Source organism: Allofrancisella heilbronnii (assembly GCF_000710735.2).
In the GTDB taxonomy this organism is placed as follows: Bacteria; Pseudomonadota; Gammaproteobacteria; order Francisellales; family Francisellaceae; genus Francisella; species Francisella frigidaquae.
The window spans coordinates 807,399-922,741 of the sequence record NZ_CP144673.1 but is presented as its reverse complement, the minus strand read 5'-3'; the positions used below and the strand labels follow the sequence as shown (position 1 = coordinate 922,741).

Genomic DNA, 115,343 nt, shown 5'->3' with positions numbered 1-115,343 from the left:
ATTGCAATCAAAGAGACCCTGTTATTCATCACTAAAATTTTCTTTTGCTATTTCTTCCCAATTTTCTATTTTTGCTTCAGCTTTTTCATCGTTATGAAAAGATGCTACCTTAAAAACTAAATCCCCTTCTTTTATTAAAGGGTAGTTATTGATACCTAAAATTATTCCATCGATAGGTGATTTAAGTGATACGCTTTCATCATTACCAAAAGGATCTATCAGTTTACCAATTTTTTGATTTTCCTTTACTCTAGTGCCAAGCCCTATTTCTGTTCTTAGAATCCCAGGTTTATCAGATATGGTCCATTCAGTATCATTAGATACTACAGGTTTTATTTGTTGTACAAAATCTTGGTCTTTTAAAATATCCTGTTTTCTCATGACATTTTTAATGCCTGAAACACCTACATTTATAGCTTCTTCATTAAATTTATTAGCTTCACCAGCTTCATAACATATAAAAGGTATACCTAGATCCTGATGGATTTGGCGGATACTAGATTGATTCATATTTACAGCAGTTATAACAGGAGCTTGAAATGCTTTAGCCATTTTTATAGAATTTTGATCTTTAGCATTAAAATAAACTTGAGGCAATATTTCATGATCTATAGCACCAGTTTTTAGCTGTATTGAATAATCAGCTATGTTAATTATTTCTTGGGTTACTCTATAAGCATAACGTTGCATAAAAGAGCCATTTTCATCACCTGGAAAAGCTTGTTCTAATGGTAAGCTATGTCTGGTTGAATGCACTAGTCCAAAAATATTTAGCACAGGTATAGCTATTATTGTGCCATTTAACTGCTTAGGATTAATATCTTCCAAAAGAGAGTTTATTATTTCAATACAGTTAAATTCATCACCATTGATCATTCCAAATATTAAAAAACAAGGTCCTTGATATAAGCCATTTAGTATTTTTATAGGTAAATACATAGGGGCACATGAGTATTGACTTGGTAATGGCATGGCAAGTGTAGCCGTTTCTCCTGCTTGAAAAATTTTATTAAAAATTTTAAATTTCATAGATTTTTTTATAAGCTTAAAAGTGTTTAAGCTCTTTTATATAATTAATCAGAGGTTTTATTAGTATAACAAAGCTAAGTTTACAATTCAAAAAATCGGCTTTTTGATAAGGCAGTACTAGTACTAATGATTCGCTTAAATCATGTCCGTTAAAACAAATATTTCTTACTTGGTAACATACTATCTATATGTTTATCATAAGATTCATTTTCATTAGTTATTTGATATAAATCATTGTCAATTAATATATCCTCCTCTATAGCCTGTTGTGTTACAGTCATTAAGCTTTTAAAAGGACTTATTTTTGAATTATTATAAGGCAATAAAGCTTTTTCTTTTAGATTTTCTTCTATTTCTCTTTCCCAGACAGATTTAACTGGGTCAAAAGCTTCTACTGCTTTTCCACGAGTATTGTTTGAAACATATACCCGCATTGATTTACCAGTATTATTATACCATACAGATGTAGATAGTAATTTACCTTTACTTTTTACTTCAATGGGCTTATAGCCTATTATCTCAAATTCTGTTTTTTGTTTATTAAATAAATACTTAAAACACTGTCTTTGAGCTAAAGCTCCCTTATACCCAAAGATAATAAATTTAATATCAGATCGATGGTGGAGCTTTAATATTCTATTAAGTTCAAAAAATAAATTCTCAGCTATCTTGTCACTATAGCAAACCCACAGTACAATTTTATATGTAAAGGTATGATTTTTTTTGCCAAATCGTATAAACACATCCTTTAAAAGAATTGCGGTTTCGGTTATAGAAATCTTTTCATTGTCTTTAGTGTGTATATAGTTGGGCTCATTTTTGTTGCCATGCGCATGGATCACAAGTGTATCACGATTTGGATCTAAACCATTTGAATCGTTTGAAAATTTATAATCAGACACACCTAAACTACTCATTTTTTCTTTTATTCCTACCTTGGCGTAGCTACCTTTAAAGCCTGTAGAACTAACTTTAAAGTATGAGAAGTATTTCATATTTGGTTTAATTTTTAACTTATTAAGGTTTTTGTATAATGATAGTAAAAACTCATTCTGCTCACCTACAGCATTACTACCACATTTTATATGGTGAGGTCGACTATAACGTCCATGATCGTACTGTTTAGCCTTATCTTCACCTGGCTTTATTAGAAATCCATTATGCCAACTGTTGAAATTTTGCTTTACCTGTTGCTCTGAGGCTAGACTAAAACACAAATCGCCTATAAGATTTTGATCTCTAAATCCAAAAACATAATACATTTTATTTCTTATACCGGTAATTTTAAAAATATTATATTTTAAATATAAATATTAAAAACTTCAATAAAACATTAAATAATTAAAATATAAATAACTTTTATGCTGAAATGCATACCTTTATAATTTTTTTAATTTGTTTTATGTACTTACCTATGTGGTAAAAATTTTAATTGCCTATGTTTTACAAAAATATTATATTGGTAAGAGTAACTTGTAGCATGTTTGGTATTACCAACAAAATTTAACATGTAGGAATTTGCTTATGAAAAAACTTTCAACCTTAGCTATTGTTTTTATTTCAACGGGTGGAATGATAGGTAGTGGCTGGTTATTTTCTCCATATTATGGTTATCAAACTGCTGGTGTGGGGGTGATACTCTCCTGGTTTTTAACAGCTCTTTTAACTTTGCTAGTAGCTTTATGCTTTGCTGAAGTAGCTTCGATGCTTCCGATTGTTTCTGGTGCTATGCGTTTTTTAAGAATTACACATTCACGCGCTTTAGGATTTTTATTTGTAGTGTTAGGTTGGATTAGTTATATTGTATACTTACCATTAGAAGCACAATCTGTTGTTCAGTATTTGGGTTTTTGGTTTCCTAACTTAGTTGATAGTAATTCTAGTGGAATATTTTTATCGCACTATGGTGTTGCTATAGCTTTCTTTATTATGCTAGGAGTTACGTATCTTAATACTTATCAGCTTAAAAATGTTGCTAAAGTTAACTCTATAGTAAGTATGTGGAAGATATTTTTGCCAATAGCAATAGCTCTAGGCATGCTGGCTGTATATGGGTCTTTTGATAACTATCATGCTAATAGTGCTAAAATAAGTGTAAGCTTTGAGCATATACTTTTAGCAGTAACAGGATCTGGTCTTGCTTTTGCTTTTTCTGGATTCCAAAACGGTCTGATTATCGCAAATTCTGCTAGAAACCCTAAGCTAGCAATTCCATTATCTTTATTTGCTCCTATAGTTGTTGGACTGATAATGTATTTGTCTTTATCTTTATTGTTCATATTTTGCGTACCAGCGCAAGTAGATAATTTCAATGCTAGTGTTGCTCCCTTATTAGGACTTCTAAGTTTGTTTGGTTTGCATTTTGTATATACTATTTTATTTATAGATGCTATGGTAGCTCCTTTAGGAACGGCTAATGTATTTACAGCTGTAACAGGAAGAATACTTCAAGCTTTTGGTTTAGAGTTTTTCAAAGAGTCTATCTTAACTAAATTAAATAAAAGTTCAGTTCCTGTTTTTTGTATCTGGATTAATTTCTTTGTAGGGTTGATATTTTTATTCCAATTTCCAACGTGGACTCAATTAGTTACATTTTTATCATCATTAGTTTTATTTAGCTGTTTATCAGGTCCAGTGGTTTTAATTATTTTTAGGGATAATTTTCCAAGTTTAGAAAGAAAGTTTAAACTGCCATTTTACAGACTATTTGGTTATTTAGGTTTCATATCATGCTCTTATTTTATCTATTGGTCAGGTACGGCTAATCTTATGTATTTGGCAATACTTATAGTTTTAGTATGCGTATTTTACTGGTTAGTTTTTATACCAAATGACTTCTTACGGTTATTAAAACAAACTTGGTTTGTTTGCTTGTATATAGTTATATTATGGCTAATTTCATATTTTCGCGAATTAAATATTATAGATTTTCCTTACGATAATTTATTGATAGCTATAGGTGGCGTTATCTTTTTAAAAATATTTGTAATGACTCAAGCATCATCTGACTCTATTAAAAAAAACGTTAAAAGTATTATGTTTGAAATTGAAAATTTACAAAGTAATTAATCACTCATTTTTATCGGCAAAAGCTAATTACAATTTTGGTTCTTTTAAGCTAGAATATGCATTAACATTTCTTTTTCATATAATATAATGACGGATATACATAAACATAAAATCCTTATTTTAGATTTTGGTTCACAATATACACAACTTATAGCTCGTAGAGTTAGAGAAGTAGGAGTTTTTTGTGAAATTTTCCCTTATGATATAGATGCTGAGTTTATTAAATCGTATGGTGCTAAGGGTATAATTTTATCTGGAGGGCCAGAATCAGTATATAATTCTGATGCTAGAGCTTCAGATATGGTTTTTGAACTAGGAATTCCCGTACTTGGTATATGCTATGGCATGCAGACTATGGTTATGCAACATGGGGGCGAAGTTAAGGGAGCAGATCAAAGTGAGTTTGGGAAAGCCATTATAAATATTTTAAACTCCGACAATAACATTTTTTCTAACTTAAGTAATGAACAACTAGTTTGGATGAGCCATAGTGATAAAGTTACTAATACAGGTGAGTATTTTGAGATTATTGCTTCATCTAGTAATGCGCCTGTAGCAGCTGTTGCTCATAAATCAAAGCCTTTTTATGGGGTGCAATTTCATCCTGAAACTACCCACACAGAAAGTGGCAAACAAATAATAGAAAATTTTGTAGTTAATATTTGTAAATGTGACACACTTTGGAATATTGAAAACATTATTGAAAATGATATTGAACAAATCAAAGAAAAAGTAGGTTCTGATAAGGTAATATTAGGTTTATCTGGTGGAGTTGATTCATCTGTAGTTGCAGCGATATTACATAAAGCTATTGGTGATCAACTTACATGTATATTTGTAGATACAGGATTACTTCGTCTTAATGAAGGCGACCAAGTAATGAAGGTGTTTGCTGATAACATGGATATTAACGTTATCCGTGTTAATGCAAAGGATAGATTTTTAGATGAGCTTAAAGGAGTTGCTGATCCTGAGCAAAAACGTAAAATTATAGGTAAGCTTTTTATTGATATCTTTGATGAAGAAGCAGCAAAGATTGAAAACGCTAAATGGCTAGCGCAAGGCACTATTTATAGTGATGTTATCGAATCAGCTGGAAATAATAAATCTAAAGCTCATGTTATTAAATCTCATCATAATGTTGGTGGATTGCCTAAAGAAATGAAGCTAAAACTTTTAGAGCCGCTAAGGGAGCTGTTTAAAGATGAGGTTCGTAAATTGGGGTTAGGTTTAGGATTGCCTTATGATATGTTATACAGACATCCTTTTCCTGGACCTGGTCTAGGAGTGCGTATATTAGGCGAAGTTAAAAAAGAATATGTAGATATTTTACAAAAAGCAGATGCTATATTTACAGCAGAACTATACAATCATGGTTTGTATCATGATATTTCTCAAGCTTTTGGAGTATTTTTACCTGTAAAATCGGTTGGGGTGGTTGGCGACCAACGTAGATATGAGTACGTTATAGCTCTAAGGGCTGTTGTAAGTATTGATTTTATGACTGCTACATGGGCAAACTTACCATATGATTTTTTATCGTTAGTTTCTAACAGAATAGTAAATGAAGTAAAGCAAGTATCTCGCGTAGTATATGACGTTACAGGGAAACCACCAGGAACGATAGAGTGGGAATAATAACGTTAACTCTAAAAGTTAATGGGATTTAAATACATATTTTCTAACTAAACAAAAGATTTTTAAAGTTATGTCAAAATACAATTTGTTAGATAAGATAAACACTCCTGATGATCTTAAACTTCTTTCAGAAAATCAGCTTAAAGATTTATCGTCAGAATTAAGAAGTTTTCTTATTAACACATTAGATGTAAGTGGGGGGCATTTCGCTAGTAGTTTAGGTGCTACTGAGCTAACTGTTGCCTTGCATTATGTTTATAACGCACCGCATGATAACATAGTTTGGGATGTTGGTCATCAGACTTATATTCATAAGATTCTAACAGGTAGAAAAAATCAGTTAGTAACTATCAAAAAAGATGGTGGTATATCTGGATTTCCAAAGCGTTCAGAGAGTGAATATGATGCTTTTGGGGTAGGGCACTCAAGTACATCGATTAGTGCAGCTCTTGGTATGGCTATAGCTGATAGGCTTAAAAACAAACCTTCAAAAACAGTAGCAATAATCGGTGATGGAGCTATAACTGGAGGTATGGCTTTTGAAGCTTTAAATCATGCTGGAGGAATTAAAGAAGATATTCTAGTAGTTTTAAATGATAATGAGATGTCGATATCTGATAACGTAGGAGGCTTATCTGCTCATTTTAGCAAGATAATTTCCGGAGGGTTTTATAACTCTATACGTGAGAAAGGTAAAGAAGTTTTAAAAAATATTCCACCAGTATTTGAGTTAGTTAAAAAGATAGAAACTCAAACTAAGGGAATGTTTGTACCAGCTAATTTTTTTGAAGATTTAGGATTTTATTATGTGGGTCCGATAGATGGGCATGATGTACATGAGCTGATTAAGACTTTAAAGATTTTAAACAATCATAAAGGACCCAAACTTCTACATGTTGTAACTAAAAAAGGCAAAGGATATACAAAAGCAGAGTTTGATCCTATTAAGTTTCACCACGTTGCTCCAAGTTTTCATACAGGTGATAGCATCACTAAAGTGCCAAAACCAACTTTTTCAAATATTTTTGGTTCCTGGATATGTCAAAAAGCGGCTAAAGATGATCGTTTAGTTGGTATTACTCCAGCTATGAAAGAAGGATCTGACTTAATAGCATTTTCACAGCAATATCCTGATAGATATTTTGATGTTGCTATAGCAGAGCAACATGCAGTTACTTTTGCCGGTGGTCTTGCTTGCCAAGGTTTAAAGCCAGTAGTTGCTATTTACTCAACATTTCTTCAAAGAGCATATGATCAAGTTATTCATGATGTAGCATTACAAAATTTAGATGTTTTATATGCTGTTGATAGGGCAGGTTTAGTAGGAGCTGATGGCGCTACACATGATGGTAGTTTTGATCTTAGTTTTATGCGCTGTATACCCAATCATATAATCATGGCTCCAAGTGATGAAAATGAGGCTTTTCATATGTTAGAACTTGGGTATCAGTATACTGGTCCTGCTATGGTTCGTTATCCACGAGGAGTTGGAGTAGGGGCTGAAATTACAGAAAAACTAGACTTAGAAATTGGTAAAGCAAAAATTATAAAATATGGATCAAAAGTAGCAATTTTGAATTTTGGTACTTTATTGTCTATAGCTATAGAAGTAGCAAATAAATATGATGCTACAGTTATAGATATGCGTTTTGTTAAACCTTTAGATGAAAAAGTGATTACTGATATTTGTAAGTCTCATCAAATAGTTATAACTTTGGAAGAAAACTCTATTGCTGGTGGAGCTGGTTCCGCTGTAAATGAATATATTTTTGCTAATGATTTGCACAAAAATGTAATAGTTAGAAACTTTGGTTTAAAAGATAAATTTTTAAGCCATGGAATCAAAGATCTACTTTTAGAAGATAGTGATATCTCTGATGTAAAAATTTCTGAGGAAATAGTAAGAATGCTAAATAATTGTTAGAAACCCCCGAGGGTTTTCAAATCTTTGTACTTGGCTATAGATTATTTGACTAAAAAATGGTCTATGCCCGTCAGATATTGGAATAAGGCTATGCCTTATTTCGCTATTGAGTTTGAGGATAGAATCCAGAAGACTCAAACTAATGAGTGACTGTCAGATTAAGTTTGAGCTACTACAACTTAGCTCTTTAATACAAATTCCAACACATATTATTACTTTCTAACTTTGTATTTCATACCTAATTTAATCCTTTAATATTTGCCAATAGCCACTGCTATTGTCTGCACATCAAAAACTTAAATTAGTCATAAACTCCTTTGTGATAAATGCATCAATTTATGTTGGAATTGGTGTAACTTCTCAAATTAATTCTTTGAAAACAGAAATACTACCACTATCAAGCCCATTAACATAATCTATTATCTCATCGTAGGTATTTAAGGTAGGGCAGCCTAATCGACTAACTTTATCCATTAAATTATGAAACCATAGCTCCGATTTTGATTTATATATCATATCTCCATTTCTTGACTCTATAACAATGTTATCACTTTTAATATAAGTATCTTGCCTAGCACCAATAGTTTTATATTCATTAATTTTTTTTAATTGTCCCAATTCTTTACTATAATACTTATTTTTATCAAAACGAGCAAAAGTGTCTATATCGTTTATTAAAAGTTCGATCATATTATTGATTATCGTTTCTAGCTCACTTTTTAATATACTACACTTAGGTAATGCTACCTCTTTAGAGTATTGATAAAACTTACTAACTGCCCTATATGCAGACGTATTTAATATAATATCTCTAGCTACAGCTTTAAAGTTCTCGAGTTCATATTGTATAGATGGTAATTTACAATTATGTTTTAAAAACTCCGGCAAGCTACATTTTAGCCAAAAATAATTGTAATCTTTTATACGGGAAGCATATAAAAGAGTTAACGGAAGTTGGTTTCCAGAAAAAATAGACTTATTATATTTATTTTTCTTAGAAAAAACAAACTTATATTTTTTACCAGAAAAACCTTTAAATTTTTTTTGACTGTTTTCCTCAGAAATATATTTACCTGGATTGCTAACCATTTTCTTATGCCATGACCTTAGTTTGCCTGAGCTGTATTCACTCTCTTCTACCCTAAAGTAATAAGCTAAAAAATTAAGAGCTCTAATATGATTTCTATATTTATATTCTGTAGCTGTACTCTCACTATGTATAACTTCTAAGATCATAATAGGTATTTGCCTAATATAGGTAATCATACCCAATAACACATACTCATCTAATCTTGGAAATATTTTTTGCAAACTTTCTAATACCTCTGGATAATACCTTTTAGTCTCAGTAAATAGCATTTCTTTGATATTAACTGGTATCGTATCACCACTTAAATTAAATTGAAAATTAACACCTTTATAAAATTTATTAATCGGTTTAACTACTGATTTAAGGGCTTGTTTATTTATAACTATATTGTTATATATAGGCTTTTTATTAAAGAATTTTGCCATATGATTTGTGAATTCATCTACATCGATATTATCTCTAGCATGCTTTTCATACCAAACATGATGTGGTTGGTTTCTTGAGTTATAACCAAATATTTCTTTATCTACCCAAATATAAACTAATACTGCTATATATAAGGCTCTTTCTAAGTAATTGTCTTTCTTAATGTATCTCGGCGAGGTTACATATTCTAAGGCGTGAGAATTATCAGTTTCCAATACCTCTTGGAAAAAGTCGTCTTCAGATCCAAAAACTGCTACTATTGTATGAGGTTCATAAAATTCAGCTGGAGAATTTTGAGCATATTTACTAATACAAGCTATTTCAAACTCAAGTCCCGTGAATATATGTTCACGAGATTGATGCCTATGATGTATTTTATTATAAAAAGTAGATAGATCTCCCGTTTTATCTATAGTTAATGATTTTCTTTGCGCACGAAAATAATCCTCTTGCAACATAATACACGAATTACCTTTTTCAAAACTTGGAAGGGTTGGGTTAGATAATGACTGTCTTCGAGAATGCTTTTTCATATCAATACTAGTATCTAACCTAGACTGACCTAATTTAACTTTATTAACTAACAAAGAGTTTCTATAAATTTGTGATCTTACATCTTCTTTACTTATTGTTCTTTCATAGTCTTCTTCTTGAGTACAAAATATCCCATATAAATCACAGATATTTGGACTTTCCTCTATTGAATCTGATACACTTCCAAAACCAAGTTTGGCTAATAAAGGTAATATCCTTCTTCCTAAAGATCCTTGTTGTAAATTCTGAATGTCTTGGATATCAGGCGATAAATCTCCTACTATTATAAAGTTCAGGTATGTATTAACAGCACTAATTTTTTCAGTTTTTGATGGCTTACCAAACACCCCTGCTACAAAGCCTCCTTTATACTTTGGTCCTTCCTTCCTAGTCTTTTCATAATCTTTTAATGTACTTATTATTTTTTCAAGTATTTCCTCTGACATAGTATGATAAATTTTTAACATTTTATTTATTTATTTTAATATAACTTTAACAATTATTCAAACTATAATTGTGTATTATTTTAAGTAAATTGTGGTTTTAAGATGAAAGGTGTTACACCATATATGATTTTTTAGCTAGATATTTCACTTTAGCAAAGCTTTTAGTTGTTATAAATTTCCTTCCAAGGTAGTAAAACATTAAGAGATATTACTTTCTTATGGGAGTTGTTGATATTGCTAGGTTTTTTTTGCTATTAAGTACAAAATTTATTAAGAAATCTTGGCTTGAATGGAATATGGCTTTACCTATTGTAAATTCAGTATCCACACGAAACGTATAAATACCAGACCCAGCAAGGCCACAATTAACACTAAGAATGGCATTATCAAAACCTTCTTTATAAAGAAAAGTTGTACCTGTTGTTGTATCACTAGGTAAAATTTCCCAATCTCCATTAACGTTTGTAAAAGAAATTATACATAAAGGATTGTTGATAGCATCTCCGGATAGACTAAATTTAATAGCTGTTGGAGTTAAAGTAGAAGAAGGCTGAGCATAGATTACTCCTTCAGGTATCCAAGTATAGGCTGGATAAGCTACGTAAGGTTGGGTTTCAGATGTATCGTTATACATAAGTAGAGAAACATTATTATTATTTTCTAAACAACTGGATAAAAAAGAAATAAATAATATGACAATTAAAGAAATACAGATTCGTTTAAGCATGATAAAGCTTGCTATTTTTTATTACACCTGATATTAAATAATGATTAAATCAAAGTCAACACTAATAATAGTACAACGTTATGAAAAAGGAAATATTAAAAAAGGGATCTCTCTTAAGTTTGGGACTATTGAGTTTTAACTTGTTAAAAGCTGCAGATTACCCATTAAAAATTATTAATAACACTAATGTGATCGATGATACTTATATAACGGTTGTAGATGGAGCAAACATTTATACAGTAAATAATGATGGATCTTTGACAAAAGGACCTTTACTGGGTAAGGCATATTTGCAAGACTATAGTAAAAGTATAGGAACAACTGGAGACTTTACAATAAAACTTCCAGATCCATTTGTATCCGGACGAATATATGTATCTATAGGACATCCTTTAGGAGGTGTTGCTTCATCCATACCTTTTTATAGCACTAGCTCTTCAGATAGTAATTATTATATGTCTCAAGTAGTTTATGATAAATTTGAACTAACATGGCAGAACGGTGTGCTATATATAGATCCCACAAGTGTTGATTTTTTTGGTATACCAATTACTATACAAAATCCTTCTCCTATTGTTGTTAGTGATCTAACTGAATCTGGATACCCTTTAGGAATGAGTTGGAGTCAGATTATGAATAAAGCAGTACCTGAAATGCCAACAGGAGTTTATTCAGAAAACCAAACCACTTGGAGCTCTCTGGTATTTAATGATTCTGGATCAAATCCAATACGAATTATCAGTCCTTCCGGAATAGCTACTTCTTCTGGTGCTACAAATTCTTTAGGATCTCAAAAAAATATTGCAAATGATCCTCCAGCTACTGGTACAAGTTATTTACTACAAACTATATCTTCGACTTCTTATTTGAATAATCTAATAAGTTACTATACAGATACATCTAATCAGCTTGCTTTTGATGTAAGTCAGCTAAACCAGCCAGCTTATCCTCAAACAATTATTTTTAAAGATGTTGTTTATTTTGCAAATGGAATATCAGCTAATAGTCAATGTAGCCAAAAAATAAATGGGTATGATTCACAAGGTAGGCCAATATATGGAGCTTATGCTAATAGTAGTGATTGTTGGGAGTTTATTCCAAAGGTATGTGCAGATACTACAGATCTAAGCACATGTACAACACCAACAGGTAACCAAAGTATTTTACAAAAAGAATATATACCTATGGATTACGTAAGTTCATTTGATTTTTTTAGTCCAGGTCAATGGCCTTTCGATAACAATAATATATTACCAAAAGTATACACAACAGTAGCTACTATTCAGACTAATCATCCAGCAAAAGGGCTTATAGCTGAATCATTGACAGCTCTTTTTTCAGCAGGATTGCTTCCTGTTTCAAATAGTCAAATATACAATATTGCTATAGATAAAGATTCTTTGAAAAATATCATAAATAGTAATGAAGATATTTTATACAAAAATAATTCTGCAAATGGAAGTTTAACAGATAAAGGTCCATGGTTTAGTCAATATTCTAAGGTTATTCATTCGCTATGTTATGATAAATCTTCTGGAGATCTATGTACTAATGCGACAGTAACTTCTGACAAGCAATACCCAACAGTATATACGTTTGCATTTGACGATTTTTTAGCTCAAGATGGTACCCTTACCAGTAATAATATAAGTAATCCAATCACAGTCACTATAAATGATATGTCAGGTTATCCTCAGACTACTCCTGGAACGCCTCCTAGACCAAATATTAGTGTCGATACTCCGACTGTAGTTTCAGGTACTCTTTTAAACTGTCAAGATGAGCGTCCAAGCCAGACTTGCTCTGTAGCAGCTGTTTTTACAACTAAAAACACTCCAGAAGAGATATTAGGCAACTACATTGTTCAAGCCTCACCTATAACCTCTACAGCAAATGGTTCTAATTGCCATCGAATCGGCCAGAGTAGTTGGGCCCAATGTGGAGGTATAGCACCGACTAATATTAACACAATCTCAGTAACAAAAGTCTCAGGACCAGACTCTAGTGCTAATTATACCTATAAAGTTACTTCAGAGGTTCCTAGAGACCAAATTGAGCAAGTTGTAACAGGAGCGGTATGGAAGAATTGTCCAAACTCTACAACACAAAATAAATTTAAGTATTATGTTTCAGTTTCAGATAGTACAACCACTATTGCAGCTGAATCTCCAAACACATCTATATATCATAATATTCCTGGGTGTGCAGTTCCAAATTAGGAAATGCTGAAAAACTATTAACTTTGGGTTGTGGGAGCCGTTTAATATTTAGTTTTATCTTAAATAAGTAACTAGAATGCAAAGTTCTGTTATATCCATTGTCATTTACTTTAATTACTATATCATTTAAGCCATATAACATTATTTACATTTTTTATGCAAAATTTTACATTTTTTATTAGTTGCGCTAAAGGTTTAGAAATTCTTTTAAAAGAGGAACTAGTAAGCTTAAAAATATCAGCTCAAGAAAAACTTGCCGGAGTAGAATTTGAGGGCTCTTTAGAGGATGCATATAAAGTTTGTATTCATTCACGTTTAGCTAGCCAAGTGATGCTTAAAATAGCTACCCAAAAGGTTGAAACTCAGCAAGAACTATATGATTTTATATCCTCTATAAATTGGAATGATTATTTTGAAGTTGATAAAGCTTTTAAAATTATAGTATCAGGAAATCATTATGATTTTAATAATACTATGTTTGTCTCACAAAAGACAAAAGATGCAATAGTTGACCAATTTAGAAATAATTTTAAAGATCGCCCGGATGTTGATACGGAAAATCCGGATAACGTTATTAAGTTACATTTGCATAAAAATTTTGTGAATGTCTATTTGTGTATTAATTTAGAAAGTTTACATAGGCGTTCATATCGACAAAACCAAGGCCAAGCACCATTAAAAGAGAATCTAGCTGCAGCTATACTTATAAAAGCAGGGTGGCTAGAAGAGTTAAAAAAAGATACACCAATTTTAGTAGACCCAATGTGCGGTTCTGGCACAATTTTAATAGAAGCTGCATTAATGGCTAAAAATATTGCTCCTGCTTTACTAAATGATAGTTTTAAGGTTTTTAACTCAAAATTACATAACCAAGAACTATGGCAAGATTTACTAACTAAAGTCAAAGAAAGTGTAAAAACTTCAAAAGCCATTATCCAGGGCTATGATATTGATAATAATATTTTAGATAAAGCTAGTAAAAATATTTCTTTAGCAGGGTTCAGTGATATTATCACTATTAAACAACAAGATATTAGAGATCTTGAAAATGTATTTCCAAATACTGGTTTAATAGTTACAAACCCGCCATATGGTGAGAGATTATTTGGCGATAGAATAGCTGATTTATTAGACGCATTTAATGGTTTTGGTGAAAGGCTTTATACTGATTTCCAAGATTGGAAAGTTGCAATATTAACTAACTTTCATGATTCTATAAATGAGTTACAATTTCGCACAACTAAGCGTAATAAATTTTATAACGGTGCTATAGAAACTATCCTATATCAGTTTGAAATAAACGAGCAATCAAGATTTAAACATGAATCTCAATTAGAAAAAAATATTCGTCTTGCTGAAGCTTCTGCAGCTAAATCTGATGAGCATATGGATTTTGCTAATAAGCTACAAAAAAACCTTAAAAATTTAAAGCCTTGGTTAAAGCAAACGGCAGTAGAGTGTTACCGTCTATACGATGCTGATATACCAACATTTGCAGTAGCTGTCGATATTTATGGTGAGAAGGTTTTTTTACAAGAATATAAAGCAGATGTAACTATAGATCCTAATATTGCTAAGCAAAGATTTTACCAAACCATATATCAAATACATAAAGTTTTGGGTATCCCGTATGAGAATATTTATACGAGAGTACGTCAACGTCAAAAAGGTAAAGATCAATACCAAAAATCAGATAGCAAAAACAAATTTCATATAATAAAAGAATTTGACGCAAAGTTTTATGTTAATTTTGATGATTATCTAGATACAGGTATTTTTTTAGACCATCGTAAAATAAGACAATTAGTTGCAAAAGCTGCTAAAAATAAAAACTTATTGAACCTTTTTAGCTACACTTGTACAGCTAGTGTTCATGCAGCATTGTTAGGTGCTAAAACCACAAGTGTTGATATGTCAAATACTTATCTAGAATGGGGTAGGCAAAATTTTAAGCTAAATAATCTTGATGTTTCAAAACATAATTTTGTTCAGTCAGATTGTATTAGTTGGCTAAAGTCAAATACACAAAAATTTGACATAATATTTCTAGATCCACCAACTTTTTCTAATTCTAAGCGTATGGATGACGTGCTTGATATTCAAAGAGATCATGAGTTACTAGTAAATTTGGCTATGGATTCTTTGAAAAAAGATGGGATTTTATATTTTTCTAATAACTACAGACGTTTTAAAATTTCTGAAACTATATTAAACAAATATAACTGTGAAAACATTGATAAACAGTGTTTATCTAGAGACTTTTTATCTAATAAAAATATTCACAATTGTTGGGCGATTGAATATAAAAAATAATTTTAGTTAAGCTAAGTTGATTATGTTTTTTCCGGAAAAACACCTGTTTAGCATAAGTAACATATGTTAAAATCTAATAAAATTTTTAAAAGTAGTTTTTAGGTATGAGTAGATTTAATCAAAATGTTATGTATATAGTCGTAATAATAGCAGTATTTGTTACGTGTATTTATTTTTTTACCTCTAATAATGACTATGAAACCAAAGGTATTTTTTTACCGGAGTATAGTGTTAAGTTACCTAAAGTTGATCCTAATAGTGTCAAAATCTATAACCTACGTTACCAAAGTGATGCGGAAGGGGCAGTTGGTCTAATCAGAGTATCTACTCATACGACTAATCGAGATAATTTTACAAAGTTATGTGATAGAAATTTAAAAAAAGCTGTAGAATTAGCTGCCGAAAATGGTGTGGATGAGATTAAATATATTTGTTTGTATCCAGAAGGTCAGCTAGATGAATTAAGCAACGTTTCTTTACAGGCGTATGCTTTTAGGAATTGACAAATGAAAAAGTTAGATATTGTCTTTGCAGGAACGCCAGAGATTTCAGCTTACGTTTTAAAAGATTTATATGCAAGTGGTTATAATATCAAGGCAGTACTAACGCAACCAGATAGAGCAAAAGGTAGAGGTAAGAAAGTCCAATATTCTGCTGTCAAAGAAGTTGCTTTAGCTAATAACACTTTGATACTTCAACCACAATCTTTTAAAAAAGATCCAGAAGTTTTAGAGCAATTAAAAGAACTAAAGCCAGATGTTATCGTCGTTATAGCTTACGGCATAATCGTACCAAAAGGATTCTTAGACATTCCTAAGTATGGCTGTTTGAATATTCATGTATCTTTACTACCTAAATGGCGAGGAGCTGCTCCAATTCAAAGAGCAATTCAAGCTGGTGATAAAAAAACTGGTATCTGTATAATGCAAATGGATGAAGGGCTTGATACTGGTGATATCCTTAATACTTTAGAAATAGATATAAAAAACACAGATACATCAGCAAGTTTACATGATAGTTTTGCTAAGCTAGCAATTAAACCATTATTAGAAACTTTAGAAAATATTGATAATGTACAAGCTAAGCCTCAAATCGGTACACCCACTTATGCTCACAAGATAACTAAGCAAGAAGGCTTAATAGATTTTAATAAAACAGCAGAACAAATAAGCTGTCATATAAGAGCGTTTACTCCTTGGCCATCAGCTTTTTTTATACTTGAAAATCAGACTATAAAAGTAGGACAGTTTGAAATTTTGGAACAAAATTCACAACAAGCATCTGGAACTATAGTAGATACTTCAAAAATTGGCATGGATATTGCTACTTTGGATAAAGTTATTAGATTTAAACAGTTACAATTCCCAAATAAAAAAATGCTTCAAATAGCAGATATTTTAAATGGTAATGATCTAACCAAATATATTGGATATAGAATAGGATAAATACAATGAAAATAGGTTTTATAATAGATAACTTAAACTCTTTTAATATCTCTAAAGATAGTACCTTTATGATGCTGTTAGCAGCTCAAGAAAAAGGTTGGAATATTTATACGTTTTACTTAAATGATTTGTATATAGACAATGGCAAACCCAAAGGAGATGCCCTTGAACTAAAAATCCATAAGGATAAAAGTCTTTGGTATGAAATTATTTCACAGCATAGGAACCTTTCATTATTGGACTTAGATTGCATCTTTATGCGTAAAGATCCTCCATTTAATATGGAATATATCTATGTAACTTATATGTTAGATTTGGCTAAAAAAGCAGATGTTTTAATAGTAAACAACCCTCAGGCTCTAAGAGATTTTAATGAAAAAGTAGCAATTTCAAATTACTCTAAATATTCTCCCAATACGCTTATTACTAGAAGTTATGAGCAAATAAATAAATTCTATGATGAGCATAAAGATATTATAGTTAAGCCTCTAGATGGTATGGGGGGAAGTTCTATATTTAGGATAAAAGATGGTGATAAAAATAAAAATGTAATTTTAGAAACACTCACACATCACCAAACTAAGTATATAATGGTGCAAGACTACCAACAAGCTATATCTAAAGGTGATAAAAGGATACTTATAGTTAATGGTGAGCCTATCAAATATTTGCTTGCGCGTATACCTAGTGATAAAGACAATCGTGGTAATCTAGCAGCTGGAGCAACAGCAGAGGTTAGGCCTTTAGAAGATAGTGATTATAGAATAGCAAAAAAAGTTGCTAAGAAACTTAAAAAGCATGGAGTAATGTTTGCAGGTATTGATGTAATAGGTGATAAATTAACAGAAATAAATATCACTAGTCCTACAGGTATACAAGAAATTTATAAAGCTACTAAAATCAATGCTGCTAGCTTACTGATGCAAGCAGTAGAACAGAAAATACATAAAATCAGACAGGAGCAATTAGATGGATAATAACACAGGCTCAGTTAATCTTTTTGAAGAGGCAAAGCAATATATACCTGGTGGAGTAAACTCACCAGTTAGGGCTTTTAAAAGTGTTAACCAGGATTTTCCAAGATTTATAAAGTCTGCCAAAGGGGCTTATATTTATGATGTTGATTGGAACAAATATATAGATTATGTAGGGTCTTGGGGACCAATGATTTTAGGTCATGGTGACGATGATGTTTTAGAAGCTATCAAGTCTCAATTAAATAACGGTTTAAGCTATGGAGCCCCTTGTAAGCTAGAGGTTGAGTTAGCTAAGAAAATCACCAAATTAATGCCAAATATTGAACAAGTTAGGTTTGTAAACTCTGGTACAGAAGCTACTATGAGTGCTGTTAGACTAGCTAGAGCGTATACAGGTAAAAATAAGATTATTAAATTTGAAGGTTGCTATCATGGACATGCTGATGAATTTTTAGTAGCAGCTGGTTCTGGTGCTTTATCATTAGGTCAACCAAACTCTCCTGGTGTTCCAGAGGATGTTGTTAAAGATACTTTAATAGCTGATTTTAATGATGTTGAATCAGTAAAATCTCTATTTGAAAAGTATAAAGGCGAAATAGCATGTATTATAGTAGAACCTGTAGCTGGTAATATGAATATGATTTTGCCACAAAATGATTTTTTACATGATCTAAGAATATTGTGTGATGAAAATCAAAGTTTACTAATTTTTGATGAAGTAATGACTGGGTTTAGAGTAGCACTAGGTGGGGCACAACAAGTGTTTAACGTTAAGCCAGATTTGACAACTTTAGGTAAAGTAATTGGTGGTGGTATGCCAGTAGGTGCTTTTGGTGGAGCTAAAGATATTATGCAGATGGTATCACCAGCTGGCCCAGTTTACCAAGCAGGTACGCTTTCTGGAAATCCTATAGCAATGACAGCAGGCTTAACGACTCTTGAGAAAGTTAGCAAAGAAGGATTTTACGAGGAGTTAAGTGCAAAAACTGCTAAACTTGTAGATGGTTTAAATACTGCAGCAGAGAATTATGATTTCGCTTTTCATGCAAAAAGTTTAGGAGGCATGTTTGGTTTATTTTTCTGTTATGAAAAAGTGAAAATTCAAACATTTAAAGATCTAGGTAAGACAGATCTAAATATGTTTAATAAATTTTTTGCATATATGTTGGAAAATGGTGTTTATTTAGCGCCATCTGCTTACGAAGCTGGTTTTGTATCTATAGCTCATAGTGATCAAGATATAGAAAAAACAATAGCTTTAGCGAAAACTTTTTTTCAAGAAAATTAGGCTATTTATATAAAATCTTGTCATAGTAATTTTTATCTAGTTTGAATAAACTTTATCGCCTTGTCTAAAGCAATTTTAGCATTATTTAATGGGCTAATGCCAACGGTACTTATAAAACCATGAAACATTTCTTCATCATAGTGAGTTTCAACTAGAACACCTTGAGTTTTAAGTTTTGCTTCATAAGCATATATACTATCTACAAGTATATCGTGAGTCGCAGCTATTATTAAAGTATCAGGCTGTTTAGTATTTTCATAGAATATAGGTGAAAGTTGTGGGTCTTTTAGTTTATGAAAATTTTTACTAATATCATCAATATAAGCTTTTAGAAACATCTCACACCACTGACTGGTCAGATGATATTTGTGAGCATCAAACTTTTTGATACTGTTATATTTAGTATACATATCTACAGCTGGATAAACTAAAATCTGAGCTTTAGGCATATTATCTTGACGCTCATGACAAATGATAGTAGAAAGATTACCGCCAGCACTATCACCCATTACAAAAATATTTTTAGGATCTATAGTAAATTGCATAGCATTTTCATATAACCAATCATATGCGTACAGGGAGTGTTCAACAGCTGTAGGATATTTTTCTTCTGGAGCTAGTCCATACTCTAACGAAAATACATGAAAATCACTATTATCGCACAAATATCTACAAACATTATCATATGTATCAATAGAGCCTAAACACCAGCCACCACCGTGTATAAACAATACAGCTTTGTCACTACTAATTTTTGGCTGATAGTGCCTTAAAGTAGTTTGGTTTTCTAACTTAATATCTTTTTCAACTATATTTGGTTTAGGGATTTGGTTGATAAGTTGAATTACATTTTTACTAAAAACTTCACGCTGAATGCGTAAGTCTTGTTTTTTTAACTCTCTAATCTCTGGAGTGTCTAGTATTTTCTCCAACATAGGATGATATGGCATTTAAGATTTTCCTTTTAAACTTTATGTACTCTGATAATTTCAATGTTTTGTTGTTCTAGTTTTTGGGATAATTCCTTTGTTGCTAGATCCAATTCATTAATGCTAGTATTTTTATTTAAACCTAAAACAGAAGGCTTACGTGAATGTCCAACCAAAGTTTTGAGGTTTAATTTATCTTTTATAATGTTTATATTCTCAAGCAGGTATCTAGCAGTCTCAGCACTTTTACTAAAGCCAAAACCAATATCAAAGTAAATGTTATCTTTATTTAAACCCTCACTTACTAAAATATTCTTTTTTCCTTGGATATATTTATAAATCTCTTCTATAGAGTCTTTTTTTTCTAGATACTGGTTTCTATATATAATACCTAGATTATGAGTTATAACATATTTTTTGTCATATTTAGCAAGTAGCTTAGATTTCTGTTGAATATCATTACACTCCACATCATTTATCATCCAGATAATATCATGGTGTTTTGCTAAAATTTCTTGCATAACTTCTAATTTACGAGTGTCTACGCTAATTAAAGGACGGTATTTTAAAGTATGCAATTGAGATTTTAGGTAGTCTAAAAAGCTATCTAATCTGTTTATTTCTTCACTCGCAGGTATAGGTTCAGCATCAGGTTTTGTTGATTCAGCTCCGATATCTATAATTTCTGCACCATCTTCTATAAGTTGCTCTAGGTTGGTTTTACGTTCATTATCAGTTAGAAATCCATCAGAAAAAGATTGTTCTGACAGGTTAACTATACCCATGCGCATAGTGTTAGATAACCTTTGATTTAATATATCAATATTTTTTAGCTCTTTTAATCGAATATTTAGGTCAATATCTATATGTCTAGGATGATGCCAATTTTTATTGAGTTCTAATAATGGAGCTAAAGCAAAGTTTCTATTTAAAAGTTCTTTATGAGGTATTGTGAGCTCTTCAGTGTCTAAGATTAGATCTTCTGCTGCAAGTATGTCTAAGTCGATAATTCTAGGTGACCATATTGGAGCGTTTAAATCTCGTCCAATATTTTTTTCAATATCTTTAAGAGTTTCTAATAACTCTAGTGGCTTTAGCGAACTTTCTATTTTTATAGCAGTATTTAAATATATGATATCCCAGTCTTTAGGGGAATTATCTTTTAGTAGAGCTTTGCTACTGTAAAGACTCGCTTTAGCTAATAACTTTATGTTCTCGTTAGAGGCTATAGTATGTATAGCTTTGTTAATATTTTCTAATGTAAAACCAATATTAGCACCTATACCAATAATATATTGCATTTTTAATTCCTAATTATAAAAGCAGCTGATTCTATTTGGGAAACAGGAGGTGATTTTATAAGTTTAAGATACTTAGTAGTGATAGTAGGGTGCTTAGCACAGATAAATTGATAAATCTGTTTTGCTAAATATTCAATAAGATTACAACTAGTATTATCACAAAATTTTTGGATATCATTTCTTAATGTATAGTAGCAAATAGTTTGCTGTAGGTCATCAGTATCACTGGCAGTAAAACTCTCATCAAAGGCTAATTCCAGGTCTATTTTAACCGTTTGTTTTTGAGCTTTTTCTTCTTCAGAACATCCTAGATTAACATAAATTTCTAGACCTTTTAAAAATAAGGATTGTTGCATGTTTATAAATATAAATAAATGTAAGTTTTAGTAACTTAATATATCATATCTAAAAGTTAGATAATATATTGAAATACTAAGTAAGACTTATGCTACGTTGTAATTTTCTTAGTATTTTATGGTTTGGGGACTGTAAGTAATTTTGTGCTAGATCTAATCTAGCAAGTTAATCAAGAATTTACTCAATTATTTGGAAAGTCCCGGAAAAGAGCTTTACTCTTCCTCAAAAGTTTGCAAAATAGACTTTCGCTCTTGACTTATACTTTCTTCATCAATCTCATAATTATTTATATAATTAGAATTCTCATTTTCTTCCTCCATATTATCATCAACCGCAGTATAGAATTCGCTTTCCATATCTAAATTAATTTCATCGTCGTATTTAATAAATGATTTGTTTTTCTTGAAATTATGTTTCCCGTGGTAGTATTTTTTCTCTGAGTCAGGATCCCCTCTTTTTAATCTACCTATGATTTGTTGCGTCGCTCTATAGTTAGTCTCTTCTTTAGTATTAATAATAAAATCTAAATTTGGTATGTCTGTACCAAGTTGCAACATTCTATCAGCTAAAATTATTAAATTACTATCATTTCTTATTATTTCTGAATAAGTGTTCCTAGCTACTTTTGAATGAACTTCAATAATTTTTCTATCATCCAAAAGATGCTTAGTAAAATAATCTTGCAATTTGTTAGCATAATCTTTTATGTTTTTAATACCACTTAAAAAAATTAAGCCCTTACCATGTTCTTCTCTTAAGATATTACATATATTTTTAAATATGGCATTATCACCATTAAAGTCCTTTTGGATCTTTGTGACATTTGGAATAAGTTTAAGCTCATCAGTAGCTTTTTTAGTACTTAAAGAATAATCATAAGGACCAAAAGAGTAGGGCGTAGCTGAAAATAATATATTTTTAGTACTTAACAAACCCTCATGTTCTTTATTAGGTTTAAAATATATATGCGACTCATCAAATATTCTTGGAGTATCTGGATATGTATTTTTGTTTCTTGCTAAAAAAATCTTAAATGAATCATAACAAAATATATATCCAAATCTATGGTTATATAGATGATTTCGGTCAAGCATTTTTTCACAAATAGCTTTCTCGCCTGACATTATTTTTAGAAATGGGATGTTTATATCTTTATATTCCGTCAAATCTTTTTTGAAGGAATCAAATATTTGATTAACTATATCAATAGTTGGCGCAATTATAAAAACACTCCTACTTTGTAGTAAAGACAATGCCGAATACAAGATAACCTTAGTTTTACCTGTCCCAGTAGGCATTCTTATGTTTATGATTTGTTTGTCTGATTTATTTATAATATCGGCAGCTTCTGCCTGGGGGACACGAAATTCTTTAAATATTTTTGATGTAACGTTATCATAAACGTTGGATTTATTTTTTTGAGAATCAAATTTTAGAGAATTCTTTTTATAAAAATCTAACACAAATATTTTTCTATAGTCTTCATAATATTGTCTTTTAGTTTCAATTGCTTTTGTTACAGTTGTTTTTAGAGTATCAATAACAAACTTTCTCAAATCTGTGCTGCCATTAGTATCAACTAAGAGCCAATCATTGGCAGTCGTTAAGTTAATTAAAGACTCTTTTTTAGAATTATTAGTAGTAAACATTGATCTTTCATAACCAATAGTTTCTTGATTTAAAATTCCTATACTATCCATAATTGACTTTGTATTATCAGATTTATATTTGCATTTATATAAAAACATTATGCTAAATAGCATGTAGTAATCTTCTAAAGGAAAATGAACTTCTTGATTATTTAAATTAGGTAATAAGTGTTTAACTTCTCCTTTAAAAGAGGAATCTAAAATCTCAAATATTTCTTTGCTATTTATAAAATGGATTTTTGAAGGGAATCTTAAATTTATACCATAGATATTATTCATCCCTGTAATAAAAGATCCTATTTCCTTACATTCTTTTCTCAAAAAGTCATATAGACCATCCCAATCACAATTTCTTTCAGTGCTTGATGATATAACTGTATTAAAATGAACAATAGACTTAATATTATCGTCCATCATTATAAAATCATTTAATTTAAAATGCTTAGCAAAATGTAATATAGCTGCTCTACGAGTTGTGATATTTTTCTCTTTATTATAATCTCCAGTTATCTGGTAGCTTAGTGTTGTGCCACTGATATTGTTTCTTTCAGATAAATGAATTACAGGAACAATTATAGTTTTAGTAGATTTATTAGGTACAAAGCTACTATTCTGAGATATTCTCCCAGCACAGACGAATATAATTTGCGTATTATCCTTTATTTCAAAATTATATTGAAAGGTAAATTCACAAACCGCAATATTTTGATATTTATTTTGTTGATTAAATAAGAATTGTGTTGTCTCATAATAATGAGCAGATAGTTTGCTGAGGTCATTTTCTCCAATCTTTTTCTCAAAAATTTCCCGAACTGGATCTAATCCTTTTAAATATTTATGACTTACTGGAGGTAATATAAGTTCTAGGTTTATATCTTCTTTATCAGATCCAAAGCCATGAACTTTTGTTTTATGATTACGAAGAGTAGTATGATTATTAAATTTTTGGTTACAATCTTCACATATAAAACCAGAACCATGATCTTTTATTTTATGATCCCTAAGAGTCGTGTTATTATTAAATACTTGGTTACACTCTTCACATATAAAACCAGTGCCATGATCTCTTATTTTATGCTCCCTAAGAGTATTGTAATTATTAAATGTTTGGTTACACCCCGGCTCTTCACATATAAAACCAGAACCATGATCTCTTATTTTATGATCCCTAAGAGTATTGTAATTATTAAATATTTGGTTACACCCCGGCTCTTTACATATAAAACCAGTATGCTCTTTCATTTTATGACTTTTAAGAGCAGAGGCACTATTAAATGTTTGGGTACACCCCTTCTCGTAACATTTAAAACCATTACCATGTACTAGTTTTTTATGACTAGTAAGAGCGGGGCCACTATTAAGTACTTCGGTACACCCCGGCTCTTTACACATAAAAATAGAACCATGAACTTCTATTCTGTGCTCCCTAAGAGCAGAGCTACCATTAAATTTTTGGTTACACCTTTCACATAAATACATTGCCATAGCATGTTCCTTAATTGATCTAGATAAAGACAACTCTAAACATCAACTGGTTGGATGTTTTGTCCATCTTTTATTTTATACAAAAAACTGTTGAATTAATACACTAACTAGGTTTTTAAAGAAAGTACAAAGCTGCATTTTTATATTGATATTAGTCATTTTTAACTAGGTTCTGTGCACAAAAAAATTTAAATTATATTGAAAATAGCTAAATTGCTGTTATTTAAAAGTTGAAAAGCAATAAATAACAATGGTTTAGCAAATCAATTATCATATAAAAGGGTTGTTTTGGTTAAATATTTTAACTCCATATTTAATAATCAGAAATAAATGTAAGTTTTAGTAACTTAATATATCATATCTAGAAGTTAGATAATATATTGAAATACTAAGTAGAAAATGCCTTTAGTTGAAAACTTTTTGCAAAGGGTAAGTAGTTACTCATCACAACGTAAAGTTTATTTTGAAGACCAAGAGTATAGCTATAATCAGATTGTTACAAAAAGCTATGATTTAGCTAGGCTACTTGAATCTTATAAATATAAAAAAGTTTTCTTCAATCTTAAAAATTCACCTCTAACAATTTGTTTATATCTGGCTAGCTGGATTGCAGAAATTGAGTTAGTTGTACCAGTTAACCCTAGGCTTATAGATAAGGAGCTAGAAGGAATTTTAGAGACCAATTCTTTATTTTTAACAGATAAAGACAGTATCGAGCTGACAGAGTTTTATAAAAAGAATAATATTGAAGTTCTTATAATAGACAATGAAATAAAATTTTTGGAGAATATTACTAAAACTACAGATTTTAGTGTATTCAGCAAAGCTATAACAGCTCATGTAAGCTCAGGTACTACAGGAGCTTATAAAAAACATATGCATAACATTAATCAAATTATAGAATATGCTAAAAATAGAGCTAATGATTTAGATTTAGTAATAGATGATCATTTATTGATAGCGTTATCTATGAATCATGCGTTTGCTTTTTCATATCAACTTTTACCAACTTTAGCAATAGGGTTAGATATTACGATTATTAGAGAATTTAACCCTCAAAAGATGGCACAGATAATATCTAGATGTAAAGTAACATCTTTAGCTTTGCTACCAACTATGTATTATTTTTTACTAAAAGAAAATATCACTAAACATACACTAAGGTATTTAAGTGTAGCAGGAGATTTAGCTTCCGAAAAGTTATACAAAGCTATAAAACAAAAGTTAGGGTTACCTTTATTAAACGGTATAGGTATGACAGAGATTTTTGGTTATGGGCAAAATGTTTGCGAAAACACTAGTATAAATGAGGTTGAAATTTTTAAAGATACAGAGATTAAAATAGAAAAGTTTGAAGGTTGTACTTATGGTAAAATCTTCATTAGAAGCTTTATGTTACCAATTAACAATAAAAAAGAGTGGCTTAAAACTGGAGATATAGGTAGCTTTGATGAACAAACTAAAAAACTTACTTTCTATGGCAGGTACAAAGATATTATTATAAAGGGCGGTTCAAATATTTCCCCAGTAGAGCTAGAAAATATTATTTTAAAGTTAGCTAGTATAAAATCTTGTGTAGTTGTTGGCAAAAAAGATAAAATTTGGGGAGAGCTTGTTTGTGCTATTATAGTTAGCGAAAGTAAAATTTCTTTAGAAGAGTTAAACAAACACTTGTTAAAATATTTAGCTGAATATAAAAAAGTGGACTTATTATTAAACTTTGATCAAATACCGTTGACAAATACTGGTAAAGTAGATAGAAAAAAAATAAGGCAGATTGTAGAAAATGAATAAAGTTTTACCAGAATATGCCTTGTTTGAGGATTCTTTAACAAAAGAGTTAAGTTATTATTTTACCGAACCAGTAACAAAAATTATTGCGACTAATGAGCCATCCTTATTAGAAGCTTTTAAAGAGATGTTAACGCTACAAAAACAAGGTTTGTATTTAGCTGGTTTTGTTAGCTATGAAGCAAGCTACTATTTAAATAAAACTTTAGCACATCTAAGGTCAGATAACGATGGAATACTCCTTTATTTTGTAGCATTTAAAAAGCTTGAAAATAATATCCCTGCAAAAGAAAGTAACAAAAGTATCGACTTACTCATAGATAACCTTAGCTTTGATGACTATCAAAAAGGTTTTGTAAAAGTTCAAGATGCTTTACAAAATGGTGAAAGTTACCAAATCAATTATACAAAAAATATTAATGGAACTACTTCATTAAGTGGTTTAGAGTTATATACTTTATTAAAGAAGCAACAACCAGTTAGATACGGTGCGTATTTACCATTTCGGGATATTGAAATAATATCAATATCTCCAGAGCTATTTTTTAAAAAACAAGCTACAAAGCTAGTTGTAAGACCTATGAAAGGTACAGCAAGACTTACTGGGGATATTAACGAGGATGAAAAAGCTTATAACCAACTACTTAGTTGCTCTAAAAATAGAGCTGAAAATCTTATAATTGTAGACTTATTAAGAAATGATTTGTCAGGTATTGCCAAAACTCATACAGTAAAAGTTGATGAAGCATTTACTATAGAAAAATATAATAAGCTTTTACAAATGACTTCTGAAATTTCAGCAGATGTAGATCAGGAGATATCTTTAAAAGAAATTCTAGATAGTCTTTTTCCATGTGGATCTATAACAGGAGCACCAAAAAAGCGCACCATGGAACTTATTAAAAATATTGAAAACGACAATAGGGGTGTTTATACAGGAGCTATTGGTTACATACTGCCAAATAATGACATGTGTTTTAACGTTGCTATTAGAACTATTCAAAAGAAGGGTCAAAACTTACAATTAGGAGTAGGTGGAGGAGTTACAATATATTCTGAATGTTTTTCAGAATGGCAAGAAATGGCTACCAAAATAAACTTTATAAAACAAATCTATAAGCCTGATTTCTCATTAGTAGAGAGCATATATTTTTATAATGGATTTAGGAACCTAGAGTTACACCTACAACGTTTACAAAATACTGCCGAGAGGTTATTTTTTGATTTTTGTATTGATAATGTAGCTAAAAGTTTAAATAAATACTCTAAAAAATTAGAGGCAGATAAGGAATATAAAGTTCGTTTAGAATATTTTCATGATCAAAGCTTCAGTATTGAGGATACTGAAATCAATAATTCTAATATCATACCGGTAAAACTTAAAGTTTGTCCTGAAAGAATAGACTCTAAAAATAAATTATTTAACTATAAAACTACCCACTCATCTACGAGAGGCTTTTATACAATTATGCATGAAAAGTATGTTGGCAACTGCTCAAATACAGAGATTGTATTTTTAAATGAGTTTAACAACCTTACAGAAACAAGGTTTCACAATATAATTATAGAAACTAATGGTAAAAAATATACTCCTAAACTTAGTGATGGTGTATTAGCAGGTGTAGCTAGAAAAACACTAGTAGATAAAAAAGAGACTGAAGTTAAAAGTATTAGCTTAGAAGAATTGAAAGCAGCTGATAAGATATATCTTATCAATAGTGTCAGATGTTTAATACCAGCTTATTTAGAGTTTTGATTATGGTGCTTTTCATTGATCATTATGATTCTTTTACTAATACTATAGTCGACTATATTACTTACCTTGGTCATAAGGTCTTAGTAGTTAAAACAGATGGTGATGTACCAAATTTAGGTAGCTTTAGTCATGTTGTGATAGGACCTGGTCCAGGGCACCCAAATGAGTTAAAAAAACAATACCAAGTTATTAAATACTGCGAGCAAAATAATACTCCTTTATTAGGTATATGTTTAGGTCATCAGCTAATAGCTCAATATTATGGTTCTAAAATTATCAATGCTAAGCAAGTTTATCATGGTAAAAATTCAGTAATCAATCAACAAAACCAATCTCCACTTTATTTTAACCATCCAGAAAATTTTGAAGTTACACGTTATCATTCCCTAATAGTGGATGAGATTAAAAAACCTCTTATTACTACTGCTATAACTGAAAATAATGAAATTATGGCTTTTCAGCATGAAAGTTTAAAAATCTTTGGGGTTCAATATCATCCAGAGGCTTATTTAACAGAATATGGATTAAGTACATTAGGTAATTTTTTTAAATTATAAGCCTACTTATTTTTCCAATAAGGTTCTTTTTCTTCTTCAAACCGAGAAACTGAGTGGGAGCGATTTCTTTGATATATGTTTCTTTCTTCACCAATAAAAGATTTCCGAAGTGAATCAGAGTTATTACTTTCGTAACTACTGCTACTACTTCCATTGTTATACTTTGTAAAAACTGAAATTACGTTACGTTTTAATACACTTCCAAGGTTAAAATAATCTTCATAGCTTTTTGCTTGTTCAACAACTGACAGAATTTCTTCATAAAGGTTGGAGACTAAACTTATTGGATAATTGTCTAAGAAATATGAAAACTTGTTGTTACGAATTAGCTCAAGTGATTCATTTATGGAGTAATAGAAAAATAAAGGTGAATTAGTTTGTTTTGGGTTTGTAATATAATCTTTTATAGTTTTCTTATCTTTTATGCACTCAAGTACGGATAACACACTCTTTAAAAATGGTAGGAGCACATAATTTTTTAGGTCCTTAAAAGCACTTCGATCTTCAGTAAATGTATAGCTATAGTAAGCTGCACTTACGAACTGATCATCATAGCAATCTGATATATCTAATATTTCATCTGGAATTCCACAAGCTAAGGGTATTCCGTTTAGAACATTACTAAGTGGTGTTATTTTACTAAGGTGTTTACGGTATCTGGTTAATGTAGGAAAATCAGGATTACTATTTACCGCTTTTATAGCTGAATGAGCTTTATCTCTGTTAATCTCTCTTCTAATAGGAGAAAGTTCAGCTTCAACTTCCATTAATAGAACATTTTTAAGTTCGAATAATAGTTTATAAAAATCTCCAGTTTTTTTCTTGTATTTTTGAGATCGTGGTAGAGTATGTTGTTGAAATTGTTTTGGTTGGTTGAATAATGCTTGAGTTCCTCTATCTGTTGTATATTCTTCAATTGCTCCAGATCCATCGTAAGCGTTTATAAAAGAATCTAAAACAAAAATTACCTCATCCCTAAGCTTACAACGATTTATCTCATTTAATAATTTATTCGCTTCATTTACATGGAGGCGGTTCTTAAAAAAGTGACGTGGGTTTATGTAATCATTTATTTCTTTGTTAGCAAGTTGCTTAAATTCTTTTAAGTTCATGTTTAAAATAAATTTTTAAATTTACATATTTTAAATAAATTTTTAATTTATTTCAAGGGGAATATTTTTGCCTTAGAATATGAAATACTTTCTATTTTAATAAAGAAGAATATTATAATTGGTAATAGGCGAGTGTTTTTTGGCATTTTGTGGATAGATTTTGACTTTTAAAAAATCAAAAAGGTACAGGATATTTCCTTCTAACTTTTTCAATATCTACTAATACTTCTGCTGTTAAATTTAAATTTATAGCGTCAATGTTATTTTTAAGTTGCTCCATAGAAGTAGCCCCTATAATACTACAACTCATATATGGCTTTCTTATAGTAAAAGCTATAGCCATCTGGCAAATATCCAAATTATGTTTTTTTGCTACATCTATATATGCAGCTACTGCTTCATCATTTGTTATTAGTCTAAATTTATAACGGTCTTCTTGACCATCTAAAATTTCTGGTGACATCCTAGCACCTTTAGGTCTAGCTCCATTAAGGTATTTGCCTGTTATAATTCCTTGTTCAAGAGGGGACCATGCAAGGTAAGAAATATCCTCAAGAGCACAGCTCTCCATAACATCAGTTTCATCTCTTCTTCGGTTAAGATTGTACTCATGCTGGATACTTTGAAGGCGTGGTAAATTATGTTTTTCAGCTAATTTAATAAACTGGTTAATACCCCAAGCAGAATCATTAGATAAACCAATATATCTTATTTTACCTGCTTTTATTAGCTCCTCACATGTTTGTAAAATTTCTAAAATATTATCAACAATCTGATTTTTATTTTTATTACCAACTGGAGGCTCAAAATCCCACCAATTACCAAAATGGTAATGAGCTCTATTAGTTGGCCAGTGAAATTGGTAAAGATCAATATAATCTGTTGATAAACGTTTTAAGCTGTTATCGACAGCTGTAATTATATTTTGTTTATCAGTTTTTGGATTTTTTTCATTTCTTGCCCACTGCATAGGTGAAAATTTAGTTGCTAGAGTTACTTCTTGACGTTTTTTTGTAGCTTTAAACCAATTTCCTATAATGGTTTCTGTATCTCCATACCTGTCAGCTGTAGGTGGAATAGGGTACATCTCTGCTGTATCCCAGAAATTAACTCCTTGAGAAAGTGCATAATCCATTTGCTCAAAACCTTCAGCTTGAGTGTTTTGCCTACCCCATGTCATTGTTCCAAGGCAAATTCTACTGATATCTATGTTTGTTGATCCTAATTTTGTATATTTCATTTCTAAATTATGCAAGTTTTTTGAAAATTATAGCAAGTCTGCAGTCTTATGACTATATGTATTAATTTTTAGATAAATATGCTCTTACTATACCCAAATATTCATGAACAATTCTTTGTGTAACATAAAAATTATAAGCATTAGGTAGTATCTTAAGTTGGGTGGTAGGGTTAGATGAGGCTAGACTAATAGTTTTAATATCAAATTCATTAAAATATATTTCGGCACGTTTTAAATGTGTTGAATCAGTAATTAGGCAGTAGTTATTTTGACTATTACCAATTATTTCTTTCACAAACTTAGCATTTTGATAAGTATTTTTTGCTTGTTTTTCCAATAATAGCTCTGGTTTTGGTACTCCTAGATTATATAAATCGTCTGCATAAACTTCAGCTTCTGAAAGTTTATTATCATTAGTAACTCCACCTGTTATTATTATCGTTTGAGGATATTTGGTATAAACTTCAGCAGTCTTTAAAATCCTATCATAAGCAGCAAGACCTGGTTCTAAGTTACCATTTAAGGGTTTGGATACACTAGCACCTAGTAAAATTATACCTTTAGTATTTGAGCATATATTTATATCTGTAGGTTTGGTTTCTAGTGAACTAGCTAAAAGTTTTCCCAGTAAACCACTACCTGCTAGATAATAAACTATAACTATAAATATAAAAAAAATTCTCACGTATTTTTTTGTAAAAATACAACTAATTATTAGAATAAAAAAGAAAATACAACCTAGATCAAGTAAATCACTCATTTTTAAAGTAACCGCCAATAATTTGTGTAAAAGTTTCAGAATTTTTATTGTTTTTTCCTCGAAATGAAACACAAGTATGTTGGGCTGTTATTTTTACAGATACATCTTCTGTTTTGAGTATAAATTTAAGTGTTTCAAATATTTGAGCAGCCATTCTTTCTTGAATTTGTGGCCGTCTTGCAAAAAAATCACAAATACTATTTATGCGACATAAGCCAATAATATTATTATCTTTTGGGATAAATGAAACTTCCGCTGTTCCTTCAAATGGTACAAAGTGATGTTCACAAAAAGACATTATATTAATGTTTTTTTGTGTAAGTATACCATCATACTTAAATTCATTTTCATATAAAGCGCAAGCAGGAAAATTGCCATAGTCAAGACCATAAAAAATTTCTTGGGCAAACATTCGAGCGACTCTATGTGGGGTTTTTTCAAATTCAATAGTAGTTAGACCTAAAGCTGTTAGAATTTCTTGGTAAGCGTTTGAAATAGTTTCTATCTGCTTGGGTTTGTCTATTTTCAAGCTTCTATAGGCTTCTAGTCCCTTTGATACTAGGTACTCTTGTACTTGTAAACCTAGCTCTTTATCATATGTTGTTTTCATTAAATTCGAGCAAAATAAAAGTTCCTAAAACAATTATATTATGTAATAGCTTGTAAATAAATCTAACTAATACTTTTATAAATGATAATATAATATGACTAAATATTAAAAGGATACAAATGTCTACTAATTTTATGCAATTAGGGCTTTCAACACAGATATGTAAAGCTCTAGAAACTAAAGGCTACACAAAGCCAACACCAATTCAAGAGAAATCTATTCCTCTTATATTAAAAGATAATGACTTAATGGCAAGTGCACAAACTGGTACAGGCAAAACTGCAGCATTTACATTACCAATTATTGAAAAATTAATAAATCAGCCTAAAGCTAGACCTAATACAACTAAAGTTCTTATTCTAACACCAACGAGGGAACTAGCTGCTCAAATAGAAGATCAAGTTAGTATATATGCTGCAAATACGCATATCCGTTCTACAGTAGTATTTGGTGGTGTAAGCATAAACCCTCAAATGATGAAATTAAGAAAAGGAGTAGAAATCCTAATAGCGACACCTGGTAGATTACTAGACTTATATAGTCAAAATGCTATTAGATTTACTGACTTAAACACCTTAGTTTTGGATGAAGCTGATAGAATGCTTGATATGGGTTTTATTCATGACTTAAAAAGAATCCATAAGCTTTTGCCTAAGAAGATACAAACACTAATGTTTTCAGCTACTTTTTCCCCAGAGATAAAAGATTTAGCACAAAGTTTTTTAAATAACCCTAAATCTGTTTCTGCTGATGTTGCTAATACAACTGTAGAAAAAATAACCCAAAGTATTATAACTGTAGATAAATCACAAAAAGTTAACGCTTTGATATCCCTAATCAAAAGGGATAATTGGAATCAAGTATTAGTATTTTCACGTACAAAACATGGAGCTAATAAGATAGCTGAGAAGCTTAATGATGCAGATATAAAAGCTAGCGCTATCCATGGCAATAAAAGTCAAACTGCCAGAACAAAAGCCTTAGCAGATTTTAAATCTAATCTGATAACTGTTTTAGTGGCTACAGATATAGCAGCTAGAGGCATAGATATTCAACAGTTGCCGTACGTTATAAATCTAGATTTACCGAGTGTTGCCGAAGACTACGTACATCGTATAGGTAGAACAGCAAGGGCAGGCCAAACTGGAATAGCTATATCATTAGTAAGTGCTGATGAAGTTGAGATGCTATCAAATATCGAGCATCTAATAGGACACTTGTTACCTCGTGAAGAGCTTGAAGGTTTTGAAGCTCAACATAATGTACCTACTACAAGTATGAGTAGAAAAACAAAAGCCAAGAAAATAGATGAAGTAAAAATTATTGCAGCAAAAAGAGCAAATAAAAGTAAAAAATCATCAACTCATAACAAGGATTTCTCTAAACTAATTAGACAAAAAATCCACGCTAATAAAAGTGTAAGGGCTAGGCAAAGTTAGGAATTAAAGAAGAGCCTAAGGCACTATTTGTGGAACTTTGGGACTTTTGGCTTTTTATTTGGAAAGTCCGAACTTCTTGACTTTTCAGTGTACCTAATAGATCTTCTCGCGTTCTTTTTTCTGATAAATTGGTCAATTCAGTATCTAAATCCAAAGTTTCTTGAAACTTTCGTAGGGATTCATTTGCAAGCTTATTATCAAAAGCACCGGCCATTTGTTTATAAAACATTTGTAAACCTTCTAATATTTTAGTCATACCTGAATTATCATTGACATTTATTTTTTTAGAAAATAAAGAGTTACCCGCGAATTTTCTATATTCACCATCTTGCTTAGCAAAATTTATTATTTCGACGATTATACTGTTTGCTAGCTTATTTAATGTATCTTTATCGTTCGCATCTACTATATCGTTTTCACTTATAGCTGCGATTCTATTGTGAAAACAATTTATTCTATTAAGGCCTGTCTTTCCATGATGATGTTTTATTCCATGAAACGATTTTTGTTCATAATTATTAATATACTCATCAACCGTGTTAGTAAGCAGAAGATCTCTTAAATAATTAATTTCTGCTTTGGATTTGAACAAGCTTTCATTCTTTACGTAACTTAGGTTATTTTTTATGTTTTCATTGAAATAATTTGATGTCATATAATTTTTTTTGAATATACGATATGGTAATTCATATATTTGGCCATTAGCTATTGATATTTGACCATTAACCCCATTAACTTTTGAGTATTGTTTGTAATTATGGAAGACAATTTTATTATCGGATTGCTTATTACCATGTTTAAAATGTAATTCATCCGCTGTTTTTTTGAAAGCATATTTTCTATCTACTGTTGATATATCGTTTAATTTAAACTTATTTTTTGAACTCTTAGTTAGTTCAATAGCCTTACATGCATTATTATATGCTACGACAGAAGTCTGATTGAAATTATTTTTGTGTAATTCTTCCATCAACGATTGAGCAAAAAATTTAGGTGAAACTTCTTGCTCAATTTTGCTTACCATAAGGAAAATTTGGAGGTTGTTTTTAGATATATTAGGGATATATTTGGATAGAGTATTTACTATATCGGAAGCTTGAATATAAACATTCTCTAAGTTGTCATGACCAGGAAGTTTTATAAGTTGTTGAATACTACGTTCACTTACGCTATATGCAGAGATATAGATCCTAGAATATGGTTGAATATTTTTTAATTCTTTTGCCATTAATTCTTCTGCAATATCATAATTGCTGTGGTTCGAACTGATAGCTAGTTTTCCATTAAGAAAATCCCCGTTATAAGGAAAATTTATCCTAACAAATGGAATTTCATGATTCAGTAGAGCTTTACGTTTGTGATCGCTGTGCATTTTAATTGTATACTTACGCTCTAGGTTTTTATCTTTTTGATAAAAATAGGATTTCCTAGTTTCACTACCTGTTCCATTCATATCTCCATGAAATGATATGTATATAGCATGTTTAAATTTCATAATATTGCCTAATGTTTAACTTTGTTAATTTTAAATATTCTATAATAAATAAATAATATTTTAAATATATTATAAAAATAATTTTTAATAAAATTATATATTTTGTAATTATTTTAATATTTTGCTTAGTTTATAATACTTGTTAAATTGTAAACTTCTAGGTAACATCATGAGTCTATTTTATACGATTGTTTAATATAATTTTTATTAATTTAATTGTTGAATAAATTTAAATTAAAATATAAAATAAGTTTTGGAGATTATTTTACTTAAGTTTAGAAGCCTCATTTAAAGTAAATCTAACTAATTTATAAAAATTTCGTTTAATCGTACTAATGTTAGGAGAACCTATGGAATATAAGAAAACAAAATTACTTGGTGTACTCTTTATGAGTCTATTTTTTTCAAAATTATATGCTGGAAGTAAAGGTTCCGAATTATGCATTATTAATCAATATTCACAACCTATAACTATCAAACGAGTAGATTTTAACTCCAGTGACTGGGAAAATAAAAATACTCAAATTAGAGATAATTTTCAAGGCAAGACTGTTTTAGAAGGAGAAAGAGTTTGTTCTCACTTAGAACTAAATAAGTCGTTTTGGTCTAATGATGTCTCCGGGCCATATACAATGTATGTCGAAACAGGAAATGATGATTTATTAAAATTTTCGACAAACCAAAACTTGGCTTTTAATTCAGGACCGTTTACAAAAAGCATTTCATTAAACCAAGCTAGCGCTCCAGGTGATTCTGTTTTCTTAGTAGGATCTGAAGAAAGGCTTTCTATATATATAAGGGCAGCTAAGCCTGATAATACTAATTGGATGGAGCAGTTAATTAATCAAAACCCTAATCTACTTTTAAACCAATTAATTATGCCTGCTACTCACGATTCTGGAGTATATCAAAGCTCTATTAGATTTAGTGATAATCCAAGTATTAGCGAGGTTGTTGTAAGTTCTGTAGCACGTAAACACCCTGAGTGGTACTTTACAAACGATTTAAATATAACAGAGCAGCTTCGTGCAGGGGTTCGCTTTTTTGATGTTAGAGTGGGTATGTTTAATGGTAAAGAGATGGCGCTTTTTCACCAAAATTATGACTGGGGTCATGGTTATGGTGTTTCCTTTAATAAATTTTTAGAAGAGATGGAAAGTTTTATAACAACTGAAGGTAAAAACGAAGTTATATTTTTATATTTAGCTCACGCTGAAACGAACGAAAGTAGTTCTTCTACAATAAAGGCTACCGATAAAAAAGAAATGATATCAACTTTAAAAAGTAAACTAGATCCATATTTCTATAAACAAGAAGATGGAGATTCTCTACGTAAAGTTACTTTATCTGAATTAAAAGGTAAAATCGTGCCTTTACTAAATAAAAGGGAGCTTGGTACGTATATAGATTCAAAAGATGGTTTATGGGGGTATGTTGGTTATCCAAACATTAGTCCAGAAAATTACACCATATATGATAAATACTCAGAAACTGCATCACCTAAAACTTTAGTTACAGACCAGAATAATAAGCTAGAAAATTTCGGAGGACTAGATAATTATTATTGGTTCTTATACAGCTTTACATTAACTGGAGAAGCAGGGATTCTTGATATAAGATCATTAGCTGCTAGAGTAAGTTATATATTACCTGAGCAAATTCATAAAATGAGCCAAGCAGAGATGAAAAAAGCTAATATTGTATCTTATGACTTTGTTAACGCTTGGCAAAATAAGCAAATAATAGATTTGAATTTTGACTAAGACTAATGTAACCTGAGTTAGATATTAAGAGTTTAAGAGTTTAAGAGTTTAAGAGTTTAAGAGTTTAAGAGTTTAAGAGTTTAAATAATACAAAATTTTTTAATAGTATCTTTAAAAGTGTTTCGCAACTAGCTTTGCTAGTTATTGCGACATACTGTTTTCATGGCAGAAAAAGTATGCAAAACTGCCTAGCACTATGATGCTATCGCGTAGCTGTAAGCCAAGGGCAGCTACAAAACTCACAAAGCTCAAACAGTTGTAGCTGCTTATTGCTTGTCTTTACAGCCGCTAACCGCAATTTGCCAATTGGCAAATATTAAAGGATTAAATTAGGTATGAAATACAAAGTTAGAAAGTAATAATATGTGTTGGAATTGGTATTAATATAAGGTAATAGGTAAAACTGATTCTAGTTTTAAATTACTATCAAAGATATTTTCCAGAGCTGACATGATGTTTATTTTTAAAGAGACTTTTGTGTAGTTCGTCTGATCAATAGAAGTAGCTCCATAAATACAAACATAATTTTCAATATTATCTATATAATTTATATCGTATGGTTTTATCGCAGCTATGTTTATAGTTTTTTTAGGTGCTAAAGATGTTAGATAACTATATTTTTGGTTATACTGCTTTAAATTCTCCGAAACTAAAATAACTATATCTGCTAAATTTATATCTTCTGGTAAATCATCATCATTTATATTTTTAATCATGATTTTAGCTTGTAGATTTTTTCGTTTTAATAGCTGACTTAAACATTCATAAAAATCTTTTAATCTCTCGCTATCAAAATCTATAATTAAAATTGTATCTTGATCTTTTAAATCATATGGGATTAAACCATTATTTTTTACTATAGTAGTGCTTTGTTTAGAAATTTCATAAGCTATGTTTTGGTGTTCGATCGAACCTACAATCTTTTCAGCAAGTTTAAGTTGTTGTTCAAAAGACATGGTTAGAGCAGAATTTTGACTTATTTTCACATCTTTAAATTTAATTATTTTGTCATATGCTATATCTACCGCTTTAGCAAAACTCTTATTTGAAATATATTCATTTTCTAACTCAACAAAGAGTTTTTTTAGTTTATAAATATCCTGCTCACACCAAACTCGTGTAGGCATTAGCACTATATCTACGCCAGCCAGTATAGCAAGTTTAGTAGCTTGTACTGGGTCAAAATGAGTTGTTATAGCTTTCATATCCATAGCATCAGTAATCACTAGCCCAGTAAATCCAATCTCTTCTTTTAGAAGTTTTGTGATCACCTTATTCGATAATGTAGCTGGTATGTAAATTTCTTGATTATTGGATATAGAAATATGCTTTGTATCATCAATACTTGGAACACTAATATGCGCTGACATCACCATATCATATTCTTTAACAAGTTCTCTAAAGGGATATAATTCTATTTTTTCTAATTCATCTAGGTTTTTATTTAATATTACATTACCAACATGGCTATCTACGGCAGTATCTCCATGGCCTGGGAAATGCTTAACACAATTGATGATATTGGCATCGGACAAACCTTTTATGCTTTCTCTGGCGTATTTAATAACTGTCTTAGGATTATCAGAGTACGATCTGACTCCTATAACGGGATTGCTTTTATTTGAATTAACATCGATTACAGGAGCAAAATTAATATTAATACCCAAACTGTGTAATTCATCTCCGAGTATTTTAGACATTTGGTAAGAGTTTTTAGGGTTGTTTGTCGCAGCTATAGCCATGTTGCCACAGCCACTAGTTCCTTGAATTAGTCTATGAACCCTACCACCTTCTTGATCTGTTGCAAAAAATAGTGGGATTCTATTACCCCCTTGCAAATCTCTAAGTAAAGAAATAGTTTGACGATTATTTTGTATATTTTCCTTAAAAAGAATAAAGCCACCTAGGTTATACTCTTTAAAAAGGTTACAAATAGTTTGGTTTGCTTTAGTAAAAGGAATTGGATTTTTATTTAGATCTTCACCCCAGTAGCGAAAATCCATCATAAAAAGTTGACCTAGCTTAGTTCTAATAGACATAAGAAAGTACCTTATTTTTTACACCTTTGGTTTCCATCTGCTATAAATGCAAATTTTTATTATTACCGATTAGATTATAATAGAAAAATTTAAGAATCAGCATAAATAGTTAGGATATTTTGAAATAGAGAGTATAAAAAAATCTGGTAAAAAGTATCCATATAATTTAACTATCAAAGACATAGAAAATAAATTTTACTGTAAGTAAGGTTTTAATTTTAGTAATATTGTAAATACACAAGGTATTGCTAATTTCATACAATGAATCAAAATAAAATATTTTCGATCCCAAAAGTGATCTTACATGATCATTTAGATGGCGGTTTAAGAGCCGATACAGTTATTGATATTGCTAATGAGCAAAATATAAACTTACCACAGAAAAATCCTCAAGATTTGTCCAGGTGGTTTTACGAAGAATTTTCCTCAAGGGATTTTGAAAGATGTTTTAAAGCATTTGATTTATCTTGTGCAGTGATGCAAACAGAAGATGCTATTGAAAGAGTAGCTTTTGAGTTTGCAGAAGACCATGCTTTACAAAATGTTATTTATGCTGAAGCTAGGTTTTGCCCTTATTTCCATAGAGAGAAAGGGTTGTCTTATAACCAAATTATAGAAAGTGTAATAAAGGGATTTGAAAAAGCTAAAAAGAAATACTCTATTGAAACAGGGATATTAGTTTGTGGTATGTATCATTTAGATGATAAAACTAATCTTGAATTGGCAAAACTTTGTACAAATTATAGCGAAGTAGTGGGCTTTGATTTTGCTGGCATGGATATAAATGGTAGTTTATCTGAGACTCAAATGCAGACTCTAGAATTTTTAAATAAAAACAATATCAAGCTTACAGCACATAGTGGTGAGTTTTCGACTATTGAAAATATAATAGATGCTGTAAAAAGTGGAGCTAGTAGGATAGGGCATGCGTGTAATTTATTTGCCACAAAAGACCAGCAATTACTTGAAGACACTGTTAAATTACTGATAGAAAAACAAATCCACATTGAATCAAATATTACTAGCAACATAGTTTTGGGTTTTATAGAAAGTTTTGAAGTTCATCCATTTAAAAAGATGTTTGATAAGGGTATAAGTATAGCTTTAAATACTGATGATCGTTTAATGATGCAAAATCTAACAATAACAGATGAATATACAATGGCATGTCAAAAAACTAATTTATCATTAGATGATATTATTACTATGAATATAAATGCAGCTAAAGCAGCTTTTACGAATAAGCAAACCAAAGAAAATCTTATTGAAAAAATAAACTCATATAGGTAGACGTTTTAAAGACTATTTTTAAAATAGTTGTTTTGCTCTAACACCTACAATAGTTATAAATATTGCAAAAAAAAATGTTTAAATTATTTACTCACCTTACGCAAAAGATTGTAAGTTTTAAAAAGATATTTAGAATACTGGACATAGGAAAAAATTCTGTTTTTTAAGAAATGAACAAGGATTTACTAGACATATACACAGATTATCTTATAAGCCAAACTAAGTATGCTACGGCTACAAAATTATCAGATATATTAGATCAAGAAGTATCCCATGACAAAATAACAAGGTTTTTAAACAAGTCAGATTTAACAAGCTTAGAATTTTGGAAATATATAAAGCCTTTAGTTAGAAAACATAATAACGAATACGATGTTCTTTGTTTGGATGATACAATTAGTGAAAAGCCAAGTACAGATGAGAATGATATAGTCTGTTGGCATCACTCTCATGCTAAAGGTGTTCATGTAAAGGGTATTAATATAGTCTCATGTATGCTTAGTACATCAAATTTATCTATTCCAATAGACTATGAAATAGTGAAAAAGGATGAGCGATATTATGATGAAAAAGATAAGCGGTATAAAAGAAGATCTAAAGTTACTAAAAACCAAATGTTTCAAAACATGATAAATCGAGCAGTTATTAATCATGTTAAGTTTAAATATATTTTGGCAGATAGCTGGTTTTGCTCTAAAGATAATATGAATTTCATACATCACACATTATCGAAGAAATTCATACTTGGTATGAAGTCAAATAGAGTTGTTGCCTTGAGTGATTATGCTAGAAAGAGTAAGGATTTTATTAAACTCTCTGAACTTGATATTGCTGATGGAGAATCTTTAAAGATATGGCTTAAAGATATGAATTTCCCTGTCCTTTTAACAAAAAAGATTTTCATAAACGAGAACGGTGCAAAAGGAATTTTATATCTTGTAACAAATGATTTAGAAATAGATTCTAATCAGTTATATCATGACTATCAAAAAAGATGGCAAATAGAGGTTTATCATAAATCAATTAAGCAAAATACTTCTTTATCAGCATCACCAACTAAAGTTGAGAAAACTCAAAGAAATCATATTTTTTGCTCATTAGTGGCTTTTTGTAAACTAGAAATGCTCAAGATAAAAACTTCTCTAAACCACTTCGCTCTGAAATATAAGCTCTTGGTTAGAGCTAATGCTATTGCTTTTAAGCAACTATATGAAATTAGAAATTCATAACTAAAATGCGTAAGGTGAGTTATTTAACTCCTAATGGAGTATATTTCGAAATCAATATAAACATTGAGAATACAATTTAGCTTTCTACCGTTGTAGATGAGGATTTCAATAATGATAATAAAAAACCGTCTATTGCCTTTCTAACCCAACAACATCTTCCATATTTACAATTTGTTTAACCATATTGGGGTCAGTTGGCTTTATTCCGCTATCTTGAGCTCTTGGTGGTATATTGTTAAAATTCATTGCCTTTAGATCATAAGTAACATAGCCACTATCTATACTCATAGCATACACTCCGGCTGTTCCTATCCCCTGGTATACTGCATTATCTTTGTATGCTATAGTTAGGTTATTTAAATCTTTGATAGTTGTCCAAAGAGTCATAGATTTTTCATATGGTGGTACAGATGTATTTGCAATTATAGATGTAGCATGAAAATAAGCTTCTCTATTTGATTTTGGTTCAGGCATTAAACTAGAAAGTATATATGCTCTAATAAAACGAGAAGCTGCACTAAAATCACCTGGCATACCTATTAATTGTGCTACTTCAGGTCTTGAACTATTAGCAACATCATTATAATTAACAGTCTTATCAGCAAATTTACTTTTACTTTGTGGTTTTAGTAAGGATTTATATTCTTTAATATTTTCTAAATGCCAATCATAAGTTGGAGCGTTTGTTAAAACATCACCTGCTTTGGGATAAATTTTTATCTTACCATTTATAAACTCTAAAACAGCACTATTACCATATTTATCACGTAATGATATATGTAAAGGAATCCCAGTTACAAATATTCCAGGTTCTAACTCAACAGCACTATTTACAATTTGATGATTCTCTATTAATGTTAAAGCTTCTGGTACATCTTTAGCAACTGCAAGTAAAAAGTTTGTAATATCATATATAGCAATGACGGGACGTTTATCTTTAGGATCATATTTGGGATAAATAGTACCATGTAAATACAAAATACTTAATGACAAGCCTTGTGTATTCATACCATCTGTTATACGCTTATCAAAGCCAAATCTACCAAAGTAGCCATATTTGTTTTTCCAGCTAGTTAATTGATCTTTCGGTATATTAACTGCATCTATAACAATATCAGTTGTATTTTCTACATTCACATAACTCCAACCATTTTCGAAAGCTATATTAATAGGAAAATCCATAGATCTAGCTTCTACTTTATATCCATTTTTATTTATAAAAACACTTGTACACATATTCTTATCTCTTTTTTCATATAAGTTAGTTATATCAGACGATATACTATAATTACTAAGTTAAATTTATGATACATAAAATATGCAGAAATGAAAAACAATATAAAACATAATTGAAGTATCACTATATTATTACTTAGTTACCGAACTATAAAGCACGAGGATGGCGGACCGCGTAGTATTCAATAGTTGAAGTAGATAATAGTAATTTAGGTAGTAATTTATATACCCTTAGAAATGTTTGCCACACCATCTTTTTGATATGAGTGATAAACTTCTAATCCAAGCTTCCTTTTAATGTGGCTAAAAGCAAAATATCCACGAATGTATTGCTCACTTTTAAAATCTTCATCATATACAACTATATGATGATAGCTAGTATTCATTAAAGTATTCAGTATATGTCCTATTTTTGCATCTTTTATCATTGAGTGAGGAATAGCATTTACGTTAGATATGCGAAGTTTTATATCATCTGCAGTTAATTCCGTTATTTTCACACCTGTTTCTTGAGCAGTTTTTTGTAATGCTGTACTCTCAAGATAGTGAAGACCGATAGTTCCAGTTACTTGATTATCAGAGTTTATAACTAATATAAAATCTTTATGGTTATCAAAAAGTTTCTGTTTTACTTCCTGTAAAGGCGCATCCCCAGTTATAGTTAAGGCTTTATGTTCTTTAAAGTCTCTAAATACATTTACAGCAGGGCTTTCTAGGTATAATAGTTTGCTAGCTTCATCATTAAAATAGCTGACAGCTTTCGTATCAAAGTGCGATAATTCAATAATTTTAAAATCTTTTAGGTCCACTAGTTTCTCCTAGTATAAAATAAGTTAAGTTATGTAATTGGAATTTTAGACAAAATGTTTAAACTTTTCAAAGTTTATCAGATATTATTTATATTATGATAGACTTTAATTTGTAACATATGTGTAATTATTTAGTTACAGGCGGATCAAAAGGCATTGGTAAGGCTGTAGTGGATTTATTGCTACAGAAAGAAGAAAACTATATTATTAATTTAGATGTTTTAGAACCAGAATCGAACCAACCAAATCTTAATTATATAAAAGCTGATTTAACTAATCACTCACAAATCAAAGCAGCTATGGAAAGTCTTCCTCCAGAAATTAGCTTTGATGGAATATTTTTAAACGCAGGAATGTTGATAAAAGGTTCTATATTTGATTTAGAAATAGAAGAAATCCACAAAGTTTTAGATCTAAATGTGTGGGCAAATATTTATATAATAAAAGCTTTAAATGGTAAACTAAAGAAAGAGGCTTCGATTGTTTTTAATGGTTCTGATCAGTGTTTTATAGCCAAACCTAATAGTTTTGCCTATACTTTAAGTAAAGGAGCTATAGCTCAGATGACAAAATCTTTAGCTTTAGATTTAGCTAAAGACCATATTCGTGTTAATACTATTTGCCCTGGAACAGTCGATACTCAGCTATATAGATCAACTATTAAAAGATACGCTGATAGTCAAGGTATTGAAATGAAGGTGGCATACACTGCTGAAGAGCAAGAATTTCCATTAGGACGTATTGCTCAACCTCAGGAAATAGCAGAGCTTGTATATTTTTTATTAAGTGATAAAAGTAAATTTATGACTGGTGGTTTAATACCTATAGATGGAGGCTATACAGCTAAATAGACGTATTAATCTAAATTAAAAGCCAAATAAAAGTGTTATAATAAATTTATATTTTTATAACATTTTTTAAAACATGATTGAAACAGATAGAATAATTTCCGCAAACTCTATCCAAAGTAATGATGAAAAGGCTATCGACAGGGCTATAAGACCAAAAACTTTAGCAGATTATGAAGGTCAGCCTAATGTCCGTGAGCAGATGGAAATTTTTATCCAAGCCGCTAAAAGTCGTAATGATGCACTTGATCATACCCTTATATTTGGACCTCCAGGGTTGGGTAAAACAACTCTTTCAAATATTATTGCAAATGAAATGGGTGTTGAACTTAAGCAAACCAGTGGACCTGTATTAGAGAAGGCTGGTGATCTAGCAGCTTTACTTACAAATTTAGAAGAAAACGACGTTTTGTTTATAGATGAGATACATCGCTTAAGCCCTGTAATAGAAGAAATTTTATATCCGGCAATGGAGGATTACCAGCTTGATATCATGATAGGTGAGGGTCCTGCTGCTAGATCTATCAAAATTGATTTGCCTGCCTTTACTTTAGTTGGAGCTACAACAAGAGCAGGGCTTTTGACTTCACCACTTAGAGATAGGTTTGGTATTATTCAACGTTTAGAGTTTTATTCTATAGAAGATCTATCTAAGATTGTTTATCGTTCCGCTAAGCTTTTAGATTTAGATATTACAGATGACGGTGCTAAAGAAATCGCAAAACGCTCACGTGGCACTCCTAGAATAGCAAATAGATTGTTACGACGAGTAAGAGATTACGCTCAAGTAAAAGCCTCCGGTAAAATCAGTCTAGATATAGCCGATAAGGCATTAAGTATGTTAAAGGTAGATCCAGTAGGTTTTGATCACATGGATCATAAATATTTACTTACACTCATGGAGAAGTTTGCTGGTGGTCCTGTCGGTTTAGATACTATGGCAGCTGCTTTGAGTGAAGAAAAGGGGACTATAGAGGATGTTATAGAACCATATCTAATTCAACAAGGTTACATAATGAGAACAGCAAGAGGTAGAATAGCGACACTCTTAGCTTATAATCACTTTAAATTAAAAATCCCAGATAATTTAAACTCACAACAGCAACCTCTAATTGTAGTTGATGGTATCTAGATTATTAAGGTTGAACATTTATATAATGTTATTAATAAACTAATTAATTTGCATAATATATTTAAATTTTTATTATATATTTATTTTAATTTTGTTTTTGATGAATATTGTTTATATTTCGGTCGGGATATATAGACTTTTACGAACTAAAATTATATCAGTTTCTAATTGGGTTAAAAATTTTATAGATAATAATATTTTCTTTTTACCAGTTAATTTTTTTCTTAGGGACCCATTTATCTAAAAGAGCTTTATACTTTGCTTCTAAAATTTCCTTAGGTGGTAATTCTGGTAATTTTGAGTATAAATCAGCTTTTTGAAAAGCTTTTAGCAAAGGTAGCAATAACCAGTCCTTTTCATTAGCTAACTCTTGGTAAGCTAAACCACCGGTTTGTGGTGTATGCCAAGGGTAAAAAGAATGGTATCGTAGAATATATAAACCTTCATAAGGTATGTTACTCCCTTCTTCAAAGACTTTATAAATATACTCATCATGTCCAAAGCTCATATGAACTTTATCAAAACCACAGCCTTTTTCATAGATGCCGTAATGGGAGTTTGTTTCTGTATTGTATTTATTATAGTCTTTAGAGCCCTTAATGAACTCTTTGTGAGAAAATACATTGGCCTTAGCGAAAGGACACGCCACAGGATAAGTATCTCCAACAGTAGACCATTGAGGAAGCCCACCATATTTAGGTAAAGTCATAATTTTGCCTAAATCATGTATGAATCCTATTAGCGGAAACCATGACCAATCTGTAATGTGACTATATAAATTTGTAAGAGTTTCTTTTTGGGTATAAAACTCTTGCCACTGCGATGGTAAACTATACCACTCATGGTCACGAAACAGCGATTTAATCAGAGTATTTTCTCTAATTTCAATATCATTTTTTAGCAGCTTATTTTGGCAAGCTTCAGCTGTTTGGTAAGCATGTTCTATTTGAGGTAGATCATTATCTGGATCACTCTCATCATGGACATCTTCAAGTAATTTAAAGACCTCATAAACATCCATATTACCTAACTCAAGTTTGAAATATTTGTTTTTCATTTGTTGAACATAATCTAGAGATTGGTTAGTATGCATCTCTTTATAAGTTTTTTCTACTCTATTTTGGAATTTACTGTCTGTATAGTTACGAAATTCACCAAACGAGTTTTTATCTGTTGCTTGAAGCATAACGAGGCCCCCTTAAATTATTCTGTAAGTATAAATTTGTTGCTTTGAATGGTGTAATCTAGTCAGACCTCCCTAAATATTTAGTCGGTACACCTTTGTTTAAATTACCTTCTATATTTTCAAGAGATACTCCTTTAGTTTCTGGAACAAAAAAGTATGTAACTATAAATGCTAAGGTAGCTATACAAGCATACATACCAAATGTAAATGAAACTCCTAAAGCTGTTAATATAGTTAAGAATGTTGCAGCGACAACAAAGTTGGCTAACCATTGTATTGAAGCTACAAAACTCATAGCAGAACCACGTACATTTAAAGGAAATATTTCCGATATAATTAACCAAAATAGTGAACCTACACTTATACAATAACCAACCACGTATATCAATAGACATATTAAAGCTAAAACTGCTGTTGTACCAGAAGAATCATCATTTAATAAATAAATCATACTAAACAAACTTACTGCTGCCATAGCTGAACCTATTAATAAAAATCTTCTTCTACCTAACCTATCTATAAATATAATTGTTACAATAGTAGCTATAAAGTTAACTAGGCCTAATGCTAAAGTCATCAACATTTTAGTTTCAGCGCCCTCAAAGCCTATGTTAGACATTATATATGGACCATAATACATAACTGTATTGATACCAAAGAACTGTTGGAAAATACCAAGAGCTAAACCTATATAAAGTACTGGACGCACTTTTTTATCAAAAATAGCGGAGAATTTAGTTTTTACCGATCTTTCTAAGTTGTTTTGGATTGCTTTTAACTCTTCTAGAACATCACCTTCAGTTCCACGAATCTTTATCAAGGTTTCACGAGCCTCATGTTTTCTACCTTGAGAAAATAGCCATTTTGGAGAATATGGCATAAAGCACATACCTATAAATAGTAAGATTGCAGGAATTAGACCTGTAGCTATCATTACACGCCAATCACCACTAGCTGTAAGTAAATAGTTAACTATAAAAGCAATTACTTGACCACCTGTTAAAAAAGCTCCATTCCAAAGTACAAGAGAGCCTCTTTTAGATGCTGGAGCAACTTCAGCGATAAATAATGGTACTGCATACGAAGCTACACCAATCGCAGACCCTAACATAAAACGTCCTAAAACTAGAACCCCGATATTAGGAGCTAAAGCTGCTATCAAAGTACCTATTATGAAAAGTAAACTAGTAGCAATCATTGCTTTTTTACGTCCAAACTTATCAGTAAAGTAACCACTAGTAAGAGCTCCAAAAAAAGCCCCTAAAACACAGAAGCTAACTACTATCTCTATTTGCCAGTGTTCAGCTGTGAACTCTTTTTGAATAAAAGGCGTAGCTCCTGCAATAATTGAAGTATCAAAACCAAATAATAGTCCCCCAATAGCAGCTACAGCTACTACAATAGCCACGTAAAATTTAGTAGAAGTAGATTTCTGATTGTTCACTATTTCATTCTCCATATTAGATGTTAAATGTCTAAGTTAAAGATTTTGATAGATTGCGTATATGTTAAATCATAAGCTACATCTAAAGCGTCAGCTTTTGATAATCTTCCTAACATAACCATTTCAGCTAGATAGTTAGCGTCTACACGTCTAGCTATATCGTGCCTAACAGGTATAGACAGTAGGGCACGAGTATCATCTATAAAACCACAACAATTATAAAAACCAGCTGTTTCTGTGACAGCATGTCTAAACTTTTTCATACCTTCCGCAGAATCATTAAACCACCATGGTGGACCTAAAAACACGCTTGGATAATGCCCAGCTAATGGAGCCAGCTCACGAGTATAAGTAGATTCATCCATAGTAAATAACACCGTTTTAAAATTACGGTTGTTACCTACTTTACTTAAAAGAGGATGTAAGCCATTTACATAATCACATTTAACTGGAATATCACATCCTTTATCATTACCAAATTTTCTATGAATACGTGGATTATGGTTTCTAAATACGCCAGCATGAATTTGCATTACTAATCCATCGTCTGTTGCCATTTTGGCCATTTCTGTAAGCATTTGACCACTAAAAATTCTTTTTTCTTTATCAGAAGCTATATTAGTTAGTATTTTTTTAAACAAACTTTTACATTCAGATTTATCTAGATCATATGTTTTAGGTATACTAATACCATGATCTGAAGCTGTCGCACCATTTGATTTAAAAAATTCTCTACGTTCTCTTAAAACCTTTAGAAAATCTTCATATGATGCTATTTCTGTATTTAGTTTTTTGGCTAATTTTTTAATATTTTTATGCACAGGATGTAGCTCAGGATTTGTAACAGTATCTGGTCGAAACGTAGGTATTATCTTACAATCAAAATCAGAGTTTGCTATATTTCTATGAGATTGAAGGTCATCATCAACATTATCAGTAGTAGCTATAACTTTTATGTTAAATCTTTTACATATTTCTCTAGGTAGGAAATCTTTTCGTTTTAAACAATTATTTATGTGCTCATATAGCTCATCAGCTGTTTCTGGGGTTAAAGTTTTGTTATAACCAAAAACATTTTTAAGTTGCGCGTCAAACCATAAACCAACCTGGGTGGCTCTAAATAAGTACCAATTTTCTGCAACTTTTTGCCATATTTTTTTAGGATCTGTTTCTACTGATTTATCATCTTTACGAGAGATACCAAAATCCTCTAATCTAAGGCCTTGAGAATAAAACATTCTAAAAATATAATGATCAGGCTTTATAAGTAATTCTACGGGATTTTCAAAAGGCTTATTTTCATCAAACCAAGTTGGATCAGTATGTCCATGCGGGCTAATAATTGGTAAATCCTTAATATTTTGATAAATTTCAAGAGCAATTTCTCTTGTTTGTTTATCAATAGGCATTAATACATTATTACTTAGCATTTTTTCTCCTTCTATATTAATGATGAGCTTCCTATAGCTATAACATTTTTTTGAGTGAGATATATATCTTTATTTGTTAAATTAATTCCACCAGTAACACAAAATTTAACTTGAGGGAAAACAGCTTGGTAATTTCTTAGGAGATTTATTCCACCAATCACTTCAGCAGGAAAGAGTTTTATAACATTAAATCTATATTCTAATATAGTCATTATTTCAAAAGCTGTAACCCCTCCGGGCACGTAAGGAAGGTTATGGTCTCTAGCAAATTTTAGCATTTCTATAGTTGTTCCAGGAGAAACTAAGAAATCTGCACCTAAGAGTGAGCATTTTCTTAATTGCTCTAAAGTTGTAATAGTTCCAACGCCTATAACAAAATCTTCATTACTCTGAATAACTTCTTTAATAACTTCTAATGCATTAGGCGTTCTAAGAGTAAACTCAACGATTTTTATATTTTTATTACGAAGTTTATATAAAATGTTATTTGCTTGATCTATTGTATCAGCAGCGACGACTGGTATTAGAGGGTTCTTTTTTAAGATATTTTCTAATGACATTTTAAAGCTCCTTTAGAATTTCTACATAGGTATCTGTATATTTTTTGTCTATTATAGCTCCATGATGTTGTATGATTTCAGCAGCAAAACTTTGTGCAAATTTAACACTATCTTGTATACCTATGTTGTGATCAAATCCAGCTAAAAAGGCCGCATTAAAGCTATCTCCAGCTGCAGTTGTATCTATAGGTTTAACTATATTTATATCTATTGATAATATCTTATCATTATCCGAAATAATAGTAGGTTTAGCACCACGCTTAATTACGATAGTTTCGATACCAGCTTTGTTATATCTAATTAAAGTCTGCTGATAGTCTGTATCATCAAATAATAACTGTTCATCCTCAAAAGTAGTTATAACTATAGTTATATATTTAAGGATTTTTTTTAGGTAAATTTTAGCTTGATCTTTTGATTGCCAACATTTGGGGCGATAATTTAAATCAAAAATAATTTGTTTATTAGAATCTGCATTTTTAAATTCTTTTAACCAGCTAATAAAAATTTCCAATTGGCTTTCGTCCCACCTTGATAACGAAATTCCAGAGAAATACAGATATTGGTAATTGTTAATGTAACTATTTAACTGATCTTTTGTAACATGTTGGAAAAGTTGTTTTATTGGTGCTTGCTCTCTCCAGTAATAAAAACTTCTTTCTCCAAAATCATCTGTCTGAATAGCATATAGACCAGGTACTGTATTCTTAAGCCTTAAAACCGTAGATGTATCGATATTTTCACTTTGCCATTGGCTTATTATTTGACTAGAAAAGTCATCGTCACCTAAAGCTGTAAAAAAAGAAACTTCTCCACCTAATCTAGAGTAATAAAGGGCAGTATTTAAAACATCTCCACCAAAGTTTAGCTTAGCGTGCGAACCTAGCTGAATTTTGCCACTAAGTTCTAGCATGCATTCACCAATAGCTAGTAATTTATTTCCCATTTTCTAACTCTTTTTTAACAGCATATGCAACACCACGTACTTCTGCAAGACCTTTCATCCGTCCAATGCAGGAGTACCCAGGGTTTGTTTTTTTATCCAAATCACTTAATATTTGTTGACCGTGGTCAGGACGCATATATATAGGATTAGAATTTTTTTCAATTTTAAGAATTTCTTTTATTAAAGCATACATATCAGTATCACCACATAAATGCTCAGCTTCGTAAAAACTACGACTATCTGGATCAAGAGATACATTTCTTAAGTGGGTAAAGTAAATTCTTCTACCAATTTTTTTAGCCATAAGTGGCAAATCATTATCCCATCTAGAGCCCAGCGAACCGGCACAAAAGGTTATACCATTGGCCATAGATGGTATAGTTTTAAACAACCAGTCATAATCTTCTATAGTACTAATAATTCTAGGTAAACCAAATAGTTCAAATGGCGGATCATCGGGATGGATCGCAAGTTTAGCTCCAACTTCTTCAGCGGCAGGTATGACTTTCTCTAGGAAATATACTAAATTTTCACGTAGCTTCGTTTTATCAATACCTCTATATTCATCAAGTGCTGCCTGGAATTGTTCTAAAGAGAAACTTTCCTCAGCACCTGGTAGACCAGCAATAATATTCTTTGTAAGTGTGTTGATTTCACTTTGACTCATGTTTTCAAAATATGCTTTAGCTTGAGTTACTATTTCTGGTTTATAATCTTTATTAGCATCTTTTCTTTTTAAAATATGGATATCAAAAGCAGCAAAAGCAACTTCATCAAAAGATAAGGTCTTTGCACCAGTAGCGGTTTTTTTATCCAAATCTGTACGCGTCCAATCTAGAACAGGCATAAAGTTATATATTATTAGTTTAATACCACATTGAGCTAAGTTACGAATACTCTGACAGTAGTTCTCTATATACTTATCACGAGTAACTTTACCTTTTTTAATGTCTTCATGAACGGGTATACTTTCAACAACTGACCAGGTTAAGTTAGTTTTACCTAATTTAGTCGAATTTTCTACCTCGGATTGTCTTTTTTTAATTTCATCGATAGCCCAAACTTGACCATTAGGGATGTGATGTAGGGCAGTTACTATATCTGTAACACCAGTTTGCATAATATCTTCAATACATACAGGATCGTTTGGACCAAACCATCGCCATGACTCTATCATTTTATACCTCTAAATTTAAACGTTTTAATTACTTGTAATACGCCTTTTGAGCTAATTTTTTTTGTATAATAAATTACTTTTTCCACTAGTATTTTATTAGTAGAAAGTTCTTTTGAGAATATTTCCTCAAGGTTAATAAATTCATTAACTATTTTTTCAATAGTGCTATTTTTTTGATAAATAAAGAAGTATTTTTCTTCCAGTGGATCAGATATTCCAACACTTTCACCTATTTCATTCTTACCAGAATTAAATAATATCCAGCCAGCTAAACCTACTGCTATAATGTCAAATTTATGATTATTCTGTATTAATTTTTTCAAAGAGCCTAACCACCTTTGAGAAATTTTTTTAGAGCCATCCATAGCTATTTGTTCAGTTTTATGTTTTAAATGTGGGTTAGCAAAACGATGTAATAATTTGTTAGCATACTCTAAAGTTGAAACGTTTTCGGGTAAACCATCTACTAAAGGTGCTGCTATTTCTAACATATATTTTTTAATAAAATTATAAAACTCAGGCTTAGCAATAACTTCATCAACAGTTTTTAACCCAGCATATGCACCTAAATAAGCAATTAAGCTATGACTGCCATTTAACATAGTAAGCTTGAGTTTTTCAAAAGGTTCTATATCTTTTACAAACTCAACGCCTACTTTCTCTAGAGTAGGGCGTCCGTTAGCAAATTTATCTTCAATTACCCACTGAGAAAATTTCTCCGTAGCCACAGCAGATAAGTCTTTTTGCCCAATCATGGTAGCGATATTTTCAATTGTTTGTTCAGTTACAGCAGGAACTATTCTGTCTACCATTGAATTGGGAAAACTACAGTTACTTTTTATCCAGCTAACCAAATTTTTATCTATTTTATTTGAAAAATCTAATATAGCTTGTTTAAGGATTTTACCATTATTAGGCATATTGTCACAACTAAGCAAAGTTGCGGGGTGACCATTTTCTTGCCAACGTTTATATAGACCAGCAACAGTAATACCTATAGCTGTTTTAGGTGTATTAAAATTTTTAAGGTCATAAATAATATCTGGACTTTCAAGATTTAATTTTTGTGTAGATAAGTCTACGTAATAACCTTTTTCAGTTACTGTGTAGGTTATTATTTTTATTTCTTTAGTACGGATTTTATCTATAAGTCCTTGCGATTGCCCATTACCAGCAAAATATACTTCTTTCAAGGCTCCAATAATTTTATTGCTAGTACCGTTTTCATCATTAGTTGAAAGAGTGTACATACAATCATTTAAGCGAAGGTTATCAATAAGCTTTTTATTACTTCTGATAGTGCCACTAATATAGCCCCAATTAAGAGCATCTTTATCATTACAATTAAGTAATTTATCTACGTAATATACTTGGTGAGCTCTATGAAAAGCACCAATTCCAATATGTAGTATTCCTGTCTTTAGTTGAGATCTATCATAGTTGGGTAAGCTACAGTTTTGTAATTTTTTCAGCTCAAGCATCGTGTTCTAAATCCTTGTTCATATTTACAATTTTTAGTTTTGAAACTTTAAATTTTTCATGACCGATATAATGCCAATCTACTTTCAGTTTACCATTATTATTTTCAAGTTGAATAGTTATGACACCATTTTTTCAATTAACTCATATTCATTGTTTTAGGCAAAGCAGCGTCTCCCATTAGTACCTCTTTGCCATGGACTATATGCATCTGCAAAGAATACTTTAATACCAGTTTTATTTGATAATTTTTTGTGTTTAGCAAACTCTTTACCATTATCAAAAGTAGCTGTGGTAATTTTATTACCATTTGATGCTTTGTATAAAATTTGGTTAATTGAACTAGCTGTTCTATCTTTAGCTTTGCCTAGAATTGTGAATCTACTAACTCTATCTACCATAGTCAAAATAGCTCCTTTATGATCTTTACCGACTATAGTATCACCTTCAAAATGATATAGCGCTTCTCTATCACTAGCTGCTTTAGGCCTTTGTGATATGTTGACTCTATCCTTTATCTTACCTTGATTTGAGGAGCCTTCTTTTTTGTATTTGTAACGCCTGCCTTTGTAAAATAATAGCTGTTTAAGGTTATGTCTTTGTATAAAGTTATAAACAGCTTTAAAACTTAGGTTAGCTATACCTTCATGCTTTAATCTACCACAAATTAACTCCGGTGATATTTTCTTTTTGAGTAAAGCTATTATCAGTTTTTTAACTTCATTAGTAAGTTTATGATTATTTGATTTTCTACGACTACAATACAACTTATGGGCTATCTCTGCAGAATAACTTTTACCTACTTTATTCCTTTTAAGTTCATTTATAACAGCTGTTTTACTAAATCCTATTTTATTAGCTATTGCTGCTTCTAAGTATCCTAATTTAAGTAAATTTTCTATATAATATCTATCTGAAAGAGTTAAATGTCTATGTGCCATTTTTAGTTCCTGTTCGTTTATTTGATCTTCACAAACCTAATAAACTACATCTGGAACTCTCTTTCAACTATTTTAAAACTTTCAGAATACAATCTAGCATTTATTTAACTCCTAATGAGGTTCTATTTTGGAATCAAGATAAACGTTTAGAGCACAATCTAGCAAAGGCTTAAAGCAACTAATGGTAAAAAGAATTATCAAAAACTCGACAATAAAATGTTATAATAAATAATCACTTAAAATTAGATATACAAAAGTTATGATAAATATTAAGAAACAAAATCCTTTTTTCCTTTTATGTTTTTTCGAATTTTTTGAAAGATTTGGGTATTACGGTTTTAGCTACACAGCTATATTATTTTTTATGAGTAAGTATGGGTTTAATTTTACCGAGAAAAACGCAGTTTTATTGTTTGGTGGTTTTGCATCATTAACCTATGTTTTTAATGCTGTAGGTGGTTTTGTTGCAGATAAAGTTTTCGGTATAAAAAAGACCATGTTTTTAGGGTCTATATTTCTTTTAATTGGATACTTTAGCTTAGCTCTTAGTCCCTTTATACAAAGTATAAGTAGTTATGTATACTTTAGTTTAGCATGTATTATAGTTGGTTCATCCTTGTTTAAACCAGCACCTACAAATTTAATATCTAAAATGTATACAGATAAAAGAAAGCTAGATTCTGTATACACTTATTTTTATATGTCTATAAATATGGGTTCTCTATCAGCGTCTTTATTAGTTCCTATTTTAGCTACAAACTATGGATACACTGTTGCGTATGGAGTTTGCTCAATTGGTTTTGCAATAGGAATTTTAAACAGCTTGGTTAGTTATTCAAGTATAAAAAATATTGATAATGAAATTGGTTTAACAGGTGTAGGTACGCTCAAAACAGTACTTATAGTATTTGTTTTTATACTTGCTATTGCTGGACTTAGTTTTATTTTACAAACAAATGACACGATAAATTATATACTATGGTTTGGTGCTGGACTTATTTTTGGGATCTTTGCGTTTCAAATATATGTAGAAAAAGATCCTCAATCTAAAAAGAAAATTCTAGCTGCTATTATACTTTTGGTTTATGCAGTACTTTTCTTTGTAATTTATCAGCAAAAAGCAACTTCTTTCTTTTTGTTTAACGTTCACCACGTTAACTTAAACCTTTTTGGTTACACTGTTAATCCACAAACAATACCTGGGGTTTTAAATACAGCGGGTATTATAATTTTATCTCCAATATTAGCTTTTGTTTACACTAGATTAGGAAGTAGAGATTTAACCTTACCATTTAAGTTTGCTTTGGGTATTTTACTTTGTGGATTTGCTTATGGAAGTATGTTTTTAGCTTGTTTAGTTAATGATCCAACTGCGAAAGTAAGTATGCTTTGGGAAGTTTTAGCAATAACAATATTTTTCTCATCTGGTGAACTGTTAATATCAGCTTTAGGTTTATCTTTAATGGCTAAACTATTACCTGAAAGGGTTACAGGATTTGCAATGGGAACTTGGTTTATAACTTCAGCTATAGGTATAAAGATAGGTACAACTATCGCTCAAGCTGTTACCACCGGTATAAAATACGATACTGACGTAGGATTTTCAACTCAGATGACTATAGAGAGTTTTCATAAATACCAAGAGTTATTTGGATATATATCCTTGATAGCTATAGTTTTTGCAGTAGTTGCTTTTTTGATTGGTAAAACACTCAATAGAATGATTCAAAATTAGATTTTTAAAAATTTTTCTCAAAAAATATAATTTTTTATAATTTGTTAATATTTATCTGTCCATGAGAAAACTAGCTAAAAGCTTAATTTTATAAGTTTTAGAATTTTAATAAAAATATTTTTTGTCTATAATATCGATAAGTTTTTAAATGGAAATAAGTATGCAACTAGTAGAGCAAATGAAAGAAAAAGCTCTTGATGAGCTTAACCTTGTCACAGATAGAAAATCTGTCGATGATATACGTGTTAAATACCTTGGTAAAAAAGGTGAGCTAACTGATATGATGAAAATGATAGGCTCATTACCAAATGAAGAAAAGCCTAAACTTGGTCAAGCTGTAAATGTTGCTAAACAAGCTTTGCAGGATGCTATAAATACAAAACTAGCTTTTTTTGAAGAACAAGAGATTAATCAAAAACTAGCACAAGAAAAAATAGATGTGACTTTAAAAGGAGTAGGGCAAAGCCAAGGCTCTCTTCATCCTGTTACAAAAACATTAAATAGAATAGAATCTTTTTTCAAACAAAACGGCTTTGGTATAGAATTTGGACCTGAAATAGAAAGTGATTATTATAATTTTGAAACACTAAATATTCCCTCACATCATCCAGCTCGTGCTATGCATGACACCTTTTATATTGATCAATCTCATGTTCTTAGAACACATACATCTGGTGTACAAATTCGTACTATGGAAAAGCAGGAGCCACCAATCAGAATTATAGCTCCAGGTAGGGTATATCGCTGTGATTCTGATGTTACTCACACACCGATGTTTCATCAAGTAGAAGGTCTACTAGTTGAAAAAGATGTATCTTTTGCAGACTTAAAAGGTTTATTACATGCTTTTTTAAGTTCATTTTTTGAAAAAGATCTAAAAGTAAGGTTTAGGCCTTCTTATTTTCCATTTACTGAACCCTCAGCAGAAGCTGATATAGAGTGTGTTATATGTGGAGGCTCTGGTTGTAGGGTTTGCAAAAATACAGGGTGGCTAGAAGTATTAGGTTGCGGCATGGTTCACCCTAAAGTTTTAAAATCAGGTTCTATAGACTCTACTCAATTCCAAGGTTTTGCCTTTGGTATGGGAGTTGAAAGGCTTTCTATGCTTAGATATGGAATAGATGATCTAAGAATGTTCTTTGAAAATGATCTAAGATTTTTAAAGCAGTTTTAAGAAGAGTAGTTAGCTTATAGATAGACTATTTAATTGGGTAGAAAATGCTGAAAAAAACCAGTAAAAGAATTATTACTAAAGTTGATTACTGTGTAATAGCTTTGACTTAATCTGACATTGTGTATAAAATAAGATGTCAAATTAAGGAAGAATAAAATGAATGCATCTCAAAAGATAATCAAACCCAAATTAGGTCTGTTAGAATTAGCAAAACAATTAGGTAATGTCAAGCAAGCTTGTAAAGTGATGGGTTACTCAAGAGACAGCTACTATCGCTTTAAAGAGTTATACGATAATGGTGGAGAATTAGCTTTACAAGAAATATCCCGTAAGAAGCCATTAGAGAAAAATAGAGTTGAGGCACATATTGAGCAAGCAGTAGTTAATATGGCTTATGAATATCCGGCGTATGGACAACATAGAGTATCAAATGAATTAGCAAAGCAAGGAATATTAGTCTCAGGAAGTGGAGTTAGATCTATTTGGCTTAGACATGACTTAGAGAATTTTAAGAAGCGATTAACAGCACTAGAGACCAAAGTAGCTCAAGATGGCTTTATACTTACAGAAGCTCAATTACAAGCTTTAGAAAAAGAAAAAGCTAAAAAGGTTGCTACTGGTGAGATTGAAACGCATCATCCAGGTTACTTAGGATCTCAAGATAGCTATTATGTAGGGTATATAAAAGGTATAGGTAAGATATATCAACAGACATTTGTAGATACGTATACTAGAGTAGGATTTGCTAAGTTATATACAGAAAAAAATGCAATAGTAGCTGCTGATATGCTTAATGATAAGGTATTACCATTCTTTGAGGAACATGGAATAGATCTATTAAGAGTATTAACAGATAGAGGCACGGAATATTGTGGAAAGCTGGAGAATCATTCCTACCAGATGTACTTAAGCATAGAAGACATTGACCATACTAAAACAAAAGCTAACTCCCCTCAAACTAATGGTATCTGTGAAAGATTTCATAAAACTATGAAAAATGAATGTTATGAGACAATGTTTAGAAAAAAGGTTTATTCAACGATTGAGGAGATTCAGCAAGATGTTGATATATGGCTGGATTATTACAATAACGATAGACCACATTCTGGTAAGCACTGTTATGGAAAAACGCCTATGAAAACTTTTATTGACTCAAAACCTTTGGCAAAAGAGAAAAATTTAGGTAATATGTTTGATAAATCTGACACTAGTTTAGAAATAAATTCAGTCTCAAATTAATTGGTGACTGTCAGATCAAGTTTGAGCTACTACAATTACTGGTATACTTCAGATTTTGTAATTTATGGGACTGTTGCAAACTGAAATTGAATATTTTTGCCTTGTTACCTCCCATCTAACTCCAGCTTGCAACAGCCCCTTTATTTATTGCCTTTGTTTTTGTTATCATCTTCATCTTCATCTTCATTTTGGTTTTGGTTGGTACCACCTTTGTTATTACCGACAGAAGATGTCTCAGAATCATGCTTCTTTCTAGTTTGAGCCGCTTTTTTAGCTATTTCACTTTCTTCCTCTGATGATTTATTGTGCCTTTCTTGAGCTCCTTTTTTACCCATTTCAGAGAAAGCATCAGGATCATGCTCTTTTCTAGTTTGAGCCGCTTTTTTAGCTATTTCACTTTCTTCCTCTGATGATTTATTGTGCCTTTCTTGAGCTCCTTTTTTACCCATTTCAGAGAAAGCATCGGGATTATGCTCTTTTCTAGTTTGAGCAGCTTCTTCACTTATCTCTGTCCTACTTTTTTTTGTATTGTTATTGTCGTTGTTGTAAGTCATAACTAATCCCCCTTAGTTTGTTAGTTGACTACTTGAAAATATTAACTCTTGTAGTGTAAAAAATTAATATTTTCAAACGAAAGCCTACCATAAAGTAGAACCTTATCTAGGATTTTTACAGCAACCTTATAATTCTAGGTGGATTTTAGTATATGACATTAAAAAATGGTTTTAGATCGCAATTATATAGATTATTTTTATAACGGTTCATCAACTTCAACTATAACATACAAGTCTTCTTCGTATACCCCACCATTCTCATCTTGAGATTCGTACTCTTCTAACGCATTTTTAGCCTCTTCATAAGAGTTAAATACTTCTATTGAATTTCCAGTTTCTCTATCTTGTACTTCGTATTTTCTCATTTATATTTCCTTCTTTATTTGAACCACTCAACTAAATAGAAATAACATAAAGTTAAATAATTTACAAAAGTAAACACCAAATTTAAGACCAATTCATGTGACATTTTAGAAAATTTGTTAATACAAAATTTACACACAGATATATGTTGTTATAATAGCATGAGTTATTATTTTAAATTTAAAAGTTTACGTTAGTAGATTTGAAATATTATTTTATATATAGAATAATACGCTGTAATTAAGTTATTTATTTTGCAGATGTTTTAAATCAACATCTTTAGGAGATTTTACAAATGAAATTTAGTCATAATTGGTTAAATGAGTATCTAGATGCTACTCAAAGTAGTCAAGACCTAGCAGACACACTGACATTGGCAGGCTTAGAAGTTGACGCTGTAGAAGCAGTAGTTACTGAAAAAGTCAGTAATGTTGTAATTGGTCAAATAAAAACTATTACAAAACACCCTGATGCAGAGAAATTAAATGTTTGCACAGTAGACGTTGCTGAACTAGAGCCTTTAACAATAGTTTGTGGTGCTAAAAATATCTATGAAGGTATGAAAGCGCCAGTGGCAAAAATAGGGGCAGTATTACCAGGTGACTTTAAAATTAAAAAATCCAAATTAAGAGGCCAAGAATCTTTTGGAATGATGTGTTCAGAACAAGAGCTTGGTTTGGCAGAAAATGCTGATGGTTTAATGGATTTACCACAAAATGCTCCTATCGGTGAAGATATTAATAAATACCTTAATTTAGACGATAATATTATAGAAGTCGATTTGACACCAAATAGGGCAGATTGCTTAAGTGTCTATGGCATAGCTCGTGAAGTTTCGGCTCTGACAAAATCACAATTAAAAACTATTGAAATAGTGGAACCAAAATCTCAAATACAAGATGCTAAAGATATCAAGATAACTGCTTTAGATGCTTGTAAAAGTTACTATGGTTGTATTATAAGAGATGTTGATACTTCAGTTACTACACCTTTATGGATGCAAGAAAAACTTAGAAGAAGCGGAATTGGTAGTATTTCTTTATTTGTAGATGTTACGAATTACATAATGTTACTTTTAGGTCAACCAATGCATGCTTTTGACCTAGATAAGTTAGAAGGTGGTATTAATATTCGGTATGCAAACGACCAAGAAGAGTTAACTCTTTTAGATAATACAAAGGTTGTATTAGATAGCGACACTCTTGTGATAGCTGATGAGAAAAAAGCTTTAGCAATAGCTGGAGTTATGGGTGGCTTAGATTCATCTATTACAGCTAATACTAAAAATATATTCTTAGAAAGTGCTTTTTTTGTACCAGAGAAAATAGCAGGTAAAGCTCGTAAATATAATTTACATACAGATTCATCACATAGGTTTGAAAGAGGTGTTGACCCTAAGCTTGCTAACTCTGCTATGAAGTTAGCTATACAGCTAATAACTGATATAGCTGGTGGAAAAGTTGGTGAAATTTCTTGTCAAGAAGATTTAGAGTTTTTAAATAAACAAATTACTATAAATTTATGTATCAAAAAGCTAAATAGAGTTTTAGGTACGGATTTTGAAATTGATTATGTGCTTAACGTACTTACAGCATTGCATATGCAAGCCAAAAAAACAGATGAATGTTGCTTGGAGGTGACTCCTCCATCATATCGTTTTGATATGGAAATTCCTGAAGATTTGATAGAGGAGGTTGCTCGAGTTTATGGATATTCAAATTTACCAGAAACTATGCCTTTATATCGAGCATCTAAAGTAAATATTTCAGAAAGTAGACAGGCGGTAGAAATTTTAGAATCTAGACTTATCGATAGAGGTTACCATGAAATTATTAACTATAGTTTTATCGATCCTAAATATGACGAATTTTTCTTTGATAGTAGAGGAGTAACTATACAAAACCCTATTTCGCAAGATTTATCTGTAATGAGACAATCTCTTATCCCAGGATTATTAAATACTTTTAAAGTAAATATCTCTCGTCAGCAAAATAGAGTAAGAATATTTGAAAAGGGTGCTTGCTTTAAGTTAAAAGACAATCAAAGAAGTCAGCTTAATAGAATTGCTGGATTAGCTTATGGTGACCTTTTGAATATTAATTGGTCTAACCCTAAAAAAGTAGATTTTTTTGATATGAAATCAGATGTCGAAGCATTATGTAATGATGTAGTTAACTTAAGTTTTGAGGTTTGCGATGATATTCACTGGTTACATCCAGGCCAGTCTGCCTACATCTTAGCTAGAGGTAAGAAAGTAGGAACTATTGGAATGATCCATCCATCAGTACTTAAAACCTTTCAAATCAAAGCAAAAGCTCCTATAGTTTTTGAACTAGATTTAGATATCCTAACTCAAAAAGAAATTCCTAGTTTTGAAAAAATTTCTAAATATCCATCAGTATCTAGAGATATTTCATTTCTAGTTGGTAAAGATGTTTTAGCTAGCGATATTATAAATGCTATTAACGAATTAAATATGACTATCTTAAAAGATATAAATATCTTTGATATCTATCAAGAGCAATCAAATGTTAAAAAAAGTATAGCTCTAAGTGTGCTTTTCCAAGATAATAATCAAACTTTAGATGAGAAAATAATTCTAGAAAATACAGAAAAAGTTCTAGAAACTCTAAAAGAAAAGTTTGCTATAGAACAGAGAGTTTAGTTTACATCAAAGGAGTAAGTATTTTCATAATACTTTCTACTATTAAACTACTTCGTTTATTAGTTATATGAGATGTATCTTGACTTGAATCTCCAATAATTTTTTCTGCCCACTTATATAACTTTAGTACTTGCTTAGGAGTATAAATAAATGTAGTTAGTTCATAATTTAAAAATAGACTACGATTATCAAGGTTTACAGAACCAAGCATGGCTATATTTTCATCTATCAAAACAGCTTTTGCATGAACCATATTTTTTGTAAAATGCACTTCAATATTGCAATTAAGTAATTCTCTGATATAGCTAGTTCTAGCTTTATCAACTATTTTATGATTTGACTGTTTAGGAGTTATAACTTTGACATCTATGCCTCTGCGTTTAGCAAGTACTATTGCCTGAAACAAATCAGCTGAGGGTATTAGGTATGGTGTAATAATCCATAGTCTGTTTTTTGCTGAGCTTATTGCTGTAATTAACCCAGCATATAGCTGGTCTCGCTGCATATCTGGACCAGATGGGATAACCTGGGTAAAGCATTTTTCTTTAACATTATTTTTTATTTTAAAGTCTAATTCTTCACTTGTTGCGAAATGCCAATCTGAACAAAAAACTTTTAGAAAGTATACTAAAGATTCTCCTTGAATTTTAAATAATAAATCATCCCACATTCCTTCATGCTCTATAGGGCTCATATACTCATCGCCAATATTCATACCGCCACTAAATACTGTATGGTTATCAAAAATGTAAATTTTACGGTGGTTACGATAATTAATGTAGTTACGTAAAGGATTTATTAGTATAGGCATAAAAAAAACAACTTTAGCACCTAACTTACGTAAATTACTGAATATTCTCCTATTATGACGGTAAACATAAAAGGATCCTAAAGCATCTATCATTATTTTAATTTCTACACCACAAGAGGCTTTTTTCTCTAACGCATTGAGTATTAATCTAGAGGTTGTGTCGTATTTAAAGACATATGTTTGTATATATATATTTGTTTTAGCAGAATTTATAGCTTCCATAAAAGCTTTGTATGAGCTTACACCATCAGTATATATTTCAAAAAAATTGTTAGCTGTTAAAGTAGGCAGCTCAAGATTTGAAAAAACATTTATAATATCTGTAGGAAGGTTTCTATAAGCAGTATCACCTTTAATACAAATATTTTCTAAAGAAGGCTGACGTATACTCATAGCTTCTTTTTGCCAAAAACTCCGTCTATCTTTACGCTGAAATATAAAAAAGAAGGGAATAGCTATATATGGAATAAATAAGATCGCTAAAAGCCAAGCTAATATATTTGAGGCTGATTTTTTATCAACGATAAGCTTCAGAACAACAATTATAGTGAATACTTGGCAAACAAACAGAATGATGTTTGCCTCTAAAATATATACCAAACTTAATAAAAAATTTTCCATTTATAGAACAACGCGTACCTAACGTTAAAAAAATAATTTCAGAATCTATAGGAATTTTAACATATGTGAGGTCTACTATATATGTTAGGTTGACTTAATTTTTGATAGGTTAACCTATATTTCTTAGTCTTTAGACCAAAAAAAACAATTTTAACTACCTTTTTAAAATAAAACTAATAAAGTATAATGTCATCAAATTATAGAAAATTAATTGCATGAAAAAGATAGAGAACGTTGAAAAAAAGAAAGTCCAACCTGGACAAAAGTTACTACCTAATATAAAAAATATTATCCTAATTGCTTCAGGCAAAGGAGGAGTTGGTAAATCAACTGTCACAACTAATCTGGCCGTAGCTTTTGCTAAGATGGGAGCCAAAGTCGGTATTTTAGACGCTGATATTTACGGCCCTAGCCAGCCAACTTTACTAAATCTTAAAGATAATCCAAAAACTACAGATAAGAAAAAAATTATTCCTTTAGAGCGATATGGTGTAAAGATGATATCAATCGGTAACCTAATTGATCCAGAATCCGCTGTAATTTGGCGGGGTCCTATAGTTTCGCGAGCATTAATGCAACTTCTTAATGATACCGATTGGCAGGATATAGATTATCTATTTTTAGATTTACCACCTGGAACAGGGGATATCCAATTGACCATATCGAAAAATATGCCTGTAACAGGTGCTGTGATTGTAACTACACCCCAAGATTTATCCTTAATAGATGCTAAACGTGCAATAGCAATGTTTGAAAAAGTGGATATTAAAACTTTAGGTATAGTAGAAAATATGAGCTATTACATTTGTCCAAAATGTGGTAATAGTGAGCATATTTTTGGTGAGGATGGTGCTCATTTACTTTGTGGTAAAAACAATATTGAATTTTTAGGAAGTTTACCTTTGCATAAAGATATCAGAGAAAATTCAGATCACGGTAAACCATATGTAAGTCTAGAGAAAAACGATAGTATAACTATAAGCTATCTAACAGTAGCTGAAAGTTTATTACATGAAATACAAAAGTTACCTAAAGCAAGTAGCTTGGATTCTATTGGCGTTAAATTAGAAAAATAAGTGAGTAAAAATGACAATTAAATCAGATAAATGGATTAAAAAAATGTCCCAAGAACAAAACATGATAGAACCTTTTGAGGCAGGGCAAGTTAAAATAGTAAATGGTGAAAAAATAGTTTCTTATGGAACGTCAAGCTATGGGTATGATGTACGTTGTGCAGATGAGTTTAAAATTTTTACAAATATAAATTCATCTATAGTTGATCCTAAAGATTTTAGTGATAAGAACTTTGTAGATTTTAAAGGGAATGTTTGTATTATTCCTCCCAACTCATTTGCTTTAGCACGTACCGTTGAGAAATTTAAAATACCTAGAGATGTGCTAGTAGTATGTCTTGGTAAGTCTACTTATGCAAGGTGTGGTATTATTGTAAATGTAACGCCACTTGAGCCAGAGTGGGAAGGATATGTAACCCTAGAATTTTCAAATACAACTCCATTACCGGCTAAAATATATGCTAATGAAGGTGTTGCTCAAATGCTATTTTTTCAATCTGATGAACCTTGCGAAACTTCATATGCTGATAAAGGTGGTAAATACCAAGGTCAATTTGGAGTAACACTTCCTAAGTGCTAATTTTTTTATAAAGCTAATTACTAATCTTTTGGTGTTATCCTACCTGTAATAGCCTGGAAAGCTCTTAATTCAAACATTGATAAACTAGCAAAAATATAATCAAAAATATCAGCTTGGATCTTTTCGTAGTTTACCCAATCGGTGTCATTTGTAAAAATATATATCTCTATAGGTAAACCAGATTCAGTAGGTTGTAATTCTCTTATTAAAAAAGTTAGATCCTGGTGTATTTTTGGATGTTTACGTAAATAATTTTCTATATAAACTCTAAGCAAGGTTATGTTAGTTATTTTTTCATTATTATTTTTTGCTACATAGTCTTTTAGCAACTCTTCTTGTTTTAATTTTCCTAAAAGGTCATCATTACAAAATTTTATAGTATCAATATCAATATTTATTGAACGCTTTATTCTACGGCCACCGGTTTCAACCATACCTCGCCAGTTTTGGACACTATTGCTGATAAGAGCATATGTTGGAATCGTTGAAATAGTTTTGTCAAAATTACGTATTTTTACAGTATTTACAGAAACCTCTATGACATTACCATCAACGCCAGCAGCTGGTACTGTAATCCAATCACCCACTCTCACCATATCTAAAGCTGCTACTTGAATATTTGTAACAAAACCTAAAATAGTGTCTTTGAAAACTAACATTAATACAGCAGATAAAGCACCTAATCCTGTTAAAAAAGCAATAGGGGATTTATTTAATAATTGTGATACTACTAATATAAAAGCTATGAAAAATAAAATTATCTTTATGATTTGAGCGTAACTACGTAATGAATGTCTTGCAAAATATGGTAAAGTTTGAAAATATTCAAAAATAGCATCTGTGAAAGCTATGAAAAACCATATAATAACTAATGTCAAATAAATTTGAGCAATTAATTCTATAGCATTTACTAAATTTAATGTCCAAGGACAATCTGGAAAACTGGCTAAGCTAATAGCTACATATATAAAAATGGCAGGCCCTATATGGGATAACTTTCTAAAAACATGGTATTTAATTAAAGATTTTCCAAAATTAGAATCCTTTTTACTAAAAAAAACTTTAACAATAGTTACTATATATTTTTTTAGTACCAAATTTAGCATCCAGGATATAAATAGTACTATTACAAAAATAGTCGCGAAACTCAAAACATTTGCGATACTGTTATTCCCTAGCAATTTAGTATAAAAAAATATTAAAGTTTCCATCATCGTGTTCCTCTTAGATATTATTTTCCTTGTGTATTAGAAGATTCTAGATTTTTGTCAGAACTAGAGCTATTTTGCTGAGATCCTTTATTACTAGCAGCTATTGATGTAGTAGTATCATTACTAACTTGTTCAGGTAAAAGTAAGGCTATTTGATTAACCATATTATTTACTAATTGATCCTGTAAATAATTATAAGTTCTACTTGCTTCATTATCTTGAGCTAGTACTGTACCGGAGTTAGACTGCCAGAATTGTTGTGTACTTAGGGTTTTATTCGGTACAACTGGAGTTTCATCATATGGTTTAACTATGTTATATGTTACTGTGTATATTAGCTGATATGTATTATTTGAAGCACCGCCAACAACACTTGTCATTTGTGACGTCTTAGCAGCATCTTGGATATTTATGATATAATCAGCATCTTTATCATTTGTGACAATATTTGCTTTATAACTTACTAAAGTTTTTCTTAGTTCATTTGCGTATTGATCAAAGTCATTAGATTCAATATAAAATTTCGTGCCTACAATACTATCAAATGTACTAGCACCACCATTTATTGAGACGCCACGTGGGTGAAAACCACACGAAGATAATAAAATAATAAATAATACGAGAATATACCTTTTCATTTAAAGCACCTATTTTATTACAATGTTTATTAGTTTTTGTGGTACGTAAATCACTTTTATAACTTCTTTACCTTCAATTACAGTTTTTACATAGTTATCGGATAAAACAGCCGCTTCAACTTGCTCTTTTGACAAGTTAGCATCTAGTTCTAACTTAGCTTTTAATTTACCATTTATTTGTACCACTAATAAGAAATCATCTTTTTTAAGAGCTTGTTCATCAACTAATGGGAAATTAGAATTTAAAATATCGTCCCCTAAGTTAAGCTTTTGCCATAAATAATGACATACATGCGGCGTAAAAGGAGCTAATAGTCGAAGTAAGATATTAAAGCCTTCAGATTTTATATCTTTTGCTAAATTTTCATTACTGTTTAAACTATTTAATATTTTCATACAAGCAGAAACTACGGTATTAAACTGGCTTTTATCAAAGTCAAAAATAGCCTGCTTAAGAGCTGAATGTATCTCAAAACGAGTTGTTTTATCACTTTTTGTAAGCTTTTCGTGGTCAACTTGGAAATTAGCGATTAACTCATTTTGATTGGTTTGAGCATAGTTAAATACTTTACGTAAAAACTTATGTGCTCCTTCAACACCTGTTTCCGACCACTCTAGAGATTGCTCTGGTGGAGCAGCAAACATACTAAAAAGTCTAACCGTATCAGCGCCATATTTATCTATTAATTCTTGAGGGTCTACAGTGTTACCTTTTGACTTAGACATTTTTGCACCATCTTTTAAAACCATACCTTGAGTAAGTAAGTTTTCAAAAGGCTCATCAGAAGAAACTAAGCCTTGATCACGCATTAATTTATGGAAAAATCTTGCATATAATAAATGCATGATAGCATGTTCAATACCACCTACATATTTATCTACTGGTAACCAATAATTTGCTTCAGTGTCAAGCATTTGATTGGCAGTAGGGCAAGTATATCTTGCATAATACCAAGATGATTCAAAAAACGTATCAAAAGTGTCAGTTTCACGTTTTGCTTTAGCGCCACAGTTAGGACAACTAACTTCCAAAAACTCTAGCATATCTTTTAAAGGGGAGCCTGCAGCTGTTAAGGTAACCTCTGTAGGCAATCTTACAGGTAAGTTTTCTTCTTTTTCTGGTATTATTCCACAACTATCACAATGAATCATAGGAATAGGGCAGCCCCAATACCTTTGACGAGAAATACCCCAGTCATGTATTCTAAAATTAGTTGTTTCATTACCTTTATCATTATCAAAAAGGTATTTTTTAATAGCTTGGTATGCTTGCTTAAAGTTTAAATCATTGAATTCGCCAGAATTTATCAAGATGCCTTTCTCTACAAAAGCTTCTTTTTCTAAATTAACATTTAGCTTTTCATCATTAGATTTAATAACTTGTTTTAGAGAAATATTATACTTTTTTGCAAATTCCCAATCTCTTTGATCATGTGCTGGAACACACATAACAGCACCAGTACCATAACCCATTAATACAAAATTTGCTACCCAAACATCAATTTCTTCATTAGAAATAGGGTGAATAACTTTTATAGAAGTTTTAAAACCTTTTTTCTCTTGTGTTGCAAGATCTGCTTCCATAGTCGAAGATTTTTTACATTCATCTATAAACTTATTTAAATCAGAATTTGACTTTGTTTGTTCTAAAACCAAAGGGTGCTCCGGAGCTACAGCTAAGTAACTTACACCCATTAAAGTATCAGGGCGAGTAGTAAATACTTCTATATCATCTTGGTGGCTATTTTTAATCTTAAATTTAACTGTTAAACCTTTAGATTTTCCAATCCAGTTAGTTTGCATTGTTTTAACAGCTTCAGGCCAACCATCTAATTTATTTATATCTCTTAAAAGCTCATCGGCATATTCAGTAATTTTAAGAAACCATTGTGGAATTTCTTTTTTTTCTACTAAAGCACCAGATCTCCAGCCACGACCATCTATGACTTGCTCATTTGCTAAAACTGTTTGATCAACAGGATCCCAATTTACTACAGAGTTTTTGCGATAAGCTAAACCTTTTTTATATAACTGAATAAAAAACCACTGTTCCCATTTATAATAATCCTCATCACATGTGGCTATTTCTCTTGACCAATCAAAACTAAAACCTAGAGAGTTAAATTGATATTTCATATGAGAGATATTACTTTTTGTCCACTCATATGGAGATCGTTTATGTTTAATAGCAGCATTTTCAGCAGGTAAGCCAAAAGCATCCCACCCCATAGGATGTAAAACATTTTTCCCTAGCATTTTTTGGTATCTAGCAATAACGTCACTTATTGTATAGTTTCTTACATGTCCCATATGTAAAGTACCACTAGGATACGGTAACATTGACAAACAATAAAATTTTTCTTTAGATGTATCTTTAATAGCTTTAAAACTATTATTTTCTTGCCAATATTTTTGAGCATCTTGTTCTATGCTAGTGAAATTGTATTCTTTCATTGAATAATAAAACCTAGTTAATTTATTGCGAAAACTAATTAGGTAATTCTATGTGAAAACAAACAAAATATCTAGTTCTCAGACATCCATGTTTCTAAAATCACGCAAGCTGCTAAAGCATCAACTTTCACGTGACTGACTTTTTTATTTTTAACACTTTCTAAACGCCACCGTGCTTCTCTAGTTGAGTAAGCTTCATTTATTAGATGCACGTTTTTTTGGTATCTATCTTCAACTTCTTTAGCAAAGTTACGAGCGTCCCTAGTTATATCGGTATCAAGATCTTTTGTGTCTAAGGGCAGTCCAATTATAATATCAGAAGGATTCCAACGTTTTATAATCTTATCAAGCTCAAACCAGTTGGGTTTACCATCATAAGCTTCAATTGTGCCAATTGGGGAGGCTGTTTTTGTGATCATTTGACCACTAGCTAGCCCAATCCGCGCTCTACCATAATCTATAGCTAGTAAAGCTTTAAACATAAATTAAGCATGCCCTATGTTTTTAAACAAGGTATTTAAATTTTGGAAACTATAACCGGCATGTTCTAGGTGATGTTGCCATTTTGATTTATTTTCATAATTAAATAAAATTTTTTTACTAAGCTTAGTTGTAACAATCCAATCATTAGATTTAATTTCGTTGGTTAGCTGCTCAGCAGTCCAGCAACTATAACCAACTATTGGTAGAAAATACTCTGGTAGGATATTATTAGCTAGATCTTCTAAAATGTCTACAGAAGCTGTAATAGCTAAACCTTCATCTAGTCTAATAGTTGAACTATAGTTTCTACCGTTAGTAGTATGTAAAATTAAGATTTTGTGTGAACTAATAGGCCCACCCATATAAAGAGGATGATTAAGGATTTCTTCGAAAGTGTGTAAACAAGGTATCTCTAGCTCTTCAAACACATCTTTCAAGGTTTCTGCTAAAGGTTTATTAATAATTAGCCCCATAGCTCCATACTTATCGTTCTGACATAGGTATATTACAGATTGCGTAAATATAACGTCATTCTTAATAAGTGGAGTTGCAAGTAAAATTTCACTTTTATGGTTTTGAAACATATTATATAGTTATGACCTTTATTTTTTTAATAAAACAAACATGAAAAAAATCAATGCAGCGATAGGGATAATTCTAGATGATAAAAGTTCTAAAGTCTATATAACACTAAGACAAAAACACCAAACTTATTTTAACTACTGGGAATTTCCTGGTGGTAAAGTTGAGAAGGATGAAACTTTTGTAGAGTGTATTAAACGAGAACTTTATGAAGAGGTTGGAATACTAGCGAAATCTATAAATAATTTCTTTAAGAAAAAATACGTTAATAGGGATGGTGTGGAAGTAAGTTTAGAATTTTTTATTATTGATAAGTTTGAAAATAAGCCTTATCCAAAAGAAAATCAGCAGCTAGAGCTTGTAGAAATTTCGGAACTTAAAAGGTATAAATTTTTACCAGCAAGTTTAGAAATTATCGACAGATTACAAGTTGTTTATTCGTAAGTTTTTACCCATCAATTTAGTAAAAGAGTAGTTATCAACATGTTTTAAACAGTCACTTATCAATAATATATAATTTAACATAATATATATTATGCGAATGTTTATATTTTGTTGATAGATATGTGATTCTTATACACATGTACACCTATACAATAAAATACTTAAAAAAACTCGTTAAAAATTTATTTTTCGCAAAAAAAATGTACTATTTATTTAAAGAGTAAAAATAAACTATTTAGGGTTATTTTATATAATGTTAAATGATATATTTCATCAGCCGATAAGAACGAAAATTATAACTTATTTATATTCTATAGAAAATGCTTGTTTTAAAGACATAAAGGCTTTACTTGAGTTAACAGATGGTCATATGAGCACTCATATGCGAGTTTTTATAAAAAATGGCTACATTATCAGCAAGAAATCATTTAAATCAGGCAAGCCTATGACAACTTATTCTATTACAGAAAAAGGTAAAAAAGACTTTTTAGAATATTTAAATGAATTGGAATGTATCGTTAAATATATCAAACGATCCTAGATAGAAACTTCCCTACCCTTATAGCTTTTCTTTGACCAATAGCACATTTAGCTACAGATGTAATAGCTTTGACTTAATCTGACATTGTGTATAAAATAAGATGTCAAATTAAGGAAGAATAAAATGAATGCATCTCAAAAGATAATCAAACCCAAATTAGGTCTGTTAGAATTAGCAAAACAATTAGGTAATGTCAAGCAAGCTTGTAAAGTGATGGGTTACTCAAGAGACAGCTACTATCGCTTTAAAGAGTTATACGATAATGGTGGAGAATTAGCTTTACAAGAAATATCCCGTAAGAAGCCATTAGAGAAAAATAGAGTTGAGGCACATATTGAGCAAGCAGTAGTTAATATGGCTTATGAATATCCGGCGTATGGACAACATAGAGTATCAAATGAATTAGCAAAGCAAGGAATATTAGTCTCAGGAAGTGGAGTTAGATCTATTTGGCTTAGACATGACTTAGAGAATTTTAAGAAGCGATTAACAGCACTAGAGACCAAAGTAGCTCAAGATGGCTTTATACTTACAGAAGCTCAATTACAAGCTTTAGAAAAAGAAAAAGCTAAAAAGGTTGCTACTGGTGAGATTGAAACGCATCATCCAGGTTACTTAGGATCTCAAGATAGCTATGTAGGGTATATAAAAGGTATAGGTAAGATATATCAACAGACATTTGTAGATACGTATACTAGAGTAGGATTTGCTAAGTTATATACAGAAAAAAATGCAATAGTAGCTGCTGATATGCTTAATGATAAGGTATTACCATTCTTTGAGGAACATGGAATAGATCTATTAAGAGTATTAACAGATAGAGGCACGGAATATTGTGGAAAGCTGGAGAATCATTCCTACCAGATGTACTTAAGCATAGAAGACATTGACCATACTAAAACAAAAGCTAACTCCCCTCAAACTAATGGTATCTGTGAAAGATTTCATAAAACTATGAAAAATGAATGTTATGAGACAATGTTTAGAAAAAAGGTTTATTCAACGATTGAGGAGATTCAGCAAGATGTTGATATATGGCTGGATTATTACAATAACGATAGACCACATTCTGGTAAGCACTGTTATGGAAAAACGCCTATGAAAACTTTTATTGACTCAAAACCTTTGGCAAAAGAGAAAAATTTAGGTAATATGTTTGATAAATCTGACACTAGTTTAGAAATAAATTCAGTCTCAAATTAATTGGTGACTGTCAGATCAAGTTTGAGCTACTACACTACAGATATATCGAGATTTTTCACATAGTAGATAGCATCTTGGGAGTGTTTTAAACCTAAGTTACAAGCGTCATCTATAGAGATCATTTCAAACATAAAACCATCTTCTTTATGCCCTGTTTTTTCATCGAACCCGTTAATTTGGTATACCCAATCATAACTTTGCCTAAGCTCAATTTCTAAAACTTTATTTCTTAATAAGTTTTTTTCAAGGCTAAGTTCTTGATTCATTGGGTTAAAAGCTGTAATAATAGCAAATTTTGTTGGATAATATTCAGGTATTACAGGTAGCTCAAATTTAGTATTAAAATACCAGTCCGGCATATTTTCAGTAGCATTTCTACTCATATACTTCTAGTTTCTTTTGAAGTTCAGAGGCTGTAAAAACACCGTTTAAAGTTTCAACTTGCTTGGCATTTTTAAATATGATTAATGTGGGAATGCTTCTAATACCAAATTTGGCAGCTAGATCTTGATTATCATCGACATTCACTTTCGCAACCAAAGCATTTTTATAGTCTTTAGACAATTGATCAAGTATTGGTCCAAGAGTTTTGCATGGACCACACCAATCAGCGTAAAAATCTACAAGTATTGGTTTTGAGGTGCTATTAATTATCTTATCGAAACCCGCTTCATCTGTTTTTATAACGTTACTTATAGCCATTTTTATTACCTCTCGATAAATGTTACATTTGCTTTTATATTTATATCTTTTGAAACTGCAGCTTGATTAGTATTATCATTATAATTATTTGCTACTGTTTTCATTAATACCAAATTACCACTAGAAGGTAATATATTATAATCAGGACCATACTTAATTGACTGTATGATGTAATTACTATCAGTCTGCTTATTAAAGTTACTTAGATATTTTTTTGCATCATTATATATTTTTATCATCAACTCTTGTTTTGCGTTTTCGATATCTTGAGTTGGTGGATTATAATCTAAAATATCAACAACTAGCTTTTGTCCATTAACTTTTTGATTATCTAAAGCAGTTTGTAGTTTATTTAATTGAATTTGAGTAATTCTAGCTTGTAATTCTAAAGTGATATTTAAAGCCCCACTTTGACTTGTACTTTGTTGAATATTTTTAACTTTCCAATCAGTATCAATAATATTTTTAATATCAGCAGTAATTTTACGTTGAACGTTATTTATATCTTGTAAAGTTGTTGTAGCATAAGCTGTGACTTGGACTAATATGCTATCACTTTTAACACTAGTTTCAGCTTGAGTGGCATAACTTATAGTATTATATTTCCTCTGGTCTTTGCTATCACATGCATATAATGATGTCATTGTAGCAAGACTAATCAAAGTCGTAGAAATAACTTTTTTCATTAACTTAACCTTTTTACCCTATAGTCTTCTTATATTCTAAGTTTAGCAGATAAATCGTAGTTAATTAATAGAGTAAATAAAATTATAGCCGAGTTTTATATAACTGAATCCAATACACTATCTAATGACTCTAAAATCTCTTTTATTATTTCATTATCAAAAGGAAAATCATCGGCTGTTAATTGGGATTTAACGAAACTTTCTAACAATAAATGTTGTGCATCATGCAAAGGAAGTCCTCTAGATTGTAGATAGAACAAAGCTTCTTTATCTAACTCCCCTATTGTTGCTCCATGAGTACAAACAACATCATCAGAATAAATTACCAACTCAGGTTTAGTATTTATTTCAGCCTTGTTACTTAATTGAATATTTTTATTATTTTGAAAAGCTTGAATTTGTTTAACGTCTTTAGCAACTACTGCTTTAGCATTAAACCAAGCTTTCGAATTTCCATTAACTACTCCACGAAAGTTTACATTACTGTAAGTATTAGAAGCATTATGATTAACAAGAAAAGTAGTATTAGCGATAGCTTGGTTGTTGAGCAAATAAAGCCCTCTGATATCAAACCTTGAACCTTCTTGATTAAGGTTAGCTACAAAATCATTTCTAAGTAAAGCATCTCTATTTAATAAATTAAAGGCATTAAATTCTGAGTTTTTTGCTAAATTTACTAAATAATTTGCTGTAGTTAAAAGCTCTATATTATTAGAGTTATCAGCATTGTTTGTAAAATTAACTCTTGCTGACTCAGCTAACTCTATGTCTAAAAATAAATTGGTAGCGGAATTTGAAGTCAAATTCACAAAATCAATATCCAAATTCAAACTAGCGAAAATATCAATTTTCAGTTTTAAAGCAATATTAGTCAGCTTACCTTTTGCATTTTCAGTATTTATAAATATCAGGCTTAGACAATCTTTAGTATTTTTTGCTATTTCTACTATAAAATGTTTTGAATTTTCTATTGCTAATTTAGACATTTCTCTTACGTCTTTGTTAAATTCTAAACTACTTATAGACTCTAGTTTATTGTGATAATCAATTGCCAAAACTCCGTCAATTATGATTATAACGTTTTCTTGCGTATCAAACTTAAAACCTTCAAGATAGTCTTTAGCTTGTGGAGATTCTTTAAGTATTTCGGATATATTGTTTTTATCGTAAATAGCAGCTAGATTTGTATATTTCCAGCTTTCTTGTTTAATAGTTGGTAGAGAATTTTTGTTTATTAACATCTTTTTTAACCTTTTTAACTATTTAACCAAGAATAACCTTTCTCTTCTAATTCTAAAGCAAGGTCTTTATTTCCAGTTTTAACTATTTTTCCATCCGCTAAAACATGAACAAAATCAGGCTGTATGTAATCTAAAAGTCGCTGATAGTGAGTAATTACTAAAAAGCTTCTATTATCACTACGCATAGAATTTGCACCGTGAGATACTATTTGTAAAGCATCGATATCTAAACCAGAATCAGTTTCATCCAGGATAGCTAATTTTGGCTCAAGCATCATAAGCTGAAGCATTTCATTACGTTTTTTTTCGCCACCAGAAAAACCTTCGTTTACTCCGCGAGACATATATTTTTGGTCAATCTTGAGAACTTGCATGTTTTCTTTTAACTTTTTCATAAAAGAAATAGCATCCATTTCATTTTCACCCTTTTGCTTTCGGATACTATTTACAGCAGTTTTTAAAAACTGCACATTACTAACTCCAGGGATTTCAATAGGGTATTGTAAACTTAAGAAAATTCCAGCAGCAGCTCTTTCAGATATACTTAGTTTTCTTATATCTTTTTCAGCAAACTTTATAGAGCCTTGAGTTATTTCATAACCACTTTTTCCTGCTAAAACATTACTTAAAGTGCTTTTACCAGCTCCATTTGGTCCCATTATTGCATGGACTTCACCATAGTTAACTTTTAGGTTTAGACCTTTTAAAATTTGTTTATCACCAACATTTACATGTAGATTTTCTATTTCTAACAACATTTTATTAACCTTATTTATTGATTTGTATTAAGTTAATTTGGATTTTTTAACCAACAGCACCTTCTAAGCTTACTTCCATAAGTTTTTGTGCTTCAACGGCAAATTCTAAGGGAAGTTTTTTGAAAACTTCTTTACAAAATCCATTTACTATCATAGCGATAGCATCCTCTTCAGAGATTCCTCTTTGCTTACAGTAAAAAAGTTGATCTTCAGATATTTTAGATGTGGTTGCTTCGTGTTCTACTTGTGAGCTATTACTTTTATTTTCAATGTATGGATAAGTATGAGCACCACAATTATGTCCTATAAGTAAAGAATCACATTGAGAAAAGTTTCGTGCATTATCTGCATTAGGAGATATTCTAACTAATCCTCTATATGCTTGAGATGCTCGCCCTGCTGATATTCCTTTAGAAATGATTGTACTTTTAGTGTTTTTACCAATATGGATCATTTTAGTACCAGTATCTGCTTTTTGAGCATGGCGTGTTAAAGCAACTGAATAAAATTCGCCTACAGAATTATCTCCTCGTAAAACCACGGAAGGATACTTCCAAGTAATAGCTGAACCTGTTTCTACTTGTGTCCAAGAAATTTTAGAATTATCACCTTTACACATACCTCTCTTGGTTACAAAATTATATATGCCACCTTTGCCATTTTTATCACCTGGATACCAATTTTGTACAGTAGAGTATTTAATTTCAGCACCTTTTAAAGCAACTAGCTCAACTACAGCAGCGTGAAGTTGGTTTTCATCTCTCATTGGAGCAGTACAGCCTTCTAGATAACTTACATAACTACCCTCATCAGCTATAATAAGTGTTCTTTCAAATTGTCCTGTATTTATAGCATTTATTCTAAAATATGTAGATAATTCCATTGGGCAAGTGACACCTTTTGGTATATATACAAAAGAACCATCGCTAAATACAGCTGAGTTTAATGCTGCAAAAAAATTATCACCTTGTGGGACTACAGAACCTAAATACTTTTGTATTAAATCGGGATACTTTTGTACAGCTTCGGATATTGGACAGAATATTACTCCTGCTTCAGCAAGCTTATCTTTAAATGTAGTCACTACAGATACAGAATCAAATACCGCATCTACAGCTATGTTTTTAACACCTGCTAGCATTTCTTGTTCATGTAAAGGAATGCCTAGTTTATTATAAGTTTCAATGATCTCCGGATCTACCTCATCTAAACTTTTAGGATGGTCTTTCATAGATTTAGGAGAAGAGTAATAACTAATAGCTTGGTAATCTATTTTAGGATAATTAAGGTCAGCCCAGCTAGGTTCTTGCATTTCTAGCCATTTTTTATATCCTTTAAGACGCCAATCTAGCATAAATTGAGGTTCGTTTTTTCTAGTTGAAATCAGCCTGATAACATCCTCATTTAGGCCAGCAGCTATAGTTTCAGTTTCTATATTTGTAACAAAACCATGTTCGTAATCTTGTTCAATGAATTTATCTAAATTTGCACTCATTTTATTTAGCTCTTAGTTATTCTTTATGATTAACGATATCATAAATTGAAGTATTAGAAAGCATACTTAACACCCTATTATTCATAATTTTCCAATAATTATGTACAGTACACCTTTTTAAAACACTACAGCTTTTTTGTATATCGCAACATTCAGTAATATTGACATCACTTTCCACAGCTTTAACTACCTCTAACACAGATATTTCTCTAGGATTTTTAACTAAAGTATAACCACCTTCAACACCACGTTTAGAAGATACTATACTCGCTAAGGAAAGAAGGTTTAGTAACTTTCTTATAGTAGGTATGTTTAAGCCAGTTACCTCCGCTATTTTTGCAGCACTATATGAAGAAGAATCATTTTTAGCGATCGTAACTACTATCAATAGTCCATAATCTAATAATTTACTTATCTTTAGCATAACATTTGCTCAAACTATACCATTTTAGTATCATTTTGTTGATATGATAATAATAAACGCTAGCAAAGTAAATTAAAATTTGATTATTTTAATACCTTAGATTAGTATGTTTGCAATCTATTATTTTTTAAACATTGTATCAATAATATATGAGAATTGCTATTTTAGGTGCAGGACAACTAGGTGTTTATTTAACACAAAGACTCAGTTTAGACCACCAAGTATCAGTTATTGATTTAGACGAGGAAAAATTAGGGTTTATATCTTCTGCTTTTGACGTGCAAACCATAATTGGTGATGTCACTAAACCTAATATAATGGTGGAAGCTAACTTTAAAGACACTGATATGTTAATAGCTGTAACTTCTGATGATACTACAAATATAGCTGTATGTGATATGGCTTATAAACTATATAAAATACCTTATAAAATAGCTAGAATCAGGGATTCCGAATATAGTAGGTTTCCAAAGTTATTAAACAATATTGATTTAGTGATTAAATCTTTTTTTGAAACTACAAAACAATTAGAACAGTTAATCTTTCTACCAGGTGCTTATTTTATATCCAATTTTTTTGACAAAAAAGTACAAATAGTTGGTGTTGAAGTTGCAGAGAACTCCCCTTTAATAAGTTTTTCAGTAAAAGATATATATTTAGGTTTAGGTGATGTAAAGGTTGATATAGTATCTGTATATAGAGGCGATGATAAGCTTGACATAAACGATCCTAATATTTTGATTAAAGCTGGAGACAGAGTAATGTACTTATCTGATAAAGCATATTCTCCTCAAATATTATCTATATTCCAAACTAAAAAGGCGAACATCAAAAAAATATTTATAGCCGGGATTAATCACGCAAGTATAACTTTAGCTAAATCTCTTGAAAATAAAGGATATATAATAAAAATAATAGATCCAAGTGCAAAAAAATGTGAAGTAGCAATAAATCAATTATCTAAATCAACAGTACTACAATACAATCCTATTAATAATAATCTTTTAGTAAATGAAGGAATAGATGAAGCTGACATGTTTTTTGCTCTTACTAATTCCGATGAAGTTAATATCATGTCATCAATACTTGCAAAAAAACTAGGCGCTAAAAAAACTGTTGCTACTGTTAATAGTGCTGAATATTACTCTATTACTAGAGATTTAAAATTAATAGATTTATCTATTTCACCACATAGTTTTTCATATACAACTATTAAGGCCTTTCTTACTCAGGTTGATATACTTAAGATGTATGAGGTTGAAGGTACAGAAGAGTTACTAGTCGAAATAAAAGTTCATGGTGAAGAAAATATGTCGACTATTATAGGTAAAAATATTTCTGAGGTTAAATTACCAAATGGATTAAAAATTCTAGCTGTTATGAGAAATAATACACCTATATTTTATATTGATAATATAATTGTAGAGAATGAAGATCGTCTTATCATTAAAGTAGGTAATAAAGATGCCCTAAATATCCTAGAGAAACTTTTCCAAGTAATGCCATTATACATTGCTTAAAAGGTTACTAATTTATGTTATTTTAATGTACTATAACTTTTATGTTTAATTTTTTAGTTTTTTGTTTTTATGGCAAATAAAGTATTTGGTAAAGAAAAGATTGGTATTTTATTATTAATATTATTAATGACAGGTGCAATTGATAATATTAGAAACTTACCATCAACAGCAACTTCTGGTACCTACATCTTTTTCTTTTTTCTTTTAGCTGTAATTTTATTTTTAGCTCCTGTGGGTTTAGTATCTGCTGAAATGACTTCTACATACACAAATAAAGGTGAAGAAGGGGTATATGGCTGGGTTAAGAAAGCTTTCGGACCAAATATGGCAATGTTAGCTATTTGGTTTCAGTGGATTAATACACTTATTTGGTTTCCAAGCATTTTGACGTTTCTAGCTGGAACTGTTGCATATCTATTTAATCCTGACTTTGCTCAAAATATAAAATTTACGGTCATATTTATAACGATAGTGTTTTGGTCTTTAACTATAATTAATTTAAATGGCTTAAAAATATCTGCTATCTTTGCTAGTATTTGTACGTTTTTTGGTATGGTTATTCCAATGATGCTTATGGTAATATTCGCTTTGATATGGTTAACTTCTAACTACCCTACTCAGTTACACTTTAGTTTAGATAATTTGACTCCTAGCTTAAACTCTACTGATTCATGGATGGGTTTAACAGCCATCATAGCTTCATTTTTAGGACTAGAGTTAGCAACGGTTCACATTACAAAAGTTGCCAACCCTAAAAAAAATTTTCCATTAGCTTTGTTAATATCTACAGTGTTTATAATTTTTACTATGATATTAGGCGCGTTAGCAGTTAGTATTATTTTTCCTCAGTCAGATATAGATGTTGTTCATGGTACTATTAAAGCTTTTAAAGTGTACTTAGATAGCTTTAGTATTCCGATATTTTTTTACTATCTGTTGGGTATAATGATAATTGTAGGATCAGTTGGTTCTATGATTAATTGGATGATATCCCCAGCAAGAGGTTTGCTACAAGCTGCAGATAGCCATTTTTTACCGAAAATTTTAGATAAAACCAATAAACATGATGTACCTAATGGCATCTTAATTTTACAAGCAATTATTATGACTATAATATGTTTTCTACTTGAATTAGTTCCCTCCGTTCAAGCTTATTATTGGTTATTAACAGCCCTTAGTACACAGATATATTCTTTAATGTATTTAGTAATGTTTTTAGCAGCTATCAAATTAAAGCTACAAAATAAAACGCCTCTAAAAAATGAAGAAGACTTTCGTATTCCATTTGGTAAGTTTGGAATGCTGGTTGTTTGTGCAGCTGGAATTATGGGTACTACAATATGTATATTGGTTGGATTTGTTCCACCAGATAATATGTATGATAACCCGATAGAATTTATAATTTCTTTGTCTATCTCTCTAATAATAGCTTTATTGCCAGTATTATTTTTTATGGCGTATAGAAAACGTTATTTAAAGAAAATGGAATTAATAAGTGTAAAATAGATTAACATTAGTGCTGTCAATTACTACAACATTTAAATACCTCTGGGTTTATTGTTTTGGAAACCTTCTTGTGGTCCATCGAACATCATTTGTCGGTTTAGCTTTCTATCCTCATCAGAAAGTAGATTCAAATTGTGTTGCATATTTTCAGACACTTGTTTTTTTGGGGGTTGTAGATTTGTAGTTAAATTGCTATATTCATCATCTGCGCCCTTTTGTTGAGCATCGATTTTTCGATGTGGTGGCATAGAGGATTGTTGATTATTAGCACGTGGTGGCATCCCATTTGGCCTGATTGGAGGCGGCATATTATCAATTTCTTGTTGTCCCCCATCTATGTTATTTTCTTTAATTTTTGGTTTCATTTTTTTTATTTTCTTACGTTGAGATTCTATATCTTTCATATTATTGTTTAGTTGCTTAGGAGACTGTACTTTTTTAGGTAGCATGTTATTGATATAACTATTACTGTCTACACTATTAGACAAATCGCTAAACCCAAGCGATGCTAAACTACAAAATAACATTGATACTAAAAGTTTTTTTTTCATGACTTATCTCCACAAGTTTGGTTAAAAACTCTTTTTAATAATATCTTCTAGTTCTATAGTGTCCTTTGCAAATAAACGGATTCCTTCAGCTAATTTGTTTGTAGCCATTGAATTTTCATTTAATTGCCAGCGAAACTCAGCTTCTGTAAGAGTTGGAGTTTGTTTTATAACTTCGATACTGTTAGACAAACTAGTATCCAACTTTTCATATTTGTTTGCTAATTCTTCTAGTAGTGCTGGTGAAATCGTTAAAGCATCACAACCAGATAAAGCCATGACTTGATTAGTATTTCTAAAACTAGCACCCATGACTATAGTTTTAAAACCATGAGTTTTATATAGTTGATAAATACTTTTAACAGAATTAATACCAAGATCTCCTTCAACAGCTGGAAACTCACTTAAATTATTCTCTTTAACTTGCCAGTCTGTAATTCTACCGACAAAAGGAGAAATTAGATATACACCAGCTTCAGCGCATGCTTGAGCTTGAGCTTTGTCAAATATAAGAGTCAAGTTACAGTTGATACCCTCTTTTTCTAGAATCTTAGCAGCTTTGATACCTTCCCAAGTTGCTGCTATCTTGATTAAGACTCTATCTTTAGAAATATTATTTTGCTCATACCTAGATATTATTTTTTTTGCATAATCAATAGTTTTTGCAGTGCTAAAAGAAACTCTTGCGTCAACCTCACTAGATACTTTTCCTTCGATAACTTCTAATATCTTAGATCCAAAAACCACTAGTATTTCTATTAATGCTTCTTGTATTAACGTTTCTTGACCAAGAGTAGGAAAGTTCTGTTTAACTTGAGAAATAGATTTTTCCAATAGATACTCATATTTTTTGTCTTTTACAGCTTTTAAAATTAAGCTTGGGTTTGTGGTTGCATCAACTGGTTTATATTTTTTGATTAGTTCAAAATCTCCAGTATCTGCAACTACTCTAGATACTTTTTTTAACTGCTCTAATACTGATTGTGTCATGACTAAAATGCCTCCATAAAATTTTAGAAAAATAATTTATTTTTTTGAATATTTAGTTTTTAACATAGCAAAAACTGCTCTAACAGCCATCATTTCACCACCAACTGGCTTACCAGCTGTAGAAGATAAATTCCACGCCATTATATCAAAATGAATCCAGTTTGGTGGATTGTCTCCTAAAAAATGCTCTAGAAATAAAGCTGCTTTAGTAGCTCCTGCATATGGCGATAAATCGGCATGTACTAAGTCTGCAAAGTCACTTTTTAGGTTTTTTTTGTAGCAAGTAGCTAATGGAAGCCTCCAAATCGAATCTTGAGTACTTTGACTATGGGTGTATAGTTCGCTAGCGGTGGTATCATTGTTACTAAAGAATGCAGAGATTTCAGTTCCTACTGCAACTCTAGCAGCTCCTGTTAAGGTCGTAAAATCTAATAATAAATCCAGATTTTTTTGTGATTCCTCGTAGAGAGGTTCTGCTAATATTAACCTACCTTCAGCATCGGTGTTCGTAACTTGAACAGTAGTACCATTTTTCATTTTTATGATATCACTTGGACGGAAGGATTTAGCATCTATAGAGTTTTCTACAGCTGGTATACTTAAACTTAAGCGTACTGGTAGTTGATGTTTCATAATTATATAAGCCAAACCAATAGCATTAGCAGCTCCACCCATATCTTTGTGCATAAGTTGCATAGCAGAAGCAGGTTTTATATCTAAACCACCTGTATCAAAAGTTACACCTTTACCAACTATAGAGATTCTAGGATTTTCTTTATTGCCCCAGTTTAGCCTAATTAAACGAGGTTCTCTATGGCTTGCTTTTCCTACACTATAAATACCCATATAACCCTGATTAGCAAGTTCTTGACCTACTACTTCATCAAAACTAGCATTAAATTTATTAGCTATTTTTTTTATAATTGCTGATATCTCAGCTGGACCCATATCTTCAGCTGGTGTAGAAATCATATCTCTAACGATATAACTTGCTTCTATTTCCGGTAAGATATAACTGTATTCATTAGGCAATAATATTTTAACTTCATTAACATTTTTCTTTGAAGAAAGGTATCTCCCAAATCTATAAGCTCCTAATGCAAAGCCTATATAATAAAGAGCTAAATCACTTATTTCAGAATACTCTATATAGTAATTTCCTTTAACTAACTGGTTGGGTAGGTTTGCTATAGAAAACATATCATCGGTTACTATGCATATAATTCTATCTATATCGCCAGCCGAATTAGGAATAATTAAAGTCGATTGCTTTTCTCCTAAATGAGAGTTTTGGATAAATTTTTGCGTAAATTGGTTTTGATTAGTAACCCAATTCTCAAGATTATTTTTTTTAACCAAGTAAATAGGATACAACTTTGTATCTTTTTCTGTAATAAAGCAGTTTAGTTGGGTTGATATGTACATATTTATAACTCCACCTTTTGATTAAACAACAACCATTCATTAAAATCTTCTACCGTTTTTGTAGTTAATATACCAGCAGTTTTATATAAGCTTAAAAATCCTAAAATGTAATCAAATTCAGCATTATTTAGCTCTATAAGGCGTTGGTAATATTGGTTTAATAATATGAAATATTGAGTAATGGTAGTTGTACCCTGATCATATCTTTCTTTATATTTTTCATAAGCGATCTTAGCACTAGCAGCAGATTCTCTTAATGAAAAAACTTTATTTTTTCTTAACTCTACAAATCTATAAGCATACATAGCATCATTTTGAGCAACCCTTCCTGTTTGTATCATATCAAATTCTGATGACTGATAATTGTAAGCTGCTTCTTTAAGTTCAGCAAAGTTAGTACCACCTGATAAAATGTTCCATTCTAAATTTATTCCAAAATAAAAAGCATCAACAGCGCCTCTTGCCGGTAAAAAATTATCAAAAATTGGGTTGCCTAGGGATGTAATAGAATTATAACCTGGTGAATACTTTATCTCAAAGTTAACCTTTGGCATAAATGGGCTAGTTGCTGACTGATAGTTATAGAATTTACTTTCTTTAGTGTGTATAGAACTTAAATATGCTGGGTTACTTCTCATAGTTAGCTCTTCCCATTCTTCTTCTGAAGATGGAGAAGGGTTTTTAAGTTCAAATTCATTACCGTATATTACAACATCATCATCATTGTTAGTAAATTTGCGTAATTCAGCACGAGCAACTTTTTCTTCTCGTTTTGCAGAAGCGTAATCAGCATCAGCTATATAGTAGTTTGCTTTAGATGTCTCATAATCAGCTACATCTGTTGCTCCAGCATTATACTTATTTTCTAATTCAGTTAGATTTGTTTTAGCAGCTTTACGATTATATGCTGTGTACTCAACATTCTTTATAGCTTTAGCTAAATTAAAATAAGCATAACTAACATCATACAAAAATTGTTGATAATTTGTTCTGTAGTCTTGCTGAGCAAATTGTGCTGTTTCTTGGGCAGATTGTAAATCTTTATAGGCGCCATAATCATATAAAGGTTGGGTTAAACTGACTAAACCTTTTATTGAGTTGTAAGGCCCTGTTTGAATGTATGATTGGCTATTTCTACCTTGTAATATATTGTTTTGACTTATAGTTCCAGAAATATCTATTCTTGGCAATAATCTGCCCAGCTGGATAGCTGGATTCATTTGACGAGAATCAAGCTGATATCCTATATACTTATATTGAGGCGAATTATTTATAGACTGTTGTATCGTACGATTATAGTCAGCAATAGTATCTGCAGCATAGCTAGTATATAGAATAAATACATTTAGTAGTATTATTAAAAAATACTTTCGTACTAATTTCAAAATTTCCTGCTCTTAGTTTAAGTTGGATAAAATAAATTTTTGTGTTAGCTCTAGAGCTATTTGTATATTTTGAGAATTATTACCACCGCCTTGAGCCATATCTGGTCTACCACCACCTTTACCATCTATGTATTCACTTAGATATTTGGCAATGTCTCCAGCTTTTATTAAAGAGGTAATAGATTTGCTTACGCCTACTACAAACTGAACCTTACCAGCAATTATAGTGCTAAGTACCACTACGACTTTATCATTTTTTGCTTTATAGTCATCTACTTTTTCACGCAGTGTTTTTATATCAACGTCATTAATATTTGCTATAATTAAAGTTATATCATCATATTTGGTTTCTTTTATAGAACTATTTGAACCTGATAAAAGATCTTTCTTTAACTTGGAAATTAGCTTCTCTTGAGTTTTTAGTTGTTCTTGTAAAGAATATAGTTTGCTAAGGATATTAATATCATTGCATTTTAGAGTATTTTTAATGTTAAAAAGCAAATTTTCTGCCTCTAGAGTATTTTTAATAGCTTGATCGGCTGTTACTGCTTCTATTCTGCGGACACCTGCGGCTATGCCGCTTTCTGATACTATTTTGAATAATCCAATCTCTCCTGTACGATTAACATGAGTGCCTCCACATAATTCTGTAGAAAAATCTCCTATAGATATCACACGTACTATATCACCATATTTTTCTCCAAATAGTGCTTCTGCACCCATTGCTTTTGCTTTTTCTTGAGTAGTTTCAATAACAGAAACCAAAAAGTTAGCTCTGATTTGAGCATTTACTAAAATTTCAATTTCTTGAATTTGCTGACGTGATATAGCTTGATCATGAACAAAGTCAAATCTTAATCTTTTAGCGTCAACCAATGAGCCCTTTTGTTCTACATGGTTACCTAATATAATTTTTAGTGTTTTATGTAGTAAATGAGTAGCACTATGATTAGCTGCTGTAGCTATTCTTATTTTATCATTCACCCTTGCAGTGACTTCATCATTGATATTTAGAGAACCTTTTACTAGTTTACCTATATGCAAAATTGCTGGACCTGATTTTTGTACATCCTCAACAATAAATTCTAAACCTACTCCTTCTAATATACCTTTATCACTAACTTGCCCACCAGATTCAGCATAAAAAGATGTTTTATTGAGTACAACTACCACTGTGTTATCACTACTATCTAGGCTTTGAACAAGTTTACCGTATGTATATATTTCTATAACTTTAGCATCTTCAATTAAAGTTGAGTAACCTCTAAACTCTGTTTTTGTCTGTGAGCTAATAACATCATTATAATCCACACTAAATTTTCCAGCTTCTTTAGAGCGCTGTTTTTGGTGCTGCATATGCTGCTGAAAGGCTTCTTCATCGATCTTAAGACCTTTTTCTCTTGCCATATCAGCTGTTAGATCCAAAGGAAAGCCATAAGTATCATATAGCTTAAAAGCTATCTCCCCAGAAATAGTATCCCCTGTTATATTTTGTATTTCATTTTCAAAGATTTTTATACCATTCTCAACAGTTTTTAAAAATAATTCTTCCTCTTTAATTAAAGTTTTTTCTATCAAATCTTTCTTGTTAATAAGCTCTGGGTAAGCTTGTCCCATTTGATTTATTAGCTCGTTAACAAGTTTATAGAAAAAGACTTCTTTAGCACCTAGTTTATTACCATGGCGTATAGCTCTACGGATGATTCTTCTAAGTACATACCCTCTACCTTCATTAGATGGCAATACTCCATCAGCTATTAAAAAAGCACATGACCTAATATGATCTACAACCACTTTTAGAGATGGTGAATTTATATCTAAAGCGTTAGTTACTTGTTGAGCTTTCTTAATTAATGCTTGGAATAAGTCAATTTCATAATTACTATTTACATGTTGAAGCACCGCAGCTATACGCTCAAGTCCCATACCTGTATCTACAGACGGCTTTGGTAGTTCTGTCATGCTACCGTCTGCATGACGGTTATATTGCATAAATACAATATTCCATATTTCTATATATCTATCACCATCCTCTTCAGGAGTTCCAGGTAAACCACCAGCAATATGTTCTCCATGATCGTAAAAAATCTCTGTGCATGGACCACACGGTCCAGTGTCACCCATTGACCAAAAATTATCAGATGAGTTTATCCTAATGATTCTTTCTTTTGCTAAACCAATATGCTTATGCCAAATATCAAAAGCTTCATCATCACTAGCATAAATAGTTACCCAAAGCTTTTCTATAGGTAGGTTAATCTCTTTAGTCAAAAATTCCCAAGCAAAGCTAATAGCTTCTTTTTTAAAGTAATCACCAAAGCTGAAATTTCCTAACATTTCAAAAAATGTATGGTGCCTAGCAGTATAACCAACATTATCAAGATCATTATGTTTACCACCAGCTCTCAAACATTTTTGTACAGTGACAGCTCTTGAAAAATCTCTTTTTTCAATACCTAAAAACGCATCTTTAAACTGTACCATCCCAGCATTAGTAAAAAGTAAAGTTTCATCGCCAAAGGGTATTAAAGAAGAACTTGGCTGATGACTATGATTTTTTGATTTAAAATAATCTATAAATTTATTACGTAATTCTTTTGTTGTAATCATACAGATACTTACCTTTAATAAACAATAAAATAGCTATCGCTTCTTTATTCAAAATACTTAACATTATAAACTATTTTATCTACTAAAATAAACTCTACTAATCGTATTTATACTTAATTAGTATATAATTGCTAACAAATATAATTATTATAGAGCGGAAAATGAAAAAAAAATTAGTCATAACTATAGTTTTAACTATCATAATAATTACATCCTTCCTTATATACCATTTTATAAAGGCAGTTAAAGTAGAAGAACCTTCCAAACAAGAAGTTGCAATAACTCAACCTAGTAACTACTGTTTGATCACTTACCAAGTTTCTAAAGATAATGCAAAAACATGGCAAAAAATCACTGTAGATGATGGCATAACTCCTTCTGAAAAAGCAGAATGCTGGAAAAAATACTTACTGCTTTTAAAAGAATTTAAAACTGATACCAAAGAAGATAAAAAATGGTATGGTGAAAATCAAAATGGTCAACTTATAACTAAACCAGCTATGAAGTTTTCTGAAAAGCCTTTTACTAAAGTTAAAAAGAGTAAGAAACCTTTAAAAAATGAAAGTACTAGTTCAATAGAAGAGCAAGGCTAGAGTTAGAATACTGCTAGACCTTTCTGCTATTTCCGTTTAACAACTACTATAGCAATCTATTATTAGTAATTTCATAAAGTTAATCAGAAATCTTTTAATATATTATTTTTATAAAATTTTTCAAGTTCAGCAAGCTCATCAGCAGCGCTTTTACCTTTTGGAGGAGGATTGTTTTGAATCTGGTTATCAAGCTTAGTTATAAGCCCTTTTAAAATTTTTTCCATACGGGCTTTATGTTCGTCCATACCACTTAGGGGGACACTAGGTTTTTTATTGCTAGGAGAAATTTCTTCATCTATTTCAATAATCCCATCACTAGGAAGGTAGTTTAAAAGGATATTATGTATTTTGTTAGCCTTTTGAGAGATTACTGACTTATAAATATTAGGAATAATAGTATTTGTCAGTAATTCAGCATAAAACTTGGTATTAAACGATGATGTATCGTAAAGCATACCTCCAACGTTAAAATTCCCTATAGAACCAATAAATACAGTTGTGGAGATACACTCGTTAAATAAATCTTTTCGTGGTGCCTCATTTGGCAGGTTATCAATATTTATATTATTTGGATTAGCTAAAGGCTTTAATGGAGGGAATGTATTCATTTTTTTATTATGATCTAATAATGCTTGTCTAATTTTACTATTATTATCTCCTATGGTATTGAAAAATGCCTTATACACTCCATAACCTTCATGCTCTCTAATTGCATTTTCTGCAGTTCTAATCAAGATCTTGGAAAAATCATTTGGAAATTTATAAATATATGTAATAAATTCTTTAATAATTCCATTTAGTTCATCTAATTCATTTGGTTTATTTTTAAACATAAAAGATATTTTGACCGTGTTGCAAAAATTGACAGTAAGGTTATTCTACATAGAGTAAAACGTAAAATCTTCAATTTTTTATATTTTTAAAGCTTTTGGTAGTGTCCCCATTTAGCATTTAAGTCCAAATTCATGCCTGTTTATAAAAAATCCAATCACAATATCATGCATCAGAATACTTTTTGAAAAACATATAGTTCTTCTGCATAACCTTTTAATTCTAGTTCTAAAAGTTAAAAACTTTCTTTCAATCTTTTGTGTGTTTCTTTTTCCTATTTGATGGTGCTTTTCAGGAATGCATGCTGAATAAGCCTGTCAATCATCACTAAAACACAATTTTACTTTAAAAGGCTTCAACAAAGATAATAACTCTTCAAAAGATTTATATGTTCTTCTACCAAAACAATATGCTACTACTTTTACTTGTTGTATGACATATTGCTAACCATAGCCATCTCTGTTGGTTTTTATTTTGTACGAAAGACCACTGTTCATCTAGCTCCATGTATGGAATTAATATAACTTCATCAGTATTTGAAAGTAAATTAAAATTTACTCTTGAGATATTTGCTTTCTTTTTTAAAGTTCTTGTAACTGTGTCTTTACCTATACCCAAGCACTCTAGCTGTATCCCTTGTGCCTGAGCTATTTATTGCTGGCAATCTAGCTAAATGTCTATAGTCCTTCTGAAAATTCTTCATACAGTTTTTACACTTGTATCTTTGTGTGCCCTCAGGATTACTAGGACTTTTGTTTTTACCAACCTTGATAACATCTGTAGATTCACAATGTATACACTCTAAAGAAACTTTTACCATACTTTTTAGGTAAGAATTATACACCTAAATACTAAGTAATGACATCACCGTATTTTTTTTCAAAAACCTAATTTAAAGAAAAATAGGGTATTAAATCAACAGTCTTTTGTATAAAATAAAAGATCGACAAAACATCCAACCAGTTGATGTTTAGAGCTATCTTTATCTAGAGCAATCAAGGAGCATGTTGTGGCAAAATTTGTATGTAAAGAGTCGGAGTGTAACCAAGAATTTAATAGTAGCACTGCTCTTAGGGAGCATAGAATAAACCATCATGGTCCTGGTTTTATATGTAATGAGCCGGGGTGTAACCAAAAATTTAATAATAGCAGGGGTCTTAGTAATCATAAAATAAAAGAGCATGGCTCTGGTTTTATATGTAAAGATTGTAACCAAAAATTTAATAGTAGAACTCCTCTTAGGGAGCATAAAATAAAAGAGCACGGTTCTGGTTTTATATGTAAAGAGCCGGGGTGTAACCAAAAATTTAATAATGACTTTGCTCTTAGGCAGCATAAAATAAAAGAGCACGGTTCTGGTTTTATATGTAAAGAGCCGGGGTGTAACCAAAAATTTGATAATGACTTTGCTTTTAGGCAGCATAAAATAAAAGATCATGGTCATGGTCATGGTTTTATATGTAAAGAGCCGGGGTGTAACCAAAAATTTAATAATTACAATGCTCTTAGGGAGCATAAAATAAAAGATCATGGTTCTGGTTTTATATGTGAAGATTGTAACCAAAAATTTAATAATCGTACTACTCTTCGTAATCATAAAACAAACGATCATGGCTTTGGATCTGATAAAGAAGATATAAACCTAGAACTTATATTACCTCCAGTAAGTCATAAATATTTAAAAGGATTAGATCCAGTTCAGGAAGTTTTTGTGAAAAAGATTGGAGAAAATGACCTCAGCAAACTATCTGCTTATTATTATGAGGCAACACAATTCTTATTTAACCAACAAAGTATAAAATACCAAGATATTAATCAAAATATTCAGGTTTGCGAATTTGCCTTTCAATATAATTTTGAAATAAAGGATAATACACAAATTATATTCGTCTGTGCTGGGAGAATATCTCAGAATAGTAGCTTTGTACCTAATAAATCTACTAAAACTATAATTGTTCCTGTAATTCATTTATCTGAAAGAAACAATATCAGTGGCACAACACTAAGCTACCAGATAACTGGAGATTATAATAAAGAGAAAAATATCACAACTCGTAGAGCAGCTATATTACATTTTGCTAAGCATTTTAAATTAAATGATTTTATAATGATGGACGATAATATTAAGTCTATTGTTCATTTTAATACAGTTATATCATCAAGCACTGAAAGAAATTGTGATTGGGATGGTCTATATGACTTTTTGAGAAAAGAATGTAAGGAAATAGGATCTTTTATTACAGGGATGAATAATATCTATGGTATAAATTTAAGATTCCCTTCAAAAATCCATTTTATAAATAGCAAAGAAATATTTGAGATTTTAGATTCCTCTTTTAAAGGAGAAGTTAAACACTTATTACCTAATTTAAATAATCAAGAAGTTCATTTTCCTTTAGAAGATTACTACATGCTATTTAGCATAATGTTTTTATATAAATGCAAATATAAATCTGATAATACAAAGTCAATTATGGATAGTATAGGAATTTTAAATCAAGAAACTATTGGTTATGAAAGATCAATGTTTACTACTAATAATTCTAAAAAAGAGTCTTTAATTAACTTAACGACTGCCAATGATTGGCTCTTAGTTGATACTAATGGCAGCACAGATTTGAGAAAGTTTGTTATTGATACTCTAAAAACAACTGTAACAAAAGCAATTGAAACTAAAAGACAATATTATGAAGACTATAGAAAAATATTTGTGTTAGATTTTTATAAAAAGAATTCTCTAAAATTTGATTCTCAAAAAAATAAATCCAACGTTTATGATAACGTTACATCAAAAATATTTAAAGAATTTCGTGTCCCCCAGGCAGAAGCTGCCGATATTATAAATAAATCAGACAAACAAATCATAAACATAAGAATGCCTACTGGGACAGGTAAAACTAAGGTTATCTTGTATTCGGCATTGTCTTTACTACAAAGTAGGAGTGTTTTTATAATTGCGCCAACTATTGATATAGTTAATCAAATATTTGATTCCTTCAAAAAAGATTTGACGGAATATAAAGATATAAACATCCCATTTCTAAAAATAATGTCAGGCGAGAAAGCTATTTGTGAAAAAATGCTTGACCGAAATCATCTATATAACCATAGATTTGGATATATATTTTGTTATGATTCATTTAAGATTTTTTTAGCAAGAAACAAAAATACATATCCAGATACTCCAAGAATATTTGATGAGTCGCATATATATTTTAAACCTAATAAAGAACATGAGGGTTTGTTAAGTACTAAAAATATATTATTTTCAGCTACGCCCTACTCTTTTGGTCCTTATGATTATTCTTTAAGTACTAAAAAAGCTACTGATGAGCTTAAACTTATTCCAAATGTCACAAAGATCCAAAAGGACTTTAATGGTGATAATGCCATATTTAAAAATATATGTAATATCTTAAGAGAAGAACATGGTAAGGGCTTAATTTTTTTAAGTGGTATTAAAAACATAAAAGATTATGCTAACAAATTGCAAGATTATTTTACTAAGCATCTTTTGGATGATAGAAAAATTATTGAAGTTCATTCAAAAGTAGCTAGGAACACTTATTCAGAAATAATAAGAAATGATAGTAATTTAATAATTTTAGCTGATAGAATGTTACAACTTGGTACAGACATACCAAATTTAGATTTTATTATTAATACTAAAGAAGAGACTAACTATAGAGCGACGCAACAAATCATAGGTAGATTAAAAAGAGGGGATCCTGACTCAGAAAAAAAATACTACCACGGGAAACATAATTTCAAGAAAAACAAATCATTTATTAAATACGACGATGAAATTAATTTAGATATGGAAAGCGAATTCTATACTGCGGTTGATGATAATATGGAGGAAGAAAATGAGAATTCTAATTATATAAATAATTATGAGATTGATGAAGAAAGTATAAGTCAAGAGCGAAAGTCTATCCCGCAAACTTTCGAGGAAGAGTAAAGCTCTTTCTGGGACTTTCCAAATAATTGAGTAAATTCTTGATTAACTTGCTAGATTAGATCTAGCATAAGATCATGGATAAAACGTGTCTGTGAATCTCACAATTTTTATATTAGTCAAAAATGGCTAATATAAAGGTGCTTCTTTGTATTTTTCAAAAACCTAATTTAAAGGAAAATAGTGTATTAATTCAACAGTTTTTTGTATAAAATAAAAGATCGACAAAACATCCAACCAGTTGATGTTTAGAGCTATCTTTATCTAGAGCAATCAAGGAGCAGGTTGTGGCAATATTTGTATGTGAAGAGTCGGAGTGTAACCAAGAATTTAATAGTAGCACTGCCCTTAGGGATCACAGAATAAAAGATCATGGTCCTGGTTTTATATGTAAAGAGCCGGGGTGTAACCAAGTATTTAATAATAGCTTTGCTCTTTATAGTCATAAAGTAAAAGATCATGGCTCTGGTTTTGTATGTAACGAGTGTGACCAAGAATTTACTAATCATACTTCTCTTCGTAATCATAAAAAAATAGATCATGGTTCTGGTTTTGTATGTGAAGATTGTAACCAAAAATTTAATAGTAGAACTCCTCTTAGGCAGCATAAAATAAAAGAGCACGGTTCTGGTTTTATATGTAAAGAGCCGGGGTGTAACCAAATACTTACTAATGCCACTGCTCTTCATAATCATAAAAAACTAGCTCATGGTTCTGGTTTTATATGTAAAGAGTGTAACCAAGTATTTAATAATAACACGACTCTTAGGGATCATAAAATAAAAGATCATGGTTCTGGTTTTATATGTAAAGAGCCGGGGTGTAACCAAATACTTACTAATGCCACTGCTCTTCATAATCATAAAAAACTAGCTCATGGTTCTGGTTTTATATGTAAAGAGCCGGGGTGTAACCAAATACTTACTAATGCCACTGCTCTTCATAATCATAAAAAACTAGCTCATGGCTCTGGTTTTATATGTAACGAGTGTGACCAAGAATTTAATAATCATACCTCTCTTCGTAATCATAAAACGAAAGAGCATGGCTTTGGATCTGATAAAGAAGATATAAACCTAGAACTTATATTACCTCCGGTAAGTCATAAATATTTAAAAGGATTAGATCCAGTTCAGAAAGTTTTTGAGAAAAAGATTGGAGAAAATGACCTCAGCAAACTATCTGCTCATTATTATGAGACAACACAATTCTTATTTAATCAACAAAATAAATATCAAAATATTGCGGTTTGTGAATTTACCTTTCAATATAATTTTGAAATAAAGGATAATACGCAAATTATATTCGTCTGTGCTGGGAGAATATCTCAGAATAGTAGCTTTGTACCTAATAAATCTACTAAAACTATAATTGTTCCTGTAATTCATTTATCTGAAAGAAACAATATCAGTGGCACAACACTAAGCTACCAGATAACTGGAGATTATAATAAAGAGAAAAATATCACAACTCGTAGAGCAGCTATATTACATTTTGCTAAGCATTTTAAATTAAATGATTTTATAATGATGGACGATAATATTAAGTCTATTGTTCATTTTAATACAGTTATATCATCAAGCACTGAAAGAAATTGTGATTGGGATGGTCTATATGACTTTTTGAGAAAAGAATGTAAGGAAATAGGATCTTTTATTACAGGGATGAATAATATCTATGGTATAAATTTAAGATTCCCTTCAAAAATCCATTTTATAAATAGCAAAGAAATATTTGAGATTTTAGATTCCTCTTTTAAAGGAGAAGTTAAACACTTATTACCTAATTTAAATAATCAAGAAGTTCATTTTCCTTTAGAAGATTACTACATGCTATTTAGCATAATGTTTTTATATAAATGCAAATATAAATCTGATAATACAAAGTCAATTATGGATAGTATAGGAATTTTAAATCAAGAAACTATTGGTTATGAAAGATCAATGTTTACTACTAATAATTCTAAAAAAGAGTCTTTAATTAACTTAACGACTGCCAATGATTGGCTCTTAGTTGATACTAATGGCAGCACAGATTTGAGAAAGTTTGTTATTGATACTCTAAAAACAACTGTAACAAAAGCAATTGAAACTAAAAGACAATATTATGAAGACTATAGAAAAATATTTGTGTTAGATTTTTATAAAAAGAATTCTCTAAAATTTGATTCTCAAAAAAATAAATCCAACGTTTATGATAACGTTACATCAAAAATATTTAAAGAATTTCGTGTCCCCCAGGCAGAAGCTGCCGATATTATAAATAAATCAGACAAACAAATCATAAACATAAGAATGCCTACTGGGACAGGTAAAACTAAGGTTATCTTGTATTCGGCATTGTCTTTACTACAAAGTAGGAGTGTTTTTATAATTGCGCCAACTATTGATATAGTTAATCAAATATTTGATTCCTTCAAAAAAGATTTGACGGAATATAAAGATATAAACATCCCATTTCTAAAAATAATGTCAGGCGAGAAAGCTATTTGTGAAAAAATGCTTGACCGAAATCATCTATATAACCATAGATTTGGATATATATTTTGTTATGATTCATTTAAGATTTTTTTAGCAAGAAACAAAAATACATATCCAGATACTCCAAGAATATTTGATGAGTCGCATATATATTTTAAACCTAATAAAGAACATGAGGGTTTGTTAAGTACTAAAAATATATTATTTTCAGCTACGCCCTACTCTTTTGGTCCTTATGATTATTCTTTAAGTACTAAAAAAGCTACTGATGAGCTTAAACTTATTCCAAATGTCACAAAGATCCAAAAGGACTTTAATGGTGATAATGCCATATTTAAAAATATATGTAATATCTTAAGAGAAGAACATGGTAAGGGCTTAATTTTTTTAAGTGGTATTAAAAACATAAAAGATTATGCTAACAAATTGCAAGATTATTTTACTAAGCATCTTTTGGATGATAGAAAAATTATTGAAGTTCATTCAAAAGTAGCTAGGAACACTTATTCAGAAATAATAAGAAATGATAGTAATTTAATAATTTTAGCTGATAGAATGTTGCAACTTGGTACAGACATACCAAATTTAGATTTTATTATTAATACTAAAGAAGAGACTAACTATAGAGCGACGCAACAAATCATAGGTAGATTAAAAAGAGGGGATCCTGACTCAGAAAAAAAATACTACCACGGGAAACATAATTTCAAGAAAAACAAATCATTTATTAAATACGACGATGAAATTAATTTAGATATGGAAAGCGAATTCTATACTGCGGTTGATGATAATATGGAGGAAGAAAATGAGAATTCTAATTATATAAATAATTATGAGATTGATGAAGAAAGTATAAGTCAAGAGCGAAAGTCTATTCCGCAAACCTTCGAGGAAAAGTAAGGCTCAAAATTTGTGCTTGGCGCCATTAGATTTCAACATGCTCTTAATTTACAACGCTTTTAATTCCGAACTGAGGTTAATTACTATATCTCTAAAATCTTGGCTATAAGCTGGCATCTTTTTTGATTTATTATAACACATTAGCGAAAATATTTCGGATTAAATATATCAGTTGAAGTTAGGATTATTGGATGATTATATGCAACAACAGCTTAGATCTCCTTCCATAAAATATCAGGAAGTCTAAACATAGCGTAAGTTTTGACTTAATATGCTGAACTAAAACTCATTCAAAACCTTACAAACTTCCCTAGCTACCCTACTAGGCAAGACGCCTATATAACCACCAAATTTTTTAGCTAAGTTATCACCTGCTAAGCCATGGACATATACAGCCAACCTACTTGCTGATAAAGTGTCTAAACCTTGAGCTAAAAATGCCCCTATAATTCCAGATAAAACGTCGCCTTGCCCTGCTACTGCCATTCCTTGATTACCAGTAGAATTTATATAAATAATATTTTCCTGGCAGATTAAACTACCAGCTCCTTTTAGTACTACAGTTGAATTATACTTTTGTGCTAGCTTTCTAACTGCTTCAAACCTGTCATCTTGAATATTCTGAGTACTACAATCCAGTAATCTAGCTGCTTCTGCTGGGTGTGGCGTTATTATTTTATTTTTTAGCTTTATAAATTTTTCTCTAATTTGAGAATTTTTAGCAATTATATTTAATGCATCAGCATCAAATATAGCTGGTTGGATTATGTTATCTATGATTTTCTCTAGAATTTCTTGGGAATATTTAGTTGTGTCAAACCCTATACCTAAAGCTAAACTAGTATAAGTTGCTATTTTTTTAATAGTACTTTCTAAATCTTTGGTCATAAGCTCAGGTGTATTAATATCAGGGCTAAAGTCAATATCTAATGGTGTTAATGTGACTTTACCACAACCACTATATAAAGCACTAATTCCAGCTAGCTGTAATGCTCCATCCATGCCTATATTACCACCAACTATTGCTAGGCTACCATAGCTACCTTTATTGGTGTTTTTCTTCTTTCTTAAGATAATATCTAGATTTATATCTTGAATTTTATTTTTATAAACTTGGTAAGGTGTTGGTATTAACTTTATAAACGAACTATCTATTAGCTTTGCAACTGTGACCTTGCCTGCATAATCTAAACCCTCCGCACTGTGCAAGCCTTGTTTATCTGCTAAAAACGTAATAGTTTCATCTGCTAAAATTGCCTCTTTATACACTTTAGCATTAAAAGCACCTAATCCACTAGGAACATCTATAGCTAACGTATATTTAGAATTATTATTTACAGATCTAATTACTTCTAAAATATCATTTTGCAAATCTCTATCAAGACCTATGCCAAATATACCGTCCACAACTACATCATAATTACTAATGTTAGGCATGTTTACCAATGGAGATTTAAGTTTAGAAAATTCAAGGTAATAGTTTTGATTTTCTGGGTGAGCTTTTTGGAAGACTCTATAGACATTAACATTATAATTTTTGTTATAAAGTTTGATAGCTGCAGCGATAGCATCACTACCATTGTTACCAGCACCGACTATAAAAAGTATTTTTGTATCTTGTGAGAATTTTGCCATTATATGCTTGACTATTTCATCAGAAGCGTATTCTATAAGGTTTATACCCTTAGCAATAGCATATTCTTCTATATTACGATTTTGCTTTTGAGTAAGAAAACACATAGCTTTGGTGAGTTTAATTTAGAGCTTTATTAAATATAATAGAGTAAATAATGGTGTATTTGTAGGAATAAATTGGTATATCCCTATGAGCAATATGATCAAGATTGCAAGAAATTACTATTTATATAATTTCTAAAGGAATTTAGTGATGAATAAAAATTAGTCTTTTATAAAATTTTCGATATCTGGGATAAGATCTTCCGGCATATCCTTAGGTGCAAATCTCTCTATAGTTTCACCATCTTTACTTATAAGAAATTTTGTAAAGTTCCATTTTATTCTTTCTGTACCAAGCACACCTTTAGCATGTTCTTTTAAATACACAAACAATGGTTCTGCGTCTTTACCATTAACGTTTGTTTTTTTCATAATTGGAAACGTTACATTATAGTTAGTCTCACAAAAATCTTTAATCTCAACATCAGTTCCTGGTTCTTGACCACCGAATGAATTACAAGGAAAGGCTATAACCTCTAAATCAGGGTATTTTTCATACAAATACTGTAAACCTTTATATTGCTTCGTAAAGCCACATTTACTAGCTACATTCACCACCAATAAAACTTTATCCTTAGGTAGATAAAAGTCTGAACCGTCGTTTGCTGTTAATTTAAAATCATAAATGCTATTCATTATATTTTCCTTTTTTTTATTATATACTTTTAAACTTTTTTCTCTAAATCTCTGGAGTTTGAGATTATCACATCAAAGACATTATTTACAAGCTCAGGCGAAACATCATACTGCATAGCTATAGCTTCATGAGTTTTTTTAAGCTTTGCTTCTCTGTCTGGGTCATATACAGCTAAGTTATGTTTTTTCTTATATTTACCTACTTGTTTTACTATTTGTTCTCTTTGGGCTATTAGCCTAATAATTTCTTGATCAATATTGGTAATCTTTGTTCTATATTGATCTAACGAAGGTGTGTTATGCTTTCCCATAGCAGATACACTGCCCCAACAAATTATCCCTACTATTAGTATAGTTATAGTTTTTTTCATAGTTTTAATTATTTTTGATATTTTGTATACTATAATCTTTTAAAAGGATTTTTAAAAGCCCATAATTGCTAATTTGTTAATAAAACATTTAATTACAATGACTAAAGATAGAGATTTATTAGATATTAATACTGAAAATTATCTAAAACCTAAGATATGGAAACTTTTTAATTGGATGATTTTTTGTTCATTTATGCTAGTGTTATGCTCTTACATAAATGCAATATTCTTTACTAGTGCTTTCATAGCTACAATAATGGTTTTACTAGCTATCAAACTTTATCTAATAAATAAACTACCACCTGTAAATTTCAGGATTTATATAGTAGTTTTTTTTGCAGTATTCATATTATGCGAATACAACCATTTACAAATTGTATACTATAAGTTATTTAAAATAAGCAACCTTGATTATACTAATCTGATAACTGATCCAGGAATCTTTGTAGGAGCTTTATGCAACATAGTTTTTACAACTAAAATCCAAGTAGCTCCTACTTTATTTTTTAGTGAAGAATTTATAGCTTGGGCTCAATCATATCTACAAGTCTCTTCATCGGAAGTGGTTCTTCATATTGATGCTATATTTTTTATAATATTTGGTTATATAGTGCCAGTATTAATTAATGCCTTTTATGCAATGCTTTGCGGCGTAATAAGTGTAAGGACAAAACAATTGCTCAGAAAATAAACTAGAAATAAAAGAAAATTTACTGTAGGCAATTTATGAAATTAAACCACTGTCTGTGGTACTCGCAACTGGATTTGAACCAGTGACCCCTACCATGTCAAGGTAGTACTCTAACCAACTGAGCTATGCGAGTAAATCGAGCATAATTATAGGTCTTTTTTTTGTTGATGTCAATGTTTTACAAATTGACAAAAACACTATCACAAAACCCAGTCATTGAAGCAAGTACAACATTATTTTCTATTTCGATATTAGCATTTTAAAGCTCTTTTTTTATACCATCTAATAAAAACCACTGTCCCATCTGCTTAGGTGAGTTAAAAATTATACCATGCTTAACAAATACTTCCTGGACTTCTTCAACTTGATTTTCTATGATTCCAGATAGAGCAAGTCTTCCACATTGCTTTAGACTACCAGCTATATTTTCAACTAAACTTATTAATACGTTTGAAAAAATATTTGCTACAATCAGATCAAATTCTTGTGTTGGTGGCTTATCACTAAAATGTATCTTATCAACAATTCCGTTTTCTTTAGCATTTTTCTGTGAAGATTCAAGAGAATTAGGATCTATATCTATACCTTGAGCATAACTAGCACCTAATTTAATTGCTCCAATAGTAAGTATACCTGTACCACAGCCATAATCTAAAACAAGAGAATCTTTAGTTACATGCTTTTCTAACCACTCAAGACACATTTTAGTGGTTTCATGATTACCACAGCCAAAAGCAATACTTGGATCAACTATTATATACGTAGCTTTATTATCTTTAGGCAATTCACGCCAGTTTGGATACACTATAATATTTTCACCAATTTTTATTGGTTCATAATCATATAGCCAGGCAGCTTCCCACTGCTGGTCTTTGATAACCTCATAATCAATCTGACTTTCTAAGATATTCTCAAACTCTTTTTCAAGAGTAGCTATTATCATATCTATATTATGATGATTTTCATATAACACTATAACGTTAACAATATCATTTGGCTTATCAATCTTAGTTATAGATCCAACCCCATTATTAAAAAGATAATCTTCAACAAGGTCAAAAAAATTAGATTTTATCTCAAATTGTAACTGGTGCCACTGTTGCATTTAAAGCTATATTCTAGAAATTAATTAAATTGAAAGTTATTATACAATATATTATGGCTGACTATAAGACCAAAAAAGTCTGTTTGCATCATCTGATGGACTAAATTCAGTCTCTCTGTTATCTATATATTCGCCATATCTAGAATTTATAAACTCTCTATCTGGCGGCACATATGCAGCACCTTCAGCACGCTCTTCTTTAACCTCTGGACCATCATACATATTATATGGATCAGCTGGGCGCATGTAGGCATAACTCATACCCAAGCTTAGGATTCCTATTGTTATTAAAGTTAATTTTTTCATAATATATCTCCTTACAAAGACTTATTAGCCTACTTTCCATTATAACCTGTTTGCTACTTATATGAAAAAAATTTAACTCTTAGAGAAATATTATTTGTTAAAATAATTTCTAGGCAAACTCATACCTAATCAAACAAATGCAAGAATATAATGGGAAATATAACAAAAAAGCTATTCTTTTAGTTAACCTAGGGACACCTGATAATTATGATATAAAATCCATAAAAAAATATCTTAAAGAGTTTTTATCAGATAAACGAGTTATAGAAGCTAATCCTATTTTATGGAAGCTAATTTTAAACCTTATAGTCCTACCTATTCGCTCCAAAAAGAATGTTCATAACTATAACAAAGTTTGGAACAAGGAATATAACAAATCACCTTTACTACTATATACAGAAAACCTAGCTAAAAAACTAAATCAAAGGCTTGAAAACCACGTCGACTACGCCATGAGATACGGTAATCCTAGTATTGAGGCTAAAATTAAAACTCTACAGGAGCAAGGTGCTACTGAAATAGCAATATTTCCACTATATCCACAATACTCTGCTACTACTACAGCTACAGTTTATGACCAAGTATATAAAGTTTTAACCAAACTTCGATGGCAACCAACTATAAAAGGTATAAACCCTTATTATGATAATAAACATTATATTGAAGCTATTAGTCAACAGGTTAGTCAACACTTGCAAAAATTAAGCTATATCCCAGATACAGTTTTATTCTCATTTCATGGTTTGCCAAAAGAGTATTTTGATGCTGGCGACCCTTACTATTGCCATTGTCATAAAACTTATCGTTTAGTTAAAGAATCTTTAGAGACTGAATATCCAAATATGGATTTTGAGCTATCTTTTCAATCACGATTTGGGCCTAAAAAATGGTTAGAACCATACACTACAGTAAAGTTAGAAAATTTTGCTAAACAAAATAAAAAAGTTGTTTTAATAGCGCCTGGATTTAGTGTTGATTGCTTAGAAACTCTAGAAGAACTTGCTATTACAGAAAAGCAAAATTTTATAAAAAATGGTGGCGAAAAATTTAGTCTAATCTCATGCTTAAACGATTCTCAAGCTCACGTTGAAATGTTACACAAAATACTCATCCAAGAACTATGAAAAAAATTGCTATCCACTGGTTTAGGCAAGATTTACGCCTGGCTGATAACCCAGCTCTTAGTCACGCAAGCCAAGCTGATGAAACTATAGTTATATATATTTTTGATGAAAAGCGCCTTATTGGTGGAGCAAGTAAACTATGGTTACACTACTCATTAACAAAGCTAAATGAGTCTCTTAATAACAAACTTAATACCTATATAGGTAATCCTCTTGAAATTGTAAAAACACTTGTCAAAGAAAATAATATTACTGACTTCTATTGGAATAGATGCTATGACAAATATAGTGTCGATAGAGACACTCAAATTAAGCAACTTCTCCAAGAACATAATATAAATGTTAAAAGCTTCAATGGCAGTTTACTTATAGAACCATGGCAATGTAAAAAAGGTGATGGCACACACTATAAAGTTTATACACCATTTTATAAAGAACTTATTAAAACTAGAGGAAATAGACCAAATCTTGGAAAACCAAAATTTAAAAAGCTTACAAAATTAGCTAAGGCAGTTAGTCTAGATTCTTTAGGACTACTAAAACCAAAACACTCATGGCAAGAAATTATCAAACAGTGGAAAGTTGGTGAAGAAGCAGCTGTCAATATATTGGAGCGATTTTTGGATGAAAAAATTAAAGACTATAAAGTAGCTCGTGATTATATGAGTTTAGATGCAACATCAAACTTATCGCCACACCTACACTTTGGTGAAATATCACCAAATCAGCTCTATAATGCTGTACAAAATTTAGATTTAACAGGCAAAAATGAAGAGCATTTTATAAAAGAACTAGTCTGGCGTGATTTTTGTTATTATCAAGCTTATTACTATCCTAATTTAGATTATAGGAATATAAACCTCAAATTTGATAAATTTGGGTGGCAAAGTGACCAAAATCTACTGAAAAAATGGCAACATGGACAAACAGGCATACCTATAGTAGATGCAGGTATGCGTCAACTTTGGCAAACTGGCTATATGCATAATCGTGTACGTATGATAACCGCTAGCTTTTTGGTTAAAAATTGCTTAATACACTGGAAAGAAGGTGAAAAATGGTTTTTTGATACTCTTTTTGATGCGGATTTTGCTAGTAATAATGCTAATTGGCAATGGGTAGCTGGCTGTGGACTTGATGCAGCGCCCTACTTTAGAATATTTAATCCAGTTTTGCAAGCAGAAAAATTTGAAGCGTATGATTATATTCGCAAATTTGTACCAGAATTAAAAAATTTACCAGACAAATATTTGATAAAGCCATGTGAGGCTAGTGAAGCTATGTTAAAAGAAGCCAAAATTACGCTAGGTGAAACTTATCCAAAACCAATAGTTAACCTCAAGGTATCTAGAGAAAGGGCTCTAAGAAGATATAAAAGCTTATAAAATAATCTAAAATATACTGTAGTAGCTCAAACTTGATCTGACAGTCACCAATTAATTTGAGACTGAATTTATTTCTAAACTAGTGTCAGATTTATCAAACATATTACCTAAATTTTTCTCTTTTGCCAAAGGTTTTGAGTCAATAAAAGTTTTCATAGGCGTTTTTCCATAACAGTGCTTACCAGAATGTGGTCTATCGTTATTGTAATAATCCAGCCATATATCAACATCTTGCTGAATCTCCTCAATCGTTGAATAAACCTTTTTTCTAAACATTGTCTCATAACATTCATTTTTCATAGTTTTATGAAATCTTTCACAGATACCATTAGTTTGAGGGGAGTTAGCTTTTGTTTTAGTATGGTCAATGTCTTCTATGCTTAAGTACATCTGGTAGGAATGATTCTCCAGCTTTCCACAATATTCCGTGCCTCTATCTGTTAATACTCTTAATAGATCTATTCCATGTTCCTCAAAGAATGGTAATACCTTATCATTAAGCATATCAGCAGCTACTATTGCATTTTTTTCTGTATATAACTTAGCAAATCCTACTCTAGTATACGTATCTACAAATGTCTGTTGATATATCTTACCTATACCTTTTATATACCCTACATAATAGCTATCTTGAGATCCTAAGTAACCTGGATGATGCGTTTCAATCTCACCAGTAGCAACCTTTTTAGCTTTTTCTTTTTCTAAAGCTTGTAATTGAGCTTCTGTAAGTATAAAGCCATCTTGAGCTACTTTGGTCTCTAGTGCTGTTAATCGCTTCTTAAAATTCTCTAAGTCATGTCTAAGCCAAATAGATCTAACTCCACTTCCTGAGACTAATATTCCTTGCTTTGCTAATTCATTTGATACTCTATGTTGTCCATACGCCGGATATTCATAAGCCATATTAACTACTGCTTGCTCAATATGTGCCTCAACTCTATTTTTCTCTAATGGCTTCTTACGGGATATTTCTTGTAAAGCTAATTCTCCACCATTATCGTATAACTCTTTAAAGCGATAGTAGCTGTCTCTTGAGTAACCCATCACTTTACAAGCTTGCTTGACATTACCTAATTGTTTTGCTAATTCTAACAGACCTAATTTGGGTTTGATTATCTTTTGAGATGCATTCATTTTATTCTTCCTTAATTTGACATCTTATTTTATACACAATGTCAGATTAAGTAAAAGCTATTACAAATATACTTCTTAACTAAGCCTTTTAGGTTATAGAATTTTCTTTATAGTATTTAAAATGTCTCTAGCTATTTCTTGCTTATGTTTATTTCTAAACTCTAAACTACCATCGTTCATCTTAGAAAAAATAGTTATACTACTACTATCTTGACCTAGTACAGATATATTATTAGCGATCACCATATCTAAGTTCTTCTTTTCTAGTTTCGCTTTTGCATACTCTATTATATTTTGTGACTCTGCTGCAAACCCTATAGCAAATATTCCTGGGTAATGTTTTTTACAATTAGCCAAGATATCAGGGTTTTTTATAAACTCTAGAGTTAATATTTCATCACTTTTTTTTATTTTATGCTCAAATTGTTGTTTTATTTTATAATCAGCTACTGCTGCACACCCTATAAATATATCTTTGTCTTTTGCTAGCTCTAACATAGTTATATTCATACTATCAGCACTAAGTGTCTCAACTATCTTTAAGTTAGGATGTCTAATACTAAAATCTATAGTTGTTTTAGCTTTTAAAACAGTAACTTGCGCTCCTCTTAGTAAAAATTCTTTGATTAGCTCAAAACCCATTTTTCCAGAACTATAGTTAGACAAATACCGAACACCATCTATATCCTCAACTGTAGCACCAACTGTTAGTAATACTTTTTTATCTTTAAAATCTTGCGATCCTGTTAGTAGCTCAAATAACTGTTCAGGTTCATGTAACCTACCGTATCCAATATCACCACAAGCTTGTTCTCCCTGGTCTGGCGAAATTATATTAAAGCCTAAACTTTGTAATTTTGATACATTTTCTTGAGTAAGTTTATTCTGCCACATATTTACATTCATAGCTGGAGCTATATAAACTTTAGAGTAATCATTATTTGCAAGTAAGCACTGACTTAATAAGTCACTAGCAAAACCATTAGCAAATTTAGCTATCGAATTAGCAGATGCAGGTACAATTATTATTTTGTCAGCCCAACGTGATAAGTGTATATGCGCCATACTTTGCTCATACGAATACATATCTAAATTGCAATCGGTATAAACTTGACAACCCAAAGCAACTAAAAGTTCAGGCTTAATAAAACCTAATCCACCTTTTGTAATAATAGCCTTACACTCATAACCGCTTTTTATAAATAGTCGCATAAGACCAATAGCCTTAAAAGCAGATACACTACCAGTTATACCAAACAAAATTTTATTAGACATTTTGTAGCTCTCTAAATAAACATCCTTTAAGAACTAGAAATAAATAAATTATACAGCCAAATCAAATGTGTAACTTATATAATGACAGTTCCTTATTTATAGAATGCGTTTTCTTTTATAAATAAATATTATCAATAACACCATAAACGCTATAGCTACCGCCATAGTGTTTATATTACTTCTAAAAGTATTTTCATCTGTGATCCAATATGCAAGTACCATCCCAAAAAAAATGCTACTAGTTCGACCTAATGCAAAAATCATGTTACAAGAGAGAGACCTAACCTCTGTGGGAAATTCTCCAGCAGCGTATTGGGCCCACATTATATTATAACCACCTCCTATTAAGCCTATAACTACTCCATAGAAGAATATTGTAGCTGAAGATATATAACTATATATAAATATGCTTAGTAAAAAAATAATTATGTTTATTATAAAAAATAAGTTTGGAGTTTTAAAAAACTGGTTGTAAATGCCGCTTAAAATACAACTTATAATGTTCCCTGTAAAAAAGCCAAATAAAAATACTTTTACTAAGATAGCAAAATCAATCTCGGAAGAGATAAACCTTACTAAAGCAAACATAACTGTTATTACGAAAAAATATGGTATTGTTATTAAAAAGTTTAACAGTAAAGGTTTACTATAATTTTTGAACAAGAAAAATATGTTACCAGCGTTTTTAAATTTATCAGACGCATATAAGTGTATAAAATGTGGAGATTCTTCTAATACTTTCCTAATAGCATATATCCCTAAACCAGCAACCCCTCCAAATATAAACATAAATTTGTAAGAAAAAACTCCAAAAAGTGTTGCTACAATACCCCCAAGAACTCCTAGTATATACAAGAGACTCATTCCCCAAGCAGCTAATTTAGGTGGGAAAAATTCAACTATAAGTACTGTAGATACAGCAAACTCACTAGCTAATCCTAAGTAAGCCAAAAATCTTAAGGATAAAAAGACATAAATACTACTAACAAATATTGACAATATAGTAGTAACAGAATAAAGCAGTATACTATATTTAATTACTGTAATCCTGCCAAATCTATCTGCTAATATACCAAATAATATTGCCCCTATTAATATACCGGCCATTTGCACATTATTGGTTAGGTAATACATCTGTTGTATAGATGTTGAATTTAAAACACCAAACTGCTCTTTGAACAAATCTACATAAGAAACGCTCATTACAGTTAAATCATAAAAATCTATAAAATAACCTAAGCATAAAATAGCAAGAATCCATTTAGTATTTTTTTTCATATGAATGAATCTAATTTAATAAAACTAAAACAATATTATAAGAGCAAAAAATTTATATAGCTATAGCCAATTTATTTATTAATACTGTTACAAAACAAAATGCTTAAAAATATCAACAACATGGTTGATAACATAGTAGTTTATGGCAAATTAACTTATATCAATCAACAATAATGTTTTTCTCATTAGCAGTTGCTTTACAAAAAGTCACATAACGTTTGTCTGTTACTATCCAATAAAATATAGCTCCAATAAAACCTTCTAACAGATAGTTATCAAGCGGTGCAACAATAGCTAAAAATATTATAAATGGAAGAATTAGACAAGCCAATTTTTTAAAACCTACTCTTTTGTATTCAATACTTCCATATAGAGCCATTAATATTACTAATACTATACTCATATTAATATTTGTTTGAACCTCAATAGTATTTAAAAGTAAAGTCAAAAGTACAAACACTACAAGGCCAAATAATCGTGTACGTGGTGCTAAAGCACCCATACTAATTGGAGCAGCCATATAACCTATTATATGAAGGCCTGTTACAATTATCATTAAGCCTGCCCAATTATCTGAAAATAATAAAAATATTGCTGATAAGCAAAAATTAGCAAGCAATGATCTTCTAGAGACATTAACTTTGGGTGTTATTTTTGCAAAGTATCTCGGCATTTGTCCTTCAGAAGACATTGCATAAAGCATCCTAGAAGATGCCCCTAGATAGCTATAACCTGTCGCAGATGGGCTTAAAATACTATCAGCGATCAATAAAAAAGCTATATAACCTAACCCCAACATAGTAGCTAGCTGCAACAATGGCGACTCAAAATCTAAACCTGACCAACCGCCTTTTTCTACCAAATAAGCATGTGGCACTGCTTGCATAAAAGCGTATTGTAAAGCTGTATATAAAGCCAATACCAAAATTAATGCTATTATAATAGCTAGAGGTACGTTTCTACTAGGATTCTTAACTTCACTGGCATAAGCTACTACTGTTTGGAAACCATTAAAAGAATATATCAAACCACCTGCAACAATAGCAGTTAAAGCGTTAGAAAATCCAAAGTTGCTATTGTTAGGAATCTCTGAAGAAAACATACTAACATGCTCATTGCTATGTGTAACAGCATATATTATAAATATTATTACAATAAGAACTGGTACAAACATCTTAAAAACTGTAATAGCATTATTAACTTTAGATAAGAGTTTAACTCCATAAAAATTAACTAATAGATATAATGCTAGAATAAATAAAGCAAAAAGCTCCCCTGGAAAGGTAAGAGCATTATCTGTCATAAGCCAGGTCATACTCTTTACTCCAGCAAGATATTGAGTAGTAGCTAATGCTTCAGTAGAAATAACTACAACTATTCCAAACCAGTTTGCAAATGCAAATGGCATGGCGAAGATACTGTTGTGAGAAATAGCGCTAGACCTAGTCGTAGCACCTCGCACAGGGTACATTGAAACAACTTTGCTTAAGCACAATGCTATTAACAACACAATACCTGCTGCTAAAACCCATGCTAAAAAAGCCCAATTTCCAGCATTTTTCACAGTCAACTGAGCACTAAACAGCCAACCTGAGCCAACCATACTAGTTGCACCGATCAAAACAGCGCTCAGCAACGACATCTTTTTAGAACTATCATCAATATTCATATCGCTTCCTTATTATTAAGTTTAGATTTACTACCAATTCAATTCTCAAATAAATAAGTATTATAAAATTAAACTTAGCATTATTTTTTTTAGTTTACAATAAATTTTACTCCTCTAAACTCATTAAAGATGCATTACCGCCTGAAGCTGTAGTATCAACACTTACAGTTTTTTCTACCACAAATCTACGTAAATAAAGCGGAGATGCTGTTTCTATAGCAAGCTTAGTACATCTACCATTCTTAGTAACACTTTCAGCTACAAAAGGTATAATAGCTCCTCTACGTAGTGCCAAAGCTTGATGAACTTGTTTTACAGCAGATACACTACCAGAAAAAGCTACTAGTGATACTTTACTATTAAATAATAATGCTGAGGTTACTTCTTCTGTATCTGATAAAACTAATTGTATAACTTTGGGACTTATACCTACTTTTAACATTAATTTAACAACATTATAGGCTGTAAGACTTCCTGTATACGCCGGTTTTGCTACTACAGTATTACCAGCAAGCATAGCAGCAGTAGTCTGACCTACAAACCTTATAAGAGCATCGTCACTTGAGCACATGCTTACAACAACACCGCGTCCTTTTAAGCTTAGCTCATCAATCTCACCAGTAGGTCCTGGTAATCGCTTAGGATGAGCAAGCTCTTTTTTAGCTTGTAAACAATAATATGCTACTTGTTGAATAGTCTTATCTATTTGAATGTGAGCCTCTTCTACTGATATTTTTGATTCAGTTACCAAACTAGCAGCAATCATATAGCGCTCTTTCTCCAATAAACTCAAAAACTTCTCTATAAAATCTGCTCTTACTTCAGCATTTACATTATTCCACTGGTCAGCTTCAGAATAAGCAATCTCAATTGCTTTATCTACAATATCTACTGTTGCCTGAAAAACTTTACCAATTGTCGTACCGTTGGTGTCTTTTAAGTCATTAAAGCTATTTTTACGAGGAGCATCTCCATTGACGATACTAGTAATGCTGTGTCTATTTTTTATATACTTGCTAGTTAGCTTTTCATCTGTAGCTATTTTTTCAGGGTTATAAACTTCCTCACTAGCTCCTACACCAGATAATTTTTCATTTGCTAGTCTATGCATATAAAAAGGTCCGCCTGCTTTAGGACCTGTACCTGACTTTCCTTGACCGCCAAATGGTTGCACCCCTACAATAGCGCCAACTATATTTCTATTAACGTAAACATTACCAGCTTTAATATGGTTTTTAACATAGTTCATAACTTCATTTATCCTGCTATGTACGCCTGCTGTTAGACCATACCCTGTAGAGTTAATGTCTTTTATAAGTTGAGAAAGTTGGTTTGCCTTAAATCTAAGGATGTGTAAAACAGGACCAAACTGTTCTCTACCTAAATCTGATAGTTTGTTTATTTCAAAAGCTACTGGCATTACAAATGTGCCTTTTTGAGTATTTTCGTTGGTTGGTAATTGATACACTAACTTAAATTTAGACTTTTTCTCTTCAATATACGCATTAAGACTATCAGCAGCTTCTTTATCTATAACTGGACCAACATCTGTATCTATACACTTAGAATCACCAACTTTAAGCTCTTTCATAGCTCCAACTATCATTTTTATGTAGTTATCAGCTATATCTTCTTGTAAACACAATACACGTAAAGCAGAACATCGCTGGCCAGCGCTATCGAAAGCTGATTTAATAACGTCTGCAGTAACCTGCTCTGGTAAAGAAGATGAATCAACAATCATAGCATTTTGACCACCAGTTTCAGCTATAAAAGGTACTATCTCACTATCTTTATTTGCTAAAGTTTGATTTATAATGGCTGCTACCTCAGTTGAGCCTGTAAAAATCACTCCTTTACAAATAGAACTTTTAACCAAAGCGCTACCAACTATCTCACCCGCACCTGGTACAAATTGTAAAACCTTTTTAGGTAGTCCAGCTTTAAATAAAAGTTTAATAGCCTTATAGGCAATTATAGGTGTTTGTTCAGCAGGTTTTGCCACCACAGTATTACCAGCTGCTAAACAAGCTGAGATTTGCCCTAAGAATATTGCTAATGGAAAATTCCAAGGACTTATACATACCATAGGGCCTCTACCACTAAATTCTATTTGCTTTAGGTTTTCTGACAAAGCTGGTAACTTAATTGGCCCATTAAACTCTTCTCTAGCTTGGGCTGCATAATAACGGCAAAAATCAACGGCTTCCCTAACTTCATCTATAGCATTACTTAGCGTTTTTCCAGCTTCAATCATAGCTATAGCTATAAACTCATTGACGTTCTTCTCTAATAAATAAGCGAATTTTTCTAAAATGTCAGCTCTTTGGGAAGCTGGTGTATCGTTCCATTGCTCAAAAACTTCATTAGCATTTTTAAGTGCCTTTTTAGCAATTTTTGCGTCAGCGTTTATTACGTATCCTATAGCTTCATTAGTGTTCGGATTTATAACATCCTCATAATTATCATCCAACTCTTTTATACCTGATACTATTGGTTTAGCTTTATAAGAGTTTTTAGAGGTATATTTTTCAATTTCTTTATATATGTTATCTAACACCGCAAAATCATTAATATTATAACCTTTTGAATTAAGTCTAGGAGCTACAATATCTTTTGGATATGGGATATTTGGATGCTGTCCACAGCCATGATTTATGGCTTTTTTAACTGGATCCTCTATCAACCCTTCTATAGGCAAATTTTCATCTACAATCCTATTTACAAAGGAGCTATTTGCACCATTTTCAAGTAGTCTTCTTACTAAATAAGCTAATAAATGCTTATGCCCACCAACTGGTGCATATATTCTACAAGGAATATCTTGATACTCTACGTGACCAACAATATTGTCATATAAAGCGTCGCCCATTCCATGTAAACACTGAAACTCATAATCTTTATTGCCGTTAGACAACTCTAAAACTATAGCTACAGTTTGAGCGTTGTGTGTCGCAAATTGCGGATAAATATACTTATGGTTTTCAAAAAGCTGTTTAACACATGCTTGATAAGAGACATCTGTATGATATTTACGTGTAAATACTGGATAACCTTCTAAACTTTGCTCTTGTGCATGTTTAATCTCAGCATCCCAATATGCTCCTTTTACAAGTCTAACCATAAACCTTCTATTAGTTTTTTTAGCTAAATTGGACAAATAATCTAATACATATGGAGCTCGTTTTTGATAAGCTTGCACTACAATACCGATACCATCAAACCCATCCAGTGAGGGCTCATGAGCTAGTCTTTCAACCAGCTCTAATGATATTTGTAACCGTTCTGTTTCTTCTGCATCAATATTCATACCTATATTGTATTCTTTAGCTAGTTCTGTAAGTTTAAGTAACTTTGGATAAAGTTCGGTATGAACTCTCTCATGCTTAGCTACTTCATAACGTGGATGCAAGGCAGATAATTTTACTGAAATACCTGGATTTTTCTTAATTTCTTCATGTTTAGCATATTTTGCTAATTGATCAATAGCATATAAATACTGCTGATAGTAATATTGAGCATCTTCCATAGTCATAGCAGCTTCACCAAGCATATCAAATGAATAGGTATAACCTTTTTCAACCTTAATTTGAGAAATTTTTAAAGCTTCCTCTATTGTTTCTCCAAGAACATACTGTTTGCCAACTATCTTCATAGCCTGCTTCATAGCTTGACGAATTACAGGCTCACTAGTTCTTTTAACAAAATTTTGAAACACCCTACGAAAAGATTTTTTAGTATCTTTTAAAATTTTACCTGTAAGTATCAAACTCCAAGTTGCTGCATTAACAAATAGATGCTTTTCGATACCAACATGCTCTTTCCAAGCAACACTTGTAAGTTTATCTTTGATTAACAAATCTATAGTATAAGTATCTGGAACCCTTAGTAATGCTTCAGCTAAACACATAAGTACAATACCTTCTTCTGAAGATAAATCATACTCAATCATAAAAGCATCTATACCAGATTTCTTAAGCCTATCTTTTCTAACTTTTGATACTAAATTGTACGCTAACTCTCGAACTCTAGCTTGCTGGACACACGATATCTCAGCTTTTTTAACCAGATCCGTTACAGCTTGTTTTTCATCTATCAACCAATAGTTAGATATACTCATTATTTCTCTAGAAACAGGGTAGTTACCTGTGTGACTTAATAATTTATTCATATGAAAACAGTCCTCTATTTTAAATTTTGCTCATTAAACTTCTTTTTCTCTTGGATTATCTTATTAACTAGCTTCTGAAATCTTTCTGGAGGTTTGACACCTTTAAATAACCAGTCAAACATATCACAATCTTCGTTAGTTAAAAACTCAACAAACAATTTTTTACTTGCCACACCCTCGTTCATATAGCAATTATCTAAGTATGGTGCCAGCATAATATCTAGCTCTAACATACCTCGACGTGCAGAATATTTTATTTTACTTATAGAGCTAAATATTTGGTCATTGTTTTTTATTAGCATTTTACAAAAAATGGTTGATATATAGTAGATTTGGTTAAGTTTATACTATAGAATCTTCGCTACCAAGAGCAGTAGTCAAATTATTTTAAAATTAGTCTTTTAATTATGGTAATATTTTTGTATCATTTTTAACAAATTTTAATAATTTTCAAATTATTAACATCTTTTCTAATATATTTTCATAAAATAATAAGGATTAAAATCTAATGGCAATTAGTCAAAGTGCAATCAAAATACTTGAGCAAATCGATGAACTAGATTTATTTAGTAATATCTCTGATGAATGGTCGACTCTATTAAATGAGCTTGATAATGAAATAAAAATCAAAAAGCTTTACTCTGCTTTAGTTAAAGAGAGTGTTCGTCGTGAAACAGCTGAAAGATTAGCTAAAGATGCAAAATCATATTGCGATCTTATCCAAGAGCAATCAAAACAAAGAATATCAGACCTAAAAGAAAGTTTAGAAAGTCAAATCACCTTCTTAACGCAACAAATAAAATCTCTAAAAGAAGAGTCTACTAAAAATTTAGATTACTACAGAAATGAACTTAGAAAAGCTACTAAAAATTTAGCAGAGAATAAAAGCTAATTTAAAAACATTCCTAGTTCTTTTTGAGATT

At 30.9% G+C, this 115,343-nt stretch carries 94 protein-coding genes, 1 tRNA gene and 2 pseudogenes (1 of these 97 only partly in view); 36 read left to right on the top strand and 61 right to left on the bottom strand.

Annotated features, from left to right (window positions below; genetic code table 11):
- Window positions 1-21 precede the first annotated feature (21 nt).
- Both FRA_RS04230 and FRA_RS04225 read right to left on the bottom strand, forming a co-directional pair.
- Window positions 22-1,029 (bottom strand): succinylglutamate desuccinylase/aspartoacylase family protein, encoded by a 1,008-nt coding sequence (locus tag FRA_RS04230; RefSeq protein ID WP_035719230.1) that lies wholly within the window; start codon window positions 1,027-1,029, stop codon window positions 22-24.
- Window positions 1,030-1,178: 149 nt separating this feature from the next.
- Window positions 1,179-2,291: a hypothetical protein gene (locus FRA_RS04225; protein ID WP_035719229.1), complete on the bottom strand. Its 1,113-nt coding sequence runs from the start codon at window positions 2,289-2,291 to the stop codon at window positions 1,179-1,181.
- A 262-nt stretch (window positions 2,292-2,553) separates the two neighbouring features.
- Here FRA_RS04225 and FRA_RS04220 point away from each other — a divergent pair, with 262 nt between their 5' ends.
- The 3 genes from FRA_RS04220 (at window position 2,554) to dxs (ending at window position 7,660) form a co-directional block, all read left to right on the top strand.
- The gene (locus tag FRA_RS04220) at window positions 2,554-4,098 is read left to right on the top strand and encodes an APC family permease (RefSeq protein WP_035719227.1); all 1,545 of its coding nucleotides are present in this window, start codon (window positions 2,554-2,556) and stop codon (window positions 4,096-4,098) included.
- 87 nt (window positions 4,099-4,185) lie between these two features.
- The gene (gene guaA / locus FRA_RS04215) at window positions 4,186-5,736 is read left to right on the top strand and encodes a glutamine-hydrolyzing GMP synthase (RefSeq protein WP_035719226.1); all 1,551 of its coding nucleotides are present in this window, start codon (window positions 4,186-4,188) and stop codon (window positions 5,734-5,736) included.
- Window positions 5,737-5,806: 70 nt separating this feature from the next.
- Complete coding sequence (dxs, locus tag FRA_RS04210; RefSeq protein ID WP_035719225.1) at window positions 5,807-7,660, top strand: 1-deoxy-D-xylulose-5-phosphate synthase; 1,854 nt, start codon at window positions 5,807-5,809, stop codon at window positions 7,658-7,660.
- A gap of 360 nt (window positions 7,661-8,020) precedes the next feature.
- On the opposite strand, the gene FRA_RS04205 is transcribed toward dxs, so the two are convergent.
- The gene (locus FRA_RS04205) at window positions 8,021-10,156 is read right to left on the bottom strand and encodes a hypothetical protein (RefSeq protein WP_155960866.1); all 2,136 of its coding nucleotides are present in this window, start codon (window positions 10,154-10,156) and stop codon (window positions 8,021-8,023) included.
- 208 nt (window positions 10,157-10,364) lie between these two features.
- A complete protein-coding gene (locus tag FRA_RS04200) occupies window positions 10,365-10,883 on the bottom strand; it encodes a hypothetical protein (RefSeq protein WP_035719222.1) in 519 nt (172 codons plus the stop codon).
- An 80-nt stretch (window positions 10,884-10,963) separates the two neighbouring features.
- On the opposite strand from FRA_RS04200, the gene FRA_RS04195 reads away from it, so the two are divergent.
- From FRA_RS04195 to hemL, 6 genes are all read left to right on the top strand, one after another.
- A complete protein-coding gene (locus FRA_RS04195; RefSeq protein WP_035719220.1) occupies window positions 10,964-13,102 on the top strand; it encodes a beta-1,3-glucanase family protein in 2,139 nt (712 codons plus the stop codon).
- Window positions 13,103-13,258: 156 nt separating this feature from the next.
- Window positions 13,259-15,415: a bifunctional 23S rRNA (guanine(2069)-N(7))-methyltransferase RlmK/23S rRNA (guanine(2445)-N(2))-methyltransferase RlmL gene (gene rlmKL, locus FRA_RS04190; protein WP_035719217.1), complete on the top strand. Its 2,157-nt coding sequence runs from the start codon at window positions 13,259-13,261 to the stop codon at window positions 15,413-15,415.
- A 104-nt stretch (window positions 15,416-15,519) separates the two neighbouring features.
- Window positions 15,520-15,918 carry a Francisella virulence factor A gene (gene fvfA, locus FRA_RS04185; RefSeq protein ID WP_035719215.1) on the top strand — a complete coding sequence of 133 codons (399 nt, stop codon included), beginning with the start codon at window positions 15,520-15,522 and terminating at the stop codon, window positions 15,916-15,918.
- Between the two features lie 3 nt (window positions 15,919-15,921).
- Window positions 15,922-16,860, top strand: coding sequence for a methionyl-tRNA formyltransferase (fmt, locus tag FRA_RS04180; RefSeq protein WP_035719212.1), 939 nt, complete (start codon window positions 15,922-15,924; stop codon window positions 16,858-16,860).
- Between the two features lie 5 nt (window positions 16,861-16,865).
- Entirely contained in the window at window positions 16,866-17,837 is a 972-nt protein-coding gene (gene gshB / locus FRA_RS04175; protein ID WP_035719210.1) for a glutathione synthase, read from the top strand.
- Window positions 17,830-19,125, top strand: a complete 1,296-nt coding sequence (gene hemL, locus FRA_RS04170; protein ID WP_035719207.1) for a glutamate-1-semialdehyde 2,1-aminomutase — start codon at window positions 17,830-17,832, stop codon at window positions 19,123-19,125. The genes gshB and hemL overlap by 8 nt, the downstream gene beginning before the upstream one ends.
- Before the next feature lie 32 nt (window positions 19,126-19,157).
- Here the strand turns inward: hemL and bioJ are convergent, their stop codons facing one another.
- The 4 genes from bioJ to FRA_RS04150 all read right to left on the bottom strand — a co-directional run bounded on the left by bioJ (window position 19,158) and on the right by FRA_RS04150 (window position 24,846).
- Entirely contained in the window at window positions 19,158-20,075 is a 918-nt protein-coding gene (bioJ, locus tag FRA_RS04165) for an alpha/beta hydrolase (RefSeq protein WP_035719205.1), read from the bottom strand.
- A gap of 14 nt (window positions 20,076-20,089) precedes the next feature.
- Complete coding sequence (gene folP, locus FRA_RS04160; RefSeq protein WP_035719202.1) at window positions 20,090-21,355, bottom strand: dihydropteroate synthase; 1,266 nt, start codon at window positions 21,353-21,355, stop codon at window positions 20,090-20,092.
- 2 nt (window positions 21,356-21,357) lie between these two features.
- Window positions 21,358-21,711, bottom strand: coding sequence for a dihydroneopterin aldolase (gene folB, locus FRA_RS04155; protein WP_035719199.1), 354 nt, complete (start codon window positions 21,709-21,711; stop codon window positions 21,358-21,360).
- Window positions 21,712-21,924: 213 nt separating this feature from the next.
- On the bottom strand, window positions 21,925-24,846 hold the full coding sequence (locus FRA_RS04150; protein ID WP_464110817.1) for a DEAD/DEAH box helicase: 2,922 nt from the start codon (window positions 24,844-24,846) through the stop codon (window positions 21,925-21,927).
- A 399-nt stretch (window positions 24,847-25,245) separates the two neighbouring features.
- Between FRA_RS04150 and FRA_RS04145 the strand changes: the two genes are divergently transcribed.
- From FRA_RS04145 to FRA_RS04135, 3 genes are read left to right on the top strand one after another with little or no spacing between them, the layout of a single operon-like run.
- On the top strand, window positions 25,246-26,640 hold the full coding sequence (locus FRA_RS04145) for a class I adenylate-forming enzyme family protein (RefSeq protein WP_035719189.1): 1,395 nt from the start codon (window positions 25,246-25,248) through the stop codon (window positions 26,638-26,640).
- Complete coding sequence (locus FRA_RS04140) at window positions 26,633-28,393, top strand: chorismate-binding protein (protein WP_035719187.1); 1,761 nt, start codon at window positions 26,633-26,635, stop codon at window positions 28,391-28,393. The genes FRA_RS04145 and FRA_RS04140 overlap by 8 nt, the downstream gene beginning before the upstream one ends.
- 2 nt (window positions 28,394-28,395) lie before the next feature.
- Window positions 28,396-28,950, top strand: a complete 555-nt coding sequence (locus FRA_RS04135; RefSeq protein WP_035719192.1) for an anthranilate synthase component II — start codon at window positions 28,396-28,398, stop codon at window positions 28,948-28,950.
- A gap of 2 nt (window positions 28,951-28,952) precedes the next feature.
- On the opposite strand, the gene FRA_RS04130 is transcribed toward FRA_RS04135, so the two are convergent.
- From FRA_RS04130 to folE, 4 genes are all read right to left on the bottom strand, one after another.
- Window positions 28,953-30,062, bottom strand: coding sequence for a hypothetical protein (locus tag FRA_RS04130; RefSeq protein ID WP_035719185.1), 1,110 nt, complete (start codon window positions 30,060-30,062; stop codon window positions 28,953-28,955).
- A gap of 175 nt (window positions 30,063-30,237) precedes the next feature.
- Complete coding sequence (locus tag FRA_RS04125) at window positions 30,238-31,302, bottom strand: aldo/keto reductase (RefSeq protein WP_035719183.1); 1,065 nt, start codon at window positions 31,300-31,302, stop codon at window positions 30,238-30,240.
- A gap of 61 nt (window positions 31,303-31,363) precedes the next feature.
- Window positions 31,364-32,062, bottom strand: coding sequence for a YdcF family protein (locus tag FRA_RS04120; protein ID WP_035719181.1), 699 nt, complete (start codon window positions 32,060-32,062; stop codon window positions 31,364-31,366).
- Complete coding sequence (gene folE / locus FRA_RS04115) at window positions 32,055-32,672, bottom strand: GTP cyclohydrolase I FolE (RefSeq protein ID WP_035719180.1); 618 nt, start codon at window positions 32,670-32,672, stop codon at window positions 32,055-32,057. The genes FRA_RS04120 and folE overlap by 8 nt, the downstream gene beginning before the upstream one ends.
- A 119-nt stretch (window positions 32,673-32,791) precedes the next feature.
- Between folE and FRA_RS04110 the strand changes: the two genes are divergently transcribed.
- Entirely contained in the window at window positions 32,792-34,111 is a 1,320-nt protein-coding gene (locus FRA_RS04110) for a DEAD/DEAH box helicase (protein ID WP_035719178.1), read from the top strand.
- Here the strand turns inward: FRA_RS04110 and FRA_RS04105 are convergent.
- Entirely contained in the window at window positions 34,098-35,606 is a 1,509-nt protein-coding gene (locus FRA_RS04105) for a hypothetical protein (protein ID WP_035719177.1), read from the bottom strand. The two genes, FRA_RS04110 and FRA_RS04105, sit on opposite strands and share 14 nt — an antisense overlap.
- Window positions 35,607-35,956: 350 nt before the next feature.
- Here FRA_RS04105 and FRA_RS04100 point away from each other — a divergent pair, with 350 nt between their 5' ends.
- Window positions 35,957-37,369, top strand: coding sequence for a PI-PLC domain-containing protein (locus tag FRA_RS04100; protein WP_035719175.1), 1,413 nt, complete (start codon window positions 35,957-35,959; stop codon window positions 37,367-37,369).
- Window positions 37,370-37,749: 380 nt separating this feature from the next.
- Here the strand turns inward: FRA_RS04100 and FRA_RS04095 are convergent, their stop codons facing one another.
- Window positions 37,750-39,408 carry a glycoside hydrolase family 3 protein gene (locus FRA_RS04095; protein WP_035719172.1) on the bottom strand — a complete coding sequence of 553 codons (1,659 nt, stop codon included), beginning with the start codon at window positions 39,406-39,408 and terminating at the stop codon, window positions 37,750-37,752.
- Between the two features lie 261 nt (window positions 39,409-39,669).
- Here FRA_RS04095 and add point away from each other — a divergent pair, with 261 nt between their 5' ends.
- The gene (gene add, locus FRA_RS04090; protein WP_035719168.1) at window positions 39,670-40,698 is read left to right on the top strand and encodes an adenosine deaminase; all 1,029 of its coding nucleotides are present in this window, start codon (window positions 39,670-39,672) and stop codon (window positions 40,696-40,698) included.
- Window positions 40,699-40,868: 170 nt separating this feature from the next.
- On the top strand, window positions 40,869-41,927 hold the full coding sequence (locus FRA_RS04085; RefSeq protein WP_464110816.1) for an IS701 family transposase: 1,059 nt from the start codon (window positions 40,869-40,871) through the stop codon (window positions 41,925-41,927).
- 129 nt (window positions 41,928-42,056) lie between these two features.
- Here FRA_RS04085 and FRA_RS04080 read toward each other — a convergent pair whose 3' ends face one another.
- Both FRA_RS04080 and FRA_RS04075 read right to left on the bottom strand, forming a co-directional pair.
- Window positions 42,057-43,163, bottom strand: coding sequence for a linear amide C-N hydrolase (locus FRA_RS04080; protein WP_035719150.1), 1,107 nt, complete (start codon window positions 43,161-43,163; stop codon window positions 42,057-42,059).
- 221 nt (window positions 43,164-43,384) lie between these two features.
- Window positions 43,385-43,972, bottom strand: a complete 588-nt coding sequence (locus FRA_RS04075; RefSeq protein WP_035719144.1) for a CBS domain-containing protein — start codon at window positions 43,970-43,972, stop codon at window positions 43,385-43,387.
- A gap of 119 nt (window positions 43,973-44,091) precedes the next feature.
- On the opposite strand from FRA_RS04075, the gene FRA_RS04070 reads away from it, so the two are divergent.
- Window positions 44,092-44,823 carry an SDR family NAD(P)-dependent oxidoreductase gene (locus tag FRA_RS04070; protein ID WP_035719143.1) on the top strand — a complete coding sequence of 244 codons (732 nt, stop codon included), beginning with the start codon at window positions 44,092-44,094 and terminating at the stop codon, window positions 44,821-44,823.
- A gap of 73 nt (window positions 44,824-44,896) precedes the next feature.
- Window positions 44,897-45,952 (top strand): Holliday junction branch migration DNA helicase RuvB, encoded by a 1,056-nt coding sequence (ruvB, locus tag FRA_RS04065; RefSeq protein WP_035719139.1) that lies wholly within the window; start codon window positions 44,897-44,899, stop codon window positions 45,950-45,952.
- A 205-nt stretch (window positions 45,953-46,157) separates the two neighbouring features.
- On the opposite strand, the gene FRA_RS04060 is transcribed toward ruvB, so the two are convergent.
- From FRA_RS04060 to FRA_RS04025, 8 genes and pseudogenes are all read right to left on the bottom strand, one after another.
- Entirely contained in the window at window positions 46,158-47,138 is a 981-nt protein-coding gene (locus FRA_RS04060) for an inositol oxygenase family protein (protein ID WP_035719134.1), read from the bottom strand.
- Between the two features lie 58 nt (window positions 47,139-47,196).
- Window positions 47,197-48,582, bottom strand: a complete 1,386-nt coding sequence (locus FRA_RS04055; protein WP_035719131.1) for a sugar porter family MFS transporter — start codon at window positions 48,580-48,582, stop codon at window positions 47,197-47,199.
- Window positions 48,583-48,605: 23 nt separating this feature from the next.
- Entirely contained in the window at window positions 48,606-50,012 is a 1,407-nt protein-coding gene (gene uxaC, locus FRA_RS04050; protein WP_035719128.1) for a glucuronate isomerase, read from the bottom strand.
- An 11-nt stretch (window positions 50,013-50,023) separates the two neighbouring features.
- On the bottom strand, window positions 50,024-50,572 hold the full coding sequence (locus FRA_RS04045; RefSeq protein ID WP_035719124.1) for a bifunctional 4-hydroxy-2-oxoglutarate aldolase/2-dehydro-3-deoxy-phosphogluconate aldolase: 549 nt from the start codon (window positions 50,570-50,572) through the stop codon (window positions 50,024-50,026).
- A gap of 1 nt (window position 50,573) precedes the next feature.
- Window positions 50,574-51,518, bottom strand: a complete 945-nt coding sequence (locus FRA_RS04040) for a sugar kinase (protein ID WP_035719122.1) — start codon at window positions 51,516-51,518, stop codon at window positions 50,574-50,576.
- Entirely contained in the window at window positions 51,508-52,695 is a 1,188-nt protein-coding gene (uxuA, locus tag FRA_RS04035; protein ID WP_035719121.1) for a mannonate dehydratase, read from the bottom strand. Before uxuA ends, FRA_RS04040 begins: the two co-directional genes overlap by 11 nt.
- Window positions 52,692-54,176, bottom strand: coding sequence for a mannitol dehydrogenase family protein (locus tag FRA_RS04030; protein ID WP_035719118.1), 1,485 nt, complete (start codon window positions 54,174-54,176; stop codon window positions 52,692-52,694). Before FRA_RS04030 ends, uxuA begins: the two co-directional genes overlap by 4 nt.
- A 177-nt stretch (window positions 54,177-54,353) precedes the next feature.
- Window positions 54,354-55,115: pseudogene (locus tag FRA_RS04025) on the bottom strand (IS30 family transposase); the annotation flags it as partial.
- 259 nt (window positions 55,116-55,374) lie between these two features.
- Between FRA_RS04025 and FRA_RS04020 the strand changes: the two are divergent.
- The 3 genes from FRA_RS04020 (at window position 55,375) to FRA_RS04010 (ending at window position 59,263) form a co-directional block, all read left to right on the top strand.
- Window positions 55,375-56,850 carry a peptide MFS transporter gene (locus FRA_RS04020; protein ID WP_035719116.1) on the top strand — a complete coding sequence of 492 codons (1,476 nt, stop codon included), beginning with the start codon at window positions 55,375-55,377 and terminating at the stop codon, window positions 56,848-56,850.
- A 160-nt stretch (window positions 56,851-57,010) separates the two neighbouring features.
- Window positions 57,011-58,024, top strand: a complete 1,014-nt coding sequence (gene pheS / locus FRA_RS04015; RefSeq protein WP_035719113.1) for a phenylalanine--tRNA ligase subunit alpha — start codon at window positions 57,011-57,013, stop codon at window positions 58,022-58,024.
- Window positions 58,025-58,180: 156 nt separating this feature from the next.
- Window positions 58,181-59,263, top strand: a complete 1,083-nt coding sequence (locus tag FRA_RS04010; protein WP_035719039.1) for an IS481-like element ISFw3 family transposase — start codon at window positions 58,181-58,183, stop codon at window positions 59,261-59,263.
- 140 nt (window positions 59,264-59,403) lie between these two features.
- Here FRA_RS04010 and FRA_RS04005 read toward each other — a convergent pair whose 3' ends face one another.
- Entirely contained in the window at window positions 59,404-59,817 is a 414-nt protein-coding gene (locus FRA_RS04005) for a hypothetical protein (RefSeq protein ID WP_464110815.1), read from the bottom strand.
- A gap of 197 nt (window positions 59,818-60,014) precedes the next feature.
- Window positions 60,015-60,182, bottom strand: a complete 168-nt coding sequence (locus FRA_RS04000) for a hypothetical protein (protein WP_155960865.1) — start codon at window positions 60,180-60,182, stop codon at window positions 60,015-60,017.
- Window positions 60,183-60,475: 293 nt separating this feature from the next.
- Here FRA_RS04000 and pheT point away from each other — a divergent pair, with 293 nt between their 5' ends.
- Window positions 60,476-62,845, top strand: a complete 2,370-nt coding sequence (gene pheT, locus FRA_RS03995; RefSeq protein WP_035719109.1) for a phenylalanine--tRNA ligase subunit beta — start codon at window positions 60,476-60,478, stop codon at window positions 62,843-62,845.
- A gap of 1 nt (window position 62,846) precedes the next feature.
- On the opposite strand, the gene cls is transcribed toward pheT, so the two are convergent.
- Window positions 62,847-64,277, bottom strand: coding sequence for a cardiolipin synthase (gene cls / locus FRA_RS03990; RefSeq protein ID WP_035719107.1), 1,431 nt, complete (start codon window positions 64,275-64,277; stop codon window positions 62,847-62,849).
- Between the two features lie 215 nt (window positions 64,278-64,492).
- Here cls and FRA_RS03985 point away from each other — a divergent pair, with 215 nt between their 5' ends.
- Together FRA_RS03985 and dcd are read left to right on the top strand one after the other, a co-directional pair.
- Window positions 64,493-65,353, top strand: a complete 861-nt coding sequence (locus FRA_RS03985; RefSeq protein ID WP_035719105.1) for an Mrp/NBP35 family ATP-binding protein — start codon at window positions 64,493-64,495, stop codon at window positions 65,351-65,353.
- 10 nt (window positions 65,354-65,363) lie between these two features.
- Window positions 65,364-65,930 carry a dCTP deaminase gene (dcd, locus tag FRA_RS03980; protein ID WP_035719103.1) on the top strand — a complete coding sequence of 189 codons (567 nt, stop codon included), beginning with the start codon at window positions 65,364-65,366 and terminating at the stop codon, window positions 65,928-65,930.
- Window positions 65,931-65,950: 20 nt separating this feature from the next.
- Here the strand turns inward: dcd and FRA_RS03975 are convergent, their stop codons facing one another.
- The 5 genes from FRA_RS03975 to FRA_RS03955 all read right to left on the bottom strand — a co-directional run bounded on the left by FRA_RS03975 (window position 65,951) and on the right by FRA_RS03955 (window position 71,300).
- Window positions 65,951-67,141, bottom strand: a complete 1,191-nt coding sequence (locus FRA_RS03975; RefSeq protein WP_035719159.1) for a mechanosensitive ion channel family protein — start codon at window positions 67,139-67,141, stop codon at window positions 65,951-65,953.
- Window positions 67,142-67,161: 20 nt separating this feature from the next.
- Window positions 67,162-67,779: an LPS-assembly lipoprotein LptE gene (locus FRA_RS03970; protein WP_035719102.1), complete on the bottom strand. Its 618-nt coding sequence runs from the start codon at window positions 67,777-67,779 to the stop codon at window positions 67,162-67,164.
- A gap of 9 nt (window positions 67,780-67,788) precedes the next feature.
- Window positions 67,789-70,233: a leucine--tRNA ligase gene (gene leuS, locus FRA_RS03965; protein ID WP_035719101.1), complete on the bottom strand. Its 2,445-nt coding sequence runs from the start codon at window positions 70,231-70,233 to the stop codon at window positions 67,789-67,791.
- Window positions 70,234-70,304: 71 nt separating this feature from the next.
- Window positions 70,305-70,715 carry a Holliday junction resolvase RuvX gene (ruvX, locus tag FRA_RS03960; protein ID WP_035719100.1) on the bottom strand — a complete coding sequence of 137 codons (411 nt, stop codon included), beginning with the start codon at window positions 70,713-70,715 and terminating at the stop codon, window positions 70,305-70,307.
- A gap of 3 nt (window positions 70,716-70,718) precedes the next feature.
- Entirely contained in the window at window positions 70,719-71,300 is a 582-nt protein-coding gene (locus FRA_RS03955; protein ID WP_035719099.1) for a YqgE/AlgH family protein, read from the bottom strand.
- A gap of 40 nt (window positions 71,301-71,340) precedes the next feature.
- Here FRA_RS03955 and FRA_RS03950 point away from each other — a divergent pair, with 40 nt between their 5' ends.
- The 3 genes from FRA_RS03950 to FRA_RS03940 all read left to right on the top strand — a co-directional run bounded on the left by FRA_RS03950 (window position 71,341) and on the right by FRA_RS03940 (window position 73,486).
- The gene (locus tag FRA_RS03950) at window positions 71,341-71,742 is read left to right on the top strand and encodes a (deoxy)nucleoside triphosphate pyrophosphohydrolase (RefSeq protein ID WP_035719096.1); all 402 of its coding nucleotides are present in this window, start codon (window positions 71,341-71,343) and stop codon (window positions 71,740-71,742) included.
- A 253-nt stretch (window positions 71,743-71,995) separates the two neighbouring features.
- A complete protein-coding gene (locus tag FRA_RS03945; protein WP_035719094.1) occupies window positions 71,996-72,283 on the top strand; it encodes a winged helix-turn-helix domain-containing protein in 288 nt (95 codons plus the stop codon).
- A gap of 123 nt (window positions 72,284-72,406) precedes the next feature.
- On the top strand, window positions 72,407-73,486 hold the full coding sequence (locus tag FRA_RS03940; protein ID WP_035718769.1) for an IS481-like element ISFw3 family transposase: 1,080 nt from the start codon (window positions 72,407-72,409) through the stop codon (window positions 73,484-73,486).
- Between the two features lie 29 nt (window positions 73,487-73,515).
- Here the strand turns inward: FRA_RS03940 and FRA_RS03935 are convergent, their stop codons facing one another.
- The 7 genes from FRA_RS03935 to FRA_RS03905 form a co-directional block, all read right to left on the bottom strand.
- Window positions 73,516-73,869, bottom strand: coding sequence for a DUF3293 domain-containing protein (locus FRA_RS03935; RefSeq protein WP_081835916.1), 354 nt, complete (start codon window positions 73,867-73,869; stop codon window positions 73,516-73,518).
- Window positions 73,862-74,188, bottom strand: coding sequence for a thioredoxin (gene trxA / locus FRA_RS03930; protein ID WP_035719092.1), 327 nt, complete (start codon window positions 74,186-74,188; stop codon window positions 73,862-73,864). The genes FRA_RS03935 and trxA overlap by 8 nt, the downstream gene beginning before the upstream one ends.
- A gap of 5 nt (window positions 74,189-74,193) precedes the next feature.
- Window positions 74,194-74,874 carry a hypothetical protein gene (locus FRA_RS03925; protein ID WP_035719091.1) on the bottom strand — a complete coding sequence of 227 codons (681 nt, stop codon included), beginning with the start codon at window positions 74,872-74,874 and terminating at the stop codon, window positions 74,194-74,196.
- 95 nt (window positions 74,875-74,969) lie between these two features.
- Entirely contained in the window at window positions 74,970-76,115 is a 1,146-nt protein-coding gene (sufD, locus tag FRA_RS03920; protein ID WP_035719088.1) for a Fe-S cluster assembly protein SufD, read from the bottom strand.
- 14 nt (window positions 76,116-76,129) lie between these two features.
- Window positions 76,130-76,873, bottom strand: coding sequence for a Fe-S cluster assembly ATPase SufC (gene sufC / locus FRA_RS03915; RefSeq protein ID WP_035719087.1), 744 nt, complete (start codon window positions 76,871-76,873; stop codon window positions 76,130-76,132).
- Between the two features lie 46 nt (window positions 76,874-76,919).
- The gene (gene sufB, locus FRA_RS03910; protein WP_035719085.1) at window positions 76,920-78,368 is read right to left on the bottom strand and encodes a Fe-S cluster assembly protein SufB; all 1,449 of its coding nucleotides are present in this window, start codon (window positions 78,366-78,368) and stop codon (window positions 76,920-76,922) included.
- Between the two features lie 16 nt (window positions 78,369-78,384).
- Complete coding sequence (locus FRA_RS03905) at window positions 78,385-78,792, bottom strand: SUF system Fe-S cluster assembly regulator (protein WP_035719083.1); 408 nt, start codon at window positions 78,790-78,792, stop codon at window positions 78,385-78,387.
- A 149-nt stretch (window positions 78,793-78,941) separates the two neighbouring features.
- Here FRA_RS03905 and trkA point away from each other — a divergent pair, with 149 nt between their 5' ends.
- Both trkA and FRA_RS03895 read left to right on the top strand, forming a co-directional pair.
- A complete protein-coding gene (gene trkA / locus FRA_RS03900) occupies window positions 78,942-80,312 on the top strand; it encodes a Trk system potassium transporter TrkA (RefSeq protein ID WP_035719082.1) in 1,371 nt (456 codons plus the stop codon).
- Between the two features lie 69 nt (window positions 80,313-80,381).
- On the top strand, window positions 80,382-81,818 hold the full coding sequence (locus FRA_RS03895; protein ID WP_035719081.1) for an APC family permease: 1,437 nt from the start codon (window positions 80,382-80,384) through the stop codon (window positions 81,816-81,818).
- A 32-nt stretch (window positions 81,819-81,850) separates the two neighbouring features.
- Here the strand turns inward: FRA_RS03895 and FRA_RS03890 are convergent, their stop codons facing one another.
- The 5 genes from FRA_RS03890 to alaS are packed head-to-tail and all read right to left on the bottom strand — an operon-like array spanning window position 81,851 to window position 88,776.
- Entirely contained in the window at window positions 81,851-82,369 is a 519-nt protein-coding gene (locus FRA_RS03890; RefSeq protein ID WP_035719079.1) for a hypothetical protein, read from the bottom strand.
- Window positions 82,370-82,390: 21 nt separating this feature from the next.
- Window positions 82,391-83,356, bottom strand: a complete 966-nt coding sequence (tal, locus tag FRA_RS03885) for a transaldolase (protein WP_035719078.1) — start codon at window positions 83,354-83,356, stop codon at window positions 82,391-82,393.
- Window positions 83,357-83,392: 36 nt separating this feature from the next.
- Window positions 83,393-84,781, bottom strand: coding sequence for a M17 family metallopeptidase (locus tag FRA_RS03880; protein ID WP_035719075.1), 1,389 nt, complete (start codon window positions 84,779-84,781; stop codon window positions 83,393-83,395).
- Between the two features lie 2 nt (window positions 84,782-84,783).
- On the bottom strand, window positions 84,784-86,166 hold the full coding sequence (locus tag FRA_RS03875) for a TolC family protein (RefSeq protein ID WP_035719074.1): 1,383 nt from the start codon (window positions 86,164-86,166) through the stop codon (window positions 84,784-84,786).
- 12 nt (window positions 86,167-86,178) lie between these two features.
- Window positions 86,179-88,776, bottom strand: a complete 2,598-nt coding sequence (alaS, locus tag FRA_RS03870) for an alanine--tRNA ligase (RefSeq protein ID WP_035719073.1) — start codon at window positions 88,774-88,776, stop codon at window positions 86,179-86,181.
- A 161-nt stretch (window positions 88,777-88,937) separates the two neighbouring features.
- Between alaS and FRA_RS03865 the strand changes: the two genes are divergently transcribed.
- Entirely contained in the window at window positions 88,938-89,369 is a 432-nt protein-coding gene (locus FRA_RS03865) for a hypothetical protein (protein ID WP_051686748.1), read from the top strand.
- A gap of 83 nt (window positions 89,370-89,452) precedes the next feature.
- Here the strand turns inward: FRA_RS03865 and FRA_RS03860 are convergent, their stop codons facing one another.
- The 4 genes and pseudogenes from FRA_RS03860 to FRA_RS03845 form a co-directional block, all read right to left on the bottom strand.
- Window positions 89,453-90,202 carry a hypothetical protein gene (locus tag FRA_RS03860; protein WP_035719072.1) on the bottom strand — a complete coding sequence of 250 codons (750 nt, stop codon included), beginning with the start codon at window positions 90,200-90,202 and terminating at the stop codon, window positions 89,453-89,455.
- Between the two features lie 111 nt (window positions 90,203-90,313).
- Window positions 90,314-90,634: pseudogene (locus tag FRA_RS03855) on the bottom strand (IS1 family transposase).
- Entirely contained in the window at window positions 90,597-90,818 is a 222-nt protein-coding gene (locus FRA_RS03850) for an IS1 family transposase (RefSeq protein ID WP_321174097.1), read from the bottom strand. Before FRA_RS03850 ends, FRA_RS03855 begins: the two are co-directional and overlap by 38 nt.
- Window positions 90,805-91,020, bottom strand: coding sequence for an IS1/IS1595 family N-terminal zinc-binding domain-containing protein (locus FRA_RS03845; RefSeq protein ID WP_035719069.1), 216 nt, complete (start codon window positions 91,018-91,020; stop codon window positions 90,805-90,807). The genes FRA_RS03850 and FRA_RS03845 overlap by 14 nt, the downstream gene beginning before the upstream one ends.
- Window positions 91,021-91,209: 189 nt before the next feature.
- Here FRA_RS03845 and FRA_RS03840 point away from each other — a divergent pair, with 189 nt between their 5' ends.
- Together FRA_RS03840 and FRA_RS03835 are read left to right on the top strand one after the other, a co-directional pair.
- Window positions 91,210-94,161 carry a DEAD/DEAH box helicase family protein gene (locus tag FRA_RS03840; protein WP_035719067.1) on the top strand — a complete coding sequence of 984 codons (2,952 nt, stop codon included), beginning with the start codon at window positions 91,210-91,212 and terminating at the stop codon, window positions 94,159-94,161.
- Window positions 94,162-94,445: 284 nt separating this feature from the next.
- Complete coding sequence (locus FRA_RS03835) at window positions 94,446-97,538, top strand: DEAD/DEAH box helicase (RefSeq protein ID WP_464110840.1); 3,093 nt, start codon at window positions 94,446-94,448, stop codon at window positions 97,536-97,538.
- A 279-nt stretch (window positions 97,539-97,817) separates the two neighbouring features.
- Here the strand turns inward: FRA_RS03835 and FRA_RS03830 are convergent, their stop codons facing one another.
- From FRA_RS03830 to FRA_RS03820, 3 genes are all read right to left on the bottom strand, one after another.
- Window positions 97,818-99,278, bottom strand: a complete 1,461-nt coding sequence (locus tag FRA_RS03830; RefSeq protein ID WP_035719049.1) for a bifunctional ADP-dependent NAD(P)H-hydrate dehydratase/NAD(P)H-hydrate epimerase — start codon at window positions 99,276-99,278, stop codon at window positions 97,818-97,820.
- Between the two features lie 159 nt (window positions 99,279-99,437).
- Window positions 99,438-99,911 (bottom strand): glutathione peroxidase, encoded by a 474-nt coding sequence (locus FRA_RS03825; RefSeq protein ID WP_035719047.1) that lies wholly within the window; start codon window positions 99,909-99,911, stop codon window positions 99,438-99,440.
- 29 nt (window positions 99,912-99,940) lie between these two features.
- Complete coding sequence (locus FRA_RS03820; protein WP_035719046.1) at window positions 99,941-100,282, bottom strand: chorismate mutase; 342 nt, start codon at window positions 100,280-100,282, stop codon at window positions 99,941-99,943.
- A gap of 97 nt (window positions 100,283-100,379) precedes the next feature.
- Here FRA_RS03820 and FRA_RS03815 point away from each other — a divergent pair, with 97 nt between their 5' ends.
- Window positions 100,380-100,973, top strand: a complete 594-nt coding sequence (locus FRA_RS03815; RefSeq protein ID WP_245313676.1) for a hypothetical protein — start codon at window positions 100,380-100,382, stop codon at window positions 100,971-100,973.
- A 56-nt stretch (window positions 100,974-101,029) separates the two neighbouring features.
- Here the strand turns inward: FRA_RS03815 and FRA_RS03810 are convergent.
- From FRA_RS03810 to FRA_RS03800, 3 genes are all read right to left on the bottom strand, one after another.
- Window positions 101,030-101,106, bottom strand: a tRNA-Val gene (locus FRA_RS03810).
- A gap of 126 nt (window positions 101,107-101,232) precedes the next feature.
- Window positions 101,233-102,078 (bottom strand): 50S ribosomal protein L11 methyltransferase, encoded by an 846-nt coding sequence (prmA, locus tag FRA_RS03805; RefSeq protein ID WP_035719044.1) that lies wholly within the window; start codon window positions 102,076-102,078, stop codon window positions 101,233-101,235.
- Between the two features lie 51 nt (window positions 102,079-102,129).
- Window positions 102,130-102,384: a hypothetical protein gene (locus FRA_RS03800; RefSeq protein WP_035719043.1), complete on the bottom strand. Its 255-nt coding sequence runs from the start codon at window positions 102,382-102,384 to the stop codon at window positions 102,130-102,132.
- Window positions 102,385-102,521: 137 nt separating this feature from the next.
- On the opposite strand from FRA_RS03800, the gene hemH reads away from it, so the two are divergent.
- Both hemH and FRA_RS03790 read left to right on the top strand, forming a co-directional pair.
- The gene (gene hemH, locus FRA_RS03795) at window positions 102,522-103,508 is read left to right on the top strand and encodes a ferrochelatase (RefSeq protein ID WP_035719042.1); all 987 of its coding nucleotides are present in this window, start codon (window positions 102,522-102,524) and stop codon (window positions 103,506-103,508) included.
- Window positions 103,505-104,893 (top strand): cryptochrome/photolyase family protein, encoded by a 1,389-nt coding sequence (locus FRA_RS03790; protein ID WP_035719041.1) that lies wholly within the window; start codon window positions 103,505-103,507, stop codon window positions 104,891-104,893. Before hemH ends, FRA_RS03790 begins: the two co-directional genes overlap by 4 nt.
- Window positions 104,894-104,944: 51 nt before the next feature.
- Here FRA_RS03790 and FRA_RS03785 read toward each other — a convergent pair whose 3' ends face one another.
- From FRA_RS03785 to FRA_RS03760, 6 genes are all read right to left on the bottom strand, one after another.
- On the bottom strand, window positions 104,945-106,027 hold the full coding sequence (locus FRA_RS03785) for an IS481-like element ISFw3 family transposase (RefSeq protein ID WP_035719039.1): 1,083 nt from the start codon (window positions 106,025-106,027) through the stop codon (window positions 104,945-104,947).
- A gap of 93 nt (window positions 106,028-106,120) precedes the next feature.
- Complete coding sequence (coaBC, locus tag FRA_RS03780; RefSeq protein WP_035719036.1) at window positions 106,121-107,302, bottom strand: bifunctional phosphopantothenoylcysteine decarboxylase/phosphopantothenate--cysteine ligase CoaBC; 1,182 nt, start codon at window positions 107,300-107,302, stop codon at window positions 106,121-106,123.
- 96 nt (window positions 107,303-107,398) lie between these two features.
- Window positions 107,399-108,580: an MFS transporter gene (locus FRA_RS03775; RefSeq protein ID WP_035719034.1), complete on the bottom strand. Its 1,182-nt coding sequence runs from the start codon at window positions 108,578-108,580 to the stop codon at window positions 107,399-107,401.
- A gap of 160 nt (window positions 108,581-108,740) precedes the next feature.
- Complete coding sequence (locus FRA_RS03770) at window positions 108,741-110,249, bottom strand: APC family permease (protein WP_035719032.1); 1,509 nt, start codon at window positions 110,247-110,249, stop codon at window positions 108,741-108,743.
- A gap of 106 nt (window positions 110,250-110,355) precedes the next feature.
- Window positions 110,356-114,420 carry a bifunctional proline dehydrogenase/L-glutamate gamma-semialdehyde dehydrogenase PutA gene (gene putA / locus FRA_RS03765; protein ID WP_035719029.1) on the bottom strand — a complete coding sequence of 1,355 codons (4,065 nt, stop codon included), beginning with the start codon at window positions 114,418-114,420 and terminating at the stop codon, window positions 110,356-110,358.
- Between the two features lie 14 nt (window positions 114,421-114,434).
- Complete coding sequence (locus FRA_RS03760; protein ID WP_035719026.1) at window positions 114,435-114,722, bottom strand: FAD assembly factor SdhE; 288 nt, start codon at window positions 114,720-114,722, stop codon at window positions 114,435-114,437.
- A gap of 206 nt (window positions 114,723-114,928) precedes the next feature.
- Here FRA_RS03760 and FRA_RS03755 point away from each other — a divergent pair, with 206 nt between their 5' ends.
- The gene (locus tag FRA_RS03755; RefSeq protein WP_035719024.1) at window positions 114,929-115,312 is read left to right on the top strand and encodes a hypothetical protein; all 384 of its coding nucleotides are present in this window, start codon (window positions 114,929-114,931) and stop codon (window positions 115,310-115,312) included.
- Here the strand turns inward: FRA_RS03755 and aroB are convergent.
- A protein-coding gene (gene aroB, locus FRA_RS03750; protein WP_035719022.1) for a 3-dehydroquinate synthase crosses the window boundary here: on the bottom strand, window positions 115,309-115,343 show its final stretch. It continues 1,039 nt past the right edge of the window; the window shows 35 of its 1,074 coding nt (coding positions 1,040-1,074); its start codon lies beyond the right edge, outside the window; its stop codon occupies window positions 115,309-115,311. The two genes, FRA_RS03755 and aroB, sit on opposite strands and share 4 nt — an antisense overlap.

Coding starts and splice junctions, on each gene's coding strand:
- FRA_RS04230 (WP_035719230.1), bottom strand. CDS start 1,029: ATGAAATTTAAAATTTTTAATAAAATTTTTCAAGCAGGAGAAACGGCT.
- FRA_RS04225 (WP_035719229.1), bottom strand. CDS start 2,291: ATGTATTATGTTTTTGGATTTAGAGATCAAAATCTTATAGGCGATTTG.
- FRA_RS04220 (WP_035719227.1), top strand. CDS start 2,554: ATGAAAAAACTTTCAACCTTAGCTATTGTTTTTATTTCAACGGGTGGA.
- guaA (WP_035719226.1), top strand. CDS start 4,186: ATGACGGATATACATAAACATAAAATCCTTATTTTAGATTTTGGTTCA.
- dxs (WP_035719225.1), top strand. CDS start 5,807: ATGTCAAAATACAATTTGTTAGATAAGATAAACACTCCTGATGATCTT.
- FRA_RS04205 (WP_155960866.1), bottom strand. CDS start 10,156: ATGTCAGAGGAAATACTTGAAAAAATAATAAGTACATTAAAAGATTAT.
- FRA_RS04200 (WP_035719222.1), bottom strand. CDS start 10,883: ATGCTTAAACGAATCTGTATTTCTTTAATTGTCATATTATTTATTTCT.
- FRA_RS04195 (WP_035719220.1), top strand. CDS start 10,964: ATGAAAAAGGAAATATTAAAAAAGGGATCTCTCTTAAGTTTGGGACTA.
- rlmKL (WP_035719217.1), top strand. CDS start 13,259: ATGCAAAATTTTACATTTTTTATTAGTTGCGCTAAAGGTTTAGAAATT.
- fvfA (WP_035719215.1), top strand. CDS start 15,520: ATGAGTAGATTTAATCAAAATGTTATGTATATAGTCGTAATAATAGCA.
- fmt (WP_035719212.1), top strand. CDS start 15,922: ATGAAAAAGTTAGATATTGTCTTTGCAGGAACGCCAGAGATTTCAGCT.
- gshB (WP_035719210.1), top strand. CDS start 16,866: ATGAAAATAGGTTTTATAATAGATAACTTAAACTCTTTTAATATCTCT.
- hemL (WP_035719207.1), top strand. CDS start 17,830: ATGGATAATAACACAGGCTCAGTTAATCTTTTTGAAGAGGCAAAGCAA.
- bioJ (WP_035719205.1), bottom strand. CDS start 20,075: ATGCCATATCATCCTATGTTGGAGAAAATACTAGACACTCCAGAGATT.
- folP (WP_035719202.1), bottom strand. CDS start 21,355: ATGCAATATATTATTGGTATAGGTGCTAATATTGGTTTTACATTAGAA.
- folB (WP_035719199.1), bottom strand. CDS start 21,711: ATGCAACAATCCTTATTTTTAAAAGGTCTAGAAATTTATGTTAATCTA.
- FRA_RS04150 (WP_464110817.1), bottom strand. CDS start 24,846: ATGGCAATGTATTTATGTGAAAGGTGTAACCAAAAATTTAATGGTAGC.
- FRA_RS04145 (WP_035719189.1), top strand. CDS start 25,246: ATGCCTTTAGTTGAAAACTTTTTGCAAAGGGTAAGTAGTTACTCATCA.
- FRA_RS04140 (WP_035719187.1), top strand. CDS start 26,633: ATGAATAAAGTTTTACCAGAATATGCCTTGTTTGAGGATTCTTTAACA.
- FRA_RS04135 (WP_035719192.1), top strand. CDS start 28,396: ATGGTGCTTTTCATTGATCATTATGATTCTTTTACTAATACTATAGTC.
- FRA_RS04130 (WP_035719185.1), bottom strand. CDS start 30,062: ATGAACTTAAAAGAATTTAAGCAACTTGCTAACAAAGAAATAAATGAT.
- FRA_RS04125 (WP_035719183.1), bottom strand. CDS start 31,302: ATGAAATATACAAAATTAGGATCAACAAACATAGATATCAGTAGAATT.
- FRA_RS04120 (WP_035719181.1), bottom strand. CDS start 32,062: ATGAGTGATTTACTTGATCTAGGTTGTATTTTCTTTTTTATTCTAATA.
- folE (WP_035719180.1), bottom strand. CDS start 32,672: ATGAAAACAACATATGATAAAGAGCTAGGTTTACAAGTACAAGAGTAC.
- FRA_RS04110 (WP_035719178.1), top strand. CDS start 32,792: ATGTCTACTAATTTTATGCAATTAGGGCTTTCAACACAGATATGTAAA.
- FRA_RS04105 (WP_035719177.1), bottom strand. CDS start 35,606: ATGAAATTTAAACATGCTATATACATATCATTTCATGGAGATATGAAT.
- FRA_RS04100 (WP_035719175.1), top strand. CDS start 35,957: ATGGAATATAAGAAAACAAAATTACTTGGTGTACTCTTTATGAGTCTA.
- FRA_RS04095 (WP_035719172.1), bottom strand. CDS start 39,408: ATGTCTATTAGAACTAAGCTAGGTCAACTTTTTATGATGGATTTTCGC.
- add (WP_035719168.1), top strand. CDS start 39,670: ATGAATCAAAATAAAATATTTTCGATCCCAAAAGTGATCTTACATGAT.
- FRA_RS04085 (WP_464110816.1), top strand. CDS start 40,869: ATGAACAAGGATTTACTAGACATATACACAGATTATCTTATAAGCCAA.
- FRA_RS04080 (WP_035719150.1), bottom strand. CDS start 43,163: ATGTGTACAAGTGTTTTTATAAATAAAAATGGATATAAAGTAGAAGCT.
- FRA_RS04070 (WP_035719143.1), top strand. CDS start 44,092: ATGTGTAATTATTTAGTTACAGGCGGATCAAAAGGCATTGGTAAGGCT.
- ruvB (WP_035719139.1), top strand. CDS start 44,897: ATGATTGAAACAGATAGAATAATTTCCGCAAACTCTATCCAAAGTAAT.
- FRA_RS04060 (WP_035719134.1), bottom strand. CDS start 47,138: ATGCTTCAAGCAACAGATAAAAACTCGTTTGGTGAATTTCGTAACTAT.
- uxaC (WP_035719128.1), bottom strand. CDS start 50,012: ATGCTAAGTAATAATGTATTAATGCCTATTGATAAACAAACAAGAGAA.
- FRA_RS04045 (WP_035719124.1), bottom strand. CDS start 50,572: ATGTCATTAGAAAATATCTTAAAAAAGAACCCTCTAATACCAGTCGTC.
- FRA_RS04040 (WP_035719122.1), bottom strand. CDS start 51,518: ATGGGAAATAAATTACTAGCTATTGGTGAATGCATGCTAGAACTTAGT.
- uxuA (WP_035719121.1), bottom strand. CDS start 52,695: ATGATAGAGTCATGGCGATGGTTTGGTCCAAACGATCCTGTATGTATT.
- FRA_RS04030 (WP_035719118.1), bottom strand. CDS start 54,176: ATGCTTGAGCTGAAAAAATTACAAAACTGTAGCTTACCCAACTATGAT.
- FRA_RS04020 (WP_035719116.1), top strand. CDS start 55,375: ATGATAAATATTAAGAAACAAAATCCTTTTTTCCTTTTATGTTTTTTC.
- pheS (WP_035719113.1), top strand. CDS start 57,011: ATGCAACTAGTAGAGCAAATGAAAGAAAAAGCTCTTGATGAGCTTAAC.
- FRA_RS04010 (WP_035719039.1), top strand. CDS start 58,181: ATGAATGCATCTCAAAAGATAATCAAACCCAAATTAGGTCTGTTAGAA.
- FRA_RS04005 (WP_464110815.1), bottom strand. CDS start 59,817: ATGACTTACAACAACGACAATAACAATACAAAAAAAAGTAGGACAGAG.
- FRA_RS04000 (WP_155960865.1), bottom strand. CDS start 60,182: ATGAGAAAATACGAAGTACAAGATAGAGAAACTGGAAATTCAATAGAA.
- pheT (WP_035719109.1), top strand. CDS start 60,476: ATGAAATTTAGTCATAATTGGTTAAATGAGTATCTAGATGCTACTCAA.
- cls (WP_035719107.1), bottom strand. CDS start 64,277: ATGGAAAATTTTTTATTAAGTTTGGTATATATTTTAGAGGCAAACATC.
- FRA_RS03985 (WP_035719105.1), top strand. CDS start 64,493: ATGAAAAAGATAGAGAACGTTGAAAAAAAGAAAGTCCAACCTGGACAA.
- dcd (WP_035719103.1), top strand. CDS start 65,364: ATGACAATTAAATCAGATAAATGGATTAAAAAAATGTCCCAAGAACAA.
- FRA_RS03975 (WP_035719159.1), bottom strand. CDS start 67,141: ATGGAAACTTTAATATTTTTTTATACTAAATTGCTAGGGAATAACAGT.
- FRA_RS03970 (WP_035719102.1), bottom strand. CDS start 67,779: ATGAAAAGGTATATTCTCGTATTATTTATTATTTTATTATCTTCGTGT.
- leuS (WP_035719101.1), bottom strand. CDS start 70,233: ATGAAAGAATACAATTTCACTAGCATAGAACAAGATGCTCAAAAATAT.
- ruvX (WP_035719100.1), bottom strand. CDS start 70,715: ATGTTTAAAGCTTTACTAGCTATAGATTATGGTAGAGCGCGGATTGGG.
- FRA_RS03955 (WP_035719099.1), bottom strand. CDS start 71,300: ATGTTTCAAAACCATAAAAGTGAAATTTTACTTGCAACTCCACTTATT.
- FRA_RS03950 (WP_035719096.1), top strand. CDS start 71,341: ATGAAAAAAATCAATGCAGCGATAGGGATAATTCTAGATGATAAAAGT.
- FRA_RS03945 (WP_035719094.1), top strand. CDS start 71,996: ATGTTAAATGATATATTTCATCAGCCGATAAGAACGAAAATTATAACT.
- FRA_RS03940 (WP_035718769.1), top strand. CDS start 72,407: ATGAATGCATCTCAAAAGATAATCAAACCCAAATTAGGTCTGTTAGAA.
- FRA_RS03935 (WP_081835916.1), bottom strand. CDS start 73,869: ATGAGTAGAAATGCTACTGAAAATATGCCGGACTGGTATTTTAATACT.
- trxA (WP_035719092.1), bottom strand. CDS start 74,188: ATGGCTATAAGTAACGTTATAAAAACAGATGAAGCGGGTTTCGATAAG.
- FRA_RS03925 (WP_035719091.1), bottom strand. CDS start 74,874: ATGAAAAAAGTTATTTCTACGACTTTGATTAGTCTTGCTACAATGACA.
- sufD (WP_035719088.1), bottom strand. CDS start 76,115: ATGTTAATAAACAAAAATTCTCTACCAACTATTAAACAAGAAAGCTGG.
- sufC (WP_035719087.1), bottom strand. CDS start 76,873: ATGTTGTTAGAAATAGAAAATCTACATGTAAATGTTGGTGATAAACAA.
- sufB (WP_035719085.1), bottom strand. CDS start 78,368: ATGAGTGCAAATTTAGATAAATTCATTGAACAAGATTACGAACATGGT.
- FRA_RS03905 (WP_035719083.1), bottom strand. CDS start 78,792: ATGCTAAAGATAAGTAAATTATTAGATTATGGACTATTGATAGTAGTT.
- trkA (WP_035719082.1), top strand. CDS start 78,942: ATGAGAATTGCTATTTTAGGTGCAGGACAACTAGGTGTTTATTTAACA.
- FRA_RS03895 (WP_035719081.1), top strand. CDS start 80,382: ATGGCAAATAAAGTATTTGGTAAAGAAAAGATTGGTATTTTATTATTA.
- FRA_RS03890 (WP_035719079.1), bottom strand. CDS start 82,369: ATGAAAAAAAAACTTTTAGTATCAATGTTATTTTGTAGTTTAGCATCG.
- tal (WP_035719078.1), bottom strand. CDS start 83,356: ATGACACAATCAGTATTAGAGCAGTTAAAAAAAGTATCTAGAGTAGTT.
- FRA_RS03880 (WP_035719075.1), bottom strand. CDS start 84,781: ATGTACATATCAACCCAACTAAACTGCTTTATTACAGAAAAAGATACA.
- alaS (WP_035719073.1), bottom strand. CDS start 88,776: ATGATTACAACAAAAGAATTACGTAATAAATTTATAGATTATTTTAAA.
- FRA_RS03865 (WP_051686748.1), top strand. CDS start 88,938: ATGAAAAAAAAATTAGTCATAACTATAGTTTTAACTATCATAATAATT.
- FRA_RS03860 (WP_035719072.1), bottom strand. CDS start 90,202: ATGTTTAAAAATAAACCAAATGAATTAGATGAACTAAATGGAATTATT.
- FRA_RS03845 (WP_035719069.1), bottom strand. CDS start 91,020: ATGGTAAAAGTTTCTTTAGAGTGTATACATTGTGAATCTACAGATGTT.
- FRA_RS03830 (WP_035719049.1), bottom strand. CDS start 99,278: ATGTGTTTTCTTACTCAAAAGCAAAATCGTAATATAGAAGAATATGCT.
- FRA_RS03825 (WP_035719047.1), bottom strand. CDS start 99,911: ATGAATAGCATTTATGATTTTAAATTAACAGCAAACGACGGTTCAGAC.
- FRA_RS03820 (WP_035719046.1), bottom strand. CDS start 100,282: ATGAAAAAAACTATAACTATACTAATAGTAGGGATAATTTGTTGGGGC.
- FRA_RS03815 (WP_245313676.1), top strand. CDS start 100,380: ATGACTAAAGATAGAGATTTATTAGATATTAATACTGAAAATTATCTA.
- prmA (WP_035719044.1), bottom strand. CDS start 102,078: ATGCAACAGTGGCACCAGTTACAATTTGAGATAAAATCTAATTTTTTT.
- FRA_RS03800 (WP_035719043.1), bottom strand. CDS start 102,384: ATGAAAAAATTAACTTTAATAACAATAGGAATCCTAAGCTTGGGTATG.
- hemH (WP_035719042.1), top strand. CDS start 102,522: ATGCAAGAATATAATGGGAAATATAACAAAAAAGCTATTCTTTTAGTT.
- FRA_RS03790 (WP_035719041.1), top strand. CDS start 103,505: ATGAAAAAAATTGCTATCCACTGGTTTAGGCAAGATTTACGCCTGGCT.
- FRA_RS03785 (WP_035719039.1), bottom strand. CDS start 106,027: ATGAATGCATCTCAAAAGATAATCAAACCCAAATTAGGTCTGTTAGAA.
- coaBC (WP_035719036.1), bottom strand. CDS start 107,302: ATGTCTAATAAAATTTTGTTTGGTATAACTGGTAGTGTATCTGCTTTT.
- FRA_RS03775 (WP_035719034.1), bottom strand. CDS start 108,580: ATGAAAAAAAATACTAAATGGATTCTTGCTATTTTATGCTTAGGTTAT.
- FRA_RS03770 (WP_035719032.1), bottom strand. CDS start 110,249: ATGAATATTGATGATAGTTCTAAAAAGATGTCGTTGCTGAGCGCTGTT.
- putA (WP_035719029.1), bottom strand. CDS start 114,420: ATGAATAAATTATTAAGTCACACAGGTAACTACCCTGTTTCTAGAGAA.
- FRA_RS03760 (WP_035719026.1), bottom strand. CDS start 114,722: ATGCTAATAAAAAACAATGACCAAATATTTAGCTCTATAAGTAAAATA.
- FRA_RS03755 (WP_035719024.1), top strand. CDS start 114,929: ATGGCAATTAGTCAAAGTGCAATCAAAATACTTGAGCAAATCGATGAA.